101 protein-coding genes and 1 pseudogene are annotated in these 115,051 nt (G+C 65.5%); 38 read left to right on the forward strand and 64 right to left on the reverse strand.

Going from position 1 to position 115,051, the window contains the following annotated elements:
• Positions 1-581: 581 nt before the first annotated feature.
• The 4 genes from ACIA8C_RS23810 to ACIA8C_RS23825 are packed head-to-tail and all read right to left on the reverse strand — an operon-like array spanning position 582 to position 4,325.
• A complete protein-coding gene (locus ACIA8C_RS23810; protein ID WP_397138185.1) occupies positions 582-1,871 on the reverse strand; it encodes an acyl-CoA dehydrogenase family protein in 1,290 nt (429 codons plus the stop codon).
• A 2-nt stretch (positions 1,872-1,873) separates the two neighbouring features.
• Positions 1,874-2,542: a TetR/AcrR family transcriptional regulator gene (locus ACIA8C_RS23815; RefSeq protein ID WP_397138187.1), complete on the reverse strand. Its 669-nt coding sequence runs from the start codon at positions 2,540-2,542 to the stop codon at positions 1,874-1,876.
• A complete protein-coding gene (locus ACIA8C_RS23820) occupies positions 2,539-3,588 on the reverse strand; it encodes an alcohol dehydrogenase catalytic domain-containing protein (RefSeq protein ID WP_397138189.1) in 1,050 nt (349 codons plus the stop codon). The genes ACIA8C_RS23815 and ACIA8C_RS23820 overlap by 4 nt, the downstream gene beginning before the upstream one ends.
• Positions 3,585-4,325 carry an SDR family NAD(P)-dependent oxidoreductase gene (locus ACIA8C_RS23825; protein ID WP_397138191.1) on the reverse strand — a complete coding sequence of 247 codons (741 nt, stop codon included), beginning with the start codon at positions 4,323-4,325 and terminating at the stop codon, positions 3,585-3,587. The genes ACIA8C_RS23820 and ACIA8C_RS23825 overlap by 4 nt, the downstream gene beginning before the upstream one ends.
• A 245-nt stretch (positions 4,326-4,570) precedes the next feature.
• Here ACIA8C_RS23825 and ACIA8C_RS23830 point away from each other — a divergent pair, with 245 nt between their 5' ends.
• Entirely contained in the window at positions 4,571-6,748 is a 2,178-nt protein-coding gene (locus ACIA8C_RS23830; protein ID WP_397138193.1) for a malate synthase G, read from the forward strand.
• 446 nt (positions 6,749-7,194) lie between these two features.
• Here the strand turns inward: ACIA8C_RS23830 and ACIA8C_RS23835 are convergent, their stop codons facing one another.
• From ACIA8C_RS23835 to ACIA8C_RS23910, 16 genes are all read right to left on the reverse strand, one after another.
• The gene (locus ACIA8C_RS23835) at positions 7,195-7,497 is read right to left on the reverse strand and encodes a hypothetical protein (RefSeq protein WP_397138195.1); all 303 of its coding nucleotides are present in this window, start codon (positions 7,495-7,497) and stop codon (positions 7,195-7,197) included.
• 178 nt (positions 7,498-7,675) lie between these two features.
• Positions 7,676-9,028, reverse strand: a complete 1,353-nt coding sequence (locus ACIA8C_RS23840; RefSeq protein WP_397138197.1) for a cation:proton antiporter — start codon at positions 9,026-9,028, stop codon at positions 7,676-7,678.
• Positions 9,029-9,240: 212 nt separating this feature from the next.
• Positions 9,241-9,570 carry a YciI family protein gene (locus tag ACIA8C_RS23845; RefSeq protein ID WP_397138199.1) on the reverse strand — a complete coding sequence of 110 codons (330 nt, stop codon included), beginning with the start codon at positions 9,568-9,570 and terminating at the stop codon, positions 9,241-9,243.
• Positions 9,571-9,637: 67 nt separating this feature from the next.
• Positions 9,638-10,429 (reverse strand): class I SAM-dependent methyltransferase, encoded by a 792-nt coding sequence (locus tag ACIA8C_RS23850; RefSeq protein ID WP_397138201.1) that lies wholly within the window; start codon positions 10,427-10,429, stop codon positions 9,638-9,640.
• A 57-nt stretch (positions 10,430-10,486) separates the two neighbouring features.
• Entirely contained in the window at positions 10,487-10,816 is a 330-nt protein-coding gene (locus ACIA8C_RS23855; protein WP_397138203.1) for an SCP2 sterol-binding domain-containing protein, read from the reverse strand.
• A 176-nt stretch (positions 10,817-10,992) separates the two neighbouring features.
• Positions 10,993-11,256 (reverse strand): indolepyruvate ferredoxin oxidoreductase subunit alpha, encoded by a 264-nt coding sequence (locus tag ACIA8C_RS23860; RefSeq protein WP_397138205.1) that lies wholly within the window; start codon positions 11,254-11,256, stop codon positions 10,993-10,995.
• A gap of 17 nt (positions 11,257-11,273) precedes the next feature.
• Positions 11,274-12,494 carry an NAD(P)/FAD-dependent oxidoreductase gene (locus tag ACIA8C_RS23865; protein ID WP_397138207.1) on the reverse strand — a complete coding sequence of 407 codons (1,221 nt, stop codon included), beginning with the start codon at positions 12,492-12,494 and terminating at the stop codon, positions 11,274-11,276.
• Between the two features lie 52 nt (positions 12,495-12,546).
• Positions 12,547-13,497: a DUF1702 family protein gene (locus ACIA8C_RS23870; protein WP_397138209.1), complete on the reverse strand. Its 951-nt coding sequence runs from the start codon at positions 13,495-13,497 to the stop codon at positions 12,547-12,549.
• Positions 13,494-14,543, reverse strand: coding sequence for a DUF1702 family protein (locus ACIA8C_RS23875; protein WP_397138211.1), 1,050 nt, complete (start codon positions 14,541-14,543; stop codon positions 13,494-13,496). Before ACIA8C_RS23875 ends, ACIA8C_RS23870 begins: the two co-directional genes overlap by 4 nt.
• Positions 14,524-15,447 (reverse strand): DUF1702 family protein, encoded by a 924-nt coding sequence (locus ACIA8C_RS23880; protein ID WP_397138213.1) that lies wholly within the window; start codon positions 15,445-15,447, stop codon positions 14,524-14,526. Before ACIA8C_RS23880 ends, ACIA8C_RS23875 begins: the two co-directional genes overlap by 20 nt.
• Entirely contained in the window at positions 15,444-16,436 is a 993-nt protein-coding gene (locus tag ACIA8C_RS23885) for a DUF1702 family protein (RefSeq protein ID WP_397138215.1), read from the reverse strand. The genes ACIA8C_RS23880 and ACIA8C_RS23885 overlap by 4 nt, the downstream gene beginning before the upstream one ends.
• A complete protein-coding gene (locus ACIA8C_RS23890) occupies positions 16,433-22,015 on the reverse strand; it encodes a type I polyketide synthase (protein ID WP_397138217.1) in 5,583 nt (1,860 codons plus the stop codon). Before ACIA8C_RS23890 ends, ACIA8C_RS23885 begins: the two co-directional genes overlap by 4 nt.
• Positions 22,012-22,884, reverse strand: a complete 873-nt coding sequence (locus ACIA8C_RS23895) for a thioesterase II family protein (protein WP_397138219.1) — start codon at positions 22,882-22,884, stop codon at positions 22,012-22,014. Before ACIA8C_RS23895 ends, ACIA8C_RS23890 begins: the two co-directional genes overlap by 4 nt.
• A complete protein-coding gene (locus ACIA8C_RS23900; RefSeq protein ID WP_397138221.1) occupies positions 22,881-24,566 on the reverse strand; it encodes an NAD(P)/FAD-dependent oxidoreductase in 1,686 nt (561 codons plus the stop codon). Before ACIA8C_RS23900 ends, ACIA8C_RS23895 begins: the two co-directional genes overlap by 4 nt.
• 32 nt (positions 24,567-24,598) lie before the next feature.
• Positions 24,599-26,332, reverse strand: coding sequence for an NAD(P)/FAD-dependent oxidoreductase (locus ACIA8C_RS23905; protein ID WP_397138223.1), 1,734 nt, complete (start codon positions 26,330-26,332; stop codon positions 24,599-24,601).
• A complete protein-coding gene (locus tag ACIA8C_RS23910) occupies positions 26,301-28,145 on the reverse strand; it encodes an NAD(P)/FAD-dependent oxidoreductase (protein WP_397138225.1) in 1,845 nt (614 codons plus the stop codon). The genes ACIA8C_RS23905 and ACIA8C_RS23910 overlap by 32 nt, the downstream gene beginning before the upstream one ends.
• 360 nt (positions 28,146-28,505) lie before the next feature.
• Between ACIA8C_RS23910 and ACIA8C_RS23915 the strand changes: the two genes are divergently transcribed.
• Positions 28,506-29,342 (forward strand): BTAD domain-containing putative transcriptional regulator, encoded by an 837-nt coding sequence (locus tag ACIA8C_RS23915; RefSeq protein ID WP_397138227.1) that lies wholly within the window; start codon positions 28,506-28,508, stop codon positions 29,340-29,342.
• A 26-nt stretch (positions 29,343-29,368) separates the two neighbouring features.
• Here ACIA8C_RS23915 and ACIA8C_RS23920 read toward each other — a convergent pair whose 3' ends face one another.
• Positions 29,369-30,229 (reverse strand): WHG domain-containing protein, encoded by an 861-nt coding sequence (locus ACIA8C_RS23920; RefSeq protein ID WP_397138229.1) that lies wholly within the window; start codon positions 30,227-30,229, stop codon positions 29,369-29,371.
• Positions 30,230-30,568: 339 nt separating this feature from the next.
• Between ACIA8C_RS23920 and ACIA8C_RS23925 the strand changes: the two genes are divergently transcribed.
• The gene (locus ACIA8C_RS23925) at positions 30,569-31,222 is read left to right on the forward strand and encodes a hypothetical protein (protein WP_397138231.1); all 654 of its coding nucleotides are present in this window, start codon (positions 30,569-30,571) and stop codon (positions 31,220-31,222) included.
• A 593-nt stretch (positions 31,223-31,815) separates the two neighbouring features.
• Here the strand turns inward: ACIA8C_RS23925 and ACIA8C_RS23930 are convergent.
• A complete protein-coding gene (locus ACIA8C_RS23930; RefSeq protein WP_397138233.1) occupies positions 31,816-33,276 on the reverse strand; it encodes an MFS transporter in 1,461 nt (486 codons plus the stop codon).
• Positions 33,277-33,430: 154 nt separating this feature from the next.
• Here ACIA8C_RS23930 and ACIA8C_RS23935 point away from each other — a divergent pair, with 154 nt between their 5' ends.
• The gene (locus ACIA8C_RS23935) at positions 33,431-34,135 is read left to right on the forward strand and encodes a winged helix-turn-helix transcriptional regulator (protein ID WP_397138235.1); all 705 of its coding nucleotides are present in this window, start codon (positions 33,431-33,433) and stop codon (positions 34,133-34,135) included.
• A gap of 12 nt (positions 34,136-34,147) precedes the next feature.
• Here ACIA8C_RS23935 and ACIA8C_RS23940 read toward each other — a convergent pair whose 3' ends face one another.
• The 3 genes from ACIA8C_RS23940 to ACIA8C_RS23950 all read right to left on the reverse strand — a co-directional run bounded on the left by ACIA8C_RS23940 (position 34,148) and on the right by ACIA8C_RS23950 (position 35,675).
• Positions 34,148-34,834 carry a DUF2461 domain-containing protein gene (locus tag ACIA8C_RS23940; RefSeq protein WP_397138237.1) on the reverse strand — a complete coding sequence of 229 codons (687 nt, stop codon included), beginning with the start codon at positions 34,832-34,834 and terminating at the stop codon, positions 34,148-34,150.
• On the reverse strand, positions 34,831-35,199 hold the full coding sequence (locus tag ACIA8C_RS23945) for a TfoX/Sxy family protein (protein ID WP_397138239.1): 369 nt from the start codon (positions 35,197-35,199) through the stop codon (positions 34,831-34,833). The genes ACIA8C_RS23940 and ACIA8C_RS23945 overlap by 4 nt, the downstream gene beginning before the upstream one ends.
• Positions 35,200-35,306: 107 nt before the next feature.
• Positions 35,307-35,675, reverse strand: a complete 369-nt coding sequence (locus ACIA8C_RS23950; protein WP_397138240.1) for a nuclear transport factor 2 family protein — start codon at positions 35,673-35,675, stop codon at positions 35,307-35,309.
• 285 nt (positions 35,676-35,960) lie between these two features.
• On the opposite strand from ACIA8C_RS23950, the gene ACIA8C_RS23955 reads away from it, so the two are divergent.
• The 8 genes from ACIA8C_RS23955 to ACIA8C_RS23990 all read left to right on the forward strand — a co-directional run bounded on the left by ACIA8C_RS23955 (position 35,961) and on the right by ACIA8C_RS23990 (position 47,309).
• Positions 35,961-36,329 carry a hypothetical protein gene (locus ACIA8C_RS23955; protein WP_397138242.1) on the forward strand — a complete coding sequence of 123 codons (369 nt, stop codon included), beginning with the start codon at positions 35,961-35,963 and terminating at the stop codon, positions 36,327-36,329.
• A gap of 478 nt (positions 36,330-36,807) precedes the next feature.
• Entirely contained in the window at positions 36,808-38,388 is a 1,581-nt protein-coding gene (locus ACIA8C_RS23960; protein ID WP_397138244.1) for a class I adenylate-forming enzyme family protein, read from the forward strand.
• 55 nt (positions 38,389-38,443) lie between these two features.
• A complete protein-coding gene (hemA, locus tag ACIA8C_RS23965; RefSeq protein WP_397138246.1) occupies positions 38,444-39,733 on the forward strand; it encodes a 5-aminolevulinate synthase in 1,290 nt (429 codons plus the stop codon).
• Entirely contained in the window at positions 39,730-41,298 is a 1,569-nt protein-coding gene (locus ACIA8C_RS23970; protein WP_397138248.1) for an AMP-binding protein, read from the forward strand. Before hemA ends, ACIA8C_RS23970 begins: the two co-directional genes overlap by 4 nt.
• A gap of 725 nt (positions 41,299-42,023) precedes the next feature.
• The gene (locus ACIA8C_RS23975) at positions 42,024-45,038 is read left to right on the forward strand and encodes a tetratricopeptide repeat protein (RefSeq protein WP_397138250.1); all 3,015 of its coding nucleotides are present in this window, start codon (positions 42,024-42,026) and stop codon (positions 45,036-45,038) included.
• 228 nt (positions 45,039-45,266) lie between these two features.
• Positions 45,267-45,755, forward strand: a complete 489-nt coding sequence (locus ACIA8C_RS23980) for a hypothetical protein (protein ID WP_397138252.1) — start codon at positions 45,267-45,269, stop codon at positions 45,753-45,755.
• Positions 45,752-46,672 (forward strand): hypothetical protein, encoded by a 921-nt coding sequence (locus ACIA8C_RS23985; RefSeq protein WP_397138254.1) that lies wholly within the window; start codon positions 45,752-45,754, stop codon positions 46,670-46,672. The genes ACIA8C_RS23980 and ACIA8C_RS23985 overlap by 4 nt, the downstream gene beginning before the upstream one ends.
• Positions 46,673-46,682: 10 nt before the next feature.
• Complete coding sequence (locus ACIA8C_RS23990; protein WP_397138256.1) at positions 46,683-47,309, forward strand: hypothetical protein; 627 nt, start codon at positions 46,683-46,685, stop codon at positions 47,307-47,309.
• Positions 47,310-47,686: 377 nt separating this feature from the next.
• On the opposite strand, the gene ACIA8C_RS23995 is transcribed toward ACIA8C_RS23990, so the two are convergent.
• Positions 47,687-48,598: a DMT family transporter gene (locus ACIA8C_RS23995; protein ID WP_397138258.1), complete on the reverse strand. Its 912-nt coding sequence runs from the start codon at positions 48,596-48,598 to the stop codon at positions 47,687-47,689.
• A gap of 8 nt (positions 48,599-48,606) precedes the next feature.
• Positions 48,607-49,080: a nuclear transport factor 2 family protein gene (locus tag ACIA8C_RS24000; protein WP_397138260.1), complete on the reverse strand. Its 474-nt coding sequence runs from the start codon at positions 49,078-49,080 to the stop codon at positions 48,607-48,609.
• 177 nt (positions 49,081-49,257) lie between these two features.
• On the opposite strand from ACIA8C_RS24000, the gene ACIA8C_RS24005 reads away from it, so the two are divergent.
• Complete coding sequence (locus ACIA8C_RS24005; RefSeq protein WP_397138262.1) at positions 49,258-49,761, forward strand: VOC family protein; 504 nt, start codon at positions 49,258-49,260, stop codon at positions 49,759-49,761.
• A 74-nt stretch (positions 49,762-49,835) separates the two neighbouring features.
• Positions 49,836-50,456 carry a TetR/AcrR family transcriptional regulator gene (locus ACIA8C_RS24010; protein ID WP_397138264.1) on the forward strand — a complete coding sequence of 207 codons (621 nt, stop codon included), beginning with the start codon at positions 49,836-49,838 and terminating at the stop codon, positions 50,454-50,456.
• Positions 50,457-50,502: 46 nt separating this feature from the next.
• Here the strand turns inward: ACIA8C_RS24010 and ACIA8C_RS24015 are convergent, their stop codons facing one another.
• Both ACIA8C_RS24015 and ACIA8C_RS24020 read right to left on the reverse strand, forming a co-directional pair.
• The gene (locus tag ACIA8C_RS24015) at positions 50,503-51,069 is read right to left on the reverse strand and encodes a VC0807 family protein (RefSeq protein WP_397138266.1); all 567 of its coding nucleotides are present in this window, start codon (positions 51,067-51,069) and stop codon (positions 50,503-50,505) included.
• Positions 51,042-51,197 (reverse strand): hypothetical protein, encoded by a 156-nt coding sequence (locus ACIA8C_RS24020; RefSeq protein ID WP_397138268.1) that lies wholly within the window; start codon positions 51,195-51,197, stop codon positions 51,042-51,044. Before ACIA8C_RS24020 ends, ACIA8C_RS24015 begins: the two co-directional genes overlap by 28 nt.
• Positions 51,198-51,215: 18 nt before the next feature.
• On the opposite strand from ACIA8C_RS24020, the gene ACIA8C_RS24025 reads away from it, so the two are divergent.
• A complete protein-coding gene (locus tag ACIA8C_RS24025) occupies positions 51,216-52,118 on the forward strand; it encodes an alpha/beta fold hydrolase (protein WP_397138906.1) in 903 nt (300 codons plus the stop codon).
• Between the two features lie 342 nt (positions 52,119-52,460).
• Here ACIA8C_RS24025 and ACIA8C_RS24030 read toward each other — a convergent pair whose 3' ends face one another.
• The 3 genes from ACIA8C_RS24030 to ACIA8C_RS24040 form a co-directional block, all read right to left on the reverse strand.
• Positions 52,461-52,934, reverse strand: a complete 474-nt coding sequence (locus ACIA8C_RS24030) for a hypothetical protein (RefSeq protein WP_397138270.1) — start codon at positions 52,932-52,934, stop codon at positions 52,461-52,463.
• A 415-nt stretch (positions 52,935-53,349) separates the two neighbouring features.
• Positions 53,350-55,869: a hypothetical protein gene (locus tag ACIA8C_RS24035; RefSeq protein WP_397138272.1), complete on the reverse strand. Its 2,520-nt coding sequence runs from the start codon at positions 55,867-55,869 to the stop codon at positions 53,350-53,352.
• 13 nt (positions 55,870-55,882) lie between these two features.
• Complete coding sequence (locus ACIA8C_RS24040; protein ID WP_397138274.1) at positions 55,883-56,140, reverse strand: hypothetical protein; 258 nt, start codon at positions 56,138-56,140, stop codon at positions 55,883-55,885.
• Between the two features lie 563 nt (positions 56,141-56,703).
• On the opposite strand from ACIA8C_RS24040, the gene ACIA8C_RS24045 reads away from it, so the two are divergent.
• Positions 56,704-57,501: an SAM-dependent methyltransferase gene (locus ACIA8C_RS24045; protein WP_397138276.1), complete on the forward strand. Its 798-nt coding sequence runs from the start codon at positions 56,704-56,706 to the stop codon at positions 57,499-57,501.
• Between the two features lie 110 nt (positions 57,502-57,611).
• On the opposite strand, the gene ACIA8C_RS24050 is transcribed toward ACIA8C_RS24045, so the two are convergent.
• The 3 genes from ACIA8C_RS24050 to ACIA8C_RS24060 all read right to left on the reverse strand — a co-directional run bounded on the left by ACIA8C_RS24050 (position 57,612) and on the right by ACIA8C_RS24060 (position 60,561).
• Positions 57,612-59,231: a M4 family metallopeptidase gene (locus tag ACIA8C_RS24050; RefSeq protein WP_397138278.1), complete on the reverse strand. Its 1,620-nt coding sequence runs from the start codon at positions 59,229-59,231 to the stop codon at positions 57,612-57,614.
• 308 nt (positions 59,232-59,539) lie between these two features.
• The gene (locus ACIA8C_RS24055; protein ID WP_397138280.1) at positions 59,540-60,112 is read right to left on the reverse strand and encodes an AMP-binding protein; all 573 of its coding nucleotides are present in this window, start codon (positions 60,110-60,112) and stop codon (positions 59,540-59,542) included.
• Positions 60,109-60,561 carry an AMP-binding protein gene (locus ACIA8C_RS24060; protein WP_397138282.1) on the reverse strand — a complete coding sequence of 151 codons (453 nt, stop codon included), beginning with the start codon at positions 60,559-60,561 and terminating at the stop codon, positions 60,109-60,111. Before ACIA8C_RS24060 ends, ACIA8C_RS24055 begins: the two co-directional genes overlap by 4 nt.
• A 77-nt stretch (positions 60,562-60,638) precedes the next feature.
• Between ACIA8C_RS24060 and ACIA8C_RS24065 the strand changes: the two genes are divergently transcribed.
• Both ACIA8C_RS24065 and ACIA8C_RS24070 read left to right on the forward strand, forming a co-directional pair.
• Entirely contained in the window at positions 60,639-61,316 is a 678-nt protein-coding gene (locus ACIA8C_RS24065; RefSeq protein ID WP_397138284.1) for an ATP-binding cassette domain-containing protein, read from the forward strand.
• Positions 61,313-63,256 (forward strand): YhgE/Pip family protein, encoded by a 1,944-nt coding sequence (locus tag ACIA8C_RS24070; protein ID WP_397138286.1) that lies wholly within the window; start codon positions 61,313-61,315, stop codon positions 63,254-63,256. Before ACIA8C_RS24065 ends, ACIA8C_RS24070 begins: the two co-directional genes overlap by 4 nt.
• Positions 63,257-63,277: 21 nt before the next feature.
• Here ACIA8C_RS24070 and ACIA8C_RS24075 read toward each other — a convergent pair whose 3' ends face one another.
• Entirely contained in the window at positions 63,278-64,066 is a 789-nt protein-coding gene (locus tag ACIA8C_RS24075) for a phytanoyl-CoA dioxygenase family protein (protein WP_397138288.1), read from the reverse strand.
• 577 nt (positions 64,067-64,643) lie between these two features.
• Between ACIA8C_RS24075 and ACIA8C_RS24080 the strand changes: the two genes are divergently transcribed.
• Positions 64,644-66,023 carry a threonine/serine exporter ThrE family protein gene (locus ACIA8C_RS24080; RefSeq protein WP_397138290.1) on the forward strand — a complete coding sequence of 460 codons (1,380 nt, stop codon included), beginning with the start codon at positions 64,644-64,646 and terminating at the stop codon, positions 66,021-66,023.
• A gap of 35 nt (positions 66,024-66,058) precedes the next feature.
• On the opposite strand, the gene ACIA8C_RS24085 is transcribed toward ACIA8C_RS24080, so the two are convergent.
• Positions 66,059-66,958, reverse strand: coding sequence for a YihY/virulence factor BrkB family protein (locus ACIA8C_RS24085; RefSeq protein ID WP_397138292.1), 900 nt, complete (start codon positions 66,956-66,958; stop codon positions 66,059-66,061).
• 564 nt (positions 66,959-67,522) lie between these two features.
• Between ACIA8C_RS24085 and ACIA8C_RS24090 the strand changes: the two genes are divergently transcribed.
• Together ACIA8C_RS24090 and ACIA8C_RS24095 are read left to right on the forward strand one after the other, a co-directional pair.
• Positions 67,523-68,533 (forward strand): Ppx/GppA phosphatase family protein, encoded by a 1,011-nt coding sequence (locus ACIA8C_RS24090; RefSeq protein ID WP_397138294.1) that lies wholly within the window; start codon positions 67,523-67,525, stop codon positions 68,531-68,533.
• 188 nt (positions 68,534-68,721) lie between these two features.
• Positions 68,722-71,595 (forward strand): BTAD domain-containing putative transcriptional regulator, encoded by a 2,874-nt coding sequence (locus tag ACIA8C_RS24095; RefSeq protein ID WP_397138296.1) that lies wholly within the window; start codon positions 68,722-68,724, stop codon positions 71,593-71,595.
• A gap of 112 nt (positions 71,596-71,707) precedes the next feature.
• On the opposite strand, the gene ACIA8C_RS24100 is transcribed toward ACIA8C_RS24095, so the two are convergent.
• Complete coding sequence (locus ACIA8C_RS24100; protein ID WP_397138298.1) at positions 71,708-72,145, reverse strand: hypothetical protein; 438 nt, start codon at positions 72,143-72,145, stop codon at positions 71,708-71,710.
• Positions 72,146-72,364: 219 nt separating this feature from the next.
• Here ACIA8C_RS24100 and ACIA8C_RS24105 point away from each other — a divergent pair, with 219 nt between their 5' ends.
• Positions 72,365-72,694: a plasmid stabilization protein gene (locus tag ACIA8C_RS24105; RefSeq protein ID WP_397138300.1), complete on the forward strand. Its 330-nt coding sequence runs from the start codon at positions 72,365-72,367 to the stop codon at positions 72,692-72,694.
• Positions 72,695-72,758: 64 nt separating this feature from the next.
• Here ACIA8C_RS24105 and ACIA8C_RS24110 read toward each other — a convergent pair whose 3' ends face one another.
• The gene (locus ACIA8C_RS24110) at positions 72,759-73,076 is read right to left on the reverse strand and encodes a hypothetical protein (protein ID WP_397138302.1); all 318 of its coding nucleotides are present in this window, start codon (positions 73,074-73,076) and stop codon (positions 72,759-72,761) included.
• A gap of 190 nt (positions 73,077-73,266) precedes the next feature.
• Positions 73,267-73,404, reverse strand: coding sequence for a hypothetical protein (locus ACIA8C_RS24115; RefSeq protein WP_397138304.1), 138 nt, complete (start codon positions 73,402-73,404; stop codon positions 73,267-73,269).
• A gap of 134 nt (positions 73,405-73,538) precedes the next feature.
• Here ACIA8C_RS24115 and ACIA8C_RS24120 point away from each other — a divergent pair, with 134 nt between their 5' ends.
• From ACIA8C_RS24120 to ACIA8C_RS24130, 3 genes are all read left to right on the forward strand, one after another.
• Positions 73,539-73,955 (forward strand): Fur family transcriptional regulator, encoded by a 417-nt coding sequence (locus ACIA8C_RS24120; RefSeq protein ID WP_397138908.1) that lies wholly within the window; start codon positions 73,539-73,541, stop codon positions 73,953-73,955.
• A gap of 35 nt (positions 73,956-73,990) precedes the next feature.
• Entirely contained in the window at positions 73,991-76,219 is a 2,229-nt protein-coding gene (katG, locus tag ACIA8C_RS24125) for a catalase/peroxidase HPI (RefSeq protein WP_397138306.1), read from the forward strand.
• A 318-nt stretch (positions 76,220-76,537) separates the two neighbouring features.
• Positions 76,538-78,979, forward strand: coding sequence for a molybdopterin oxidoreductase family protein (locus ACIA8C_RS24130; protein WP_397138308.1), 2,442 nt, complete (start codon positions 76,538-76,540; stop codon positions 78,977-78,979).
• Between the two features lie 4 nt (positions 78,980-78,983).
• Here ACIA8C_RS24130 and ACIA8C_RS24135 read toward each other — a convergent pair whose 3' ends face one another.
• The 4 genes from ACIA8C_RS24135 to ACIA8C_RS24150 are packed head-to-tail and all read right to left on the reverse strand — an operon-like array spanning position 78,984 to position 83,012.
• Positions 78,984-79,808, reverse strand: a complete 825-nt coding sequence (locus ACIA8C_RS24135) for a glycosyltransferase family 2 protein (protein WP_397138310.1) — start codon at positions 79,806-79,808, stop codon at positions 78,984-78,986.
• Positions 79,805-80,812: a glycosyltransferase gene (locus ACIA8C_RS24140; protein WP_397138312.1), complete on the reverse strand. Its 1,008-nt coding sequence runs from the start codon at positions 80,810-80,812 to the stop codon at positions 79,805-79,807. Before ACIA8C_RS24140 ends, ACIA8C_RS24135 begins: the two co-directional genes overlap by 4 nt.
• Positions 80,809-81,921, reverse strand: a complete 1,113-nt coding sequence (locus ACIA8C_RS24145) for a glycosyltransferase (protein WP_397138314.1) — start codon at positions 81,919-81,921, stop codon at positions 80,809-80,811. The genes ACIA8C_RS24140 and ACIA8C_RS24145 overlap by 4 nt, the downstream gene beginning before the upstream one ends.
• Positions 81,918-83,012, reverse strand: a complete 1,095-nt coding sequence (locus ACIA8C_RS24150) for a glycosyltransferase family 1 protein (RefSeq protein WP_397138316.1) — start codon at positions 83,010-83,012, stop codon at positions 81,918-81,920. The genes ACIA8C_RS24145 and ACIA8C_RS24150 overlap by 4 nt, the downstream gene beginning before the upstream one ends.
• Positions 83,013-83,385: 373 nt before the next feature.
• On the opposite strand from ACIA8C_RS24150, the gene ACIA8C_RS24155 reads away from it, so the two are divergent.
• Positions 83,386-84,225: a glucose 1-dehydrogenase gene (locus ACIA8C_RS24155; RefSeq protein WP_397138318.1), complete on the forward strand. Its 840-nt coding sequence runs from the start codon at positions 83,386-83,388 to the stop codon at positions 84,223-84,225.
• Positions 84,226-84,268: 43 nt separating this feature from the next.
• Positions 84,269-84,880, forward strand: coding sequence for a flavodoxin family protein (locus tag ACIA8C_RS24160; protein ID WP_397138320.1), 612 nt, complete (start codon positions 84,269-84,271; stop codon positions 84,878-84,880).
• 65 nt (positions 84,881-84,945) lie between these two features.
• Here ACIA8C_RS24160 and ACIA8C_RS24165 read toward each other — a convergent pair whose 3' ends face one another.
• The 5 genes from ACIA8C_RS24165 to ACIA8C_RS24185 form a co-directional block, all read right to left on the reverse strand.
• Positions 84,946-86,250: an APC family permease gene (locus ACIA8C_RS24165; RefSeq protein WP_397138322.1), complete on the reverse strand. Its 1,305-nt coding sequence runs from the start codon at positions 86,248-86,250 to the stop codon at positions 84,946-84,948.
• A 49-nt stretch (positions 86,251-86,299) separates the two neighbouring features.
• A complete protein-coding gene (locus ACIA8C_RS24170) occupies positions 86,300-86,509 on the reverse strand; it encodes a CDGSH iron-sulfur domain-containing protein (RefSeq protein WP_397138324.1) in 210 nt (69 codons plus the stop codon).
• Complete coding sequence (locus ACIA8C_RS24175; protein WP_397138326.1) at positions 86,487-87,140, reverse strand: HemK2/MTQ2 family protein methyltransferase; 654 nt, start codon at positions 87,138-87,140, stop codon at positions 86,487-86,489. The genes ACIA8C_RS24170 and ACIA8C_RS24175 overlap by 23 nt, the downstream gene beginning before the upstream one ends.
• 31 nt (positions 87,141-87,171) lie before the next feature.
• Entirely contained in the window at positions 87,172-88,173 is a 1,002-nt protein-coding gene (locus tag ACIA8C_RS24180) for an iron-containing redox enzyme family protein (RefSeq protein WP_397138328.1), read from the reverse strand.
• Between the two features lie 69 nt (positions 88,174-88,242).
• Positions 88,243-90,414 (reverse strand): catalase, encoded by a 2,172-nt coding sequence (locus ACIA8C_RS24185; protein ID WP_397138330.1) that lies wholly within the window; start codon positions 90,412-90,414, stop codon positions 88,243-88,245.
• Between the two features lie 359 nt (positions 90,415-90,773).
• Between ACIA8C_RS24185 and ACIA8C_RS24190 the strand changes: the two genes are divergently transcribed.
• Both ACIA8C_RS24190 and ACIA8C_RS24195 read left to right on the forward strand, forming a co-directional pair.
• Positions 90,774-91,241, forward strand: coding sequence for an SRPBCC family protein (locus tag ACIA8C_RS24190; protein ID WP_397138332.1), 468 nt, complete (start codon positions 90,774-90,776; stop codon positions 91,239-91,241).
• A gap of 206 nt (positions 91,242-91,447) precedes the next feature.
• Positions 91,448-91,837 carry an ATP-binding protein gene (locus tag ACIA8C_RS24195; RefSeq protein WP_397138334.1) on the forward strand — a complete coding sequence of 130 codons (390 nt, stop codon included), beginning with the start codon at positions 91,448-91,450 and terminating at the stop codon, positions 91,835-91,837.
• 180 nt (positions 91,838-92,017) lie between these two features.
• Here ACIA8C_RS24195 and ACIA8C_RS24200 read toward each other — a convergent pair whose 3' ends face one another.
• Positions 92,018-92,980 carry a ferritin-like domain-containing protein gene (locus ACIA8C_RS24200; RefSeq protein WP_397138336.1) on the reverse strand — a complete coding sequence of 321 codons (963 nt, stop codon included), beginning with the start codon at positions 92,978-92,980 and terminating at the stop codon, positions 92,018-92,020.
• Positions 92,981-93,204: 224 nt separating this feature from the next.
• Between ACIA8C_RS24200 and ACIA8C_RS24205 the strand changes: the two genes are divergently transcribed.
• The 4 genes from ACIA8C_RS24205 (at position 93,205) to ACIA8C_RS24220 (ending at position 95,397) form a co-directional block, all read left to right on the forward strand.
• The gene (locus ACIA8C_RS24205) at positions 93,205-93,702 is read left to right on the forward strand and encodes an STAS domain-containing protein (protein WP_397138338.1); all 498 of its coding nucleotides are present in this window, start codon (positions 93,205-93,207) and stop codon (positions 93,700-93,702) included.
• Between the two features lie 151 nt (positions 93,703-93,853).
• Positions 93,854-94,042: a hypothetical protein gene (locus ACIA8C_RS24210; protein ID WP_397138340.1), complete on the forward strand. Its 189-nt coding sequence runs from the start codon at positions 93,854-93,856 to the stop codon at positions 94,040-94,042.
• A gap of 90 nt (positions 94,043-94,132) precedes the next feature.
• Positions 94,133-94,312: a hypothetical protein gene (locus ACIA8C_RS24215; RefSeq protein ID WP_397138342.1), complete on the forward strand. Its 180-nt coding sequence runs from the start codon at positions 94,133-94,135 to the stop codon at positions 94,310-94,312.
• A gap of 572 nt (positions 94,313-94,884) precedes the next feature.
• On the forward strand, positions 94,885-95,397 hold the full coding sequence (locus ACIA8C_RS24220; RefSeq protein ID WP_397138344.1) for a hypothetical protein: 513 nt from the start codon (positions 94,885-94,887) through the stop codon (positions 95,395-95,397).
• Between the two features lie 223 nt (positions 95,398-95,620).
• On the opposite strand, the gene ACIA8C_RS24225 is transcribed toward ACIA8C_RS24220, so the two are convergent.
• Entirely contained in the window at positions 95,621-96,379 is a 759-nt protein-coding gene (locus ACIA8C_RS24225) for an SDR family NAD(P)-dependent oxidoreductase (RefSeq protein ID WP_397138345.1), read from the reverse strand.
• A 335-nt stretch (positions 96,380-96,714) separates the two neighbouring features.
• Here ACIA8C_RS24225 and ACIA8C_RS24230 point away from each other — a divergent pair, with 335 nt between their 5' ends.
• Positions 96,715-97,473 (forward strand): NAD(P)H-dependent oxidoreductase, encoded by a 759-nt coding sequence (locus tag ACIA8C_RS24230; protein WP_397138347.1) that lies wholly within the window; start codon positions 96,715-96,717, stop codon positions 97,471-97,473.
• 4 nt (positions 97,474-97,477) lie between these two features.
• Here ACIA8C_RS24230 and ACIA8C_RS24235 read toward each other — a convergent pair whose 3' ends face one another.
• From ACIA8C_RS24235 to ACIA8C_RS24295, 13 genes and pseudogenes are all read right to left on the reverse strand, one after another.
• Positions 97,478-98,131, reverse strand: coding sequence for a DUF305 domain-containing protein (locus ACIA8C_RS24235; RefSeq protein WP_397138349.1), 654 nt, complete (start codon positions 98,129-98,131; stop codon positions 97,478-97,480).
• Between the two features lie 2 nt (positions 98,132-98,133).
• On the reverse strand, positions 98,134-99,708 hold the full coding sequence (locus ACIA8C_RS24240) for an LVIVD repeat-containing protein (protein WP_397138351.1): 1,575 nt from the start codon (positions 99,706-99,708) through the stop codon (positions 98,134-98,136).
• Positions 99,709-99,856: 148 nt separating this feature from the next.
• Entirely contained in the window at positions 99,857-100,810 is a 954-nt protein-coding gene (locus tag ACIA8C_RS24245) for a 3-methyladenine DNA glycosylase (RefSeq protein WP_397138353.1), read from the reverse strand.
• The gene (locus ACIA8C_RS24250; protein ID WP_397138355.1) at positions 100,807-101,871 is read right to left on the reverse strand and encodes a hemolysin family protein; all 1,065 of its coding nucleotides are present in this window, start codon (positions 101,869-101,871) and stop codon (positions 100,807-100,809) included. Before ACIA8C_RS24250 ends, ACIA8C_RS24245 begins: the two co-directional genes overlap by 4 nt.
• Entirely contained in the window at positions 101,864-103,270 is a 1,407-nt protein-coding gene (locus ACIA8C_RS24255) for a hemolysin family protein (protein WP_397138357.1), read from the reverse strand. Before ACIA8C_RS24255 ends, ACIA8C_RS24250 begins: the two co-directional genes overlap by 8 nt.
• 384 nt (positions 103,271-103,654) lie before the next feature.
• A complete protein-coding gene (locus tag ACIA8C_RS24260) occupies positions 103,655-105,094 on the reverse strand; it encodes a GuaB1 family IMP dehydrogenase-related protein (RefSeq protein ID WP_397138359.1) in 1,440 nt (479 codons plus the stop codon).
• 415 nt (positions 105,095-105,509) lie between these two features.
• Positions 105,510-106,355, reverse strand: a complete 846-nt coding sequence (locus tag ACIA8C_RS24265) for a DMT family transporter (RefSeq protein ID WP_397138361.1) — start codon at positions 106,353-106,355, stop codon at positions 105,510-105,512.
• 580 nt (positions 106,356-106,935) lie between these two features.
• Positions 106,936-108,118: pseudogene (locus ACIA8C_RS24270) on the reverse strand (DEAD/DEAH box helicase); the annotation flags it as partial.
• Between the two features lie 194 nt (positions 108,119-108,312).
• Entirely contained in the window at positions 108,313-109,251 is a 939-nt protein-coding gene (locus ACIA8C_RS24275) for a M56 family metallopeptidase (RefSeq protein ID WP_396993471.1), read from the reverse strand.
• A 40-nt stretch (positions 109,252-109,291) separates the two neighbouring features.
• Positions 109,292-109,681, reverse strand: a complete 390-nt coding sequence (locus ACIA8C_RS24280) for a BlaI/MecI/CopY family transcriptional regulator (RefSeq protein ID WP_397138363.1) — start codon at positions 109,679-109,681, stop codon at positions 109,292-109,294.
• Between the two features lie 78 nt (positions 109,682-109,759).
• Positions 109,760-110,614 carry an ABC transporter ATP-binding protein gene (locus ACIA8C_RS24285; RefSeq protein WP_397138365.1) on the reverse strand — a complete coding sequence of 285 codons (855 nt, stop codon included), beginning with the start codon at positions 110,612-110,614 and terminating at the stop codon, positions 109,760-109,762.
• Positions 110,611-111,699 (reverse strand): FecCD family ABC transporter permease, encoded by a 1,089-nt coding sequence (locus ACIA8C_RS24290; RefSeq protein ID WP_397138367.1) that lies wholly within the window; start codon positions 111,697-111,699, stop codon positions 110,611-110,613. The genes ACIA8C_RS24285 and ACIA8C_RS24290 overlap by 4 nt, the downstream gene beginning before the upstream one ends.
• Positions 111,696-112,736, reverse strand: a complete 1,041-nt coding sequence (locus ACIA8C_RS24295; protein ID WP_397138910.1) for a FecCD family ABC transporter permease — start codon at positions 112,734-112,736, stop codon at positions 111,696-111,698. Before ACIA8C_RS24295 ends, ACIA8C_RS24290 begins: the two co-directional genes overlap by 4 nt.
• A 113-nt stretch (positions 112,737-112,849) precedes the next feature.
• On the opposite strand from ACIA8C_RS24295, the gene ACIA8C_RS24300 reads away from it, so the two are divergent.
• From ACIA8C_RS24300 to ACIA8C_RS24315, 4 genes are all read left to right on the forward strand, one after another.
• On the forward strand, positions 112,850-113,560 hold the full coding sequence (locus ACIA8C_RS24300; RefSeq protein WP_397138369.1) for a hypothetical protein: 711 nt from the start codon (positions 112,850-112,852) through the stop codon (positions 113,558-113,560).
• A gap of 200 nt (positions 113,561-113,760) precedes the next feature.
• On the forward strand, positions 113,761-114,207 hold the full coding sequence (locus ACIA8C_RS24305; protein WP_397138371.1) for a PaaI family thioesterase: 447 nt from the start codon (positions 113,761-113,763) through the stop codon (positions 114,205-114,207).
• 87 nt (positions 114,208-114,294) lie between these two features.
• Positions 114,295-114,597: an urease subunit gamma gene (locus ACIA8C_RS24310; RefSeq protein WP_396993477.1), complete on the forward strand. Its 303-nt coding sequence runs from the start codon at positions 114,295-114,297 to the stop codon at positions 114,595-114,597.
• Between the two features lie 62 nt (positions 114,598-114,659).
• Positions 114,660-114,977: an urease subunit beta gene (locus ACIA8C_RS24315; protein WP_397138373.1), complete on the forward strand. Its 318-nt coding sequence runs from the start codon at positions 114,660-114,662 to the stop codon at positions 114,975-114,977.
• The last annotated feature ends 74 nt before the right edge of the window (positions 114,978-115,051 follow it).

A 115,051-nucleotide genomic window follows, 5' to 3' on the forward strand; every position in this document is an offset into this window, starting at 1 on the left:
CCCGCTCACGCAGCTCGGCCGGATACTTCTTCCTCGACGACACGACTCCATCCTTCACAGAAGATGAAGTCCCCGGACTCACCGGGGGGATTCACCTGGCTGGTTGGCTGTAGTGCTGTTCTTGAGATTTTGAGCAGAGCGAGCCGTGCCATCGAGGTGAGTGAAATGGTCGTTCGCGGGTGTTGAGGTGAGTCGAATGGTCGTTGATAGAGATCATTTAGCGACCTTTTGACTCACGTCAATTCTTGTAAAGTTCCTGGCGCGCAACGGTAGTCAGTTGACGACGCTGGAGCCTGCGATCGCGAACGTAACTGGTCCTCCGAAGGTCTCGAGAACAGCACCACAGCCAACCAGCCAGGCTGGGAGATCAGATCGCGCGCCTGACCGTAAGGGGAAGGTCGGGGACGCCACACGACGCGCCCAGCATTATCGGGGAAATACATAGGACGGGTGCACCTTCACGGAAGTCTCCGCGTACGAAACCCTCACGGCCGCAGCAAACACCACCGCCGTCTTCGCACACGTACTCAACCTTGAGCTAACCAGCACGTGTGCGAAGCGGAACCTATCTGTCGCTTGGGCTACAGGTTGCCGACGATGTGTTCGAGGCGTTCCGCGACGAGCTCGCGGGCCTTTTCGCGCAGGGCGGGGCGGTAGCCGCTGGGGTAGACGGGGTCGCCGGGTGCGTAGTCCTTGAGGACTTCCTTGGCGAGGGTGATCTTGTGGACCTCGGTGGGGCCGTCGGCGATCGCCATTACCTCGGCGTAGTTCATCATGTCGACGAAGGGGAGGTCGGTGCTGACGCCGATGGCGCCGTGCAGGTGCAGGGCGCGCTGGGCGATGTCGTGCATGACCTTGGGCATGGCTACCTTGATGGCGGCGATGTCCTTGCGCACCTTGAGGTAGTCCTGTTCTTTGTCGATGCGCCATGCGGTGCGCAGGACGAGCAGGCGGAACTGCTCCATTTCGATCCAGCTGTCCGCGATGCGTTCCTGGGTCATCTGCAGGCCGGCCAGGGGGCCCTTGCGCATCGGGCGGGAGACGACGCGTTCGGCCATCATGTCGAAGGCCTTGCGTACCAAGGCGACTGTGCGCATGGCGTGGTGCACGCGGCCGCCACCGAGGCGGGTCTGCGCGACGATGAAGCCCTGGCCCTCGGCGCCGAGCAGGTGGTCGGCGGGTACCCGGACGTTGGTGAAGCGCAGGTGTCCCTCGTGCTCGCTGAAGCCGTGCACGTGGAAGTTCTTGACGATCTCCAGGCCGGGGGTGTCGGCGGGCACGATGAACATCGACATGCCCTGGTACGCACTGACATCGGGGTTGGTGACCACCATGACGATGTGGAAGCTGGCGAACTGCGCGTTGGAGTTGAACCACTTCTCGCCGTTGATCACCCAGTGGTCGCCGTCGCGGACCGCGCGCGTCTTGAACGTCGTCGGGTCCGAGCCGCCGGTGGGTTCGGTCATCACATAACAGGAGCCGATCTCGCCGGCCAGCAGCGGCGCGAGATACTCGGCCTTCTGCTCGTCGGTCCCGTAATGCGCGAGAATCTCGGCATTGCCGGAATCCGGTGCCTGGCAACCGAATACCGACGGCGCCCAGAACGACGTGCCGAGTACCTCGTTGAGCAGGGCCAGCTTCATCTGCCCGTAGCCCTGGCCGCCGAGCTCGGGACCGAGGTGGCAGGCCCACAGTCCCTGCTCCTTGACCTGCTCTTTGAGCGGGCGCATCAGCGCCATCGCCTCTTTGTCGGTGCGGTCGTACGGGTTCGGGTAGAGCAGGTCGAGCGGCTCCACCTCGGTGCGGACGAATTCCGCCGCCCAGTCCAGCTTCTGCTGGAAGTCCGGGTCGGTCTCGAAATCCCAAGCCATGGTCAGCCTTTCGTGTGGTTGTCGGTCGTGGTCACCACGCCGTCGAGGAACGTGGTCGCGAGTATGTCGGCGATCTCGGCGGGGGAGTGCCCGCCGTGCGGTCGGTACCAGAAGGTCACCATGTTCAGCATGCCGAGCACGCTGTTGGTGACCACGTGGTCGTCGGTGCGCAGCAGTCCGGCGGCGTGGCCCGCGTCGATCACCCGCTGCCAGCAGTGTTGCACGCGATCACGCAGTTGCTGCAGCTGCGCGCCGCGCTCGCCGCTCAGCGCGGTGACATCGCGCAGCTGGATGGCGACCTCGCGGCGGTGGTCGATGATCAAGCCGACGTGGCTGTGGATCAGCTTGCGCAGCTTGGTGATCGGATCGTCGGCGCTTGCCGCGATCTGTTCGGCGTCGACCAGCATCAGCTGGATGTAGTCGTGCAGGATCTGCCAGAGCAGTTCCTCTTTGGAGCCGATGTGGTAATACAGCGCGCCGCGCTGGACGTCGGCGCGGTCGCCGATCTCCGCGACGCCGGTGCCGTGGAATCCCTTCTCCGCGAACAGGTCCACCGCGGCCCGCACGATCCGCTCGCGGGTGTCACCCGCCGTGGATTCGGAGGCCGGCGGGCGGCCGCGCCTGCGGGTGGGCGCGATGTCGCCCCGCAGTGCATCGCTGCGGGTGTTCATCGGGCCGGATCCAGCACTACCTTGCTCACGCCGTCCGCGCGCTCGGCGAACAGCTGGTAGGCGTTCGCGCCGTCGGACATCGGGAGGGGATGGGTGACAACGACTTCCGGACGCAAGCGGCCCGCCGCGGTCAGTTTCAGCAAGGTCGGCAGCTCGTATTGGATCGAGCACAGCCCGATGTGGAATTCGAGCTCCTTGACCTGGGCCAGCGGCATATGGAACGGGTACGCGCGGTTCTGGTTGACGCCGATGACGCTCACTCGGCCGCGGTGCCCGACCGCGCTGATGGCCAACTTGATGGTGGCGTCGGCGCCGACCGCTTCGATCGCGACATCCGCGCCGCCGCCGAGCATGTCGCGAATCGCGAGCTTCGGGTCGTCCGCCTCGATCGGCTCGGCGCCGAGCACGGCGGCCTGCTTACGTCGTTCGGCGATCAGGTCGACGCCGAGCACCCGCGCCGCCCCCATCGCGAACGCCGACTGGATCGCCATCAGGCCGACCGGGCCGAGGCCGATCACCACCACGGTCTCGCCGGGTGCGATGCGGGCGCGTCGAGCGCCGTACCAGGCGGTGGGGGCGTTGTCGGTGAGCACGACCGCGGCTTCGTCGCTGACCCCGTCGGGTAGGCGTATCAGGTTTCCATCGGCGTGCGGGACGGCGAGCAGCTGGGCTTGGCCGCCGGGCAGCGAGCCGCCGAGGCCGTAGCAGGCGTCGATCGGCGCGGGAGTCCGCTCGCAGGCCGCGACGATGCCGACCCGGCATTGCGCGCATCGATCGCACCCGGCCGACGCTGACACCAGCACCCGGTCGCCGATCGAGAGACGGCGCACCTCGGGGCCGAGTTCGACGATCTCGCCGACAGCCTCGTGCCCGACGCTGTAACCGATCTTGTCGCTGAACCCGTGTCCGCCGTAGATATGCAGGTCGCTGCCGCAGATGCCGCTCGCGGTTACCCGGATGATCGCGCTGTCCGGCGCGGTGAGGATCGGGTCGGGCACGTCGGAGTACGAGATCTGCCGCGGGCCTTGGTAAGTCAGTGCTTTCATCGCCAGCCGCCGTCCAGTGCGAGAGTGGCGCCGGTGCAGAAGGCGGCGGCATCGGTGGCGAAGAATAGCGCGGCGCCGACGATCTCGTCGGGTGTGCCGACGCGGCGTTGTGCGTTGAGACTGCTGATCTGGGTGCGCATTTCGTCGGTCCATGCCTTGGAGATGTCGGTGGCGAAGGCGCCGCACTGAATCGTGTTGACCCGCACCGTCGGTCCGAAAGTTTGCGCCAGACCCACGGTGAGCGTGTTCAATCCGGCCTTCGCCGCCGCGTAGGGCAGCGCGAACGGCGCGGGGCGGACCGCCTCGATCGAGGAGATGTTGATGATCGAACCGCCGCCGTCGGCGGCCATCCTGGTGCCGATTAGGGACGAAAGCCTAAACGGCCCTTTGAGATTCACGCCGATCACCTTGTCGAACAGGGCCTCCGAGACCTGATCCAGGCTCGGGTACAGCGGCGAGAGACCGGCGTTGTTCACCAGTACATCGACCCGGCCGAATTCCGTGTACACAGTCTCCACCAGTGCGTCACACTGTGCCCAGTCGCTGACATTGCATTCCACCGGCAGCGCGCGCCGGCCGTGCGTGTTCTTCACCTCGTCTGCCAGCGCCACGCAACCGTCGAGTTTGCGGCTGGCGATAACCACGTCCGCGCCCGCCGCGGCGAACGCGAGCACCATCTCCTTGCCGAGTCCCCGGCTGCCACCGGTGACTACGACGACCTTGTCCGTGAGCGACACACACACTCCTGCAGATCAGAAAATGTTCCGATCAGTACATTAAATCCCCACGGCGATACAATCAAGGGGTTGTTAGGCCGACCGCCGACACACCGCGACGCGCTGTCCGATACATCCCATCCCGATCGGCGCGCCGGAATTTCCCGGCGAGACGCCGCGTTCGACCCGCTACACGGTGGTATCACTACCCACGGGTAACATGGATGCGTCTTTCCCACCCGGCTTTCTCAGAAGTGAGGCAGTAGATGACAGAGCGGATTCAGGTCGGCGGGCTCGCGGTGGCCAGCGTTCTTCACGAGTTCATCGAGAACGAGGCGCTCCCCGGAACCGGCGTAGATTCCGCCGCGTTCTGGGCCGGAGCCGAGCAGGTCATCAACGATCTCGCGCCGCGCAACCGCGCGTTGCTCGCCGAGCGCGACGAGATCCAGGGCAAGGTCGATGCCTGGCATGCCGAACACCCCGGCGCCAACTACGACAAGGCCGCCTACAAGAGCTTCCTCGGCGAAATCGGCTACCTCCGTCCGGAGCCCGCCGATTTCCAGATATCCACCCAGAACGTGGACACCGAGATCGCCACCACCGCGGGCCCGCAGCTCGTGGTGCCGGTGATGAACGCCCGCTTCGCGATCAACGCCGCCAACGCGCGCTGGGGTTCGCTCTACGACGCGCTCTACGGCACCGACGCCATCTCCGAGGCCAACGGCGCGGAAAAGGGCAAGAGCTACAACAAGGTTCGCGGCGACAAGGTCATCGAGTGGGCGCGTAACTTCCTCGACGACGCCGCGACGCTGATCACCGGCTCGCACATCGGCTCGACCTCGTACAAGATCGTCGATGGCGAGCTCGAGGTCGGCCTGGAGGACGGCACCGAGATCGGCCTTGCCGATCCGTCGCAGCTCGTCGGCTACCTCGGTGATCCGGCGTCGCCGACCTCGGTGCTGTTGAAGCACAACGGTTTACACATCGAGATCCAGATCGACCCGTCCTCGCCGGTCGGCAGCACCGACACCGCGGGCGTCAAGGATCTGGTGCTGGAGTCCGCGATCACCACGATCATGGACTTCGAGGACTCGGTCGCCGCGGTGGACGCCGAGGACAAGGTCCTCTGCTACCACAACTGGCTCGGCCTGATGAAGGGCGATCTCACCGAGAAGGTGAGCAAGGGCGACAAGACCTTCACCCGCACCATGAACCCGGACCGCGTCTACACCGCGCTCGACGGCAGTGACCTTGTGCTGCACGGTCGTTCGCTGCTGTTCGTGCGCAATGTCGGTCACCTGATGACCAGCGACGCGATCATCGACTCCGATGGCAACGAGATCCCCGAGGGCATCCTCGACGGCCTCGTCACCTCGCTCATCGCCACCCACGCGCTGCGCGGTGACACCGAATTGAAGAACAGCCGCACCGGCTCGGTCTACATCGTGAAGCCGAAGATGCACGGCCCGGACGAGGTCGCGTTCACCAGCGAGCTGTTCGGCCGGATCGAGGACGTGCTCGGCGTGCCGCGCAACACCCTTAAGGTCGGCATCATGGACGAGGAGCGCCGCACCACGGTGAACCTCAAGGCCTGTATCCAGGCCGCCGCCGAGCGTGTGGTGTTCATCAACACCGGCTTCCTCGACCGCACCGGCGACGAGATCCACACCTCGATGGAGGCCGGGCCGATGGTCCGCAAGGCCGACATGAAGGCCCAGCAGTGGATCAAGTCCTACGAGGACTGGAACGTCGACACCGGCCTGGCCACCGGGCTGCCGGGCAAGGCGCAGATCGGCAAGGGCATGTGGGCCATGCCGGATCTGATGGCCGACATGCTGGTGCAGAAGATCGGCCACCCCAAGGCAGGCGCGAACACCGCGTGGGTGCCGTCGCCGACCGCCGCCACCCTGCACGCGACGCACTACCACCAGGTCAACGTGCTGGAGCGGCAGCAGGAGATCCTGAAGGGCGGCCGCCGCGCCACCGTCGACCAGATCCTGGAGATCCCCCTCGCCGCGACCCCGAACTGGACTGCCGAGGAGAAGAAGCAGGAGCTGGACAACAGCGCGCAGTCGATTCTCGGCTACGTGGTGCGCTGGATCGACCAGGGTGTCGGCTGCTCCAAGGTGCCCGACATCGAGGATGTCGCGTTGATGGAAGACCGTGCCACCCTGCGCATTTCGAGCCAGCTGGTGGCCAACTGGCTGCGCCACGGCATCGTCTCCGCCGACGAAGTGGTGCAGAGCCTGGAGCGGATGGCGCCGGTGGTGGATCGGCAGAACGCGGGCGACCCGAACTATCGGCCGCTTGCGCCGGACTTCGCGGGCAGCATCGCCTTCCAAGCGGCCAAGGAGCTGATCCTGGAAGGCACCAAGCAGCCCAACGGATACACCGAGCCGATCCTGCATCGGCGTCGGCGCGAGGCGAAGGCGGCCTGCAAGTAGGGTGATGTTCAGTGGCTGAAAAGTAGCCTCCAGCAGCTCTTTTCGGCGCGAGGCCCCGCACCGGAGACACCCGGTGCGGGGCCTCTTCAATTAGCGGAGATCAACTCGAATACCGGTCCGTCACGCTCAAAACGGTCACATAAACCGGCTGTGCAGCCATCCTCCGCGCCGAGTCCGAACCACTTGCCACAGAGAACAACTCGCCGGCTTCGACGATCTGCCTCATGAACAGCGAGGCAAACGCTTCGGATGTCGTCCCACCAACTCGAGGCACCGCGGGTCAGCGCCCCCGCTCCTGCCGCACGATCAACGGGATCGGACAGCCATCGCCAATGGATCTGAGTCATGCAAGTCGGAGCGGGGCAATGAATTTGGTTAACTGGCGACAGACCAGAATCGCTGACCGGACGCGTACGCCGTCCCACACGATAAGCGACCCCGGCTTGTCAGTCGATCGACGCCTTCATTACACGGAGCAACGGCGGGGGCTCGGGCAAGCCGAAGTAGCGAGCTGACGCCGTGGTGATCGCGGCGTGTTCGGACTGGCCGACCGGCCGGAACGACGTCTGCGGGGCGGATTCAGGGGCGACATCGGGTGAATCGGCACGGTTCGGCACCGCGGCAGAATTGGATAGCGCACGGCGCAGGGCGTCGTTGACGATGCGTGTCTTCGACCGACCTTGTTTGCAGACGGCCTTTTCGATCAGCTGCGCGACATCGTGATCGAGACTCACGGTCGATCTCATCATCCAATGGTCCTTCCCGATAGGGATTCGGAAAGCAGATGAGCGAGTGGTAACCGATCTCACGCAGTTGAACGAATCGATTTTGGCGGGACTGAGGGGCGCGCTCAGCGGCATCTCAGATGATCTAGAACATGTGTCGACACGGGTCGACACCCTCGAGGCGACGTACGGCGCATTCGCATCAATCAGTCAACAATTCGATCTCGGGTGTCCGGCGTTCCTCGCCGGAGGGTCCGAAGATGATGCCGTTTTTCCAGCCGCTGCGTTCGAATAGCCGCATGACCGGTGTGGCCACGAAGGTGGTCACGATTGCCATCAGTGCCAGGATTGTGTAGAGCTGGCCGGTGATCAGTCCGGCGGTGAGGCCGATGTTGAGCAGGATCAGTTCCATCAATCCGCGGGCGTTGGCAAGTGAGCCCATCGCGCCGGCTTCGCGCCAGCTCATGCCCTGCCAACGCGCCGCGAGCCCGATGGCGCCGAACTTGCCCGCGAAGGACACCACCATCACGATGGCCGCGACCGCCAGGACCTTCGGCTCGAAGATCAGGCTGAGTTTGGTGTTGAGTCCGGAGTAGATGAAGAACCCGGGCAGCAGCAGGTAGGCGACCAAGGGTTCGAAACGATCGCGGATGGTGTCGAGGAACTGCCCGCGTGGCATCACGCACCCGGCCACGAAGGCCCCGAACACCGAGTAGATGCCGACGTAGTCGGTGAACCAGCTGCCGAGCAACACCACGAGCAGCACGATCACCAGCGGCGTGACCGGCAGACCACCGGTGCGTTCGCCGTCACCGTCGAGCGGTTTCCAGGTGTTCAGTCGCGCCAGCAAGGGCCGCGCGAGGACGGTCATGAACACCAGATAGGCCAGTCCGCCGCCGATCGCGAGGAACGCACCGGACATGCTGTCTTTGGTGGTGGCCACGACGGTGGCCAGCAGCACCCAGGCGCAGGCGTCGTCAAAAGCCGCGCACGACAGCGACATTGTGCCCAGCCGGGTGTTCAACAACCCCGAGGCGTGAATGATCCAGGCCAGCATCGGAAACGCGGTGATGGCGACCGCCGAGGCGACGAACAACCCACCCTGCACACTGCCGACTTTGTCGGTGAAGTAGTCGCCTTGGCCGACCATCCACCAGCCGACCAGCCCACCCAGCGCCAGCGGGACTCCGATACCGGCGAACGAGGTGGCGCCGGCCTTACCGAGGTGCGACCGCAGAATCTCGAGCTTGAACGAGGCACCCACCAGGAACATGTACAGCACCAGGCCGAGCTGGCCCACCACATAAATGGTGGTCAGATTCGGATGGGTGATCATCGCCGAGCCCACCTTCAGCGTCGTCGGGAACAGCCATTCCTGCCCCGCAGGCCACACCGCGCCCAACACCGATGGCCCCAAGACGAAGCCGGCGGCCATGATCGCCACCACCTGAACCTGCCCCAACCGCCGGAACACCGGCCACAACAGGCGACAAGTCACGAGAATGAACGCGACCTGCAAAAAGAAATGCGTTGCGACTTCGAGTAATGAGGGCATCGAAAACCTCGCTGGGTTGAAACTATTGTGTTCGTCGGACCTGCGTTGTCGCCGACATTGTTTATGGATACGCGTGAATCCAGCCGATCGCAAGAATCCCCGCGACGAAAGCCGCGAGCGTAACGTAGACAATCAGCCAGGGGAGCCACGAAAAGCGGCTTCTCATCAACTCTCCCCTCCGCTGGCGTGCGGACGTTGCTGCGGCTGAATTGTCAGCTGATGGCTTGCTCCGCGTATTTCGGCAGCAGGCTGAGAAACTGCGGCGGCACCAGGAACGGGTGCACTTCGACCCGATCCCAGACCTTGTGAATGATGTACGGCTCGTTTTCGAGCCACCGATCGATTTCCTCGCGGCTCTCGAAATCGACGATCAAGACTCCGCCGGACATCTTGCCTGTTCCATCGAGGATAGCGCCGCCGAACAGGAATGAGCCCTCCCGCATCATCTTCTCTCCATTGGCCATATGGTCGGGCCGGATCTCCATCCGACGCTCGAATGTGCCGGGTCCGGTTCCGTCGTGGGCTATTACTGCGTAGAGCATGGTGAGTTCCTTTCGGTAATTCGCCGACTGGTTTATTCCGGTCGTCGTAAACTGTTCGTCCGCGTGGTCAGTCGTTCGTGCGTTGCGCCCACACGGAGACGGTGATAGGGGTGTAGATCACGGTGTCGGAGGGCTGTTCCAGGAGTTCGAAAGCGGCGTCGACTTCGTTCTGTCCCATCAGACCCGCCTTGACGATCATGGGTGCGAGCTTGGCCAAACTCAGCGTGATGGATTGGATGTCGGGCGTGCCCGCTTGGATTGCCGTGAGCTGACAGTCGGTGCCCAATACCTTCAGCCCGGTACGCCGCACCGCGGGCAACAGCTTCATACCGAATCCAGGGTCGGCACCGCCGAAGTAGAAGAAGCTTTCCAGCGCGCTGGCGGCCCGTGTCAGCAGCGGCGACGGCGGATCGACACGCTGGATGCTGCGAATGTCGGCCTCCTCGAGCAGCAGGAAGCCGCCGGGTGCCAGGGCTGCGACGAGCTCGCCGAGGATTCGTTCTCGTTCGTCCAGGTGCATCAACAGGATCTTGACGTGGACGAGGTCGTAGCCGCCCGCCTCCAGAGCGGTGGTGGTGATGTCTTGTTTGCGGATCTCTAGATTGGGGGCCGATATGCCTGCCATGAACTCGGTCTCGATGTCCACGGCGACGACCTTTCCGTGGTCGCCGACTCGGTCCGCCAGCCAGCGGGCGATCGACCCGGTACCGGCCCCGACCTCGGCGCAGCGCCACCCTTGCGTGACGCCGATGTGTTCCAGGTGGCGAATAGTAGCGGGATCGGTAAGGGCGGCGACCCGTTCGAGGCGGACCCGCTCTTGATCGGTTTCGCTTTCGGCCAGTTGTGGCAATGTACTCATCTCCAGAGGGTTGGGTTGTTCGGATTGCGAATGGCGGGCCGACCTGTGCGAGTTCGGTCAGACTCCGGTCTTGAAAAGTTTCGGCACCTTCATCGCGAGCATCATGTCGCCTTCGACCTTCAATTTGCCCGTCATGAATGCGCGCATGGCATCTTTCCGGCCTTCGGCGATAGCGATCCAAGTGTCACTGCTCGTGGTGAATGTGGTGTCCGGATCGGTGACCCCGCCGGGGATCAGTCGCCCTTCGCCGTTATCGATTTCGAACGCCCACACTCCGGGATCGACGTCGGTGATGTTCCATTGCAGAGTGCGGGTGAGGCCGGCGGCGGCCTTGGTATCCAGTTGCGTCGACAAAGCTTCGAACAACTCTCCTACTGTCATGGACATGGCCGGGTTCCCTTCCATTGGTGCGCCCGGTCCGGCTGCCGACTTCGGTATGAATCGCAGATCGGTCGCCGGTGCTCCTGTCGGGCGCGTCGTGAGATATTGTGTGAGTCACTTTATGAAATGACACTTACTGCTGGATTACCGGCGCTGCAAGTCCGCTTGCGCACTACGCTCCGTTACCGGTTTTCGTAGTAGTCACGATTGACACCTACCGACGACTGCAATTCTTCGGGTACCTCATGATCGGGGTAAATCGCGTCGAATGGACAGGCGGGCTCACAAGCGCTGCAGTCGACACATTCCGTCGGGTCGATATACAACCTGTCGTGGTCGGCGAAGTCCGTCTCTTGCGGACCGGGGTGGATGGCGTCGACCGGGCACGCCGCTACGCAGGAAGAGTCCTTGTGCCCGATGCAGAGCTCGGTTATCACGAATGGCATCCGTGTTTCTCCTCGGATTACGCGGCGATGCCGAGGAGAGCGGAAAGATTGGCCGGAGAAAAGAAATCGTGCCAGGCAACGGTGTTCTGTATCACGCCGAAAAAGCGATTGATCGCATCCTGGTTTCCCCGCATGGCCGCCAGTACCTCCTGGAAGGTAGGGTCGAAAGGCTCCATCTCGGCATGGCTGACAATGAAGTCATACAGCGGTTTGAGAGCTTCGTTTCGTTTGCGTTCGTATCCGGCCATCGCGGTATCGAGCGATTCCCGATCGGAGAACGCGGTGTCGACCGCTTCGGCCAGGAGCTCGGCGTCCCGAAACGCGTCGGTGATCCCCTGTGCGGTGATCGGGTCCTTATGCGCGCCTGCGTCGCCGACCAATGCCCATCCTGGACCATAGGGCCGCCGGAAGAAGTTGGGGCGGCTGCCCGCACCCATGAAACGATGTGCGAGCGTTCCGCCGGACAGCCGCTGCCCGAGATCAGGGGCGATTCCGTCGACGGTTGCGAGGTAATTGGCGTGCACGTCGGTCCTGAACTCGGCGAAGTCGCGTTCGGGTCGTTCGATGAAGACCGCGGCCTGATCGTCGTTGGTCGGGAATGCGATGACGGTGCTTCCGGGGCGGGTGTAGAACTCGAGGCCCTGCAGTTCGACACCGGACCAGTAGGTGTAGTAGCCGAATGCCAGCGGGGGAGCCGCGTGGTAAACCGGCGCATCGACGGCCGTGGCCAACACCGACCGCATGCCATCGGCGCCGATCACGATCCGGGCGTCCTCGCTGACGACGGCCCCGCCGGCGGTACGGCCGCGGATCCCGACGACCCGGTCGTCGTCGGAGCGAATGTCGGTCACCACGAACTGCTCCCGAACCTCCGCGCCGGCCCCGGCGGCCGCGTCGACGAGGAGCTTGTCGAGCACAGTGCGCTTGGGTGCGTAGATCGCGGCAAATCCGTTCTCGTCGGGATCTGGAAAGCCGGTCAAGGTGAAGTGACCGTACTGTTCGAAACACAGGTCGAGCACGATGTTGGTGACGGGTGGGCAGTTGGTCGCCTCGACCTGCTCGATCAGTCCCCAGCGGTTGAGCTGGGCGCTGCCTCCGACGGTGATCATGTGTGTCGACACCGTGTCGCTGGGAAATCTCGCCTTGTCCAGGAGCAGGACCCGATATCCCTGCTGGGCCAAAAGCATTGCCGTGGGCGCGCCTGCTACGCGTGCCCCGATTATTATCGCGTCGTACATGGCGCGTCCTTTCCTTGTCCGGCGGTCGCCCTGCGGGGTGGTGCGGCGGCGTTCACAGTGCCGGTTGTTCGGCGGGTTCGGTGCTGAGTTCGTGATCGATGCGCTGCCGCCAGATCTCGTGGGCGGGCTCGACGCTGAGGGGCGACAGATTGCGACGCGCCTGCTCCACAACGAGTGCGGCTTGCGCGGCGCTTCGCTCGGCGAAGATCTGACAGGCGAGGTCGGTGTGTGGAGCCGCATTGCCGGCCTGGTGCCGTCCCCATGCGGCGATCGCCGCCCCGCGGGCCAGAACGGCGGCATAGGGCTGGGCCTTCGCGAGCAGATCATGCAACTCCGCAGCGCCGGTTCCGCCGCCATAGGCGGCCGCGAGCCCGACTCCGCTCCACAGATCGGCGTGCCGATCCGGCTGAAATCCGTTGATCGACAAGGTAACCCGTGCGACGACAGCGCCGCTGGAGAACCACAGTGCGCGCCCGACCCCCTGATCGAACAGACGCCGGGCGTATTCGGTGAGATGCGTCGGAACACGGTGGCGGTCGACGTATCGACGGCGATGGAAGAAGGCCTCGTGGAAGCCATAGCCGTCGGCGGTCACCCAGCCGAGGACGGGATCCAGCTGCGCCAACCTGGCTTCCGGCGCGCGCCGTAGCCGGGCGTAGGCCAGGCCGACCCCGACGTAGATCGGATAGATATGGCTTGCCCCGGGGCCAGCTACGAACTCCGCCAACCGGTTCCGCCAGGGAAATACGAGGTCGAGCGCGGCCAGCCCCATCCCGGCACCTTCGTACGCGAAACCTTGCAGCGCGGGTTCGATAGTCGCCACGCGTCGTTGGATGGCGGGGATCCGAGCATCCTCGAGGGTGGCGTTGTAGCCGGTCATGAGCGAGTGCGCGACCGGCCCGAAACGCTGCCACGCCTCCGGGGCGAATCCTGGCCGACTGAACACTGCCTTGGCAGAGGGAATGCCGAAAAGCATTCGGCGAGTAACTCCGATCGCAGTCATGCGTCCAGCTCCTGTCCCGTGGTAATGGCGGTGGAATCGCGCAGCCAGACGCGGCGGATCTGGTCACGCCACAGTTCGTAGGCGGGCTCGGTCTTGTCGCGCGGCAGATCTTCGGCCAGGTCGAGCGCCATCCGGGCAACTTCCGACGCGTCGGTTGCCCAGATCACGTCACAGGCGAGGTCGGTGTGTGGTGCGGTTAGACCCGACTGCGCCCGGAAGACCGACGCGACCGCGGCGCCGGCGGCTAGGTGCGGTCGGTAGCGGGCCGAGGCATCCACGAGGACGCCGATGGCCTCGCGATCCAGCACGCCCGCCGCGTAGGCGCAAGCCAAGCCGATCCCGCTCCAAAGGTCACCGCGCCGTTCCTGCGGGAAGACATCGATCGTGTCGATGATCCGGGCGACGTTGGCGCCCGTCGAGAACCAGAGACTCCGGCCGAGCCCCTGGTCGAAGCCGCGGCGTGCGTATCCGCGCAGTCGGGCAGGTATTCGTTGCTGTTCGACAGTGTGCTGCCAGGAGAAGAATCCCGCGTAGAACCCGTACCCGTCCATGACCAGCCACCGCAGGAAAGGATCTTGCCGGGCGAGGAAACGGTGTGGGTTCGTTGGTACGCGGGGCAGGACCAACCCGGCGCCGATGTACACCAGGCAGCGGTAAGGCGCTGCGGGGCCGTGCACGAATTGGGGGAGGCGTTTCTTGTACGGCAGCAGAGTGTCGAGCAGCATCAGCCCCATTCCCGCGCCCTCGTACGCGATCCCACGCAGCTCTTCGTCGACGGCGTCCAGCTCGGGCACCAATCGGTCGTGACCGGGGTTGTCCAGGGTGAAGTAGAAGGTGTCGACCAGCGTACGAGCGACTGGCTCGAATGCCTGCCACGTCCGGTCCATATCCTCTTGGGCACCGAAACGCTGCGCGGCCAGTTCCGGGAACTTGTCGGCCGACAGTTTCAGGATGGGCTGCAGAACAGTGCTGAGGGTGGGTGCCATCGCGGTCGCCTTGCCTTTCTGGAGGTCGATATCGGTGTGGTCAGTCGGTGAACTGGCCACGCAGCCGTTCCCGCCAGATTTCGTAGGCAGGTTCGACGTCATCGGTGGGCAGGTCGGTGAGGGCGTCGGCCGCGATCTCGGCGGCCTGCGCGCTGTCGATTCCGCATAGGACCGAGCAGGCGATCTCGTTGTGCGGCGCCGGATTTCCGACCTGGTGGCGTGCACGCGCGGCGACGACGGCGCCCTCGGCCAGCCGGGGGCGGTAACTGCCGGCCCGTTCACGCAGCGACTCGATCGTCGCTCGTTCCACACCTCCGGTGTAGCCGCACGCCAGACCGATTCCGGCCCAGAGGTCGCCGCGCCGGTGCTCCGGAAAGGCACCGATGATCGTCACGACACGCTTGACGTCGGCGCCGGCGGCAAACCAGATACTGCGACCGAGGCCGTGGTCGAATGCCCGCAACCCGTATCCACTCAGGTGCCGCGGTACCGCGCGCTCTTGCACGTGATGGCGGTAGGCGAAGAACCCCTCGTGAAATCCGTAGCCGTCCAACACAACCCAGCTGAACTCATCGCGGAGTCGGCGACGGAAGGGCTCTGGGTCCCGGCCCATGCGCGCGAGCCCCATTCCCGCGCCGAGATAGATGGCGTACTCGTAGGAACCAGCCGGTCCCGCGACGAAGTCACGGGTCCGTTGTTTCCAGCGGAACCAGTAGTCGAGGGCAGCCAAACCCACACCGGCACCTTCGTAGGCGAAGCCGCGCAGTTCGTCCGGGTAGGCGTCCAGTCGCGGAATCAAGGCCGACGGCCGACTGTGCAGCAGGCTGAGCTGACAACATTCGGCGACGGTGCGGACCACCTGCCGCAGCCGCTGGCCGGTCGGGTCGGCCGGGCCGGGCAGTGCCGGAAGCGAGGACGGGGCGACCGTGAAGCGCCGCTTGAGGATGGCTCCGACCGGTGTCATGGCTGGTTTCCGTTCGTCGACTCGCCGCGGGCGGTAAGAGCGTCCGTTGGCGGAGCAGTGCTAATGAGACGTGCGGCAATACGCTGTTGGAGGGCGTCGTAGGCCGGTGAGTTCGGGCTGTCGGGCAGGTCCTGCCATACGTCGTCGACGATCGATGCGGCCCCGGCGCCGGTGCTGCCGCCGCAGAGCACGTCGCAGGCCAGATCGGTGTGCGGCATCGGATTCCCCGCGCGGAGACGCCCCTTGGCGACGAACGCGGTGCCGACGGCCAACTGTGTCGCGTTCTCGCCGGCCAGCTTTCGCACATCTCGCACGGTCGCGCGGTCGACGCCGCCGACGTAGCCGCACGCGACCCCGACGCCCAACCAGAGGTCGGCATGTCGGTCCGCGGGGAACGCCGCGATGGCCCGCGCCATGGACGCCGGGTCGGCGCCGCGGGTGAACCAGATGCTGCGGCCGACGCCTTGGTCGAAAACACGGCGACCGAAGGCCGACAGGTGTGCGGGCACACGCTGCTCGTCCACGTGTCGTTTGGTTTTGAAGAACCCCTCGTGGAAGCCGTAACCGTCCAGAACGAGCCACCGAAGGACGGGGTCGTCCAGCCGCGTCAGGAATGGCTCGGGTTTGCGGCGCAACCGGGCCAACGCCTCGCCGGCACCGATGTGCGCCATATAGATATGTGGCTCGCCCGGCCCCTGGATGAAGGCGCGGAACCGGGATTTGCCGGGGAGGAAGCAGTCGAGGCCGGTCAGCCCCATCGCCGCGCCCTCGTAGGCGTAACCGCGTAGCTCCAATGGTGTCCGATCCAACCGCGGCACCAGTTCGTCGAACCGGCTACCGTCGAGGACCGTGTGGTAACCGCCGACGGCCGCGCGGACGGCCACTTCCAAATGTGCCCAGGCCGGGCTGTTTCCGCGGCTGAAGGCCGTCGCCTCTTTGTCGGAGACGCCCATGACGGCGCGGCGCAGGGGACTGAGTGTGCGACTCATCGGGTCGGGCTCCTATCGGGTAATTCGGCTTCGAGCTCGCTGAGCACCCTGGCCAATTCCGCCGCGGGGGTCTGCGCGAGTAGTTCGGCCAGCTCGTCGACCGGATCCGGTCCAGAGTCAGCGGGTGCCTGTGCGGTGTCCTCGGGCGGCTCGTCCGTGTCGGCAAAGTCGACGACCGACAGCGTCCGGGCGGCTAGGCCCGCGATCGTGGCGCCTTCCAGCAGATCGAGTACCGGCAGGTCGACCCCGAGGGCAGCATCGACGCGTCGTTTCATCTGGATCGCCATCATCGAGTCCATGCCGAGGCTGGTGAGCGCGTCCTCGTCGCCGAAGTCGGCAGCAGCCAGGCCGAGTACGAGGGCGGCGACCTCATGCAGATATGCCGCCATGACACTCGGACGCTGCGCGTCGGAGGCCTGACCGAGCGCGGCCCGGATCGGCTCACCGTCACCGAGGTCTGCCGGTATGTCGCTCGCTTGGGTTCCGAGCTGGGCGAACAGCGGTGGTAACGCTGCGGTCGCCGAGGCTTCCCGTGCCATCGCCCAATCCACGGTGATGGCCACCAGGTGAGCCGGACGCTGGGCCAGGACGCGGCCGAGGATCCGCATCCCAGCCTGCGGACTGATCAATTGGATGCCCCGTTGCGCGTACATTTGCGCCAGATTCAGCTTGTCGACCATGCCGACCGACCACGGTCCCCAGCCGATGGTGATCGCGGGCAGCCCGACCGAGCGCCGGTGGTGGGCCAGCGCATCGAGGAAGGCGTTCGCGGCAGCGTAGTTGCCCTGACCGGGAGATGCGATCACCGAGCCGGTGGAGCCGAACATGGCGAAGAAGTCGAGGGGCTGGTCACGCAATAATCGGTGTAATAGCCAGCCGCCCAACAGCTTCGGACGCAGCACCCGCTGCAAAGCGGTAGCGCTCATGCGCACCAATAGCTCGTCCTCGACCACCCCGGCTGTGTGGACGACGCCTCGAACAGGCGGGTGGGCCAGTCTTCGGTGCTCGGCCAGCCAATTGCTCAACTGCTGTTCATCCGCGACGTCGACTGCCGCGAGCTGGATGTCGGCGCCGCTCGCTTCCAGCGCGAGCAACTCGTCGATCAGAGCGCGTTGCGGATCATCGGACCCGATGGCGCGCCAGCGATCACGCGACGGCACCGGGGTGCGCGCCATCAGAACGATGTGGCACGCGCCGTGTTCCACTAAATAGCGTGCGACGAGCAGGCCGAGCGCGCCGAGACCGCCGGTCACCAGATAACTGCCATCACTGCGCAACTGCACCGGGAACGCAGGCGTGAGGTTGTCGCTTTCGACGAGTCGAGCCACGTAACGCTTGCCGTCACGGAACGCGATCTGATCCTCACCGGGTGCCGCCGAGATCTCCTCGAACAAGCAGCGGGCCTGCTCGACGGTGGTCGCGGCGGCGTCGAGGTCGACGAGACCGCCCCAGCGGGACGCGAATTCTTGATGGCCGATCACCCGGCCGAGTCCCCACATCGGTGCCTGTTCGACCGCGATGTGCCGCCGGTGCTCGCCCACTGCCTGGGCTCCGTGGGTCACCAGCCATACCCGCGTTCGCTGTGCCGCCGCGGCGGACAACGCCTGCATGGAATGCAGGACCGACAGCACTCCGATGTCCTGACTGTCCTGCAGCGCTGCTAGCGAATCGTCGGGCCCGAACCGCGAATCGAGACTCCACAGGTGCACGATCCCGGCGACCTGCCCGTCCTCGGGCAGACGTTGCAGCAGCTGGTGAAAGTGCTCGGCAACGGTGGGGTTGATCAGGTAAGCGTCGGGACCGTCCGCGCTGATCGAGTCGACGGCGCCGTGGGAAACCAGGATTACCCGACGCTCGGACTCCCGTAGTCGGCGGGCGAGATCCGCGCCGACGCCGGCCTGGTCGGCGAACAACACCCAGATTCCCGCCGCGGTGCCCTCGGCCAGGTCGACAGGGTCGACGGCGGAGTCGTCCGGGGGCAACTCCTGCCATTGCACCTCGTAGAGTCCTCGGTCTATTTGCTCGGTGGTCAGCCCGGCCGCGGCGGCCAGCGACCGGGCGCGGAACCCGCTGATCTCGACCAGGGTGTTGCCGTCGGCATCGCACAATGCGATATCACTGCAGATGTCGACGCTGTCGGCGTGGGTGATTTCGGCGACCGCGTACATGTCCGCTACCGGCGTGCCGAGGACGCTGATCCGATCAATCCGCACGGGCAGGTAGGGGATGGCTTCGCCGGGGTCGCCGGTGGCCGCGGCTAGCGTGACCTGAAAGGCGGCGTCGACCAGGGACGGGTGGAATTGGTAGCCGGTGATGTCCGCGCGGATCTCGGCGGGGATCCGCACCCGGCCGACCGCGACCGAAGTGCCGGTGTCGACCTCCTCGACGCACTGGAACGCGGGTCCGTAGTGGAATCCCATCTGTGTGGACCGTGCGTAGAAGCTGTCGCGGTCGATGCGCCCGTCGCAGCGGGCGCGCGCACCGTCGAGGTCGTGGTTGGCGCGGTCGGGTGTGCGCTGGGACAACTGCGCGGTGGCGTGCACAGTCCATTCGCGGGTACCGGCCGGGTTCGCCAGAAAACTGGCGATCACCACACTGCCGTCCTCGTCGTTCAGGATCGTGCGCAGTCTCGAATCCGCAGACTGGCCGAGCACCAGTGCTTTACGGAGCTGCAAGTTTTCCACGGTGTAGTGACCAACGCCGTAGACCTCCCTGGCCGCCGCCAGTGCCATCTCGACGAACGCGGCGCCGGGCAGCAGCACATTGTGCTGGACCCGGTGGTCGGTCAGGTAGGCGAGTTGCTCGACGTTGACCTCGCGTTCCCAGCTGTGGTGGACGGCGTTGACGCGCTGTCCGAGCAGGGCGTGCACCTGGGTGTAGTGACGGTCCTCGCGGGCCTCGACAGATTCGTTCCAGTAGGACTTGAACTGCCACGGGTAGCTCGGGAGGCGAACGAACTCGGCGTCGTGCCCATAGAACGCCGCCCAATCGACTTCGTGCCCATGGCAATAGAGCGCACCGAGCGAGCCGAGAAGGACAGTGTCATCGGGTTCTTTCCGCCGCAGCGAAGCGACGACCAGACCGGGTTGTTCCTGCTCGTCGAGTAACTCGGTGATCGGGCTCGCGAGCACCGGATGCGGACTCAGCTCGACGAAATGTGTGTAGCCGTCGGCGATCATCTGTCTGACAGCGGCGGCGAACAGCACCGTCGCACGCACGTTCTGCCACCAGTAGCTGGCATCGGCACCACTGCCGTCGATGCGGGAGCCGGTGACAGTGGAGTAGAGCGGGATTGCGGCACGGCGTGGCCGCAGCTCAGCCAAGCTCGCCTCGAGGTCCGCACGCAGCGGGTCCATGTAGTGGCTGTGGTACGGAACCTTGACGTTGAGGAAACGGTGGTACACCTCGAAGACACGCAGCTGGTTCGCCATGTCCTCGAGAATCGCGGCGTCGCCGGACAGGGTGACCGCGCTCTGGCTGTTGACGGCGGCAACGGAAACGAGCGGCCCCGCGTCGCTGACGGCTTGGTCGAGCGTCGCCGGAGTCATCCCGACGGCCAGCATGCGGCCGGTTCCGGTGGTGCGCTGCTGGAGGTTGCTGCGGTGGTAGTTCACCTTGATCGCATCTTCGAAAGTAAGGACACCCGCCAGGTACTGCGCCGCGACCTCTCCGGTGCTGTGCCCGACGATCGCGTCCGGCTCGACGCCGAGCGAGCGCCACAGCGCGGCGAGGCCCACTTGGATCGCGAAGTTGGCCGGCTGCGCCACCTCCGTTTCGGTCATCCGGGACTCGCCTTCATCGGCGAGCAGCTCCGCCAACAGCGACCAGCCGGTGTATTTGCGCAGCTCGGCATCGCAGCGTTCGATCGCCTGACGGAAGACCGGCTCGGTGTGCAGCAGCTGCCGACCCATCGCCCACCACTGCGGCCCCATCCCGGAACAGACGAACGCCAGCTTGGGGCGATGTGTCAGCTGGGCCCGACCGGTCGCGACGTCCCGGCTGCCGGAGTCGGCGAGGAAAGCGTCGAGGCGCTGTATCGCTTCGGTGGTGTCAGCCGCCACCAGCGTCAAGCGGTGATCGTGCTGGCTGCGCCGCAGCGCACTGGAATAACCGACGTCACGCAGCGAGTGTTGCCGGTCGGCCAGGAAGTCGCGCATCGCCAGCGCCGTGTCGGCGAGGGCGTCGGGACTACGCGCGGAAAGCGGGATGACGTATCGACGATCGGTGTCCGCATCCGGACGCGGGGATGTCGGCGCGGCCGCATCGGGCGCTTCCTGCAGCACGACGTGTGCGTTGGTACCGCCGAAGCCGAACGAGTTGACACCGGCGTAGCGGGTGCCGCCGGAGTCGGCCGGCCAGTTCCCGAGTTCGGTCTGAACCCGCAATTGCAGCTTGTCAAAGGGGATTTCGGGGTTCGGTTCCCGCAGATGCAGATTCGCGGGAATCCGACGGTGTTTCAACGCAAGAGCTGTTTTGATCAGGCCGGCCACGCCCGCGGCAGCCTCCAGATGCCCGATGTTGGTCTTCACCGACCCGATCACCAGCTGCTGGCCTGCCGGCCTGCCCTCGGACATCACTCGGCCAAGCGCGGCGGCCTCGATCGGGTCTCCGATGGGTGTTCCGGTTCCGTGTGCCTCCACGTACTGCACCTGGTGCGGCGCGATGTGGGCACGACGGTAGGCGATCCGCATCGCGGATTCCTGAGCATGTCCGTTGGGGACGGTGATGCCGTTGGTGCGGCCGTCCTGGGAGATGCCGGTGCCGCGGATCAACGCGTAGATCGGGTTCCGGTCGGCAAGGGCGTGACTGAGCGGCTTGAGTACCACGACACCGGCGCCTTCGCCGCGTGCGTAGCCGTTCGCGGCGGCGTCGAAGGTCTTGCAGCGGCCGTCCGGGGACAAGAACCCGCCCTTGGACTCCGCGATGGTCATGTTCGGGGCGATCATGACGTTCACCCCACCGACCAGCGCCAACGCGCATTCCTGGTTCCAAATACTCTGTGCGGCAAGATGAATCGCGACCAACGAGCCCGAGCAGGCAGTGTCGACAGTGAGACTGGGCCCGTGGAAGTCGAACGAGTACGACAGCCGGTTGGCCAGCATCGTCATCATCATCCCGGTGGCCGAGTGGGTCTGGAGTTCGTAGCGGCTCTGCACTCCGTAGTTCTGCAGCAACTGATAATCGAGCGTGAACCCGGCCATGAACACGCCGGCGTCACTGCCTGCGAGGTGTTCGACGACCTCACCGGCATCTTCCAATGCCTCCCACGCGGCCTGCAGCAACAGACGCTGCTGCGGATCGAGCCAGATGGCTTCGCGGGGCGCGATTCCGAAGAACTGTGCGTCGAATTGATCGATCCGGTCGAGGAACCCGCCGCGAAAGGTGGTCATCTTGCCGAGCTTCGAGGGGTCGGGGTCGTAGAACTTCGCGATCTCCCACCGGTCTCGGGGCAGCTCGCGGGTGGCATCGACACCGGAGCACAGCATGTCCCAGTAGGCATTCGGGCCGACGGCGCCGCCGGGAAAGTTGCATCCTATTCCGACGATCGCGATGGGTTCCGGCGGTGATTCACTGGTCATGACAATTTCCTTCCGCGGCTTCGGACGGTCTCTAGCTCGCGAGATACCTGTGCCAGCAAGAGGTCCTGGGCGCTGTGGATAAAGAAGTGGGAACCGGGCAGCGTGGTGAGCCGGAACGTGGCTCCCGCCTGGGCGCGCCACTGCCCGAGGTCGGCCGCGCTCACTCGCGCGTCTTGGTCGCCGCCGAACACCGACATCGGTACTTCGAGCGGGGGTTCTGCGTTGTACCGGTAGGTGTCGCACAGCTCGAGATCGGCGCGCAGGGTGGGCAGCGCGGCCCGCATGAGCGCGTCGTCGTCGACGACCTGCCGCGGCGTTCCTTCTTTCAACAGAACGGTTTTGAGCACCTCATCGGGCAGGTGGTGGATTTTGATGTTCGGGTTCGGCAGCTGCGGCGCCCGGAACGCCGCCAGCAGCAGCGTGGTGGGTAGCGGCGCCTCGGCGGCACGAAGTCGCCGGGTCAGTTCGAACGCGATCAACGCCCCCATGCTGTGCCCGAAGAACGCGAACGGCATATCCAGATGGGGCTCGATAGCGCGCTGTAGCTCGAGGACGAGGGGCTCCATGCGGCGGTACGCAGGTTCGGCCACCCGCGCCGCGCGTCCGGGCAGCTGGGCCGTCCGTACCTCGACGTCCTGCGGCATGGCGTCCGCCCAAGGTCGGAACACCGAGGGACCGCCGCCTGCGTAGGAGAAGCAGAACAGACGGCAGGTCGCCGCCGGACGTCGGCGATGACACACCCACCACGACTCGCGTGGCGGCGCTTGGGCCCCGCGCAACCTTTCCATCAGTTCGGCGCGCGCGGCCTCGGGAAGCCGGGCGATCCGCTCGTGCAGATCGCGTTCGTGGCGCCGCAGGCCGGCGGTCATGCGCCCTCCCTCGTTGTTCCGGCAAGTTGCCGGTCACTTCGGAGGGAGATCCAGCGCGTGCTGATCAGGCGCAGGTGCCGATCGTGTTCGTGGACCGCGACAAGTGCGGCGAGTTCAGGGTCGCTTCGCCACTGCTGTGCCCGGAGCTGTTTCGCCGCATCACCAGATGCTTCGAACTCGGCGGTGATTTCGGCGATCAGTTGTCCGGAAAGCTGTTCGATGAAACGAATGTTGGCGGCGAACTGGGCGGCGAACCCGGTGGCATCGAGGTCCGCGGTCATCCCCACGTGCAGGCGGGGCATGAAGTCGAAGTCGTAGAAGCGAATGAACGGGTCGAGCTCCGTGGTGCTGTCGAGCGCACCCCATTCGCGCAGGAACCGCTGCACCTGCTTGCTGGCGACGCTGAATCGGGCGAGGCCGACGACGATCTCTGGGTTATCGGCGAGCTGACGAATCTGATCCTGAAAGAACAGCAGGCCGGGAACGGCCCAGTACACGGCCGTGTCCCAGATGACTTTCACGAGCATGACCCGCGCCTTGCCCATGAGCGGATACTGCTGTTCGTAGATCTGCAGCCAACCCTCGGCGATCAGCAGGAACACCCGATTGTGGATCGCGGCGAGTTCGGCCACGTCCTCTCCGTCGAGGGAGCGACTGACCAGATCGGTGATGAGACCGTTGCTGATCGCGATGAGATCCAGACCCGGCGAATACAGGGGATCCAAGAAGACCCCTGCCTCTCCGGCAAGGCACCAGCGCTGCGGCGAAAAGACTTGCTCGCAGCTGTAGGCGTAGTCCCGCATGACCCGGAAGTCCTGCAGCTTGTCGCGGTGCTGTTCGATGATCGCCGCGCACTGTGGTTCGTGTTCGTTCAGCCACCGCATTGCCCGCTCGAACGTGTTGAAGCTCGCGAATGGGTGGACAGCGGGGTCTGCCACGACACCGATGCTGATGGATCCTGAGGCGAGCCGGATCAGCCATACCCAATAGCCCTCGCCCATCAGGTGATTGGTCGACAACTCGCGACGGCCCTCCTCGATGCGGCGGCGCCATTGCGGATCGTCGGACCAGTCGTCGATGTCGATGGGGTGACCGATCCGGAACCAGGCTGCGTTGGCGTGGTGGCCGACCCGTTTGCCGAGTCCGAGTCGCCGTTTGAGCAGGCAGGCTCGGCCGGTGGCGTCGACGACCCAGCGGGCCGAGATCGTCGACAGATCGCCGTCTTTGGTTCCGACGCGGATCAGATGGAGGCCGTCGTCGGTGGCCAGCTCGACTTGGTGAACCCTGGCTCCGGAAACAAACGTGACGTCGTTGTCGAGCAACACGTCACCGAGTGCGTTCTCGAGCCGGCCTCGATCCAGCTGGTAAGTCCCGACCGCGCCCGGTGGCCGCACCGAGTGGCCGAGCTCGACGCGGCCGGCGATATCGTCGTTGCGCCCGTTGCTGAAGAACATGCGCAGCCCGAACTTTTTCAGCTGCTCGTCCTCGAGATGCTGTCGCAGCCCGAGCACCTCACGGAGGTAGTAACCGGCGATCTCCACGGTGGACTCGCCGACCTTGTGGGTGGTTTCCGGGACCGGGTGGTCCTGACGTTCGAGCACCACGATCGTGGTGTCCGGCCTGCTCCTGCGTAACTGCAATGCCAGCGTCAGCCCGGCGATCCCGCCTCCTATGACAGCCACGTCGACAACCTCGGCTACGTCACCGATCCCGATCATGCGCCCGCCTCCACCTTGTTCGGGATCGGGCGGCCGAGGGTGATCCACGCCTTATCGATCGGGTTGTGCCGCTGCCGAAGCTGGAAGGCCGCTATGAATTCCATGAGCAGCGGATCGGCCAGCCAGTTGTCGATCTGTTCGATCGTGGCGGGGGCGCCGGCGTCGGCAGCATTCAGCACGTCGATGACTGTGCTCACCAATTGCCCGGCGACCTGCTCGAGCAGCTGCACGTTTTCATCGAACCGGTCTTCGAGTTCATCGTCGGGCAAGCCGGCGGCCATGCCATTGTGCAGATCGACGATGAAGTCCAGCAGCGAGTAGGGATCGGCGAATGCGTCTGCGGCCGACATGTCGGCGGCGTCATGCCATTCACGGAAAAACTCCTGGACCCGAGAATGGATGATCCACGTGCGTTGCAGATTGACGTAGGCGCGCGGACTTTCCCCGAGGCGACGGAACTTGTCGTGGAAGAAGAGCAGGCCGGGGACCGCCCAGTAGATGATGGTGTCCCAAATGACCTTCGCGACCATCACCTGCGGGTTGCCCATGATGCGGTACTGCTTGGCGTAGGCGACGAGCCAGATGTCGGCCAGAACCAGGTACACCTGATTGTGGGCAACGGAGAGTTCTTCGATGTCCTGGCCGTCGCGGTCGCGGACGACCAGGTCGGTGATGAGACCATTGCTGATCGCCATCAGGTCGCCACCAGATGAGTACAGCGGATCGATGGATACTCCGGCTTCGCCCGTCAAACACCATCGCTGCGCGGAGAAGACCTGGCGGCAGCCGTAGGCATAGTCCTTCATCACGCGGAAGTCCCGCACCTTGTCGCGGTGGCGCCGCACGTCGGCGGCGCATTGCGGTTCGTGCACCCGCAGCCAGTCGAGCGCACGGTCGAAAGTGTTGAATCCCTCGAAGGCGTGGGCGTCGGCGTCGGCGACGATGCCGACGCTGGTGAATCCCGATGCGAGCGGGATCAGCCATACCCAGTAGCCGGGTCCCATCAGATGATTGGTCGACAGGCGCCGCTGCCCGCCGCTGACTCGTTCCTGCCAGGCCAGGTCATCCGACCACTGCTGGACGTCGATCGGGTGGTCGATGCGAAACCATGCCGCGTTCGCGTGATGGTCCAGTGGTTTTGCCAGACCGAGCCTGCGTTTGAGCAATCCGGCCCGTCCGGTGGCGTCCACTACCCAGCGGGCATCGCTACGGCGATCGTGGTCGCCGACGCGGAAATAGATCGAGTGGTCCCGGTCGTCGGTGCGCAACTCGACGTCGCGGACTTTACAACCTTGCTGGAGGCTGACGCCCAGATCGACGACGAGCTCGCCGAGCATGTTCTCCAGGCGACCGCGGTCGAGCTGGTAGGCAGGCAGCGGCGCCTCGGAGATCTGGCCATATTCGACGCGCCGCGCGATGTCGTTGTTCCCGGCGTAGGGAAAGAACATTCGCAACCCGAACTTGCGGAGCTGGTGATGGTTCAGATGTTCTTCGAGGCCGAGCACGTCGCGCAGGTAGTGCGCCTGGACCTCGACGCTGGATTCGCCGACTTTGTGCGCGGCCTCGGGAACCGGATGGCGCTGCCGCTCGACCACCAAGACCTCGAGGTCCGGTCGGGTACGTTTGAGCTGGACCGCCAGCGTCAGGCCCGCGATCCCGCCGCCGAGGATCGCGACGTCGAAGCGATCGGTTTCCCCGCTATGCGTAGGTGGCTGCACTGCGTCGTTCATGAGTGTTGTCTCCGTTCTGTTCACCGGCGGGATCGGGTTGCCGGGATCCGGCGTTCGGCAATGTCATCCAGCCCTCGCTGGTGGGGGAGCGGTGTCGCTCGCGACGGAAGGTCGCGAGCAGCTGCCCGACCAACGGGTCGCGCTGCCAGCGCTGGATTTGCGCCATCACCGCGTCCTCGTGATACCGGCCCGCGTACGCGTCTATGACCGTGCTGATCAATTGGCCGGCCAATTGCTCGAACAGTTGCCTGTTGGCGGCGAATCGTCTTTCGAAATCGGCGTCGGTGAGCTGGTCGGTCATGCCGGTGTGCAGCTGCACCATGAAATTCAGTGGGGAATAGAGATCGACAAATCTCGCATCGAGTTTGCTGTCATCGATGGTCTCCCATTCGCGGAAGAATGCCTGGACGCGATTACTGATCTCGGTCAGGCGGCCGAGGTCTGCCGCGACCGGGGGATGATTTGCCACACTGTGGAATTTGTCCTGGAAGAACAGCAGACCGAAAACGCCCCAGTAGAAGGCAGTGTCCCAGATGACTTTTGAGGTCATCACCTGCGCATTGCCCATCAACCGGTATTGCTTTTCGTATATCGCAAGCCACATCGCGGCGAGCTGTCGAAACAGCGAGTCGTGGATCGAGGCGCGTGTTGTCACGTCCTCGCCGTCTAGTGCGCGGCCGACGATATCGACGACTAGGCTGTTGCTGATCGCAATCAAATCCAAGCCGGGCGAGTAGAGCGGATCGAGAAATACGCCGGATTCGCCGGTGAGGCACCATCGCGCGTCGCCGGCATACACCTGATCACAGCCGTAGGAGTAGTTCTTCATTACGCGAAAGTCCTGCACTTTGTCCACGTGCTCCGCTATCGCGGCCGCGCATTGCGGCTCGTGGTTGCGCAACCACTCCAGTGCCCGATCGAAAGTGTTGAATTCGCTGAACGAGTGCGCGGCGTCTTCCGCGACGATGCCTATGCTGATCGAACCCGAAGCCAGGGCGATCAGCCATACCCAATACCCGGACCCCATCAGATGGTTCGTCGACAACGCCCGATCGCCCTCCACGATCCGTCCCTGCCACGCCGAGTCAGCTGTCCAGGTCCCTATGTCGATCGGATGGGCGATCCGGAACCACGCGGCGTTGGCGACGTGCTCGACAGGCTTGCGCAGCTGCAACTTTCGCTGAAGCACGGTGCCACGACCGGTGGCGTCGACCACCCAGCGCGCCTGGATGGTGCGCTCACCGCCGTCGTCGAGTAGTCGAATGTGGTGCGCACCGGCGTGGTCGGCGAGGTCGACCCGCAGCACCTTGCACCCGGGGTTGAATTCGATCCCCGCGGCGCGGCACCGTTCGCCGAGCTCGTTTTCCAGACGGCCGCGATCCAACTGATAGGTGCACAGCGGCGGAAACTGTGAGCTGCCGAGTTCGACGCGCTCTGCGATATCGGTGTTGCCGTCGTTGCTGAAGAACATTCGCAGCCCGAATTTACGGATCTGCTGCGTCGACAGATGATCTTCGAGGCCGATAATGTCACGCAAATAGTGGGCCGCGATCTCGACCGTCGATTCGCCGACCTTGTGCGTTGTTTCCCGGACCGGATGCGCTTGCCGCTCGATCACCGTTATGCGGGTATCGGGGCGAGCCTTATGGAGCTGTATGGCAAGAGTAAGTCCCGCAACGCCACCGCCGATAATGGCGACGTCGTAATGGTCATGGTCCGCCGAATCGCGTTCCAACAGTTCCCGAAGGGATTGGGCGAGGACATTCCGTTGCTGTCCGGACAGCGCCGCGATTCGCTGATGTGTCGCAGTCATTTTCATGCGTATCCTCCCGGTGATCACGGATGACTCTTGCCGGGGCGGGTTACAACGGGCTTACTCTGCGCGCAAGTGCGACAAGACGACACGGTGCACCGACTGGTCGCACCGGCCGCCGCTTGTCGAAAAGTGATCCGTCGCGGCCTCTGGTCCTACCAGTCGAGTGGCACTTCAGCGCGCTGGCGAGGGGACTGTACAGGTGCCCCGCGGAATTGGGGCCGGACGCGACGGCGAATATCCGGTATAACAAAGGGGTCGCGCTTCCTACTGCTGGCGGCGTCTCAGCTCACGGCATCAGTTTGTTGATCGTGCGGTCGCCAGCGAATCGTCTTGCGCAACCACGGGGGTTGATCGACCATGTCAATTCGTGACACCGACGGCGTGCCCGCTATCAGAGATTCGAACGGGTCGGGTGTCCGTAGTGAGTATCGGGCCTGGCTGTTCGGCCCGTTCAGAGTGACGCGCGACGACGAACCGCTCGGCGAGCCGACCTGGCCGCGGGCCAGTGCGCGGAAGCTGCTCAAATGGTTGCTGCTCAATCCCGGTGAGTCGTCCGGTGGCACGGACCTCTGCGATCTGCTGTGGCCCGGTCGGCGCAGCAAGGACTGCACCAATCGGCTGCACGTGACGCTGCACTGCCTTCGCCAGATCCTCGAGCCGGACCTCGCCCGTCAGCAGGCCTCGACCTTCATCCGCACTGATCGCCACGGCCGGTATTGGTTCGAACCTGCCGGCTGCTGGTGGCTCGACGTCCTGGAAACCGAGCGGCTGTGGCAGGCCGCGAGGTCGGCTCGCCGCAACCGCGACCGGGCCGCGGCGATCGTGCTCTACCAGCAGGTGATCAGCTACTACGAGCAAACGTTCCTTCCTGAAGACATCTACGATGACGCGTTCGACCCGTTCCGGACCAGTCATGGGCGCAGGTATGACGCGGTGCTGCGCGAGCTGCTTGATCTCTATCTCCACGAGGGGCTCAACTATGAGGTAATTTCGTGTGCTTCGGCTTTGCTGGAGAACGATCCCTACTCGGAGCTGGCGATGCGGGCGATCGCGGAGGTCAATCTGCGCGAGGGCAACGTCACGCGCGCGAGCACGGAGCTCGATCGGTTCGTCTGGACCATCGAACACGACTTGGGGACCGCCCCCGGCAAAGATCTGTTGGAGCTTCGACGCAGGATCCGACTACTCGGTTGATCGCGCATCGGCCCGATCGGGATGGACTAACTGCCGGCGATCAACATCCGATGATTGTCTCGGACCTGCCGGCTCACATCGGCGAGCCGCTCGGCCTCCCCGGCCAGCCCGACACCGCCGCCGATCTCCCGAATGATGGCCGTGAACATTGTCCTTGCCTCCACCAGCTTCGGATGGACGTGCCCGAACACCTCCAGCGTGATGATCCCGTACAGCTTGGCCCAGGCCAGTTCGAAGAGCCAGCGGGCGCCCATGGCGTCGTCGCCGAACAGCGCGTTCAGATCCGATGCCGCGTCCAACGCGGCTTTGTCGTGAATCGCCAGGAATGCGTCGTCGAGTTCCTCCCGCGCCGGGACGGGGAAGGGGTGCTTGCTCCACATTCGAACGAAGATCTCGGCGAAGAAGTCCGCGAACATGCGGACACCGTTGGTCGACACACCGAACGCGCCCACCGCGATGGGGTGGGCTTCGGTTTCGCTGCTAATCCTGTTGCGGCCGAGGGAGTGACCGTTGATGCCGTACGCCAATTGGAACTCGGCTGTGTTGGCGAGCGCCCACTCGCGGAACGTGGTCGCTGCCGCGACCATCTGTGCGGCTGGATCATCGTTGCCGTAACTCTCGGCGGCACGGCGCATCTCGGCGACGACATTGACCAAAATTCCGTCGGCTACCAGGTCATTGAGTGCGGCGGCGCTATCGACATAGCGGTAGAGCGCCGGCGCCGTCAATCCCATCTGCGTGGCTACCGCACCGAGGGTCAGCCCGCGCCCGTCCCGAAGCAGCGCTCGAGACACGTCGACGATCTCCTCGAGCGTGGCTTGCCGCAGGCGCTCGCGCCTGCTGGAAGGGCGGCCGAGCCCCGCCCTTCGCGATTCCGATGTGGCCACTGACCCCCTCTCCGGCATTCGGATGTCGGCCCATCAAGAGGACACGTGCACTGCGGTTGACGAGTGTAAGCATAGCACGGAACTTATGGTTGACAACTTCAGTTAATGCCATTTACTATTGTGGCGCGTAAGTCGAGCTATTGATCAAAATCTTACTAACCGGGGGGTTACCAATTGAGCACCCTGTTGCCCGGGTCCAACCTTCCCATCTGCGCAGCGCAAGCGCAGATGCCGGAGATTCCCGACCCGATCTTTCGCGCGTACCTATTCGGGCCGTTCCGCGTATTCCGCGGTGAACAACCGCTAGATCGCGACGCCAAGCGCCGCGAGAAGCCGCTCATGCTCCTCAAGCTCTTCCTGTTGAGTCGGGGCAGGCCGATGGCGATGGACGAGCTCATAGAACTCTGCTTCCCCGCCACCCCGCGGGACAAGGCTGCCCGAAATTTCCATGTCACCATGCACAGCCTGCGACGCATGCTCGAGCCCGATCTCGGTCCACGAGCGGAGTCCTCGTTCGTCCGGCGAACCGACGCCAACTTCTATCGTTTCGAGACCGGCGCGACGTGGTGGACCGACACCAGTGAGGTCGAGCGCCTTTTCAAACGCGCCCGCGCCGACGACAAACGTGGCGACACCTGTCGCGCCAGCTTCTACTACAGCCGGGTCTCCGCCTATGCTGTCCGCAGATTCCTCGAGGACGACCCGTACAACCCGTGGCTCCAGCCGTACCGCAGGCGCTACGAGGGCATGTACACCGAGGCGCTGACACGCTTGATTCGGCTGCACAGCGCTTGCCGCGAACTCGACGAAACCTTCGAATATTGCCACCAGTTGCTTCGATTGGATCCCACCAACGGGCTGGCCGCGACGGCGATGAACGACGCTCGTCGGGAACTCAGCGGTAGCACGGACCCGCAACTGCGGGCCGGGCCGGGCGTTGCGAGTGGCGATGGTCAATTTCTGGTCAGCCCATGGCCGGGCCGCGCCCCCTGAATCGACTTGCGCCGCAACAAGAATCGTCGCTTGCACGCGGTTGTCCGGCGCTCTGCCCAGTTGCTGGGAGAGCAAGTCGGTTGTCACGGCGGCACGACCGGTGCGCAGGCATACCGCCAGTTCGGGGCGCAGCGCGCCACCGCCTTGCAGATTTAAGGATTTGTAGATGGTTTCGGGCGACACCTGCATCTCCGGGGTGTTCGGGTAGGTCAGCCTCAGCCAGCCGGTGATCTGTTCGGGCCTGTAGCGCTGGGTCAGTTTGTCTTGCACCAGTTTGCGCATCTCGTTATTGCCAGCGAGTAGGCGGCGGATACGTTGCTCGTAGCGGGCCGACGTCGCCCGATACCCGACCGATTTGGACGGTCGACCAACGCGCGCCATGCGGCATGAGTGCGCTCTCGTGCCGGGTATAGCCGGCCCGCGGTTGCTGTTCGAGCGCAGCCGGGGAGGTGGGGCGCGCCGAATCGGCGTGGTTTCCGCGGGGATTCGTGGCGAATTCGGGGGTCGCACTTTCATCACGCCCAAGATTCGAGTCGTTCCAGCACTTCAGCGAGGTTGCCGAGTAATTCCAACCACTATCGGGTAGGACCGGCTCAGTTCCGCAGGCCCCGACCTTCGTCCAGGGCAGCGGGGGTGGGCATCATTTCCGGCTCCGGTGCCCTTTGTCGCGCCTTCTTGCGCATCGGCATGCAGATGGCGGGGATTATGCCGATGGCGGAGAAGGCGGCGCCAATCCAGACCGCGTCGCTGAAGCGTTCGACGAACACAGTCGGCGAAGTGTAGACGTCGGGGTGGGCGAAGACGGTGGCGAGGACAGCGACACCGAACACACCGCCGAGTTGCCGGATGGAGTTGTTGGCGCCGGATGCCATCCCGATCTCTCCGGGCGGCACGCTCCCGACGACGGCGTTGGCGACGGTCGGGAAGCACAGCGAAATCCCGATGCCGGCGACGCCGAGCGCAAAGCCCATCTGCAGGTAGCCCATGTCGGGCTGGGCGATCGCAGCCAGCCAGCCCAGTCCGACCGCTTGGATTGCCAGGCCGGCGATCATGAACGGTTTGTTACCGAATCGATCCGCGAGTGCGCCGGCGATCGGTGCGACGAGCATCGGAGCCCCGGTCCACGGCAGGGTGCGCAGCCCGGCGGCGATCGGCGAATATTCGAGCGCGTTCTGCAGGAACTGCATGATCAGGAAGATGACCCCGAACAGCGCGGCGTACATGAAGAAACTGACGCCGTTGGCGGCGGTGAAACCAGGCGCGCGGAACAGACTCGGGGCGAGCATCGGTGTCCGGGTGCTGCGCTCCCAGACTACGAACAGCACGATGAACAGGCCGCCGACGACCAGAGCGCCGATCGTTTCCGGGGCGGACCACCCGACACTGGTGGAGCGAACCAGACCCCAGATAACCCCCAGGAACCCGACCGCGGCCAGGAGTAGACCGGGAATATCGAGCTGTGATCGGGGGCCGTGGGATTCGGTGAGTTTCGCGATAGCCAGCGGGATGAGGATGAGCCCGACCGGGACGTTGATCCAGAAGATCCAGTGCCAGCTCCAGGCATCGATGATCGCACCGCCGATCACGGGCCCGACCGACACCGCCAGCCCGGCGACCCCGCCCCACACTCCAATTGCGGTACCGCGCTTCTCGGCCGGAAACGCCTCGCTGATCAGGGTCAGGGTCATCGGCATGACGATCGCTGCGGCGCCGCCTTGAATACTGCGGGCGGCGATGAGCAAACCGATGCTCGGCGACAGCGCGGCCACGGCGGATGCGGCGGTGAAGGCGAAGATGCCGATCACGAACATCCGTTTGCGTCCGAACCGGTCACCGAGCGCCGCGCCGGTCAGCAGTAGACAGGCGAACGACAGGCTGTAGGCGTTGACGATCCATTCCAGGTCGGCGAGGTCGGCATGCAGTCCCTGCCGCAATGCGGGCAGGGCGTTCGCGACGACGAGGGTGTCGAGTGCAGTGATGAACGTGCCGAGCGAGGCGAGGCCGAGGGTCCATCCTTTGTGTACGACCGGCGCTGTGATTGAGGTCGACGACATCTTGTCTCCGGGTTCCGGTTGTGGTGCACAGTGGTGTGAAACACTATAGTCGCTACTACAATTTCTGTAGCATACGATATAATGTCAGTAGCTATCGCGCAAGGTCCGACTTTCCGGTACCTACGGTCGGCGCATTGGAGAGGAAGGTGGAACCGTGTCGAAAACAACTGTGAAGAGCTACGGCCAACGCTGTGCGATCGCGGGGGCGCTTGACGTCCTTGGCGACCGGTGGACGCTGCTCATACTGCGCGACCTGGCCCACGCTCCCTTACGTTTCCTCGACCTGCAGTCGGTCAACCCCGGCATCTCGCCGAACCTGCTGACCCAACGCCTGCGGCAGCTCGAGGAGAGGAAAATGGTGTCGCACCGGCAGCTTCCGGCACCGGCGTCGGCGAGTGTTTACGTACTCGAGCCGCACGTGCGGGACGCGGTTATCGAAATCCTGAGCGCCCTGGGACGATTCGGTGCTGGACTGATGGAATCAGCTGGGACGGATGATTTCTCGCCAGAATTGATGCTGCGCCAGTTCGAATGCAACGCGCGCTCGCTGGAAGCCAAGCACCTGGATCTGCGCGGCGATTTCGTGCTGGAGCTCGGCGGCAATCGGATCGCGCTGCGTCTCACCGGCGATTCGGTGGCGGCAACACTCGATCTTCCGGATCGGCCTACGGCGACGATCTCCGCACCGCCCGCGGTTCTCGCCGGGCTGGCGCACGGCGGTCTCACGCTCGACGAGGCCGAGCGCCGCGGCCTGGTGATCAGCGGGGACCGAATCGCCGCGCTGGGCCTCATCAACGGCCTCAGCTTGGAACCCCGGCTGGCGGTGGAATCCCCGCTGGCGCAGGCCTCGCGGTTGTAGCCGGCTCCCGCGTCAGCGCGCCGAGCCTGCCCGCTTTCGGGGTTGCGTGCCGGTTGGTCCTACGTGGGCGGCGATCCACTGTTCGAGCGGCTGCGCCGCACGCCAGATGTCACGAATCCGGTCCAGCGCCAGCGGCGTGTGCATCCAGTCCGACCTGCGGCATTCCGTGATGACAACCGCACCCTTCCAGCGCAGATATTCCGCGCGCGGATGGTCCTTCGGGTAGCCGCGCGGCACCATTTTCAGCGGTGGCTCCGCACCGCAGGTCACCGGCAGCGACCTGGCCGCCAGCTCGGTGGTCAGGTCCGCGAACCTGCGGCCACTCGAGTCGTCGTCTATCGACGCACGAAAGCGGACCAGCTGATCGGGCGCCATCGCCATGGCTCCACAGCCGGTCGCCAGTCCCGATGCCTGCACACGCAAGTAATAACTGGCGCCGCCACCGCCGGAATCGCTGACGCCCCCCACCCACAGTTTGTACGGTGATTTGTCCGTGCTGAAGCGCAAATCTCGATTGGGCCGAAACAGCCGCAGGGCGGGAAATTCATCGTCGAGTTCGGCGAACAGCGCCAGCATCGGCTCTCGGACGGACTTGTCCCATATCGACTTGTGAGCCGTCCAGTACTCCTTCGAATTATCTTTCTCCAGCCCCTCGAAGAAGGTGAAGAGTTGTGGCGGGAAACCGTCGAATGCGCTCATCGCCGCCCCCTGCGTTTAGCGGCGCCGCTTCGATTCGCCGCCTCTCTACCGTTGTAGTCGAGCGCGGTGTTGAGCCAAAAGTCGAACCCGTCATCGGTATCGATTGCCTCGCCCGACACCGCGACCCAGCTTTTGCCCATCGTCCGGCCGGTCCCCATCTCCGCTCGCCGCGCGCCCTCCAGTGCGAGCAGCTCGTCGGCTTGTTGGGGATCGACCCGGACCAACAGGCTGCCGTTACCCGCGCTGACAACCAGTTTGTCGTTGACCATGAACGCCAGACCACCGAACATCTTCACCTCACGAACCGCAGATTGCGTTGCCAACGCTTCCCGGATGCGGTCCGCCAGTTCCTTGTCGTGGGCCACAGGTCAACACCTCCCTCTCGTCGGCGGACCCGGCGCAGGCCGACCCGCTTTGTCGCTGACTGTGCTGCTCGGATGAACCTCTTCGATGCCGGGCGGCCCCGGGCCGGTCACCTACCTGACGGCGGGCCGAAAGAGGGACGATCGAAGACCAGGTCATTGGTGACGATCAGCCCGTCGCGAATCGTCATGTGTTCCGCGGCGGGCGCGGTGCTCGTCGCGGCCGTATGCGGGCAATAGAACAGGACGACATGGTCCTCGTCGCCGAACGCGGCGATATCGGTCAACCCGGTCAGCCTGGGAGCGAATCCGTTCAGGAAATTCTGGTAGGCGGCCTTGCCTCGGATTTCGTTACCTGGTGCATGGCAGACGACATCGTCGGCAACATGGGCCATGGCGCTGTCGACATCGCCGCTCGTCCAGGCCCGGTGGTACGTGAGCGCGATCTCGAGTGCGGTGGATTGGGATGTGGTAGCCATTCGCTCTCCTCACGAGAATTCGGGTATGTGGTCGCTGACAACACGCGACCGCGATGGTCTCGACGGGCAATACTATAATATGTGCAGTGCACACTACATCTATTGTAGTTCAACCGCAAGAGCGCCGTGGAGAATCGGAATGACCGTCGCAGCTGTTCGGGAGCTGCACCGACACGTTAGAACTAGATCGACTGCGACACGCCGCCCCCGAGAAACTGACGGACCGCGTATGCGGCGACCCGGCTGTATTAAGAAGCAGGCAAGATCCCGACCGCCGCGGCGGTCGTGGCAACGAGCCTGCCGAAACAGGCGCTCGACCTCGGCGATGTCGGTCCAACACCTGGCCTCGGCCTCGAAGTGGTAGAAGCAGGAACCGGTACGCCGGATGAACGTGGACGGCGATCGTGGGCCGAGCTCGGGTTCCAGCATGCGGCGCGGACTGTGCATCGCGACGGGGGAGTTCCCGGCTGCCCGCTCCGGATCATCGCCAGCGGCCTGCCCTGGTTCAGCAGAAAAATCTCGAGCAGCATGAGCGGCTTCTCGCGTCGTTTGGTACAGACACGAGCCGACAACTGCCACGGAAAGCGCGGAACGGGCCGGATAGGTATGCCCGGAAATCCGGATATCGAAGCGGCGGTATTTCGTGTTTGGTAAGCACCCCGACGATGCATGATCGGAATTCACAATCTCACTCCCCATAAAACTGCATGCTGATACCCCGCTCGCCGGGATTCAGCAGAAACCACTCGGAACGGTCCGAACAGCCGGGCCTGGTATCGGGGCTCCCGCGCCGCGCCGGACCACCCGGATCGGGTTAACGGTTATTGACATCGGACACCTGCGCATGATTTCTCTCCTCGCGATCGTGCGAGTGAGCACAACGAGCCGTCACGTGTCGTGATAACCCGCACGCACCCGCGAGGCACTCCCGCCGACCTGGATACGCCGAAAGTACACCACGGGAGTCGGACAGCCTGGCCCAAGGTTCCGGGGCATAAAGCAGCAGTTCAGGTCGACCGACTACTTGCACGCCGAGTAAGTCGGTCGTAATACACCCGCGTCAGGGTCGAACCCATCGACCGGGGGAGAAAATGCCCGGTCCGAATAGATGGCGAAGTGGAAGGAAGGCCCCATGAGCAGGCCCGAGCATTGGTGGAGTACAAGTCAGGGCTATGTATCGGAGATCCTCTCACTCCTCGCAGCCGCGCCGGATCGCAATTTCGTTTATTGGCGTGGCCGATCCTTCTCTGGCGGTGATCTGGTCCGGTCCGTGACCGAAACGTTCCGTGCACTACATGATGCCGGAGTCGGTAAGGGGGATGTAGTAGCAATTCTGGTCGCACCCAACAGCCCTGAGATGCTCACCGTGCGGTATGCGACACATCTACTCGGTGGTGCGGTGTGCTATTTGCGAACCATCAATCCCGGTACCAAGGCAACGGTCCTTCCACTGGAGCACCAGATCCAAATATTGCGCGGCACAGACGCTGTGTCCGTATATACCGACGCCGAGAATTTGGAGCGCGCGACAGACCTCGCTGGCGGTAGCGGGGTTCCGGTGGTGCGACTTCGAAACGGGGGACGTAGCAAGGTGGTCCGGGCCGATGTCGCTGATTTCCCTGGGGTCGTACCGTGGAATCCTGATGCGTTAGCCATGGTCAGCTTCACGAGTGGCAGCACGGGACGGCCTAAAGGCATCCGCTTGGCGGGCCGCGCGTGGGATGCCGCTGTGCGTGTATGGATGAGACTCGGGCGTGAATCCGACTGTGCGTCGGTCCTGCTGTCCACTCCGCTGAGTCACGGCGTTGCTTCGATGGCGGACGCGGTCTTCCTGTTGGGTGGAACGGTCTATCTCCATGAGAACTTCGATGTCGAAAAATTCGTGCACGCCATCGCCGCGGCGGAGGATATCTCCTGGACATTCATGGCGACCACGCACGTATTCCAACTCATCGACCATCTGTCTGAGCGGGGAATCTGCAACAGTGACGATTTGGAAGCTGCAGGCTTGTCTTCGCTGAAGCGTATTGTCTACGGCGGCAGCTCTGCGGCGCCCGCCAGAATTGCGCAGGCCTTTCGGCTTTTCAGTACTGCTTTGTGTTATGGGTACGGCACGAGCGAGAGCGGTCAAATCACCAACCTGACCCCTCTGGAGCACGGCAACCCGGAGTTGTCGGCCACTGTCGGGAGGCCCCTGCCCGAGGTGGACGTCGTTATCTGCAGCTTGGATTCGGGCGCGCAATTAGCGGCAGGGGAAATCGGCGAGGTCCGCGTCCGCTCTCCTCAGTTGATGGACGGTTATAACGGAAGCCAGGAATTGACTGCGCAAACTCTTCGCGACGGCTGGTATCACACCGGAGATATCGGCTTCCTCGACGAGCGAGGTTATTTGACTCTATCGGGTCGCGTGGCCGACGTCATCAAGGTCGACGGCGTCAAGGTTCACCCACTGGTGGTCGAGGCGGAAATTACCTCCTGTCCGGGTGTCCGGAATGCCGCAGTATACGGCGTACGAGACGAGGATGGTAGCGAGCATATCCATGCCGCAATCGAGTGCGATCCGGCAGATGTTGTAGTGGCAGATATTCGCATGAGAATTGCTGAGAGGCTGACCGAGATTCACATGCCGGAAAAGATAAGTATCCTGAAAATCTTGCCGTTGAACAGCAACGGCAAGGTCGACAAAGTAGCCCTGCGGTCGAAGTATTTGTAGCATCTGTCATTACATTCATATGTCAATCAAACCTCCACCTCGAGAAGGTAAGTAAATGAACGTTCATCTGGCATCATATCTGAATGGTGACACGGCGAAGGATCTTGCTAAAAGCAAGCGTACGTTCTATGAGATCAGCCGAAGTTCCGGCCGTTTCCCCATGGCCACAGTACGGCACGATGGAGTCGACTCGGAAGTCAGCGTCTGGTGCAGCAACGACTACCTTGGGATGGGGCAGAATCGCCAGGTGGTCGCGGCTACTCATGCTGTGGTTGATATCCACGGTGTAGGCTCCGGAGGTTCCAGGAATATAGGTGGAACCAACCGCTATCACGTACTTCTGGAAAGTGAACTGGCGGATCTGCACGGCAAAGAAGCCGCGCTTCTTTTCGTGTCGGGATACACGGCCAACGAAGGCGCACTTTCCGTATTGGCGGGGACGCCGAAAGGTACCGAGGTATTTTCTGATGCGAAGAACCACGCCTCGATCATCGACGGTCTCCGGCACAGCGGTGCGAAGAAGCACGTCTTTCGGCACAACGACCTCGCGCACCTGGAAGAATTGATCGCGGCCGCGCCCGCCGACTGTCCGAAGCTTATCGTCGTGGAAACGGTGTATTCGATGTCGGGTGACGTTGCGCCGCTCGCCGAGATTGCCGATATTGCGGACAAGTATGGCGCCACGACCTTCATCGACGAGGTCCACGCGGTCGGCATGTACGGCCCGCAGGGCGCCGGTATTGCCGCGCGGGAAGGCATCGCCGATCGGTTCACGGTCGTGATGGGTACCCTGGCAAAGGGTTTCGGAACGGTCGGCGGCTACATCGCGGGACCGGCGGCCCTCGTGGACGCGGTCCGTACCTATGCGCGCTCGTTCGTCTTCACCACTTCGCTGCCGCCGGCAGTCGCGGCCAGTGCCCTGGCGTCGGTTCAGTACTTGCGGTCCAGCGATGTCGAGCGAAAGATTCTCTCGGAGAATGCGCGGCTGCTGCACAGCCTTCTGGCCAAAGCGAACATCCCGTTCATTTCGTCGGACTCCCATATCATTTCGGCCCTCGTCGGTGATGACGATATATGTAAGCGGGCTTCTCGGCTGCTGCTCGATCGGCATGGGATCTACGTTCAGGCTATCAATTCTCCCAGCGTGCCCGAGGGTGAGGAGGTCCTGCGGATCGCTCCGTCCGCAGTGCACGATCAGAATGATATCGAGGCCTTCGCCCACGCTCTTCACGGAATCTGGAAGGAACTGAACATCCCGACCGCGAGTGCCAGAGACGGGTTCACGTCCGGGCTCCGCGGTGGCGGCGATCGCACCGCCGTGCAGGACGGACTTCTGGCGCAATGACCATGTCAGTCGCCGGCGTGCTGGCCGACACGGCGGCGCGGCGGCCCAACCACTCTGCCCTGATCTACGAGTCGGAGCATTTCACCTACGGGTGGCTGTGGGACCAGGCGCGCCGCTATGCCGCAGTATTGCGCGCCAACGGAGTACGGCCCGGCGACCGAGTCGCTATGCTCCTGGTCGACAACCCTCAGTTTCCCGTCGTGTACTTCGGCGCGCTGGCGGCCGGGGCTGTCGTGATCCCGCTGAACGTCATGTCGACCGCGTCCGAGATATATCAAGTATTGACAGACGCTGACGTTCATTTCTTGGTGTGCGCTACCTCATTGGTCACCCAGGCGAGAGAGGCGGCGGAGCCGGTCGGCACGGTGCTACTCACCGTCGGCCAGGGCCCCGCGGGCACTATCGACCTGGCAGATGCGGCACAGGGTGCAGCGCCGATCGACGATTTCGCAGTGCGGAAACCCGACGATGTCGCGGTCCTGTTCTACACGTCCGGTACGACGGGCAAGCCGAAAGGGGTGATGCTCACCCACCGAAATATTTTGTACAACGTCGAGAAGATGGTGACTACTCCGTACGCGTTCCGGAGTGACGACGTATTGCTCGGGTGTTTGCCGCTAGCGCCCAGCTTCGGTCAGATTTGCGTCATGCTGACTGGCTTCCGCGCTGGTATATCCATTGTCATGATGCCGAGGTTCTCCGGGCGGGATGCGCTCGCGCTGATGACGAAACACCGATGCACGGTGTTCATGGGCGTGCCGACAATGTATTTCAAGTTGCTCGATGCGGTGGCCGACGGAGAACAGGTTCCTCGGCTTGACCGCATGTACAGCGGGGGATCGGCGCTTCCGGCCAAGACCCTCGACGAGGTCCGAAGCGCGTTCGGATGTCCTGTGTACGAGGGGTACGGGTTGACCGAGACCTCTTGTAGCGTTGCATATCACTATCCCGGCCTGCCCTTTCGATCCGGAACAGTCGGTGTTCCGATCAATGACATCACTGTCGGTATAGCTCGGCCGAATGGGGACGGAATCGATCTCCTGCCTGTCGGCGAGGTGGGCGAGATCGTGGTGTGCGGTCCGACCGTCATGGCCGGATATTTCGGTTGCCCGGATATCACTGCTGATGTTTTGATCGATGGATGGTTCCTTACCGGTGACCTCGGCAAACTGGATGGTGACGGCTATCTCTCGGTCGTGGGCAGGAAGAAGGACTTGATTCTGCGCGGCGGCTATAACGTCTATCCACGCGAAATCGAGGAAATCCTCGTCGGGCATCCGGCCGTAGCGCAGGTTGCGGTTATCGGTGTTCCGCACCGCGTGCTCGGCGAGGATGTCTGGGCGATCGTTGTGCCTGTCCGGCCGGAGGACGTTACCTCTGGTTCGGATGAAGAGATCATTCAATGGGGAAAAAAGCGGCTAGCCGAATACAAATACCCCCGCCGGGTCGAGTTTGCTGATGCTCTCCCGATCGGCCCCAGCGGAAAAGTTCTCAAGCGGATGCTCGTGTCGAAATACGCGCCGGCCGTCAGTTCTCGAGCTGTAGATTCAAGAAGGCATCAATGAATGGCACGACCGTATCCAAGTCAACGATAACGGATGGATTGGCATCGAGTACCGCGGGCTGACCGCGGAAGCATTTACCGATTCGGCCATTCTCTCCGAAACCCGAGACGCCCTGGAGACTACGACGCACCTAGTGGTGCTCGGCGCTCGATGATGCCGAACCAGACCTCGACCAAGTTCATCCAGCAGGCCGATGTAGGGGTGAAATGTACTCGGATGCTACGTCTCTCCGGCATCGATAGTCGTTCCGGCATTCTGCGGCGCTCCATTGCCGTCGCTCGGGGTCGCCCATTCATTACTGACGTTCATTGGGCATTCGCCAAGATCAGAAGTTTCTTTTGCTCTTTCTGTGCTCACCACGCTAGCAGTTGGCGCGGGCCTGGTATTGGGAAATACAATAGCAACCGGCGGGGCGCGTCATATGGTCTGCATGCGGACTCGTGTTCGCTCGGCGAGCCTCGACACCGAGCCCTGACAGGGGTGCCACAAAGGGCGACGGGCAGTCGGATTTGTAATCGGGCAGCTGACCCAGGGCTCCCCTCCGGGCCCTGGCTCGCTGCTCCTTGCAAAACAGTCGGTCTCTTTTCAGCGCCATTTCGGCTGCAGGTTATTTCTCCTTGGAAAGGTTCCGACGACCATAACACTGCTAGACTTTGCTGAAGCAATGCTGAAATTCTGCGTGAATCGCCTGGTCAGGCCGCTGCTCATGGCTGGCGGTGACGCTGGTGACAAGGAGAGTGGTGGGGGTCGACTTCCGCCTGCTAGGTGGTATCGAGGCATTTCGCGATGGTGAACCGATTGATGTCGGGCATGCTCGGCAGCAGTGCGTACTGACGGCTTTGCTGGTCGATGCCAACACGTTGGTGACCGTCGATCAACTCATAGATCGGATCTGGGGCGAGCACGCCTCACCCCGGGCGTCCGGAACGCTACACACCTACATCGCCCGGCTGCGTCGATGCCTCGCACCCACCGAGATCCTGCACCGCTCCGGCGCCTACCGGCTTTGCGTGGATGCGGCGGCGGTAGACCTGCATCGATTCCGTCACCTGATCGCTCGCGCCCACGCCAGCGACGACCAGAAGGCACTGGACCTCTTCGCCGAGGCACTCGGATTGTGGCGCGGTGAAGCCTTTGGTTCTTTGGATACGCCCTGGGTCAACGGAATTCGCGCGACGTTGGCGATCGAGCGTTCGGCTGCCGAACTCGATTACATCGACCAGCAGTTACACTCGGGCCGGCACACCCACCTGTTGGCCGACCTGACCGCGCGAACCGCCCAGAAACCGCTTGACGAACGGGTTGCCGGCCAGTTGATGCTGGCGTTGTATCGCAGCGGACGGCAAGCCGACGCGCTGCAGCACTACCGGCAGATCCGTCGTTGTCTGGCGGAGGAGCTCGGTACCGACCCCGGCCCGGCCCTACAGCGGTTACACCGGCAAATCCTTTCTGCTGATTCGGAATTGGCGATCCCCGTCAGGTCGGCGCATGCTCGTGCGGTTTCCGAGGCGGCCGAGCCGCGGCAGTTGCCTGCCATGCCTCGGTTGTTCGCAGGCCGAGAGCGCGAACTGGCCGCCCTCACCGAGACCATGGCCGACCACCCCGGCACGGCGGTGATCTCAGCGATCGGCGGTGCCGGCGGGATCGGCAAGACCTGGCTCGCGTTGTACTGGGCGCACCGGAATACGCATCGGTTTCCCGATGGCCAACTGTTCGTGAACCTGCGTGGTTTCGATCCGACGAGCTCTCCGATGGAACCGACGACCGCGGTTCGCGGTTTCCTGGACGCGCTCGGCGTCGAGCCTGGCAAGATCCCTCAGGATCTCGACGGCCGAACTGCGCTGTACCGCAGCCTGATTGCTGACAAACGCATGGTCGTCCTGCTGGACAATGCGATCGACACCGCGCAGGTCACGCCGCTGCTGCCCGGTAGCTCCGAGAGCACGGTGATTATCACCAGCCGCAATGCCATGCCCGCCCTGATCGCCGGTTACGGTGCCCGTCCAGTCGTGCTGGATGTCCTCGCCGACCCCCAGGCGAATCAACTGCTGACCCACCACCTCGGCCGCGACCGGCTGGCCGCGGAACCCGATGCCGTGACCGATCTGCTCCGCCACTGCGCGGGACTCCCACTCGCACTTGGCATCACGGCCGCCCGCGCCGCGAGCCACCCCACCATGCTCCTGGCAGATCTCGCCGCCGAAGTCCGGGAGGCCGTCACCCGGCTGGACGCCCTGGACAGTGGTGAACTCCCCGTCGGACTGCGCGCGGTGTTCTCCTGGTCCTACCGTGCCCTTCCACCAGATGCGGCCCGCGCTTTCGGACTCCTCGGTCTTGCCCCCGGGGCGGACATCGGTCTGGCTGCCGCCGCGAACCTCACCGGCCTGCGCCAACAACAGGCGCGCACGCTGTTGCGGCAACTCGAAACCGCCTCTCTCCTTTACGAACCGGAGCCGGGACGCTATCGCATGCATGACCTGCTGCGCCTATATGCCACCGAACAAGCACACTCCGAACAATCCGCGGCAGTGCGGCACGCGGCGCTGCGCCGGCTGGTCGAGTTCTATCTCCACACCGCCCATGCCGCCAACCAGTCGATGGATCCGAGACAGCCACCGATCCAGCTCGTCAGGCCGGCCGACTGCATGATCCACGTTCCGGAATCCGAGGCCGCCGCACTGGCTTGGTTGGAAACGGAGCGGGCCAATCTGCTCGCCGTAGCTTCGTACGCGGCCGACCACGGTTTAGCCACCCACGCGGGCCAGCTGTCCCCCATCTTGTGGCGTTTCCTGGATACTCGCGGTCATCACGACAGTGCCTTGACCCTGCATACCCGCGCCCTCGCCGCCGACCGCGTCACCGGAAACCACGCCCTCGCGGGCCATACGCTGATCGTCCTCGGACTGCTGCACTGGCGATCCGGTCGCTACGAACAGGCCTTCGAGGCCTACCAGGAAGGTCTGAGCTTGTGCCGTGCCGAGGGGCTGCGCCGGCTCGAAGGCCACGCGCTACATGGGTGCGGACTGACCGGCGTACTGCTCGGGCGTTTCTCGCAAGCTCTCGGCCACTTCCAGCAGGCGCTGGAAGTGGCAGACGAGATCGGCGTCGGCGAACTCGAAGCAGACGCCCGACATGGCCTTGCGATGATCCATCGGCGGCAGGGACGGTACGAGGCGGCCTTGGATCAACTCCGCCGAGCGGAACTGCTGGCCCGCGACGCCGGCATCAGCGATCTGTATGGGCGGGTGATTCACGCCATCGGCACCGTATACGAACAACAGGGACGATTCGACGAGGCCCTTCCGCATCTGCGTACGGCGCTGGAGATCGCTCACGGCGGCGCCCGCCATCTCGAGTGCTACGCGCTATGCGGGCTCGGGGCGACGTATCGAGGAATGGGACGCTTCGAGGAGGCAGGCATTCACCTCCATGAGGCGTTGGACATCGCCCGCGAGACCGGCAGCCGCCACAACGAAGCCGAAGCCTTGATAGGCCTGGGCCAACTGGCTCTCGCCACCGGTGAACCGGAACACGCCATCCCTCATTACCGCGATGCCCTCACCCTCGCCGACCGAGCCGGAGCCCGCGACCAGCAAGCCCATGCCCACAACGGCATCGCCGACGCCGCTCGCGTCCTGGGAGACCACCCCGCCGTCCGTCATCATCGTCAGCAGGCGCGCAGGATATTTACCGATCTCGGTGTCCCCGAGGCGGCCGAAAGACGGATCGGCGCTACTTGATTGGGGACATAGCCCCTATCCTGCGGGCACCTTCCCCTCATCCAGCTCGACATCGCGATCTCCGCACCATTGCCTCGTGTCGAGCGGCCGTTGTTGTGACGGCGCAAGTCGACGCCCGGCACTAACTTTCGTCGACCGCGCCGCCGCTCGGCGGAGAGCTCCTGACCAGGCGATTCAAGTGAAGTTTTAGAATCTTTTGCAAGGGGCCGAGTAGTCTGTGTTCATCAAATGTTCGGGAAAAAGACTGCCGAGTCCTGTTCCGATTCGATTCGGATCGGCCTGGCCGACTGGACGAATAATCGAGGTCTCGACCGACGAGGCCGAATAAGGGGAGAGGGTGGGGACGTGGTCCATCGAGGTCAGCGGTTCGGTGTTGATCTGTACGAATTGGAGAAAGTAGCGAAAGCGGATTTCCCGACGATTTCCGGAGACTACAGCGCGGCGATCGGCGGCTGTGACCGAGTCCGGGGCGAGATAGCGCAAGTGATGCGGCGGCCAGAGCAATTCGGTGGTGACTCGCTCGGGCCGGTGTACCGGGCCTATCTCGATCTGCACGACACCATAGCGGGATTTCTGAAGGAAACCAGAGTAAATCTGGACGATACCGCAGTGGCGCTGGACAAGGCAGCGCGGTATTTCGCGGGAACCGATAGGGAGGCGGCTGCCGAGATGAACCGTCGCGTGCACGACGACCCAGAGACGGGCAGTCGGCCATGACTTTCGAGCAGCTCATGCAACATGCACACGACATCAAAGAGAAGGCTGCCGATCTGGCGTGGCGGGAGTACTCCGGCAAGCATGCGACGGCAGGCGGGGGCAACGTCTCTCGGGAGCCGTTCAGACAGGCCTGTGCATTCGTCGAACCATTGTTCGAGCCGTTTTCCAAGATGCCCGATCCGGCGAAATATGACCCCCTGATCGCCGACCTGACCGCAGCTATGCAAAAGGTGATGACTCAATCAACCCCGATCACCAAACTAAGCCAGGATGTGGCATTCGCCGGGACGCACCTGGACAAAATAACGACCGACAGCGGCTATCTACAAGACTGGACGGGTGAGGCCGCGATGAAATTCAAGGCCAACTTCCTCGACACCTTCAAAACGATCTCCGGAAACCAGTTCACGGCACTGTCGACCATGAAAGGTGTCCTTCAGGCTCACCAGGAGATGTGGAGCAAAGCGCGCACAGACATCGACAAGATCGCGGAGACGACGATACACGCGCTGGACAACGCCTGGAGCTGCGGTAAGAATCAGTGGACGTTCGAGTTCTCCGTGCTTTCCGCGGTAGGCACGGTCGCTTCAGCGATTATCACCATCGCGACCGGAGGTGCTACGGCACCGATCGTTGCGATCGGCGCGGCCGCATCCCTGGGTAGTGCGGGCGTCGCCGCTAGCAATTCAGGATCGGGGACCACAGCCGACTCGATCATCACATCGATGAAGCAGGCTGTCGGCGACCTTACCAACCACATTCATGAGGTAGAGACGCAGCAGATGGCCGACAAGGTGCAGGTGCTGATCGGGGCGGTGAAGGGGCGGAAAGACCTACTCGCCTCCGCTCGTCCGCAGCTGGCGGGGATGGGCGATCGCGACCTCACCGGCAACAACGGTATGGGACGCCCGGGGTAGGAGAAGGACTATGCAGGATTTGGCCGAAAGACTGGACAATATTCGGATACGTGTGCGTGCGCCAGGGACGGAAGTCGAAGCCGAATTTACTCGGCGGACCGATTTTGCACTGTTTTTCGAGGAAGGCGCTTATGCCTTTGTCGATGAAGCGATACTGGAGCGGACGCTGACCAGTATTGCGAAGCTGCTGTGGGTCCAGTGGCAGCGGCAGTACCGTCGGGCGATCGAGGACACTGACCTGATCATCGATGCCGTTGATTCGGCAGATATAAACTTCTTCGCCGAACGAGACGAAATCGAGGCGGTCGGCGTATCGAGCGATCATCGAATCACTATCTCCACCACCGGCTTGCGGGATTTCTCGGTTCACATCAAGCCCGGGACCGTGCGCGAGCTGACCGAAAGGCGGTTCAGCATCAGTGCGGCTGCAGCAGCCAAACGACTGCTCCAAGATTACCAAGAGAAAGTCGAGGAGGTTAAGCAGCGATATCAGAACTCCGCCGAACCCGGGCCCGACACGATATCCAGCCTTGCAAAAGCGCACTTGGCACGACTGGAAGTGGAACAACGACAGCAGACCTTATGCGACGACAACTGCGAACCTCGTTCGAAAGGATTCCATGAGCGAGCCTGGTGATCGGATGGCGACTCGATGGTCAGCGAAACCTCCTCGCGGGGAGTTTCTGGTCCAGGAGGTCCCAAGTCGGGTGTCGTGTGGAACGCCACCGGCGTCTCGACGTGACTGCAATCCGCGGAGGAACCGAAGCCACCATTCCCAGTCGGCGGACGCAGGATGACGGGTGCGAACTGGATCTCGGCCTCGCGTCCCGCCGCAAACACTACGTTCCTGGGATGTGCAGTGCGGTCCGCGGCCATCGGCGCCCGGCGGGCGCCTCCACATCCAGCGCCTGGAGGAAGACCGCCAGTGTCGGCCGTGTGGGCGCCGCATAGGCGCGATGACAATGGGCGAAGCTGGGGCGGCGTCCAGGTGAGGCGATTCGCCGGGCGCCACCCTTATGCGTGCCGTGCGGGGGATCGAGGGTGTGCCGCGACTTCGTAGCCGGCGATGAGAACGATGACGCATCCGATCAGTTGTATGGGCGAGGGTCGTTCATCGAGGATTGCCGCGCCGAGGAGTAGTGAGCCCACCGGTGTTACGAGCAGTACTGCCGCGCCGGCGGCGCTGGAGAGTTTCGGTGCGAAGATGGCGAACAGGAGCCATCCGAGCGCCTGTCCGGTGAGCGCGGTGAGGGCGAGCCAGCCCAGGGTGGCCCGGTCGACCTGAAGTGGTCCGGGGAAGGCGCGCGATGTGGCCGCTATCAAGGCGGTGATGGCGGGGATTGCTACTGATACGACGTAGGTCTGTCGGGTTCGGCGGGTTGCGCCTGCGCGACGTAGCAGGAACAGAAAGCCGGAGTAGCAGATTCCGGCCGCGATGGCATGTACAGCACCGATGATCGGTCGCGGACCGGTGGCTCCCTGCCCCACGATACCGCTGGCCGCTACCAAGCCGCCGATCATCGCGGGGAGGGCGAAAAGTAAACGCCGACTGGGACGTTCGCGGTCGACGAGATAGGCGATTAGCGGCACGACAACAACTTGCACATTGACGAGGACGGTGGACAAGCCCGCGCCAGCTTCAATGATCGCGGCACCCCACCACAGCATGTCCGCGGCGAAGAACATGCCGCACAGCACGGCTGAGCCCCAGTCGCGCAGCGTAAGCCAACCGTTGCGGCGGCCTTCCAGCGTCGCGAAGGCGGCCAGTACGGGTAACGCAAGGGCACTTCGATAGAACGTCGAAACTTCCGGCGGCGCCTTCGACAGTGCGATGAACACCGACGACGATGAGACGGCGAGAGCGCCGAAGGCCACTCCCACGATGACGAAGGGTGTTCCATCGTCGGTGGGTGAGTCGGTGGCCATGTCTTCGACTAGTTCTGGGCGGCGGGGGATCGGTGCGAGTATCGCGTGGGTATTTGTTGGTGCTCGGTCTCTTTGGACCAGAATATGGTGACTACCCACCAGCGCCCGTCTTTGTGTAGCAGTTGAATGCTGTTGATGCCGCGCACGAATGGCTCGCCGTCGGCGGACTCGCGGGACTCGTAAGTGCTCCATGCGTGCGCGATCGGTCCGAATCGCTCAGTGCGGCGGGCGATTTCGACTTCGTAGCAGGGCTGGGTCGATAGCTTCGGTGTGACGGCGGCGATGAAGGCGGCGCTGTCCAGTGCCTGTCCTGCGGTGTGGTTGTCGGCGACCGGCTCGGCGGGGATGAGGCGGGCGTCGGGTAGGAACAGGGCGCGTAGGCGGTCGAAATCGCGGCTGCCCGCCGGTCCGGAGACCGTGTCGTAGAGGGCGTCGATGATGCTGTCGACGGAGGCTGTGTCGGTCGGGGTTTGTACGGTCATGCTTGTCAATCCGATCGGTCGTCGAAGACTTTCTTGTTTTTATAGCACGCTTAAGCTAGTTTATATAGCATGTCTATGCCATTACCTGCGGATGGGGCATCCACTGCTGGGGCAGTGGTACCTATCCAGACCCTGCTTGCCCTTGCTATCCACCGAATGGGCTGTGAGCCCGGGAAGATGAGCGCCGCGCTGGCGGACGCGGCGTGCGTGCAGTCTGCTCGGGGGTGCTGGCGTGGGCAGCCCGGCGAAGCTGATCTGCGGTGCCTGTCCGGAGAAACTCCGCGGCAGACGGTATTTCCTGATGTGAAGTATCTGCGCCCTCGGGCGGCGCTCGAGTTCCTTTCCGTGGCATTCGGTTTCGAGGAACACTGTGTCGTAGCCGGTGCGGATGGCGAAGTCGAGCATGCGGAAATCCGGGCCGGCAACGACCTGATTTTCATCAGCCGAAGTCGCGACGGCGACCGGTACGGTATGCAGAGCCCGCTCGTGCTGGGCGGCACCAGCCACGGGGTGTGCATCTGGGTGCCGGACAGTGAGCTCGACGAACATCGGGCTCGGGCGCACGCCGCTGGCGCGACCATTCTGAATCCGATTCATGATGCCGCGGCCGGGGTGCGTGAGTATTGCTGCGCGGATCGCGAAGGTCAGGTCTGGACATTCAGCAGTTACACCGGCCAATAGCGGATTTCGAACAAGGTGGGTCGATTGCCACCGATCGCGCGATGTCACGGACCCGGGACGTAGGATCGCACCTCATGCCGAAGATCGTGGACGCAACCGAACGCAAGAAGGCGGTGGCGGATGCCGTTTTCCGAGTAGTGGCCCGGGAGGGCGTCGAGAACGCCACGCTGCGTCGTGTCGCCGAGGAAGCGGGTTTGGTCATCGGGTCGGTGCGCCACTACTTCGCCAGCCACCCCGAGTTGCTGACTTTCGCGCTGGCCGAACTCAACAGCCGCGTACTGGCGCGGGTGCAACGGCATCTAGCCGATCTGTCCGACGGCCGGACCGCTCGCACGGGCAGCTACGCTGCGGATATCCTCGCCGAAGTACTGCCGCTGGACGCCGCTCGACTCGAAGAGTCGTCGGTATGGCTCGCCTTCACCACCGCCGCGCGATCGCGGCCCGAGCTGGCAGAACTCGCCGGGCAGCCTGCGGCTGGGGTGCGCGCATTGAGTCGTCAGGTCTTGTCGGCGATGTCGGATGCGGGCGCCTTGCGGGCCAGCGTCGGCGACCTCGTCCTCGAAACCGACCGTCTCGCGGCACTGCTCGACGGGCTGTCCATCGCCGCGGTGGTCGATCCAGATCGCCGCGACCCCGAAACCATGCTTGCGATTCTGCGTCTGCATCTCGCGAGCTTGACTCGACAGCCACGTTAGCGCGAGGTGCTGCGTCGAAACGGACCCGATTGCCAGGCAACTCGGCTCAGCGTTGCCGGGTCGCCGGATCGGCCGACCGGACGCCGAGTCGATTCCGCGCTGGTAACTCCCGGTCGAGCCGGTATTTCCACTGCCGGTGTCCGGGGCGTCGGCGCAGCCCGATCGACCAGGCCGCGAGCAGTGCGATCAGGCCGAGCTGGACCGGCGAGGACAGCGCGACGACCATGTCCAGAGGCAGTACGTAGACCGCGACGATCCGGACGATCGCCTCGGCGAGCAGCGCTGTTCCCCACGTCGCCGACGCGATCATGTACATGCGCCGGAACCCGGGCTCGGTGTCCCACACCGCGTCCCAGCGGCGTCGTGATTCCGGGTCGGGAGCACGGAACCTCCGGGAGACGAGATACAGGACCGGTCGGCGGAACAATGTCGTGACGAGAAAGGTACCGCCGACGAAAATCGTCGTCACCGAATCCCTTGCGGCAAGCAAGCGGACATCGCCGACCGCGACGGCGGACAGCAGTCCGAGCAACAGGATGCCGATCATGAAGACCGCAAGGCCGTCGATCCGGCGATGCCGGACGACTACGTAGGCGAGCCGCGCGCTGGCCACGGCCGTGCCGCACAGAGGGAGCGGGTCTCATCCAGTCCGGCGAGGCGGAACGCGAAGTAGGGCAGCACGGTCAGCCCGATGTCCCAGAGGATGAAGCTGATCAGTAGCCGTCGCGTCGCATCGGTCATGCCGGTTCTCCATTGCTGATGACATTGTTGTCAACCCCGCCAATTGAATATAGCATGGATGTGCTATTAAAAGATGGGGGTGTGAACACCGCCAGGACCCGGCTGCTGAGGAGGCGATCGATGGATACCCGCACTGTAGTGTCAGCTACTGGCCGCCGCTTTACCGTCGACAGTTTCGGGAGCGGCTCAGGTTTTGTGGTGGTGCACGGAAGTGGTGTCACCGCAATGAATTACCGGCGCTTCGCGCGGCGCCTGGCCGACGGCATCTCCGTGCACCTCTACGATCGCGGCGGACGTGACGGTGCACCGGGTGTTGGGCTCGACGGGGACATCGCAGACCTCACCGCAGTACTGACTGCCACTGGCGCGCGCAAGGTATTCGGCCACAGTTATGGCGGGTTCGTCGCTCTCGAAGCAGCGCGCGCACTGTCGCTCGACGGCCTCGCGGTATATGACCCGGCATGCGCGGCGGGCGGACTATTTCCGACGGACTTCATCGAACCGATGGCCGAGGCGCTGGTCGCACACGACACCGCGCTGGCGATGACGCTGCTGAGCCGCGGACAGGGAGCCGCCGGTGCGCTTTCGCGACTTCCGATCGCTGCCCAGAAAGTCTTGGCGCGCATATTCTTCCGCACTCCGATCGGCAGGCAATTCGAACAACTGCTGCCTTCGGTGCTCGCCGAGGCCCGCGCCGCCGTCGCCAACACCGATGCCGCACGCTACACCGCCATCACCGCACCGACGATCCTCGCGGCCGGTGCTGCCAGTCCGCCCTACTTTCGCGCGATCTGTGACGCGATCGCCGTGGCGATACCAGGCTCGGCACGGGCCGACATCCCCCGCGCGACGCACAACGCCCCCATCGCCGCGGCCCGCGCCCTTACCTCTCAGGTGGACCGTTGGTTCCGCAGCGACTGACTGCCACGCACCTTGGCGTGGCCCGGTGAGATGGCGGCGGACTTGGGCCCGGACACGTTCTGCGAGTTCATCTTCGGCGCGCAGCTCGTTCTCGGACAGGACGTCGATCAAGGATCCTGGCGAGGTGGTGCTGACTCGTGGCTGAATCGAATCCTGCGGTCCGGTGAGTCGACTCGCCTCTGGCGTCACTTTGCCCTAGCGGGTTAGCGTGGCGAAACCATACACCCACCAAGCCCTCACCATCGGCTCGGTGGTACTGCCGGGCCGGTGCGTGCACGCCGGGGTTTGGTAGCGCCTGCTACACACCCTGCTCGACCAGCCCCAGTGCCGTTTGGTCATGTGTCATCGAGCCCGCAGTCGCGGGATGTCGTGGAATCCGCTCGGCGTCTCGACGTTGCGCCAGTTACGGATCCCGTCGACCTGACGGCCGACCGGTGGGGTGAAGTGGACCTCGGCTTGTCGGCCTGCGGCGACCACGATCGCCTTCTGCTCCTTCCCGCGCCATTCGGCCATCCACAATTTGTGGAAGATGATTACCGCGGGGTGGCTCAGGTCTTCGAGGGTGACCAGGACATCGTCGCCGGTGTACTCGCCCCACACCGCCCACCACATCGCGGCGGGTTGGCCTGCGATCGGACCCGCCGTACCGACGGCCATATCGTTGCGGCCAGACCAGGGGCGCCACGGCAGGTGGTCGGAAGCTATCCGAGGGCCACCGCCGCGGTAGGCGGGCGATCGAATCCGGAAATGCTCATCGTCTGCTCGCCATTGCACCTGCAAACCCGATACCGGGAGCACGAACTCCTCGTATTGCACTGAGCACTTCCTCCGGGTCGACGGTTGCCGGGCACGAATGCGCGGGTCCCACTTGGGCGGCTCGCGCCACCTGGTGGGCATGTCGATCTAGTACCCCGAACCGGCCGTTACGAAACCGTTATTCTGTGGCTTCGGTCCTAACACGTTGGCCCTCAGCTGTATACGTCATGTGACACCACTTACCGGGATACCTCGTCACCGCTTGCGACCCGAAGCTGTTGGTGAACTGTCACGAGTTACCGTGCGCTCTGCGGCCGATGACCAGCCTGCCTGTCGGCGGCTGGTCATCGGAGCGGGCAGGGTATTGAGGAAGGTGTTCAGAACTGCAGCTCGGCCAGCCGCCGCTGAGCGTCGGCTAGCTTCTGGCCGTAGGTCGCGTGTCGAGACGGCATCCCAGCACGGGCAGTAGGCCGCGTTACTTGGGAGGTGTCGGTGGGTTCTGGTCGGCATCGTCTGGGCACCAGTCGTCGGGTGGCTGTGTGCGGCTGGGGAATTCACCGCAATAGGCTTGGATCTTGGGGATCACGTTTCCGTTTTCGACGCGCAGCACGGAGATCTGCTTGTGTTTGGGCACATTCGGTCGCACGCTTCCGCCGTAGTCCAACGTTCCGGTTACGCCGTTCACGGTGCCGATCTTGGTGATCTCCCTGGACAGCTCGACCAAGCCGACCTCGTGGGAACCGTTGCGGCGCAGCTGTTCCACCGCCGCGATATACACCTGCATGGCGTCGTAGGTCAGTGCGGCGTGGCTGTCCAGGGAGCGCTCGTCCTCGTTCTCGAAGGGGAACAGGTTCGCGAGCTCGGCATAAAACGTCGGGGTCGCGCCTGGTTCGGAGTCGGTGAGCGGAGCCGGTGCGAAGGAGATGAAATAGTAAGGCACGTCAGCGGTTCGATGCCTGGCTGCGGTATCGGCTACATGCCTGGTCACGTCATCGTCGCCGATGATGACCGTGTTGTTGTTGCCGCCGCACCTCGACGCTCCGTCGAGGAAGGTGCCGAAGTCGGGTACGCCGCGGGCGGCGAAGAAGGCGGCACCGCTGCCGGAGCAGGTTTCGGCGCCCGCCGCGCCCGCGTCGCCGATCAGCCGGTCGCCAGGTTCGGGCCGCTGCGATTCCGTGCCTTGGTCTGCTGGAGTGAACGCTGTTGCCTGCACGGTGAACTTGAATTGCTTGAACCAATAGGTCGCGTCATCGCGCAGATTGGCGCTGTAGAGGTCGTTCGGGTCGCCGGAGTAGTAGATGCGGACCGTCTTCGGCATCGGCAGTTGAGCGGCGAAGCCCGCCGCGGTCGCTGCCTCGCTGCGATCCTGCGGTGCTACCTGAACGAACAGCGGAATCCAGTCGGCGAGATAGTCGAACGACAACGTCGTCGCGACCGTCGGGATGTGCGCGTCGTTGAGTTCGGCGACGGTGTTCTTGGTGGCCGCGTTGCTCAGGTTCAAGCCGATCACCCCGACAATGGTCGGGTCGTCGCGGGCGGCCTCGGTCACCTGCGCGGCAATCTCAGGACCGGAGTGCATATTGCGTCCTGCGTTGCCGATCAGGACACGCACGATCGGTGCGGTGGCGCCGGGGGCGTGGAGTTGGCGGTTCTGCGCGACGGCTAGACCTTCCAGGCTTTCGCGTTCGGCGGTCAACCCGGCGGCGGTGCCGCCCGCGGGCGCGGTGAGTGCCTCGAGATCGATCAGCGTGACGTAGGGGCGCTCGGGATGGTCGCGGTGCCGCTGCTCGGCTGTTTCATTCTGATCCCGAATCGTATTTTCCACCAACCTGATTCGGTCCTCGATGCGTTGGTCCCGGTCGGGCGGCTGGAACAGGTCGAACGAGCCGTCGGTCAGTCCGATGCATTCGTCGCCCGCGGTGTGCAGCGATGCGATGTCGGTACCGCAGTGTGCGCGAAGGAAATCCGCGCGGTTCTCGATGATCGTCGCGCCGACGGTAACGCCGACGCCGAGCATCGTCGCCACGACCAGCCCGCCCGCGACGGCGATCAGCCGCTTCCTGCGCCCGGACATGCCGGGCCGCAACGGTTTCAGCGGTCCGGCGCCGAGGTTCGGGAACAGCGGCTCGTCGGCGAGGTCTCGCCCGTTTTGTTCGGGCGTATGCACCTGTGGCTGCGGCGCGTGTTTTATCGGCTGCAGTCGTTTGATGATGAGGCGGCAGATCTGGCGCAGGCTCATCGGTCCGGGCTGCTGCGGATCACCGCTGCACAGCACGTCGAGCAGCGCCCTGCCGAACAGAGTGAAGGAATCTTGGCTGGCCAGTTGGGCGGGATCCTTGGAACTGGACGCGCGCAGCAACGCCACACCACCGGATCCGAAACCGTCCTCGCGCGCTACCTCCTGGTTGAGGGCCTCGTCGATCTCGGCGGTGGCGGCTTGGTACGCCTCGTCGAGCACCACCTCCTGCTCGACGACCTCTTCCACCTTCGCGTCCGCGACCTGTTGGACGTCGCTTTGGAAGTCGTTGACTGCGTGCGCCGCGAAACACGAGTCGAGGATGACGATGCGGGCGCTCTTGGGCGCGGTGTTCTTCAGCGTGCGAGACAACGCGGAGACCCGCAGGCTGGTCTCCACCGGCGCGGGCTCGTGGGTGTCGCGCAGCAGCAGGCAATAGAACCGCTGTACCTCGAAGAACGCGCCGTGCCCGATATAGGTGACAAGCACGAGCATGCCTCGACCGTGCCTGCTGCGCGTTCGCCGCATGTGCCCGTGCAGGAACGCCTCGATCCGATCGAAATGCTCGACCGCGGAGCAGTCGCTGTCGAACAGGTCGAGCACGTTGTCTTCGGCCAGCCGCAGGCCGGTCCCGCTGGTCAGATAGTCCTTGAGCCCCAACGCGGTTTTGCGGAAAGCCTTGGCGGGCGTGAACCGTTCCATTCGCGGCCAGCTGCTCGCCCCGCAGATGATCGCAACGGTTTTGTCCGTGTCGTGCACGCCGCTGTTCGTGTCACGCCCGATCGTCGCCGGCGAGGAACTGCTGCAGCATGCGCTCGTGCCTGGCCGTCAACGGTCCTGTCATGTCCACGCTTTCGCCGGTGTCGGTACGGCTCAGATGCACGGTCGCGTCGTAGCGGCGGGCCGCCCATCTGGACAGCTCGCGGATCAACAGCGCCGCGGTCGGCGAAGTCAACACGATCGTCAGAATCGTCCCCAGATCCTGGTGCAGCTCATTGTCGCGAGTCCGCGTGGTCGCGGCTTCCGGCACGGCTTCGCCGAGACTATCCGCTGAGATCAGCGCAGAGGTCGTCGGCGGTCGCGAGGTCCACACCGGGAAACGAACACGTCACCACAATCTCATCCATGACCGACCACCCCTGCCCTCCCGTTCACGCGTCGAGAATCAGTACTCGATAGCCCTCCACCCGTACTGCAATCTATACCCGACACCGTTCTCGAAGAACACAATTCGCCGAATAGGCAATCGGGGCCGGTGGCGACGTTACCGCGGTCGCCGGCCATCTCGGGAACGAAAGCCGGTCGACACCATACGGTCCCAGGTGTTGAGCGCGGGGTAGGCGACTCGATCAGGTGTTGCCTGCCCTCTCCCGCGCTATGCGGCCCGGCACCTGTGAGGACGGGCAACTCCTCGACGACAGCAACTGGCACACACCCGCTGCCGCGTCGTGGTGAGTGCGTAGTAACAGCGTTCGCGGCTTGTCCGATAGGTGAATCTTGTAGCGTCACAACACAGATCGGGACACTCCCGGTCACGCGACACGGTCTCTGCCCGGGTGCCGCTGTTTCACTTTCGCCGAGGAGTCCATGCTGATGGCTGATGATCGCACGCACGTGATCCGTACCGATATTCCGCATTCGGCACGGATCTGGAACTACTGGATGGGCGGTAAGGAGAACTACGACATCGACCGGGTCGTCGGTGACGCCAGTGCCCAGATTTATCCCGACATCACCACGATGGCCCAACAGTCACGTCAGTTCCTGATCCGCGCTGTGCGCTACGTCGCCCGCGAAGAGGGGCTGCGCCAGTTCCTCGATATCGGCACCGGCCTGCCGACCATGCAGAACACCCACGAGGTCGCCCAAGGCGCCGCCCCGGAGTCCAAGGTCGTCTACGTCGATAATGACCCCCTGGTGTTGACCCATGCCCGGGCCCTGCTGGTCAACACCACCCGCGAGGGTGTGACCACCTACATCGACGCCGACTTCACCGACCCCGACCGCATCATCGCCGACGCGAACAACATCTTGAACTTCGACAAGCCCGTCGCGGTGATGTTCATGGGCGTACTCGGTCACGTCGCGACCTACGATGACGCGCGCCGGATCGTGGCCACCGTGATGGATGCCGTCCCCTCGGGCAGCTACCTCATCTGCTACGACGGCACCACCGACGACCAAGGCTATGTGGATCTGTGCGAGGAATACACCAAAAGCGGGGGAGCGCCTTATCACCCCCGCACCCGTGCGGAGGTGGCCGGCTACTTCGACGGCCTCGAGATGGTCGAACCCGGTTTTGTCTCGATCTCCCGGTGGCGACCCGCCGACACCGAAGTCGGCGCCGTGCGAGAGATCGGCGCCTTCTGCGCGGTGGCCAGAAAACCCTGAAACGTGTTCCGGTCGGTGTGAGTGCCGCTGCGACAGCTACCCAAGTAATGGGCGGCCCACCGGGACCATACCGAGCCCGGTGAGCTGTCCGGTTGTATCGGTGGTTGGGGTTAGGTGCGGGTCGCCAGTTGCGGCAGCTTGGTCGCCTTGGTGGCATTGGCCACCTGGACGCAGTCGGCGGCCGTGGTGCCCGCGGTGTTGTTACGAACATTGGTGTTGCACGCGTTTTTCAGTGCGCTGGACAATGCGCCGTAATTGGAGTTGGACGACAGCAGGGTCTGCGTGGTCCAGTACAGCGCGGCGACCTTCTCGATGCCGAGCGCGGAGACGGTCACGCCATTGAGGGTGCCACCATCGACCATGATCGACGCGGTCCGGTTGCCTACGCCGCTGTTGGTGTGGACGCCGCCGCTGTCGCCGCTACCGGCATACCAGTACTGACCTTTGTAGGTATCGGGATTGCGGTACGCCTTCGGGTTCTGCATATCGCGGATCACACCCAAGGAACTGCAGGCGCCGAGCTTCCACCGGTTGGCCGCGGTGTTGCACGGATTGGCGGTATCGGTCAGAAAAACGAACTCGCCGAAGACATCCGACATGGACTCGTTGATCGCACCCGGCTCGCCGCGATAGACCAGACCGTTCGTGTTCTGCGTCACGCCGTGGGTGAGTTCATGTCCGGTGATGTCCTCGGTGGTCACACCCGAGCCGTAGGCCATGTAGCTGCCGGACCAGAAGGCGTTCTGGTACGGGCACTCATCGTAGGTGCACAGACGGACGGTGGCGCGCAACGCTTTTCCGTACCCATCACCGGTGTCGTCGCCGATCAGCTCGGTAAGGTTCGGTACCTGGGTGTATTTCGCGTAGAACCCTTCGGTGTTGCCTAGATAGTCGTAGACCTGGTCGACATCTTGCACACCTACGGGGGGATTGCCTTCGGTTCTGGTGGGTTGGATATCGGCGGTGCCACATTCGGCTTGGTCGGGGTCGATCTGCCTGCTCTCGTTGTCGCACACGACCCGGTTGAGGTGTTTGGTCTCGCTCCAACTGTCGAGCACCTTGGCGGTGTTGCCTGCGTCGACGAACACGACCCAGGTCGCGGGCTCACCCTTCTTTTCCGCGCTGGCACCGTTGATATCGACCTTGAAGGCTGGGACCGCCGCGCTCTGCGCCTGGTCCTTCGCGGCCAGCTTCGCGTCGTACCAGTAGGCCTTGGTTGCAGCGACTTTCAGCCGATCCGGCGCCGACTTGCTCTGTTCGGCGACCTTTTTCAGCGCGGTCGCCTGCACCGCGGCCGGCGGTGTTGTCGTGGCGAACTTGCCTTCCGACTTCTTCGACAACGAGCCGGTCACCGAGATGAGCGAGCCATCGGCGGCCAGCGACTCTGCCGCCGACGCGCCGAACACCGGCACCTTGTCGATCTCCTGACGCAACCGGACCGTGGATCCCGTACCGACCTGGAACACTGACTCCACGACCAGATTGCCTGCGGTAGAGCCATTTCCGCTGAGGGCCTTCTGAACGCCGGCCGCGTGCGCCTGCGCCGCGGCATGGGCTTCGGCGGGCGTTCCGGCCGGAACCGCGACCGGATCCTTGGGCACCACCTGCTGGACGGCACCCTGTTGATCGGTCGTCACCACCTTCGGCACGGCGGACAGGTCAGAACTCGACGGTGCGGAGGGACTGGCCGGAGGCTGGCCGCTGGCGCCAGGGCCGGACGCGAACACCATTGCCCCGACGGCAATTAACGCGAAGGCGGTATTTCGGCCCGCCCGTTTATGTGTAAGTATCATTACCAAGTAGAACCACATACCGGCGGTCAACTCGACTGGCGACGAGACTGGGGAAAAGGGATATCTCAGCTGGGAATATTCGGGCTATCGGCTAGCGCAGCCAAAGAATGTTATGCGCAAATATCTTGGAATCATGCTCCGTTCGGATTCGATAGCACAGCGCTGGCACCATCGCCCTCAGATGACCTGCGGCGCAGGACCCGAATTGTGTTGCCCCCGAAGACCAAAGATCCCGCGGAGCTCGGCTAGATGGCCTGCTGGTCGGGTTTGCCCTGTTCGGTCAGCGGGATGTGGTCGGTAAGGGTGACGGTGAGCCGAACGCCGAGAGCGGCAGATGTGTTGGCGGCCAGTCTTGTTGGGTCCACGGTGGCGCCGGGTTCGGGCACGACAAGGGTGGCGAAGTGGTCGGTGCGCGGAAAGGCGGCCGCGAGGCGGACATTGGCGTTTTGGTAGAGCATATTTTCGGCCTGGACGGGGAATACGCCGTCGATCATGTCGCGGCGGCGGCCCAGGATGTGGAGGTAGCCGTGGTCGTCGAGAAATCCGACGTCGCCGGTATTGAGCCAACCGTCGACGATGGTCGTGTCGAGGTCGGGGCGGCGCCAGTAGCCGACGGCGACGCCTGGCCCGGCGACAGCGATGTCACCGGGGCCGCTCGGTGTCCCATCCGGGTTGGTGAAGCGTATGCGGCTGTCGGGCAACGGTTTTCCGGCGGTGTCGGCCAGTTCGGGTGTGTATTCGGCTGGGTCGAGGGTGGCGACGAGCCCGGTTTCGCTGCTGCCGTAGCCGTGGCAGAGGATCGGGCCCAGTCGTTTCAACGCGATGCGGCGGGCGGCGGCGGGTGCGGACGCGGTCGCGGGTCGCGCACCGCCCCGACGAACGAGCTGTGATCTGTGTAGGAGTGGCAGCTGCCTTTCGGCGTGCCGGTGGTGCCGCCGCTGAACACGATGAAGCACAGATCGTCGGGCGAGGCCTGGCCGTGGATGGGTGTGGCGGGCATAGTCGCGGCCTTGGCGAGCAGATCGACGCAGCCGGGTGCCGGACCGAGACTGTAGGCGCCGGCCCTGGCCAGGCGGGGTGCGGTGACCAGCAGGTCCGCCGCGGTGAACGAGAGGAGCTCATCGGTGGCGTGCGTGGGGAACACCGCACTGCATGCCCCGAGCAAGTGGGTCGCCATACGCACCGCGATGACCTCTGGACTGTTCGCGGCATGGATCGCCACCAGGCGACCGGCGGACACTCCCGCGGCACGCAGGGCGCCGGCCAATCGCGGTGCGGACTTTGGAATCGCCCGGGGTGCGGCGTTGCCGCTCGACGTACGGAACGGTCTCTATGCTCGGTCGGGTGACATGGGTGGGTGTTGACGTCGTTGCCGGCAACCTCGCTGCGCGCGGGTCGGCGGGGTGCGCCTTCGAGAACGTCGACCTGGAGATCGCCGCCGGTGCACTCGCCGTGGTGGTCGGGTCGGCGGGCTCGGGCCGCACGTCACTGCTGTGGGCGCTGGCGGGCCGCTTGCGGCTGGTGACCGGTCGTCTTCTCGTCGGCGGTCGGCGTTACGACGAACAGCCGCGCGCGATCCTGGATCTCGTCGCGGTCGCGCGCCTCGATCCCGGCTGCGCGCTCGACCCGCGGCTTCGGGTCGGCGAGGTGATCGACGAGCGCGCGCTGATCGGGGGACCGCGGTTCACCGAGGCGGCCTTGGCCGCGTCCTACGCCGCGATGGGTGCGCAGGTGCCCGCCGCGCAGTTGCTGATAGGCGACCTGACATCGGGCGAACAGGTGGTGCTCGCCGTGGCGTTGGCGGCCGCGCAGCAGCCGGGCGCGGTGGTCGTCGACGACGTCGGCGAGGGCTGCACGAGCGGCGAGGCGCGGTGGGTCTGGGAGTGCTTGCGCGCCTTGGCCGAACACGGCTGCACCGTGATCGCCGCCGCGTCGGAGCCGCCACCGCTGGACGACGTCACCGTGATCACCCTCGCCCACCCCCGCGATGCCGAGTTGCCCGACCTCCAGGAGACCGTGTGAAGGCACTACGTCTGGCGCTGCTCGAATTCCGGCGATTCCGCGGTCCGCTGCTGCGCAGGCTAGTTCCGGTGGCACTCGCGCTGGTACCGCTGTTGTACGGGTCGCTGTATCTGTGGTCGAACTGGGATCCCTACGGTAAGACCGACCAGATTCCGGTCGCCGTGGTCGTGGAGGATCAGCCGGTTACCGCGAACGGTCAGGTCGTCGACGCGGGCAAACAGTTCGAGCAGCAACTGCGCGCCACCCCGAAGTTCCAGTGGCACTTCGTCGATCGGCACCAGGCCCGGGACGGGCTCGTGCGCGGACGGTTCTACTTCACCATCACCGTCCCGCCGGATTTCAGTCGGAAACTGATCAGCGCCCAGCAGCCGATCCCCGAACGGGCCACTCTCGGAATCACTCTCAACGATGCCAACAACTTCATCGTCGGTGTGGTCGCCGACGTCGCGCGCTCCGAACTGCAGAACCAGGTGAACAGTGCCGCGCACGCGGCCTACGCCAAAGCCATCTACGGCGACCTCACCCTGGTCAAACAACAACTCGACGTCGCGGCGACCGGCGTGCACGGCCTGGTCGACTCGTCGGTGCTCGCGCAGCAAGGCACCACCGCGCTGGCCGCGGGGCTGGCCGGGTCGACCGCCGGAGCAGCCCAAATCACTGACGGCGTACAGCAACTCGCGCAGGCGAGCAACGAGGTGGACGCCGCGGTGAATCAGCTCGTCGACACCGGCACCGCGACGCTGCCGACGGCGGCTGGTGCGTTGTCGAACGCGACCGGCGCCGCCGCGCAGTCGCTCGAACTCGTCAGGGGCGGTGTCGATCTGGTGCGCCAGCTGGCCGACCAGGGCAATACCGAGCTGCGCCAACTCGCGGTCGCGCATCCGGAATTATTGGCCGACCCGGTATTTCGGCAAGCGCTCGACCATGCGCAGACGATCGCGACGACCGCGGGCAACGCGTCGGACACGGCCGGGCAGGCCCATGACGCCGCTGTTCAGGCCAGCGACAAGGCAGGCCAGCTCGCGGGCAATGTCGATGTCGTGCAGCAGAATCTGCGTGCCGCCGCGGCGCCACTACACGCGCTCACCGCGGGTGCCACGGTCGTCTCCGGTGGTGCCGTGCAGATCACCAACAGCCTCGCGTCGTTGCAAGCCAGCAGTCGGACATTGCAGACCGGTGCCGACCAATTGCATTCCGGCGCAAGCAAAGTCGCTGACGCCGTCGACACGGCCTTGGTCAAGATTCCCGATACCAGTCCCGAACAGACCGCCGCCGCGGCCGACGTGCTCGGCTCGCCCGTCGGCATCGTCAGCCACAATCTCAACCCGGCCGGGCTGTACGGGCGCGGTTTGACGCCGTTCTTCTTCGCGATCGCGCTGTGGGTCCTCGGACTGCTGGCGTACCTGTTCATCCAACCGCTCAACCAGCGTGCCGTTGCCAGCCGGATCAGCCCGCTGACCGTGGCCGTCGCGGGCTGGCTTCCGGTGGCCGGGATTGCCGTTGCCGGCGGACTCATCCTCTACGGCGTCGTCCAGGTCGGGTTGCGGCTCAATCCCGTGCACCCGATATGGACGGCCGGATTGATGATCCTCGCGGCCGCGGCGTTCGTCGCGATCGACCATTTCCTGCGGGTCGCGTTCGGCGTTGTCGGAGAGGGTCTTTCGCTGGTGTTGCTGATTCTGCAACTGACCTCGTGCGGCGGCCTCTATCCGGTCGAAACGACACCCGCGCCGTTCCGCATGCTGCACCCGCTCTTGCCGATGACCTATCTCGTCGACGGCCTGCGAGTCACCGTCTCCGGCGGACTCACCGGCAATCTGTTGCGCGACATCGCGATTCTGCTCGCCTTCCTGCTGGTGTCCCTCGGGTGCACGACGTTCGCCGTGCACCGGCAACGAATCTGGACCCTCGACCGCCTCCATCCCGCCGTCGAGATCTGAGCGCCTGTCACGAACGCCGTGCTACCAGCCATGACTGCCGCCGAGCCCTAGTCTGATGGCCTCCTCGACGGGCGAGTAAGCGCCGTCGGCGCGATCGAGTTCCAGTGGCACGACCGGTTCCAGGGTGGGGGTCCCCATGAAGCGCGGCGTGGTTCCCCGGTGTGCCTGGGCGGCGTGGATCAGGAACGGGTGACACAGGTAGACATCGCCGGCGGCGCCGGTGGCTTGGGTGACCGGCAGTTCAGCGGTCGCCTCGAGGACTCCGGTTTCACCGATCCGGGTGGCGTCGATGCCCTCGTCGCCATAGCGGAACAGGCGAGGAGGCACGGCCAGATGGGAGCCGACGCGGATTCGGGTGGGTGCGTCGAGGTCGGTGACGTCGGTGAACAGCACAAACATGAACAGGGCGCGAGCGCGGGAGCGGTAATTGGTAAACGAGTGACCTGTCCATCCCTCGGGTAGGTAGCTGCCCTCGAAGTGCCAATAGTCATCGCTCGGCGGATCAGCGTGCGGAAAGCGAACCGCGATGGCACCGATGCCGGATCTGCGCGCCCACCGGCCGGGCCCGACCAATTGGTCGAAAGCCTGTTCCAGCACCGGCATCTGGGCCGCTGTACGGAACGGCTCGGTGTCGTAGCCGGGCAATCGGATCATCGGCGTTTTCCAGCCGGCCGGATCGTCGGGGTCACATCCGGTGTCGAGCCACATGATCTCCAGGCACTGTTGCGCGATCACCCGCGAGAAAACCGCCTCGACGCGGACGAAACCGTCCTCGATGAATCTGGTGATCTGCCCACGATCGAGTGTCACCTTGTCCACCTTTCGCCCCTTGGGGACCGGCGTTCGCGGTTGATGCTGCCTCTATGGTCCGGCCTCCGCGAGATGAGGGGAAGCGCGCGGATCTTCTGACGGTTACTGTCGTCACAGTTCGAGGTAGCTCCATTGCAGAGGGGCAATTCGACGGTAATGCTTGGGTGGCGGTGTACACGCGTGGGCCACTGCTGTCGAATATCGGCTCGAGCGGCCGGGTATTCTCGCGGCATCGTCGCTGGTTTCGCCATTGCATCCGTCCAGGCGTGGATTGGAGATCATGCCCAGCACTATTGATGTTCATCCGGAAATTCGCGCAGGCGTGTGCTGCCGTCGCGCAGTCGACGCATCGATGCGCGGGCGCGCGGCTTACGGACGGGCCGAGTAGGCCGGTATGGGGCGCATCCGTATCGGACGCTTTCTTAAACCAGCCGACCGCGTCGAGGACGACGATCGCGGCTCGGCACGCGCGACAGCGCCGGGGCGGCGCCCGGGCAAATCGATCGCCAAGCACCCGGATGACGGCCGGCGGCGTCGGCCACGGGTGATGACGGCCGAGCAGCGGCGCGATATCGCGTTGCTGCTGCGCGGGAGCATCTATTCGGGTGTCTCGCCCTCACCCACCGCGACCGGGGAAGAATATTCGGCCCGGCAGGTCATCGACTTTTGCCTGGATCTGGGGGAGGTGATGTTGTCGTCGGGAGCTGATGCGCGAAGCGTCGAGGTGGCAATCGTGGCGGTGTCGGCGACCTGGAATCTGGCCGCCGTGGAACTCGACTTTCCCGGCTCATCGATCCATATGGTGTATGCCGTGCCCAATGAGCCGACCATCACCGGATTGCGGGTTGTGCGTGACGCGGGCGCCGACCTGCATCGGCTCAATAATGTGTACGGGGTTGTCGACGATATTGTCGGCCACGAAACCGATATGACTCAGGCCAGCCAGCGATTGGTCGAGGAGATTCGGTCGGCTCCGCGATGGCCGCCTCGAGTCGTCGCCAGCGCCATGGGAGTTCTCGGCGTTGTCGTCGCACTGCAGGCAGGCGGAACCTACTGGTCGGCCGCTGGCGCGTTTGTGCTGATGGTCGTGCTGATGTATGTCGGCAAGGTGCTCGGCAGACGTTATCTTCCGGCGTTTTTCGTCGCCGTCGTGCAGATGGCGCTGGCGACGATGGCAGGCAGCCTGGCGATGGCTTACAGCCAGTTCGATCCGGGCGAGGCGGCAAGTATGGTCGCCGCGTGCGTGGTGCTGCTCCTGCCACATCCGTCGATCGTCGCGACGGCGCAGGACGCGATTTCTGGATTTCGGAGCCTGGCCTTGATCCGCGGCCTCGGTATCGGCCTGGTGGTACTCGGCATGGTCACGGGTATTCAGATTGGCCTGATTTCGACCCGGTGGGCGCACCTCGAGGTTGTTCCTTCGGCGATCCAGTTGACCGGCCTGACGCTATGGTGGGCGCTATTCGCCTCGGCGATCGCTGCCGCGGCGAATGCCTTCGCCCAGGGAGCCACCGCGCGGGTGGTGCCGATTTCCATGGCGGCCGCGATATTCACCCAGATTGTTGTGCAGTTGTGTGCACATGCACATATCAATCTGCAGTTGTCTTTGATGCTCGGCGCGGCGATGCTCGGCGCGGTCAGTACCTGGACGGCGGCGCGTCTGCGCATTTCTCCGGCGTCCATAGTTGTGCCGGCATTCTGTGGAGCACTACTGCCGTCGCTGACGGTTGCCCATTCGCTGCTGCAGTTCATCGGACATGCACCAGGATCAGGGGTTTCGTTCGCGATTTCGGTACTCACCACGTTGGCGATCGGCGCGGGGCTGGTATTGGGCGATATCGTCGCTACCGGCGGGGCGCGTCGTGCGGTCAGCATGCGAACCCGGATACGCTCGGCGAGTCTCGACACCGAGCCTCGTCGCACTGCGTCGGGGCACAACGGGCAGCCGGACTCGTAATTCTCCGTTCCATCGAGAGATCGCCCGTTGCGGACTCACTGCTCGGGAGGCTGGTCGAAGGTGACGGTGATGTCCTCGAAGTCTTTGTTGCGCTGGGCCTGTGCCTGGTCGGTGTAGGTGCGTCGGTCCCCGGTGGTGAGGTTGACATTCTCGGTGAACGGCGACAGCAGTGCCCGGGGATAGAGCTTGTCGACCCGCACGACGTTGATCTCCACACACAACACGACGGAAAACGAGGCCAGGTAGAGAAAGCCGAGGAGACCGAGCACCACCGCGAATACGCCGTTGGTGTCCGAGGATTGGTTCACTACCCGGCCCACATAGAGCGCGCCGAAACGCTGCAGCAACTGCCATGCGACGGCGGCGACCACTGCGCCGGGCGCGACCTGCCGCCAGCTCAAGGCGCGCACGGTGGCCCATTTGAACGCCATCGCGAATAACCCCGCGTTGAACATGACCGAGGCGAGCACCAGCAGCCAGGCGAACCCGAAGCCGATCTGCCACGCGGCGCCGATCTGTGACAACACCGTCGATCCGAGGATCAGGGGACCGAGGATGAGCAGTCCGATCAGCCCGCGCACCCGGACCATGAACGGATTCGGACGGTGGTTGACCGGCACCCCCCAGGTGACATTCATCGCGTTTTGCACCGCTACCGATACGCCGAGACCACCGAATGCCGCAACGGCGATTCCGGTGATCAGACCCCCGGTGCCGCCGCTGAGCCGCTCCGGGCGGCTGATCTGGCCGCCGATCACCGGGAACTGGCTCAACGCCGAGTCGAGGATGCGCTGCTGAAGATGCGGGTCGGCCTCGAGGAGCACGCCGAGTACGGTCGTCAGAATCAGCAGCAGCGGAAACAGCGATACGAACGCGTAGTAGGTGATCAGCGCGGCAAGGTACCCACCCTGATCGTCGACGAACTTATAGATCACTGCCAGCGCAAACCCCGACCAGCGGTGGCGTTGCTGGAAACTATCGACTCTGGCGACCAATTCGGCTACTCATCTCTCGCTCGGCTATTCCAGTGCCTGTTGGCTCGTGTGGCCTACCCAGAACGCAGGCTTGCGGCGAGTATGGTTGGGACGCTTCATGTTCGAGCGGATCGATAGGTTTATCCAGACAGGCGCGAAACGACTGGATGCGGCGTCCCCCAGCGTCGAGACCTTTCGCGGCGCGGCGACCGAAGCGGGCACGTGCTGGTGGAGTTCGGCCATGATCGCCCCCTGAACGGCGGCTGTTCCGCTGCAGTGACTGTCGTTCGATGGTATCGACGTCGACGCCGGTGCATGTGGTGTTCGCCGCGCTTTACCCCAGGCTGACGGACTGTGGAAGAGCCCGCGCCGGTACCCGACAGGTCGGGGTCGATCACTGCCGAGCCCGCCGACAGCTGATCGCCCACCGACGGTCACCCGCGACGATGCCGGTTTGCGTTTCGGCAGCGTGGCTATCTCGCTTCCAGTCCGGGTCCGCCCCGGTCTGATCTGGAGGTGATGGACATGCGACTCGGCGTAATGGATGTCGGTTCGAATTCGGCGCAATTCCAGGTGGTGGACGCCTCGCCGGGCGCGCCCCCGCTGCCGATCCGAGCGCTGAAGGAGCCGGTACTGCTCGGCGAGGACATCGACGTCTCGGGCATGATCAGCGAAGCTGGCACCGAGCGGGTGGCCGGTGCCATCGTACGTGTCTTGGACGCGGCCAGGCGTTATGAAATCGACAGCTTCTACGCCTTCGTCACGGCCGCGATTCGGGACGCGCCGAATCGGGAATCGGTGCTGGATGCCATCGAGAAGGCCGCCGGGATTCGCCCGGAATTCTTGACCGGAGTGCAGGAAGCGCGGCTCACCTATCTTGCCGTACGCCGGTGGTACGGCTGGCGCGCCGGGACGGTACTGCTGCTCGACATCGGTGGTGGCTCGATGGAACTGGCCTTGGGGCGTGACGCCGAACCGAACCTCGCCCTGTCCCTGCCGCTGGGCGCAGGCCGATTGACCCGCACCTTCCTGACTGGTGACCCGCCCTCGCACAGCGAATTCAAGGCGCTGCGCAGGCATATTCGCGAATGCCTCAAGGAGGTTCGTGACCGCTTGTTGTGGGAGGGCGAACCGCACCGGGTGATCGGCAGTTCGAAGACTTTCAAACAGCTGGCCCGGCTATCGGGGGCGGCTCCGCAGCGGGACGGACCGTTCGTCCGCCGCGGCCTGCACCACACCGAGGTCCAGGCGACCGTGCGCCGGCTGGCGCGCATGTCTGCTCAACGTCGCGCCGATCTGCGCGGTGTGTCCCGGACGCGGGCCCGTCAAGTCCTCGCCGGCGCCATGGTCGCCGAAGCCACCATGGCCGACTTCGGTATCGATATGCTCGAGGTTAGCCCCTGGTCGTTACGCGAAGGGGTTGTCCTGCAACATATCTCGACGATCGACCCAGAGGCCGCGCTACCGTTGAGCCGATTCGACTACTCCTCGGTGCACGCGGACCTGGGCGGTGTCGCGGAAGGCTGCTGCCGCTGACACCGAATCCGGGGTCGACGGCGGCGGGATCGAAGAAGCTTCCGCTCGAGCGATGCGGTCGCCGATATTGCTGTAGACCGACATGACCTAGGGCGCGCTGGACGCACGTAGTTCAACGACGTTGCAGTGGTGTCAGTAGATCGCCGGGCATCCCGATCCGTGGATCCCTCAGCGGTATCCGCATCCCGATGTCGCGGCACCGATATCCTGACGATGTGCTGTCCTGCCGGATCCTCGGCCCGGTGGTAGTCGGGATCGACGGTACCGTCGTGGATCTGGGCGGTCCCACGGGTCGTCGTATGCTGGCGGCCCTGTCATTCGGTGACGGCGCACCGGTCAGCGACAGCCGACTGGCCGAACTGGTGTGGGGAGACGACCAGCCCCAGCACATGGCCAAAGCGTTGAGTGTCGTCATCTCCCGGCTTCGCCTCGCGCTCGGTCCGATCGGGCGGCGATACCTGGAACGCACGACCGCCGGTTACGCGCTGGTGATCCCGCCGGACTGGACCGACCGCGGTCAATTCGTCGCCGCGGTGGAGACGGGTTTGCGCCAGCTGGCCGAGGACGACGCGGCCTCGGCGGTACCGACCTTGGAGTCGGCACTGACATTGTGGCGCGGCGATCCGTGGTTCGAACTCGGCGATTCGGTGGCACTGGCGGGTGCAAGGGCCAAGCTTGCCGAACTTCGTGAGGTCGCCGTCGAGGAGCTGCAGGCGGCGCGGTTGGCTTGCGGTGATATCGCAGGCGCGGTCGCGTCGTTGAGCGAGGCGGTCACCGAGGCGCCCTATCGGGAGCGGCGGTGGGAGTTGCTGGCGCTGGGCCTTTATCGCAGTGGGCGACAAAGTCAAGCGCTGGCCGAGCTGCGTCGCGTGCGGGAATTGCTCATCAACGAACTAGGCATCGAGCCGGGGCCGGTGCTGCGCTCGCTGGAACAGCACATGCTGGCTCATGAACCGCGCCTGCTGGCCGTCGGATCGCCGAAACCACCACCAGCGCGGTCCGAGTCCGTACCCCCGGCGGTCACCAAGCCGCTGTCGACGTTGATCGGCCGATCGCGTGAGCTGCAACGGCTCGCCGAGTCGGTGGCGGAAAGCCGGATGGTGACCCTGCTGGGCCCGGCGGGCGTCGGCAAGACCCGGCTCGCGGTGGAGCACGCCGCGAACTCCGATCGCGAGGTGTGGTTCGTGCGATTGGCCGACGTACGCACCGCCGAGGCGGTCGTCGCTGCAACGGCGGAGGCCGTCGGGGTGGTCCACCTCGATGACGCACCAACGGCGCAGCTGCGCAGGGTGCTGGAAAACCGCACGGGCCTAATGATTTTCGACAACTGCGAGCACGTCGTCGACGCCGCGGCGCAGCTGGTCCTGCCCTTGTTGAACGGCTGTCCCGGGCTACGCATCCTGACCACCAGCCGGCGCGTGCTCGGCGTCGACGGCGAACACATCATGTCCCTCGACCCCCTACCGATAGTCGACGAGCACGGCGGCGATGGCGCGGCGGTCGAACTGTTCCTCGATCGGGTGCGGTCCAATCGCGCACGGTGCGACCTCGCGCCGGTCGAGCTCGACGCGATCCGCGAAATCTGCGGCTTGCTCGATGGTCTCCCGTTGGCGATCGAACTCGCGGCCTCGCGCGCACGAGCGTTCGGGCCGCGCGACATCCGCACGCATTTACGCGACCGTCTCGACGTCCTCGGCGCCACTCCGCTCGGATCGATCTCGCCGCACGCGAGTTTGACCGCCGCGATCAGCTGGAGCGTCGACCGGCTCGCGCCCGCGGATCGGGCATTCCTGTTGCGGCTGTGGCCATTCGAGGGCGGGTTCACCTGGCAGGCCGCGATGGCGGTGCAGCCACCGGAGCACCGCGATCGTGCCGTCCTCGCGGTGCTTGCCGCACTGGTCGACTGCTCGGTGATCGGTGCCGACGTGACAACTCGGCCGACCCGATATCGCATGCTGGAGACCGTCCGGCGTTACTGCCACGACATCGACCAGGACCCGGCCGCCACCGAGGCCGCACACGCCGCCTGGGTGCGCCGCCTGATCGCCGGGTTCGTCGCGGAGGGGCCGTTTCTGCGGGTCGGCGCGGCGTTCCCGGGCTTGAGCGCCGAGCTGCCCAATATCCGCGCAGGCATCGAATACGACATCGAGCACGACCCGATCGCGGCAATGTGGACCGCTTCCTCGGTCGAATGGGTCGAGATGGGTGTCGATGCGTTGCCTGGCGGAAAGCACTTGCTCGAGACCGCGCTGACAGCATGCCCGAGTTCGGCCGTCGTGGCACGGGCTCGGGGACTGATCGCACTGTCGTCCATCTGTTTCGAACGCGGGTACTCAGCCGAGGCTGTTCGCTTCGCCGATATGGCCATCGTCGAGTTGGGCGACGATCCGGCCGGTGATGAAGCGGGCCGGGTGCTGCTCGTCGCGCTGCTGAGGCGAGTCGGCGGCGCCTTGGTGCTCCGGGATGCGCGGCTCGCGCGAGCCACCATTGATTGGTTCAAGGCCGAGAGCGCCGATAGGTCTGTCGATCCCTGGATGAAGGCGAGTGCGATGCTCTGCGAAGGCAGCACACTGCTGCTGGAGCGCAAACAGGCCGACGGTGAGGCGATGCTCGGCGCGGCGCGGGAATACGCCGCGAAATGCGGGTTCACCTGGGTTCAGGGAACCGCCGACGTGGTGCTGGCGCGCAATCTGCTGCGCGCCGACCCGGACCCGGCCCTGGCCAGGACGGCCCTGCTCGCCATCGAACGCGCGTGGGCGGTCTTCGCGGATCGAGGCAACCCCTTCGACTTGCTCGGTGTCATCTACGCAGGCGCCCACGCGTTGGCGACGCTGCAGGTCCGCGAACCCGCGATTGCGTTGCGCGCGTGGGTGATCGACCAAGCCATCCGGATCGGCGACGACCCGCAACGGTACGCGCACCTCGCCGGCGACGAGGGCGAGGAGCTGATGCGCCGCCTGCTGCAGGAGCAACAGGGGTCTCCGGCCGAGCGAATGGGGCGCGCGTCGACCTCGGCCGAGCTCCACCAGATGTTCATCGACGCGGTGCGCAGCGTGTGCTGATTACGACCCGGCCGAAGCAGTTCCAATGTTGTTCGAGCACCGCGCAAGGCGATGAACGTGCCTGCGCCGCAGACGGATTCGCGACTATGAACGACTTCCGATCTCGGTCCGCTCAGGAGTGGACGCGGGCGGCGACCGCTAGTCGAAGGTTGGCGCGTTGCAATGCGGCTCGGGCGTCGGCATTTTCGCGGTCGGTCGTCAGCCGCTGCGCCGCGTCGGACTGCGCTGCGCGGGCCCTGGTCACGTCGATGCGATCGGCGAACTCCAAGGCGTCGGCCATTAGCCGGACCTCGTCGTCTCGCACTCGCACGGTTCCACCATGCAACGCCGCCAGCCACTGGCGTCCACCGGCTCGCACGGTGAGTACTCCGATGCCGAGTGGCATCTCCAGTTGGTGGTGGCCCGGCTCGATGAGGTGCGCACCATCGAACGCCGGGACATGAACGGCCTCCGCGCCGAACGCGAATTCACGATAGCCGGGCACCGACAAGGTGACTGCCAAAGTCGCCGAGGTGCGCAACCGAACCTTTGGGCCGGCATCTCGCCGCATCGCAGACCTTCTTCCGATAGTCGATGGCTACCTCTGATGGCTGGGCCGAACCGCGCTGACGTCCGCTGTCACGCCGGTGCGTCCGATTCCGACGACGGGTACCCGGGTCGAGGGCGGCGAAACCAGGTGCCGGCACGGATATCCAGGCGTTTCGGGAACCGCGACGGGGAAGATTGTGATGAGTTCGCCAGGGTATTCGTGGTCAAGGAGGTGATCGACATGCCGAAAGAATGGACAGCGAAACAGGATCGGCAGTACGAGCACATCAAGGATTCGGAGAAGGATCAGGGCGCGTCCACCAAGCGGGCGAAGGAGATCGCCGCGCGCACGGTGAACAAGAACCGAGCCCAGGCCGGGCAGACCAAGACCGCCAGCCGCTCATCGGTGCAAGACAAATCGCCGCAGCAACGCGGTGGCCAGCGGTCGGGCACGAACAAGCCGAAGGGCCCGACTCGGGACCAGCTCTACAACGAAGCGAAAAAGAAGAACATCGACGGCCGTTCGAAAATGACGAAGGCCGAATTGGCCCGCGCACTCGGCCGAAACTGAGTGACCCGCCAAGCCGCGTACGGAGCCACCCGCCGGGCGGCTCCGTACCGATGGGCCGGGTAACTCAGTCCGGCGGTTCCTGTACGTCCTCGGGGATAGACCCGGGGATGTTCGCGGCCAAATCATCACTCCCGTCATAGCTACCGGGACCGAGGTCGCCGGCCGCGCGGCGAACCCCGTCGGGTGGTTGCGGTGCGGCACCGGTACCCGCGAGATCAGGTGCCGCGCCGGGGTCGTTTCCGGGGCCAGGATCGGTGTTGTCGATCGCGTCCATCGCCGCGCTCAGTTCATCGCGCAGGCGATCGGCCGTCGGCTCGTCTCCGGAGTCGGCGGCGGTGGTGATGTCTTGGCGTAGCTGGGCGATGACGTCGTGGGAAACCATGATGCTCCTCGCTTGTTGGCCTTCGTGGACAGGTGACCTGCCCGCGTCGGCTTCGGACGCGGTGCTCACCGGATCGATGAATCCCGATCAGCCGCAGTTACGCGCTACCCACCGCGCTCGGTGGCAACCCGGGGGCCATGGGAAAGTCGTGTGATCGTCCTCATGGGCCAGGCGTGCACGTCAGAGTCGATCAGATCTTGTCGTTGCCTTCGTTGGCCGAAGGGTTGCCGGTGGATAGCGACGTGCCGCGCCGTTTGCCCCACCGTTTGCGGGACACCAAGACCGCCACCACGAGTACCACCAGGGCGATGATCACGAGTATTTCCATGCGATAGCCCTACCCCGCACACCCATAGTTATTCGTTGGGCAACGCCGATCATCGAACGTGTGGCACATGCTTGACTCATTCCAGAACACGGACAAGACTTTCGTGCGTGCCCACGGCCACGGAATTCCAGCAGATGCTCCGGGGGGTTTCACTGCGCGTCACCGCGCCGCGTGTCGCGGTGCTCAGCGCCGTGCACGAAAACCCGCACGCTGACACGGATTCGATCATCCACGCCGTGCGAGCCCGCCTGTCGGCGGTGTCGCATCAGGCGGTGTACGACTCGTTGCACACCCTCACCGCCGCCGGCCTGCTCCGCTGCATCCAGCCGTCCGGCTCGGTATCCCGCTACGAGACGCGGGTCGGCGACAATCACCACCATGTCGTATGCCGCGCGTGTGGCGTGATCGCCGACGTGGATTGCGCGGTCGGCGAAGCCCCGTGCTTGTCCGCGTCCGACGACAGCGGCTTCACGATCGACGAGGCCGAGGTCATCTACTGGGGTTTTTGCCCCGCCTGCGCGGCAGCACCTGCCGCCCCCACCACTCCCTGACCACAGCCCGCACCACCCATGTAGGAAGGAATGCCGTGCCATCCGACAGCCGCCCACCCACTCCCGACACCGACACTCGAAGCGCAAGCGAGAGTGAGAATCCGGCGATCCCGTCTCCGACACCGCAGACCGACCATCGCCCCCGCACCAACAAAGACTGGTGGCCCGAGCAGATCGATGTCTCGGTCCTGCATGCTCATTCGTCCAAGTCGAACCCGCTCGGCGCCGACTTCGACTACGCCGCGGAGTTCCGCAAGCTCGACGTCGACGCGCTGAAGGCCGACGTGGCGGCGGTCCTGACCAATTCGCAGGACTGGTGGCCCGCCGACTACGGAAACTACGGCGGCCTGTTCATCCGGATGAGCTGGCACGCGGCGGGCACCTACCGGATCGCCGACGGACGCGGCGGCGGCGGTCAGGGCGCGCAGCGCTTCGCACCGCTCAACAGCTGGCCGGACAACGCCAACCTGGACAAGGCGCGCCGCCTGCTGTGGCCGGTCAAGCAGAAGTACGGCAACAAGATCTCCTGGGCCGACCTACTGGTGTTCGCCGGCAACGTAGCCCTCGACTCCATGGGGTTCCAGACCTTCGGCTTCGGCTTCGGCCGCCCCGACATCTGGGAGCCGGAAGAGGTCTTCTGGGGTCCAGAGGACACCTGGCTCGGCGACGAACGCTACAGCGGTGACCGCGAACTGTCCGGCTCGCTCGGCGCCGTCCAGATGGGCTTGATCTATGTGAATCCGGAAGGACCGAACGGCAGGCCGGATCCGGTCGCGTCCGCGCGGGACATCCGAGAGACGTTCGGCCGCATGGCGATGAACGACGAGGAGACGGCCGCGCTGATCGTCGGCGGCCACAGCTTCGGCAAGACCCACGGCGCGGGTGACGCCGATCTGGTCGGCGCCGAGCCCGAGGCCGCGCCCATCGAGCAGCAGGGTCTCGGCTGGAAGAGCGGCCACGGCACGGGCAAGGGCAAGGACGCCATCACCAGCGGTCTCGAGGTCGTCTGGACCGCCACCCCGACGCAGTGGAGCAACGGCTTCCTGCAGAACCTGTACGGCTACGAGTGGGAGCTGACCAAGAGCCCCGCCGGTGCGTGGCAGTGGCAGCCGAAGGACGGCGCGGGCGCGGGCACCATCCCGGATCCGTTCGGCGGCCCCGGCCGGGTACCCACCATGCTGACCTCGGACCTCGCGCTGCGCGAGGACCCGATCTACCGCGAGATCACCCGCCGCTGGCTGGATCATCCCGAAGAACTGTCCGTGGCGTTCGCCAAGGCCTGGTACAAGTTGCTGCACCGCGACATGGGTCCGGTCAGCCGCTATCTCGGTCCGTGGGTTCCCGAACCGCAGCTGTGGCAGGACCCGGTTCCCGCCGTCGATCATGAACTGATCGACGAACAGGACACCGCGGCCCTCAAGAGCAAGGTGCTCGAGTCCGGCTTGTCGATCTCGCAGCTGGTCAAGACCGCGTGGTCGGCCGCGTCGAGCTTCCGCAGCACCGACAAGCGTGGCGGGGCCAACGGTGCCCGGATCCGGCTCGAGCCCCAAAAGAGCTGGGAGGTCAACGAACCCGCCGAACTCGCCAAGGTGCTGCCGGTCCTGGAGCAGATCCAGCAGGACTTCAACAGCTCGGCAGGCGGCGGCAAGAAGGTGTCGTTGGCGGACTTGATCATCCTCGCGGGATCCGCGGCGGTCGAGAAGGCGGCCAAGGACGCCGGGCACGATGTCACGGTGCCGTTCGCGCCCGGACGCACCGACGCCTCGCAGGAGAACACCGATGTGGAGTCGTTCGCGGTACTCGAGCCGCGGGCCGACGGGTTCCGCAACTATGTGCGGGCCGGCGAGAAGGCGCCGCTGGAGCGCCTGCTGCTCGAGCGGGCGTACCTGCTCGATGTGACGGCTCCGGAGTTGACGGTACTGATCGGCGGCCTGCGTGCCCTCGGCGCCAATCATGGCGGCACCGAGCACGGCGTCTTCACCGACCGGCCCGGCACGTTGACCAATGACTTCTTCGTCAACCTGCTCGACCAGAACACCGAGTGGAAGGCGTCCGAGTCGGCGGAGAACGTCTACCAGGGTTTCGATCGGTCCGGTAAGGCCACCTGGACCGCCACCGCCAATGACCTTATCTTCGGGGCTCATTCGCAATTGCGTGCCATCGCCGAGGTCTACGCGCAGCAGGACGCGGGCGCGAGGTTCGTGAACGACTTCGTTGCCGCCTGGGTCAAGGTGGTCAACAGCGATCGGTTCGACCTCGCCTGAGTATCGCGACAAATACCGGGCCGGTCCTTCGGGGCCGGCCCGGTTTCGTTCCTACCGTCCGCGGTCAGCGGAATCGCGGGCCGCGTGATTTTCCCTCGATCAGCTGGAGTCGCCGTGCTGGCCAACCGGGACCGGTGGATTGTCAGCGGCACCCTTGGGCGCCGCTACGTTATCCGTCATGCCTGTCACGTAATCCGACGGAGCGCCACTGCCTCACCCGTCGATGTCGTCAGCCGAAACGGTGGAGTGCGGGTTGGGCACATCCGATCTGGTCTGACGTAAACGATTGCTAGATCGCGGGTCGGGTATGCGGCCGGTATGGAGAGACGGGATCGGATTGCGGAGCCTTGGGGTAAGCGCACGCCGTACGGTGCGGGTGACAGTTGGCCTGCCCGTCTGGACATGTATCTCGCTGACGGTGTGGACCCCGATTCGGTGCGGTGGGTCCAGTCGGCATCGGTACTGCATTCCAACGGTGACGGCTTGGATATCGCGGTCAAGGACGGCGCGATCGTGGGGGTTCGTGGCCGGGTGGCCGATCGGGTGAATCGCGGTCGATTGGGCCCGAAGGATCTGTTCGGCTGGCAGGCGAACGCCGCACCCGATCGCCTCACCCGTCCGCTGATCCGCCGGGATGGCGAACTGGTGGAAACCGATTGGGACACCGCGATGGACGAGATCGTGCGGCGGAGCACTGCACTACTGGCCGAACGCGGGGCCGAGGCGATCGGCTTCTATACCTCCGGACAGTTGTTCCTCGAGGAGTACTACACGTTGGGCGTGATCGCGCGCGGCGGTATCGGCACCAATCACATAGACGGCAATACTCGACTGTGCACGGCGACCGCGGCCGAAGCGCTGAAGGAGTCCTTCGGCAGTGACGGCCAGCCTGGCTCCTACTCCGACGTGGACCACGCCGACGTGATCGCGTTGTACGGCCACAACGTCGCCGAAACCCAAACCGTGCTCTGGTCGCGAATCCTGGACCGGCTCGCCGGACCGAACCCGCCGCGCCTGATCTGTGTGGATCCGCGGCCGACGCCGGTCGCCGCCCACGCGACGGTGCATCTCGCGCCCTTGCCGGGCACGAACGTGGCGCTGATGAACGGGCTGCTGCACGAGCTCCTCGCCAACCACTGGATCGATGACGACTACATCGCCGCGCATACGGTCGGGTTCGCTGAATTGCGCTCGTGCGTGGCGGATTACCCGCCGGAGGCGGTGGCGCGGATCTGTGGCGTCGAAGCGGCGGCGCTGCGCGAGGCGGCCCAGATACTCGGTACCGCACAGCGTCTGCTGTCCACGGTGCTGCAAGGGTTCTATCAGTCTCATCAGGCGACGGCGGCCTCGGTGCAGGTCAACAACATTCATCTGGTGCGTGGGATGCTCGGCAGGCCTGGATGCGGGCTGCTGCAGATGAACGGCCAGCCGACCGCGCAGAACACCCGCGAGTGCGGCGCAGACGGCGATCTCGCCGGTTTTCGCAACTGGGCCAACGATGCTCACGTCGCCGAGCTGGCCGAGCTGTGGAACGTCGATCGTGCGCACCTGGCCCACGACGAACCACCGACCCACGCGATGAAGATCTTCGGCAAAGCCGAGGACGGCAGCCTCGGGATGCTGTGGGTCAGCGCGACCAATCCGGCGGTGTCGCTGCCCGAATTAGCCAGGGTACGTGCGATTCTCGCCAAGGAGAGCCTGTTCCTGGTGGTGCAGGACATCTTCCTGACCGAAACGGCGGAGCTGGCGGATGTGGTCTTGCCCGCGGCGGCCTGGGGCGAGAAGACCGGGACGTTCACCAACGCCGATCGCACAGTTCACCTGTCCGACAAGGCCATCGAACCGCCGGGGGAGGCCAGATCCGACCTCGACATCCTGCTGGACTACGCACGCCGAATGGAATTCCGGGACAAGGATGGCGACCCGTTGCCGGCCTGGCACGATCCGGAGTCGGCGTTCGAAGCATGGAAGAAATGTTCGGCGGGGCGGCCGTGTGACTACACCGGGCTGACCTACGACCTGCTGCGCGGCGGATCGGGTATTCAATGGCCCTGCACGACAGCGCATCCCGAAGGAACCGAGCGTCTGTACGCGGACGGGAGGTTCTGGAGTGCGCCGGACTACTGCGAGACCTACGGCAAAGACGTTGTCACGGGCACACCACTGGACGCCGAGGAATACCGTGCACTGAATCCGGACGCGAAAGCGATCATCAAGGCGGCCGAATACCATCCGGCCCAGGAACATCCGGGCGCCGAGTTCCCGCTGGCGTTGATCACCGGGCGCACTCTCTATCATTTCCACACCCGCACCAAGACCGCCCGCGCGCCGCAGCTCGAGGCCGCCGCTCCTGAAGTGTGGGTGGAGATATCCCGTCACGACGCGGACGAACTCGGCATTGGCGAAGGCGACCTCGTCGAGGTGTCGTCGCGGCGCGGCAGCTTGCACGCCAAGGCGCGGCTGAGCGGAATCCGCCGGGGCGTACTGTTCGTCCCGTTCCACTACGGCTATTGGGACGCCGATGGCACCGGCCACCATCGGGCGGCCAACGAACTCACTCCGACGCAGTGGGATCCGGCGTCGAAGCAACCGATCTTCAAGACCAGCGCGGCCCGCGCGCGGCGGCTCGAACGCGGCGTCGGGCCCTCGGCGGCGCCGACCACTGCGGCCTCGGCGCCGCTAGACCCCGCCATCGCGGCGACTGTAGGTGGCTCTGCGGCAGCGGTTTACGAGGTCTTCCCGACTGCCGCGCGAAGATAACCAGCTATCGCGGGGCGCGGACCAGGTCCCACCGCTGAGCCGTGTGGTCGTAGCTGATGTGCCCGGCCGCGGCGAAATCGTCGAGCCAGCCGCGCATCGGCCAGCGACCCCAGCGGCGATGGAATGTTGTTGCGTTGGTGAGGATGTCGGCGAGGTGCTCGATCGGCGGGTCGGAGACGGGGTGGTGCTGGTGATAGGCGTCCGCGCCGCCGACCCAGCGCAGGCGTGCGCCAACGGCGGCGGCCTTGTAGGCGAAGTCGGTGTCCTCGCCGCCGTAGCCGTGATATCGGGTGCAGAAGCCGCCGATGCGGCGCCAGGTGTCGGCGGTGACGGCGAACGACAGCGACCAGAAGAGGTCGAAATCGGTGCTGTCGGTGTGCGTTTCCGGCGGCGGATCCGGCCGCGCCGGGTGCGGGGCCCGCTGACGACGCAGCGTCGAAAGGTCGTAGCCGCCGGGCGGAGCGGGCGGCAGATAGGTCACCGGCCCGCACAGCAGTAGCGATTCGGCGGTCGCGGCGGCCTGGTAGCGGTCGATCAGGCAGGGGTCGGGGATGCAGTCGATGTCGAGGAAGACGAGGAGTTCGGCGCCGCCACCGATCGCGGTCCCGGCACCCAGGTTGCGGGCTTGCGCCAGCGGCAGTCGCGCTGGACGCGCGTCCATCCAGACGCCGTGCGCGGCGTGCCGCCGGGTGAGGTCGAGGACTTCGGGATCACCCATGGCGACCACGACGTGCTGATCCGGCGTCGTGGTAGTCCGGGCGAGGCCGCAAAATTGGTTGCGCAGGTGGTTGATTCGGCCCGACGCGAGGGTGATGACCGCGGTTTTCACGCGACCGGTACGGGTCGGGAACCGGCATAGGCCACCTGTTCGATGACGGCGGCCGCTCGGGCCGCGGCACCGTGCGTGCGCCACTCGCGCCAACGTCGCGCGTCCAGGTGCAGCGCGGATTCGATCAGCGCGGGCCACTCGTGCACCGCGGGCCACGCGTCGGCCGTGACCGCGAGGCCCGCGTCGGCGAGAGCTGTTGCGGTGGCGTGCTGTTCACCGAACGGCCGGTCCGCCGGAATGAGCACCGTAGGTTTGGCGGCGGCCGCGATATCGGCGACCGCACCCTGCCCCGCGTGCGCGATGACCACGTCGGCGGCGCAAAGGCGCGGCCAGAGATCGTCTATCCAGTCACCCAAGCCTGCTGTGCGCCAGCGATATCGCGGATGGCGGACGGCGCATTCGCGAACGTCGGCGGCGGTGAAGCGGCTCCCGCCCGCACCGGCGAGGACCAGCACGGTCGGCCGCGCCGGGTGCGCGCGCCGCGCGGTCGGTTGCCGCGCCGCGAACCGGCTGACGCCGCCGAGGTAATGGGTTTTGTCCGCGTAGGCCTGCAGCCAGGGCGGGTCGTAGAGCGCTCGTGGCCAAGCGGCCAGCAGCGCATCGGCGATGTCGTGCACCAGGTTGTGCGCGGCGTCGGTGCGGGTGCCGGGCAGGGCCATGGTGATCACGGGCACGCCGTGCAACCTGGCCAGCAGCGCGACTTCGACAGACACGTCGACCACGATGGCGGCGGGCCGTTCGGCGGCGATCCAGTCCGAGATGGTGGTCATCCGATCACGCAGTCCCGCATCACCTTTGGGAACCCAGTGCAGGCGGTCGGCGGCGGTGGGGTCCAGCACGTCGGCTGCCGCGTCGTCCGCTGGTAGCACGACGGTCCGAGCGAAGGTCGAGTCGTCGATCGGCAGGGACGTGAGGGCGGTGACGGGCGCCCCGAGTTCGGCGCAGATGGTGCGAGCCCGGATGTGATGGCCGGCGCCGTGGTGATGGATGTAGTAGCCGATCATGCTGCCCCCTCACGGGTGTCGCCGTACGCCGGGGTGGCGATGAGTTGGTAGTAGTGCTGCAGGTAGGTGTCGACCATGGCGGTGATGCCGCACGATGCTTCGGCTCGGTCGCGTGCGTCGGCGCGCGCGAGCGTCGCGGCCTGTGCCGCGCCCGCGGCCATGGCGTCGACGTCGCCGGGCGCGACGAGCCTGCCGCAGTCCGAATCCACTATCTCCGGAATGCCGCCGCGCTCGAACGCGACGACCGGGGTGCCGCAGGCGAGCGCCTCGGCGACGACCAGGCCGTACGGCTCATCCCACAGCGGGGTGACGAGCGCGGCCGCGCACGATCCGACCAGACGGGCGAGCGAGGCCTGGTCGAGATGGCCGTGATAGCAAGTGTTTTCATCGAGGCCGGGCTCGATGGTGTCGCGGAAATATCGAACATCGCTGATCGGGCCGGCCAGGTGCAGCCGCCGCCCGGCCCGGCGCGCCGCGGCGATCGCGAGGTGGGCACCCTTCTCCGGGGTCAGCCTGCCGAACCACACCAGGTCGGCGCCGCCGCGACCCATCGGCCACGCGCGCAGGTCGATCCCGTTGGGCACGACGCCGACGGACCGCACGACCTCGCGCCACGCTTGCGCGGTGTGCTTGCTGACGGCGACGAAAGCCGAGCCGAGCCCTTTGCTGACATCGAGTGCCGATTCCAGCCAGGGTGTCGGCGGCGTATGCAAGGTGGTCAGCATCGGGACGCCCAGCGTCGGGGCCATCGCGACCGGCAGATAGTGCAGGCTGTGATTGTGGATGACATCGAACGACGTCGGCCCGATCGCGCTGAGGTCGGTCATCACCGTCAGATAGGCGTGATGGTCGGCGAGAAACTGTCTCGGCGGCATCGATGAATCGGCGGCCGCGGCGGCACTCGGGCTGAACGCGCGCACGCGCAACGCCGAATCCGCGGCCGCGCCATCGCTGCCGTCGGCGGCGAACAGGGTCACCCGGTGACCGCGCGCCTGCAAGGCCCGGGCCAGGTGCCACACGTGCGCTTCGAGCCCTCCGGCGAAGGGTTGCTTGATCGGATGCCGGTTGGAGGCGAGCAGGGCGACGGATAGACCGCTGGCCGCCGTCATCGGGCCAGTGCCTGTTCATAGATCGCGCGGTGCGCGGCGGCCAACTCGGTACGCTCGGCCCGGCGTGCGGGCCAGTCGGCACGGTCGGCGCTGCCCTCGTACACCGCGCGCACCGCGCGCTCCAGCGAACGGGCGTCGAACTGTGCCTCGTCGAAATCGAAGACCGCACAAGGCCGTTGCTCGGCATAGCAGCCGCAGCTCGGCGCGATGACCGCGGTGCCGAGGTCGTAGCAGGCTTCCAGCCACCCCGAATGGGTGCCGAAACGGTACGGCAGCAAAGAGGCGCTCAGCGACGAAAGATACTGCCACAGTTGGTCATCGGTGAAGTATTCGTGGATCCGTACCTCGACTCCGGTGCGGCGGCCGACATCGACGAGGGCCGCGCCCGCGGCCGGGTCGTACCAGTGGTTGCCCGGCTCGAAGAGTTCGTCGTGCAGGTCGACGCGCAGCACCGCGCCGGGCAGCGTGGCGATGGTGTCGGCGAGCACGTCCAGGATCGGCAGCGGATCCATATTGGCGCGAAGGCTTTTCGCGTGCACGCCGAGCACGAAGGGCTGAGCGGGCCGGGGCAGCTCGATGAGTTCCTGCCGCACGACGTGCGGATGGCGCAGCACGTCCGGTCGCCGCCCCCATTGCCGCTCGATTTGCGCCGCCGCGGTAGGGGTGAGCGTGATGATCTCGTCGGCGGCCGGAATGAGCACGTCCAGCTGTTCGCGATGGCCGCGCGGATCGGGCTGGTGCGGGTTGCGGAGGTCGTGCGCGGTGTAGATCAGCGGCTTGCCGTGATCGCGCAATTCGCCGACGATGTCGGCGAGCACCTCGGTCTCGACCGAGTCGAAGCCGAAGTGCACGTGGAACACATCGAAGCCGCGGTGATTGCGGCGGATCCACTGTGGATCGAGCATGACCGGTGGCCACCAGCCGCCCGGAACGGTGCGGCCGTCGGCCGGTCGCGGGTCGGGGAGCCGCACCACGCCGTCGCCGCCGTCGACGGGCGACAGATGCCGGACGTATACGTGCGACGCGGGGACCGACGCGACCCGCAGTGTCGTAGTGCGCGCGTGCGGTCGCGCGCCGGCGACGGAGGTCATCCCGGCAACGATTCAGCGAGCACGACATCGGACTTACACGGAGCACCGGTGTCGATAGTGGGCCGCTTGTCTTCGAGGATCCGCATGGCTTCGCACCCCTTTCCGAACGATCGTGTGGCTCGTTTGCCGCGAGGTTGATCCAGGTGCGCCATCCCACCTGCCGGGATCGCCAAACTGTCCAACCGTTTGCTGTGCGGATGTGTTCGCGCTATGCCCGTGGCGGCTCGGCGGGAGCCAGCGGTTTGTTGTACCGACTCGACATGGGGACGGATAGCCAACAATGGGAAGTACAAACCCTGGCCTGGTTGGAGTGGCGATCACCGGGTAGGCGATGCGGGAGTAGAAGTTGTCTGCCGTCAGGAGGAGATCGACCATGGGTTTTCCCGAACAGCAACAGAAAGTTCCGGGCGTGCAGTCGCGGATGTCGCCCCCGCCGGATTGCGGCGAGACCAGTTACCGGGGTAGTGGGAAATTGACCGGTAAGGCAACGGTGATCACCGGGGCCGACAGCGGTATCGGCCGTGCGGTCGCCATCGCGTTCGCGCGTGAAGGCGCCGACGTATTGATTTCCTATCTCAATGAGGACGGGGATGCCAAGGAGGTCGCCGAGCTCGTGCAGCAAGCCGGTCGTAAAGCGGTGCTGGTCCCCGGCGATATCTCCGATCCCGGCCACTGCCGGGAGGTGGTGGCTCGGGCCGTCGCGGAATTCGGCCGCATCGATGTACTGGTCAGCAACGCCGCCTACCAAATGACGCACGAGACGCTCGAGGAGATCTCGGACGAAGAATTCGACTACACGTTCAAGGTCAACGTCGGCGCCTACTTCTATCTGGTGAAGGCGGCCTTGCCACACATGGCGTCCGGCGCATCGATCATCGGCAGCTCGTCGGTGAATTCGGACATGCCCTCGCCGACCTTGGCGCCGTACGCGGCCACCAAGGCGGCCATCGCCAACTTCTCGGCGAGTCTCGCTCAACTGTTGGGGGATAAGGGCATCCGAGTCAACAGCGTCGCACCCGGACCGATCTGGACGCCGCTGATTCCGTCGACGATGCCGGCGGAGAAGGTGAGCCAGTTCGGCGACGACACGCCCCTCGGGCGCGCGGGCCAGCCCGCCGAGCTCGCCCCGGCCTACGTACTGCTGGCCTCGGATGACGGCAGCTACATCTCGGGCGCGCGAATTGCCGTCACCGGTGGTCGCCCAATTCTCTGAGCAGCGTATTTCCCCGATCGCCCAAGTCAGGAGACCGAATACCATGACAAATCCGACCGCCCTCGCGTTGGTGTGCACGTTGCAGAAGTCGCCTGCGGAATCCAGTAGCGAACTCATTGCCCGGCACGCGCTGGACGCGCTGGCCGAGAGCGATATCAAGGGTGAGATCCTGCGCGTGGTGGACTACGACGTGCACCCCGGGGTCCGCGCCGACGAAGGTTCCGGCGACCAGTGGCCCGCGATCAGGGCACGCATTCTCGCCGCGGACATTCTGCTGGTCTCGACGCCGACGTGGGTGGGGCACATGTCTTCGGTCGCCCAGCGGGTGCTCGAACGGCTGGACGCTGAATTGTCCGAAACCGATGACGCGGGAAGGCCTTCCATGGTCGGCAAGGTCGGCATCGCCGCGGTGGTCGGTAACGAGGACGGAGCGCACAAGATCGTCGGCGACCTCTTCCAGGCCCTCAACGACATCGGATTCTCCGTTCCCGCCCAAGGATGCACTTACTGGAACGGGGAAGCCATGGGCGGCACCGACTATCGAGACCTCGACCCGGTGCCGGATCGGATCACCTCGGCGACAAAAGCCATGGCGCGCAACGCCGCTCATCTCGCACGGCTGCTGAGCGAGGGGGCTTACCCCGCCTACGAATAGTCACGATTCGCCGATGCCGCTGCGGCGTAAGGGGTTCGGGTCGATACCGCCGCCGGAGGCCTGACTCAACCGACTTCGACCGGGCTCTCCCGCCGCGCACGCGCTGCGTTCACGACCGCGAGCACGCCGCCCAAGGCGACCAAAATGAGTCCGCGCAGCCAGACTTCGCCTTCGATCCGGGTGAACAGGAAGAGACAGGAAGCCAAGCCGAGCCAGGGCACGACGGTCGGGATCCGGAAGTGGCCGGGTTCGCCCGCTTCGCGGCGCAGCACGAGCACGGCCGCGTTGACGGCGGTGAAGACGAATAGGAGCAACAGCACCAAGGTGGCGGCCAGCGAGTCGACTTGTCCGGTCAGCGCCAGGATCAGCGACAGGGTGGAGGTCGTGAGGATCGCCACCCATGGTGTTTGCCTGCGGGGCAGGATTCGGCTGAGGACCGGCGGCAGCAGGCCGTCGTTGGCCATGCCGTAGGCCAACCGCGAGGACATGATGCCGGTGAGCAGCGCACCGTTGGCCACGGCGACCAACGCGATCACGCTGAACAGCCATTCCGGTACTGCGCCGGCGACCCGGACGACCTCCAATAGCGGCCCGCTGGACCCGGTCAATTGCTCGGTGGGTACGCAGGCACTGGCGACCACACCGATCAGCACATACGCCGTTCCGGCGGTGAGCAGCGCGCCGAACAGTGCGATCGGATAGGACCGCCGTGGATTTTTGACCTCCTCGGCCAGGTTCACCGAGGTCTCGAAGCCGACGAACGAGTAGAACGCCAATACCGTGCCGGCCAGCACCGCCCCGACCGCGCCGTGCTCCGCGGTGCCCACCTGGGTGAGCCGATCCAGGTCGGCGTCGCCGCGCAGTATCACCCACGCGCCGAGGCCGATGATCAGGACCAAGCCACTGAGTTCCACCAGTGTGGCCGCCACGTTGGCGCCGAGGGACTCCTTGATGCCGCGGATGTTGAGCGCGGCGAGCAACACCAGGAAGACAACGATGACCACAAGGGTCGGCAACGAGACCAGCTCCTGCAGATAATCCCCGGCAAAGGCCCTGGTCAGCGCGCCTACCGAGACGATCCCCGCGGCGAGCATGCAGAAACCGATGAAGGAGCCCGCCGCGGGACCGAACGCGGTGGTGACGTAGTGCGCCGAGCCGCCCGCCCGCGGATATTTGGTGGCCAGCTCGGCATAAGAACCGGCGGTGAGCGTGGCCAGCCCGAGGGCGACGAGTAACGGCAGCCAGACCGCGCCACCCGATTCGCGGGCGATCGATCCGACCAGTACGTACACCCCGGCTCCGAGAATGTCCCCGAGAATGAAGAAATACAGCAGGGGAGTGGTCACCGCTCGCTTCAACCCGACAGTCATGCGGTGTCAATACCCAGAAGCTCTGCCTCGAAGCTGAAACGGCAGCGGATCATTCGGTGCCGCGCCTGCGTCGACGGTGGCTGGTATCGCAGAGTGGGTAGTTTTTCGAGCGTTTGCACAGGCACAAGGCGACCTGGAATCGGTCGCAGTTCATTCGGGTGCCGTCCGCGCGAATCACTTCGACCGGGCCTTCGATGAGCGCGGGCCCGTCGTCGGTGAATGTTATTCGCCGCCGGTCATTTTCGGGTCTTGTCGGCACGGATCACCACCAATTCCTCGTACTCCTGCCCGGTCTGGATCAGCCCCGACGCGAGCAGGTGGTTCGCGCACCGGCGCATCACCGGTCCGAAGGGGATGGTCGCGCGGGCGACCGCGGCGGCTTTCAGGCCGCCGTCGCGCAGTTGGGAAATGGTCAGGTCCGGGTCGGAGACGGTGGAGTGCACGATCAGCGCGGTGCCGTTCGCGGCGAGCAGCGTGGGCGTCAGGGCGCAGAGCCGGTCGAGAATCGACCTGCCGTCATGGCCGGCATGCCAGGCCCGGGTGCGTCCCCGCACCGGCTCTCGGTGGTGCGCGGGCACATAGGGCGGGTTGGCGAGCAATACGTCGAATCGGCGGTGGGACAGGGCCTTTTCGAAGTCACCGCAGAGTATTTCGGCTTTGATGCCGTGCAGGCGGCAGTTGAGCCAGGTGGCGGTGGCGGCCGCGCGCGAGATATCGACCGCGGTGACCGAGCTCGCCCCGGACAGCCCTGCGTGCACCGCAAGTGCGCCGGTGCCGGAACAGATATCCACTGCCCGGCCGCCGCGGGGGAGCGCCGCTTCGGCCAGCGCCTCCGCGAGCAGCCAGGTGTCCGACTGGGGTCGGTAAACGTTTGGGGTGCGGATCAACATCACTTGGCGGAAATGCCCTGATGTTCGAGGTCTAATCACGGTCGCCGAGAGATGTCAGCAGTGAGGTGCTGTCCGCGTGCCATCGGCCGAGCACATGATCAGCGAAACGGTCCTCGAGCAGGTTGGTCACCTGAATTCCGAAGACGACGGATGCCCGCAGGTCGGGTTCGCGAGCCAGCAGATCGTCGATCACGGCGCGCATCACCTGCTCGTGCACCGCGTCGGCTTCGACATGTTCGTGATAGAACAGCGCGCAGGCCGGGTCGGCGTCCCAGCGGCCCAGTGCCTGGGCCATCCGGGCGGCGCCGGGCGGGGAGGTGATCTCGACGGTGGCGAAGTGCCCGACCAGCGCGCCCCGCAGGGCGCGATGCAGGCCGAACAACGACATCATGTCGACCAGCGCGAGCATCGGCGCGGGCACGATATCGAGATAGTGCAGGTAGCCGGGATGCAGCCCGGCACCGGCCAGCAGGTCGGCGTAGAGCTGGGCATGCACGCGCTCGCCGCGCCCGCCGCCGAACTCGTCGAATTCCACCGCGACCAGCGATGCTTTGGCTTGACCACGCAACCGGGGAATCACCCACGCGTACGGATCGGCTTCTTTGTGATGGTAAATCGACCGATGCACGAAATACTCACGCAGCTGCCACAATTCGCCCTCGTCACGCAGGAACACACTGAGTCCGGTTTCCTCGGCCGGGACCGCGAGCAATTGCTCGAGCTCGGCGTGCAGGTCGGTTCCGCCCGCGACGTCGTCGTGCAACGCGCGCAGATAGTGCTGCTCCATGGCCGCACGCAACGCGAGCAATCCCGGATCCCACTCCCAGCCATCGTCGACCGCGTCGTAGCCGTGGTAATGCAGCTCATAGCAGGTGTGCAGAGCCAGCTGGAAGTCCTCGCCGTAGGGATCGAGGTCGGGCAATGGCGGCGGGGCGCTGCCGGGAGCTCGGGACAACACATCGATGACCCCTGCGGACAGCTCACCACGTGGTGCGGGCAAGGTACCGATCTCGGTGACGTGGGAGGTAGTCATAGCGTCGGCGTACCCCAGCGCGGGCGTTCGACGCGGTGAACTCCTGAGACCTTGCCCGCATCCACCGGATCAGTCGCCGTATTCGGCGGCCCTTGCCCACACTCGATGCTCCGGCAAAAGGGCGGACAGGGCATCGAAGGCGGTGGCGACGCTGTCGGCCGCTTCGACGCCGGCCGAGCCGTCCGTGATCCCGGCGGCGCGTACGGCGTCGGCACCGGCCGGGGTGTAGGCGATGCCCTTGAGGTGGCGGTGCGCTTCCTGCACGAGCAGGGCCAGCCGAGGGTCGCCGACGGTGCTCGCGATCATGAGCGCGTCGAATTCGACGGAGCGGGCGGTGTCGAGGGTTCGCGACACCACTACCTGCTGTTTGCCCTGCTCGAGTTCACCACCGTGCGGGGCGATGACCAACGGCGTCATCGACTGGCCTGCGATGGTGACGAGCGTGGCGGACAGGTCAGCGAGGTCGGTGCCGGAGTCGGCGAAAATGCCGATGATCCGGCCGTCGCTCGGCCACCTGCCACCGATCTGGGAGAGCGCGGGCGAGACGGCCACCTTGATCTTTTTGCCTGCCTTTCCCGGCAGTGGCAGGCCGAGCCCCGCCGCCACGGTCTGGGCAAGCTGCTCATCGATCTGGCGCAGCACGGTCACCGCTCGCTGCTTGATCGCCTTCTCGTAGCATTTGCCCAATTCGAAGGTGTAGGCCTTGGCGACGTGTGCTTGCTCGACCGGTGTCAGGCTGGCGTAGAACATCCGCGCCGAGCTGAAGTGGTCGTCGAAACTCTCGGGTGCTTCGCGAACCTTCCTTCCCGCGACCGCCTCTGGATATTCGATCAGCGCGGCGTCCTTGTTGCCTGCCAGGAACGGGCAGCCCCCGTCGAGACTGTTGGGGCGGTAGGGCGCGACGCCGGAATGCACTGCGGTCTGGTGCATTCCGTCGCGGAACATGTCATTGGTGCCGACGTGCGGCCGGTTGATCGGGAGCTGCGCGAAGTTGGGGCCGCCGAGGCGCGAGATCTGGGTGTCGAGATACGAGAACAGGCGACCTTGCAGCAGCGGGTCGTCGGTGTGGTCGATACCGCGCACGAGATGGCCCGGGTGAAATGCGACCTGTTCGGTCTGCGCGAAGTAGTTGGACGGGTTGGCGTTCAGCGTCATCGTGCCGATGACCTGCACCGGCGCCAGCTCTTCCGGCACGAGTTTGGTGGGGTCGAGCAGGTCGATTCCCTCGAAGGTCTGCTCCTCGTTGTCGGGAAACACCTGCACGCCCAGATCCCATTGCGGAAAGGCGCCGGATTCGATGGCGTCGGCGAGATCGCGGCGGTGCATGTCCGGATCGACGCCCGCGGTGATCTGGGCCTCTTCCCACAGCAAGGAGTGCACCCCGAGTTTCGGCTTCCAATGGAACTTCACCAGGACGGCCTTGCCCTTGGCGTTGATCAGGCGGAAGGTGTGGACCCCGAAGCCCTCCATCATGCGATACGAGCGCGGGATCCCACGGTCGGACATGTTCCACAGGGTGTGCGCGGTGGCCTCGGTATGCAGCGTGACGAAATCCCAGAACGTGTCGTGGGCGCTCTGTGCCTGCGGGATCTCGCGGTCCGGATGCGGTTTCGCCGCATGGATGATGTCGGGGAACTTGATGCCGTCCTGGATGAAGAACACCGGGATGTTGTTGCCGACCAGGTCGAAAACACCCTCGTCGGTGTAGAACTTGGTCGCGAAGCCGCGGGTGTCGCGTACCGTGTCGGCCGAACCGCGGGACCCGAGCACCGTGGAGAAGCGCACGAAAACGGGTGTCTCCTTGCCGTTTTCGAATAGCGAGGCGCAACAGATCTTCGCCGCGGCACCGTTGGCGGTGAACACTCCGTGCGCCGCCGCGCCCCTGGCGTGCACGACCCGCTCGGGGATGCGCTCGTGATCGAAGTGGGTGATCTTCTCGCGCAGATGGTGATCTTGCAGCAGCACTGGCCCGCGTGGGCCCGCCTTCAACGAATGATCGGTGTCGGTCAGTCGCGCACCCTGCGCTGTGGTCAGGAAGGCGCCTTGCTGCCCCATCGCCTCGACCGGCGCGTCGACCGGCGCGCCGGTGGGGGTGCTCGGCCGGGGAGCGGCCTGGTCGGGTTTCGGCGGCAACGGCTCGCGGGGCTTGGTCGGCTCGGCGACCGGCGCCGCCTCGACGGCAGGTACGCCGGGGGCAAGGGGTTGCGGTGCGGCCTTCGACGGGCGGGTGGATCCGGGCATGTGCTGACACCTCCTGTGATGAATGGGCACAAAGGTTCTCATTGGCGGTCGCGAACGCGCACCGAACTCGGCGTATCCGGTTCCGCCTGCCGGACCGGCTATGCCCTTCCACGTGGAAAACAAACAGCTGCGCGCCTGTCCAACGACTCTCGGGACTTGCATCGTTTTCTCATCGTTTTGTCGCGGCATCGGCGGGTATGCACGTGACGTCCACGGCCGCAACACCGCACAACTCGGGCCGCAGTGGTCCAAGACCCCGGCCACGCGCCCGCAGCGGCGGCGAGCAGATTCAGCGCCGCCGCACGAATGATCAGCTGGATCGTTCACCGGCCGACAATCCGATGCATGGGAGTTGCCTGATGAGCACCATTACCGAATCCGTCGATGTGAAAGCCACCGTCTCCACGGTCTACAACCAGTGGACCCAGTTCGAGTCGTTCCCCCGATTCATGCAGGGGGTCGAGGAGATCCGCCAGATCGATGACACCCACACCCACTGGAAGATCAATATCGCCGGCGTGCAGAAGGAATTCGACGCGACGATCACCGAACAGAACCCCGACGAACGGGTCGCCTGGGCGTCGGACACCGGTCCTACGCACGCCGGGGTGATCACCTTTCACCGGCTCGACAACGACACCACCCGGGTAACCGCCCAGCTGGATATCGATCCGGACGGTTTCGTGGAGAACGTCGCGGACAAGCTCGGCATCCTCGATCACCGGGTGAAGGGTGATATGCAGCGATTCAAGACGTTTATCGAGAATCGCGACGGTCAGGAGACCGGTGCGTGGCGCGGCGAGGTAGACCGCCCCGCCCAGAACTGATTCCCGTGGTTCGGCCCGTCCTCGGCGGGCCGAACCGCCCCACATCACAAAGGTTTCGCGATGGTCCCCGAGTTCGGGCGGACGCTGTCGCCCGGTATCGAGCGAATTGACAGCTCACCGTTTTTCCCAGGCGGGCAAGGGTATTCCGCCAGTAAGCGGATGTGTCTGCGGCAAGGCGGTATTCGGCGAGCGAACGGAGGGTGACGGTGAACGCTGTTACAGGAAGTCCGGCGCACGTGGACAAGCTGGAGTTCGACCTCGAGACAGTGGGTTTGCGGGAGGTCCGGGCGGCGGCGCGGCGCCTGCTGGCGGGTTGTCCCGGCGTGCTGGTCGAGGACGCGGTGCAGGTGTGTGACGAATTGGCCTGCAACGCACTGCGGCACGCTCGCCCCGCGGGCGCCTGCCGGTTGCTGATGACCGGCACCGCCCGGTTCCGGGTGGAAGTCGACGACGCCTCGCCCGTGCGGCCGCAGGTCCGCAGGCCCGATCACACGGGTGGTCGCGGGCTGCTCCTGGTCGAGCGGTTGGCCGCGTGCTGGGGTGTCGACTATCACGGCGATGGCAAGACCATGTGGGCCGAACTCGGGGACTGTTGAGTCGCTTGGTTATTCGGCTCGTTCGTCGGGAGTCGCTTCGTGTGCGGGCTTAACGTTGCTCCGCCGCACGGAACAGGTCCGCGGCGTCGGCCACGGCGAAGTCGTGCAACAAATGATGCAGTAGCGATGCGCACGAGGTGCGGCGTTCGGCGCGCGGACCGCGCGCCGAACGCCTTTCGATCAATTGAGTCCGGTCACTTCCTGGGCGATCGCCGCGAGCCTGGTCTGGGCGGCCGAGACGACGCCATGCCGGTTCTTGTTCCCTTCCTCATAGGCGAGGATCGCGCGCACCTCGCCGGGATCGGTCAACTCCTTGATCTCGGCCACCGCCGAAGCGACGTTCAGCTCGTCGTAGTCGTCGATCGGCAACTCCCTCGACTCGAGGACGCCGGTGGCGCTTCGGAAGGAATGCAAGGCGTCGGCGGCGCTGCCTGCCCCTTCGCGGCGGGTGACCTGCTCGGCGCGCTCGAGGGCCGCGTCGCGGGACTCGGTGAGCGTCTTGACGGCGACACCGCCGAGCTGGGCGCCCCGGTCGAGCAACTCGCCGAGCGCGGGCGGCGCGGCGCGGAACACGTCGAATGCGCGATCCAGGCCACGCGCGGTCCAGGACACCGGGATGGTGGCGAGCTTGACCACCGTCCCGGTCGCCGTCTGAAATGGCGTGTGGCGCAAGGCCGCCGGGCCGCCGAGCGCCTCCTCGGCCAGTACGGTGGTCAGCCAGGCCACGGTCGCCGAGTGCGCGGTGATCAACCGCTCGGCCAGGTCCACCACCTCGGGGCGCTGGGCGGTAGTCGCCAGTGCCTTGATGTAGCGGGCCCGATCGAGCAGCTGATGCTCGAGCGTGAGATCGCCGAGCAGGGCTTCATCGAAGGGCTGGGCCTGCTCACCCACCGCCTTGACCGCGGCGGCGGCCCGCCCGAGGAGCGGGCCGACCAGCGCGGGAACGGCGCCGAGCTCGCGGACAGCCGACTCGATGGCCTCGGCCCTTGCGCGGGCGTTGTCCGCGTTTTCGGACAGCTCGCGACGCACGGCCTCGGTCCTGGCCTGAGCGATTCGAGTCTCGGCGATCTGGATCTCGGTGTTGGTCAGATCGCGAACGGCACGCAATTGCGCCAGCAATGTAGCGGTTTCGGGTGTACTCATGGGGATCTCATCCTTGAATCGACACATTCGGATTGATCGGCGCAACAGTGCACCGTTAAAGGTCTACCCACTGCTGCCGTCTGAAACCCTGCGGCTCAGACAGTTTGGTTGTCGAGGGGGGTGAGCGTGCCGCGCTGGCGGGGTGCCGCAACCGTCGTTGCCTGGACCAGCGCCTGCCGCGTCAGATTCGGATGCTCCGCGACGATCGGGGTCGATTGCGTGGGTTGGCCGGGCGGATCGCCGGTGCATCGAATATTGTTGATCGGCGCGACGGTCGGCCTCTAAAAGCGCAGGGGTTCGATCTGGCCGCGGCTAGGAATAGGGATGTATTGCGCATGACTTGCGACTACTCCAAGGATGCCCGTGCAGTGCGGGCATATTTGCGCCAGGTCGACTCCGTCGCGGTGCTGACGGTCGACGGCGAGGTGGATGCGGCATCGGCGCCGCTCCTGCGGAACGCGATCGACAACGCCCTGGGTGACGGGCAGTCTCTGCTGGTGGTTGATCTGTCCGGAGTGCGGTTCTTCGGTTCTGCCGGGCTGAGCGTGTTGCTGGCCGGGACTTCGGCAACCGGGGGCGGGTTGCGTGTCGTGGCTTCGCCGCCGGTGCGGCGGCCGATCGAGGTGACCGGACTCGGCACTGTCCTCAATGTGTTCGACGACCTAGCGCAAGCGTTGGGGACGAACGACGAGTCGGAGGCCCCTTCCGAGGCTGCGATGTAGCCGGGTGCCCGGGCGACGATATCTATGCCGATTGGCATAGGTTATCTGATCGGTTAGAATAAGAACTGTTCGTCGGATTCTTTCCGTCGGCGGGTGAGCCCCAGGCCCACCCGGTCTTCGCAGGCCTCGACATGTGAGGGAGGACACCGCCATGACAACCATCCCGGCCGGCAGCGACCTCGACCGTGCCGGACGGCGCATGCTCGCGGACGACCGCGATGCCGGGTCGGCCGCCACGCACCACTTGGCCGAACCCGCACCTACCGGGTTCGCCGATCGCATCGACCAGGTGTGGCTCCCACCGCCCGGCGATGACGACTACTACTGCCTCGCTTACTGATCACCTCGACCCGCCCGCTCGACCGGCGTCGATGCCCTGCAAGCAGCGCGGACATGGCGCTCGGTCACGTAGTAAAGATCGGAGATCTTCGTGACAACGCCCGACCTCACCAGCCGTCCGACTCACGATTCCCGGGCTCGGACAACCCGCCAGAAGTCCACGGCCACCACCGATCCGGCGGACACGGCAGTGGTGCACTGGCCCGAACCCAGCCAGCTGGAGTCGTGGTGGAACAGCGTCATGAAATCCCCCCACACCCTCGCCGGTTAGCGATCGACCGCACCTACCTCCGAGCGCGCCGTCATCCAGAATCATCGGCTGACAGCCGAGCCGATCTTGCGTCGGCGGGCGGCACCCGTGCGGCGAAATGCGTTAGGTGGCAGAGAATCCGCTGGTCAGCAGGAGTGAGTCAGGGGGATAAGTTGTCCGCGCCGAGGTCGATGGAATGCCGATCGACTACCCTGGGCGCTGCACTGGAGATTGTCGGATGTGAGGAAGATTTATGGGAAGCGTTGTCCTAGACGTTGTCGCGTTGCTCGCCAATCGTGCGGCGATGTTCTGGAATTGGATGGCCACCGGGTCGTCCGGGTTTCCGCCGCTGTAATGCCGCGATGAAGTGTGCGAACGCCCTGGCCTTCCGGCCGGGGCGTTCGTGTATTCGCCGGGCTTGTCGCACTTTCCAGCGCGGGTGGCGTCTATGACTACCGTGTTGTCCGACTCCGCGTCCTGATCCCAGTCGAGTTAGGGGTTTTCGCTGTCGATCGGGGTATGTCCCCCGTATGTTGACCACCGTGAGAACCGCCGGTACTACGCGCCGCACCCCAGGTTGGTTCGTTCTTTGGATGGGCCTGCTGACTGCCCTGATCGTGTTGTGCTGCCTAGGATTATTCTGGCAGTTGGCGGCCGAGGGCACCTTCCCGATCCAGGTCATCCTGTGGGTGGCCATCGGTGTGCTCGGCGCGATCGCGCTGCTTTTCGCCCTGCTCGGCCTGTTCCGCTACCACTCCTTCTTCTACAGCCTCATCGGCCCCATCGTGATCGGCGTCTTCGTCGTCCTCGTCTGGCAAAACGTCCCCGAAACCACCGGCTGGAAAGTCTCCCGCAACATCCTGCAAAACCAAGCCGCCGACTGCGCGAACCCCGGCCACCGCACTCGCCTCGGCATCTACACCATCACCTACATCACCCGCCGAGACGGCGGCTGCCTCTTCTACACCCAAGGCGGCGAATCGAATTCGCCCCGCGGATTCGCCTACTTCCCCGACGCCGCCCCGCCCTACATCGGCACCCCAACCTCCGGCATCGGATACCAACCCTTCCACGAAAACTGGTACCGCTTCACCGAAGAGTCCTGAGCGGCAACAACATCCAGCCGAGCAGGCCGGACCCGCCGACAGCATCTCGACCCCAGTCAGACCGCCCCCGCGTCGACTCCCGGCCGTCGTCCTCGAGGCGGCGCCCGCCCCTAACACCACCCCGCCGCTTTCTCCACAACCAGCGCCCCCACTTGACGTGCGTTGTGTGTTCTTGCTGCAACGTGCGTCAAGAGCAGGAAATCTACGTCAAGTGTGCTTGGGGCTAGGTGGCTAGCATGCCGCCGTCTATGGTGATGATTTCGCCGGTTACCCAGGAGTTGGTGGGGGTGGCTAGGTGGGTTATCCAGGGGGTTATGTCGGAGGGGTGGCCTATGCGGGCGGCGGGGGCTTTGGCGGCGTAGTCGGTGCGCCATTGGGTTATTTTTTCGGGGGAGAGGCCGCTGGTGGTGAGGATGGGGGTTTGGACGTTGCCGGGGGCTACGCCGTTTACGCGGATACCCTTGGGGCCGAGTTCTACTGCGGCGCTTCGGATGAAGCTGTCGATGGCGGCTTTGCTTGCCGCGTATGCGGATTGGTGAGGGGCGGCTAGGCGGGCGGAGATGCTGGAGACTACGACTATGTTGCCGCCGGGGGAGCGGAGGTGCGGAAGTAGTTTGGCGGTCAACAAGATTGGGCCGAAGACGTTGACTTCGAATTGGCGGCGGACGTCGGCCGGGTCAAGGTCGTCGAGTGGCGTGATGCCGAAGACCCCGGCGTTGTGGACGAGTACGTCGAGGGTGCCGCCGCTCGCTTGGACGGACGCGGCGATGGCGTCGGTGCCCGCTTCGGTGGCGACGTCGGCGACCACCGGGATCACCGCCGGGTGCAGCGCGGCGACCTCATCGAGCGGTTCGCTGCGCCGACCGGTGATGGTCACGCTGGCCGCGCCCTGTTCCGCGAACGCCAATGCTGCCGCCCGCCCGATTCCGGTGCCGCCACCGGTGACCACAATGTGCTGCTCCGCGAACGTTTTATCGGACAATGCCGAGCCTCCCTATCGTCGGTCGGCCATCCCTGGCGACCCTCGTTGTCGGCAACACGACGTCACTGCCGCGCATTCCGGGAGGCACAAACTCCCTGGGCTGGTGCCGTGGGTTGCCCGGCGAAGCGCCGAGTATGTGCGTTGCTGAGGGGGCGGCGACCTCGATGATGAGGGTCGTCATCAATGCCACGGCGAGTAGACAGGGTGGGTTGCAGTGGACGGCAAGCGGGCACAGCGCGAGTTCGACCGGAAATGTCGGCAGAGCGCATGGTGGCGGGTGGGGTGGAATGTTGCTGGGTGGTGACGTGTTGGCATGGTGTGTGACGAAAGCTGGAATGAACGTACTTGTCGTGTACGCGCACCCGAAGCCCGACTCACTGACCGGAGCGTTGAAAGATGTTGCGGTGGAACAGTTGCGGGCCGACGGGCATCAGGTGCAGATCACGGATCTGTATGCGATGGGGTGGAAGGCGCACGCGGATATCGATGACTTCGGTGCGGTCGAGGAGTCGAATTTCATGTTGGCCTCCGGCGAGGCCTATCGCGAGGGGACGCTCAGCCCCGACATCCGCGCCGAGCAGGAGAAGCTGCTGTGGGCCGACACCGTTCTGCTGCACTTTCCGCTGTGGTGGTTCAGCATGCCCGCGATCATGAAGGGGTGGGTTGATCGGGTTCTCACCTGCGGATTCGCTTACGGGGCAGGCGGGGACGCGATACCGCGATACGGCGCGGGGGTGCTCGCGGGCCGTCGAGCCATGCTGGTGGTCTCGATCGGCGGCAAGGCACCGTCGTACTCCGATCGCGGCGTCAACGGCCCGGTCGAGGACCTGCTGTTCCCGATCCAGCACGGCATCCTCTACTACCCGGGCATGGACGTGCTGCCGCCGTTTCTGGTGCACGGCACGATCAGGCTCGACTCCGAACGCTTCGATGAGGTCGCCGACGACCTGCGCGAACGCCTTTCGGATCTGGAAAGGATCGAGCCGATCCGGTATCGACCGCAGGGCGGCGGCGATTACGACCGCAGCCTGCGACTGGAACCCGGCCGGGAATCGGCGGACGCGAGCGGCTTCGGATTGCACGTCACCGGTTGAGGTTTCAGGGTAGCGGTGCCGCGCCGCGTTGAGTGAGCAGCACGCCCATCAGCCCCGCCTCTTGCCCTTGCGCGTGGATCATCGAACGCGCCGTCTCCTTCACCGGTCCGGAAGGTAGCAGTTCGTCGGCGGCCTGGGCCATCGCGATCCCGCCCTGATGGTGCCGGAACATGAGCTGCAGGAACAGGATTTCGGCGTCGCGGCCGTGCGCGGCGGCGAGCGCGTCGAGTTCGGCCATCGTCGCCATTCCCGGCATCAGGCTGTCGTTCTTCTGATCCGGCATCGCGACCGGCGTCGAATGCTGATGTGGCAGAGCCTCATCCGTGTGCATCCAGGCCATCGGGCGCGTCGGCACCGGAGAGGCGTTGGCCAGTCGCAACCAGCCGAGCATGGTGCCGATCTCGAGGCGCTGGGTGTCGTCGAGCTGATCGGCCAGGCGCACGATGACCGGATCGACAGAGCGGTCGAGGCGCTGCACCATGATCAGCGCCTGCTGGTGGTGTGCGGTCATGTCCTGCACGAAGCCGATCTCGACCGAGCTGAGAATCGGTGTGGACGTGTGTGTTTCCGGCAGCACGAGTGGGCGCAGCGCCGCGCCGAGCACGAGCAGGGCGAAGGCCAGCGAGGCGAGTGCGGCGCCGCGCATCCAGGGTGGCATCGTCAGGACCCGACGATCGATTCTTGGTCCGCCGGCGGCGAATACACGTCGTTGTCGAGTTGCAGCACCATGAATCCGTTGTCGGAGCAGGTGACATACAGTTGCGAGCCACGCCATTCCGGCGGCGAGAGGCACCAGTCGGTGGAGACGTCGCCGAAGGCGAGCCTGCCGGTGCGCGGGGTGAGCGCGTCCAACGGATTGAACTGTCCCTCCAGCACCGAGCGAATCACCGGCGGCGTGCTCATCAACGGCACGCCGATGATCGACGCGAGCGCGTGCGGCGAATTCCACAGGCTGAGGTTCTGACCCGTGCGGGCGGGCGGGTTGTAGTACGCGATCTCATGGATATCGAACGGGTCACGCACGTCGAAAACCCTGATGCCGGAAGAGATCCAGCCGCACGCGAGCGCCGTCGGATTGTCCCTGCGGTCGGCGGTGCAGTAGTGCGATTCATAGGCGAAGGCCGAACCGCCCATGGACGAACCGATATTGCTGTCGATGTTCTGCGGCAGGTTGATTTCCAGCTTGATCTTCGCGGCGACCTTCGGGTGGGTGTCGTCGGCGATATCGATGAGTTTCACACCGCCGGAACCACCTTCGTCGACGGTGTAGAGGTAGGGCTTGCCGTCGTAGGTCACCGGGATGCTGTGCTGGGTGGCCCAGCCGTCGGTCCAGAAGACCCGTCCGATGTGCAGCACCTGCGGGTTCGGGTCGCGCCGCTGCACCGCGCTGATGTCGAGCACGGTGAAACCGCCGAGCGCGGACAGATACATCCGGTTGCCGTCCGCGCTGACGCCGAAGCCGTGCGCCTCGATGCCCGTCAGGCCTTGCCACACGACGTGCGGGTTGGCCGGGTCGGTGAGATCGACGGCGCTGACGAAACCGGGCGCGATGCCCGAGGCCCAATAGGTGTTCCCGTCGGGCGAGAAGCCGCCCTCGTGTGTCGTAATCGGCAGGGGCATCAGCATATTCGTGCCGGGACCGGGATTGAGCAGTCGTGGATGCGCGCAGTCGGAGATGTCGTAAACCGACAGGTAGCCGACGCCGGTGCCGACCGGAACCCCGGTGCCGACCAGCAGCTTGCGCGCGGTGTTGACCTTCAGGCTCTCCCAGGTGCCCGCGAGCATGGCGGGTTCGGTGAGGGTGACGGTCGGTCGCGGGTTGGCCGGGTCCGACACGTCGAGGACCTGCACGCCACGGCCCTCGCTGATCAGGTCGCCGGGGAAGAAGGAGCCCAGGTAGGAGCAGTGCTCGAAGCTGGTGGAGGTGATGCCCGCGCCGCGTCCGGCGAAGCCGCCGACGAACGACATATTGCAGCGGTAGCCCTGGGTGCTGCGGCCACTGTCCCGGTCGGCGGCGGTGACGTCGCCCTGCATGCCGTTCTCCGGCGCCGAGCCTGGCCCGCACTCGGCCCGGGGGACCGCGGTGCGGCCGACGTCCAGGAATTCCTGGACGGCATTCTGGAGGTCGGACTGTAGATCCGCCGATGCGCTGCTCGGCAGCATCAGCACGGCGGCGAGGCCGACCGTGACCAGGGCCAGCGGTTTGAAACGGCGCAAGCTCGTCAGTGAGCGCATCGGCGGTTCCCCAACCTTCATCAGTCATGATCCGTCATCCCTCGGCTGACTGGGACAGCTGAGGGAACTGACTGAATGGTAGTAACTGCCGTTAACATATGTGGCGGGTTTCGCGGAAATCCGGCAAAGTGGCTGGTTGTCGCGCTGGTTAATTGATGGGTAGTGGCGCCAGGTCGTAGGCGAGGAGCTCATCGCAGGCGGCCAATAGAATTCGGCGTAACCGCGCCGAGCGTTCGGCTAGCGCGGACTGGGTCCGCACGTATTCCGCGCGTCCGGAGGGTGTTTCGATCCGCACCGGTTCGTACCCGTACTCGGACAGATCGTAGGGGCTGGCTCGCATATCGAGTTCGCGTGCGGCACAGGCCAGCTCGAAGCAGTCGAGGACCAGCGCCGACGAGATCAGCGGAACCAGTTTGAAACCCCACTTGTAGAGGTCCATATTCGCGTGCAGGCAGCCGGGTTGTTCCCGGCTGACCTGATCGTCTCGGGTCAGCGGCTCGATATTGCGGCCGACCGCTTCGGGGGTGAAGAAGCGGAACGCGTCGAAATGGGTGCAGCGCAGCGACATCGACTCGACGACCTCGTCGGTGCCCGACCGGCCCAGACGTAGCGGCACCTGCTGATGCCGAACGTCCTCGGTCCGGTACACCATCGCCCATTCGTGCAACCCGAAGCAGGACAGCTGCGCGGGCCGTGCCGCGGTGGCGCGCAACAGTTTCGCGATGAACTCGATGGTGTCGCGGCGGCGCGCCAGGTAGGCGGGGTCCGCTGCGAAGGCGACGGTGGACTGCTGGTGTGGACCAGGATCCGCACCGGACGAGATCCGGTGGTACCCGCGCGCCCCGTCGTATTCGCGGGCACCAGCCATCCCGACGCCGAACCCCGGATGCCAGCGCCGCAACTGAGCGGGCTTGTGCCCGTAGTAGGTGAACAAAAAGTCGATCACCGGATGCGACGAACCCGCCGCCCGCCGTTGGACATACGGACCGACCAGCCGATCCACCCGAACAACGTGGCCCGCCGCCTGTGCGCGCCACTGCTCTTCGGCGAGCACCGCCACCTTTCGCCCGCTCACGGGCAGCCGGTTCCCCCGCACGCTCATTCGATGATCCGGTGTGTCCCGTCGCGGACCGTGCCGACGAACTCTTCCACCAGATCTTCCAGCGCCACAATGCCCGTGGTGTTGCCGCGGGTGTCCACGACCCGGCCCAGGTGACTGTTGGTGCGGCGCAGCCTGGCGAGCGCTTCGTACAGCGGGGTGTGCATGCTCACCGTCGGCAGCGGGCGAATGTCGGTGCGCGGGATGGGGGTTCCCGGTCCGGCGCTCTCGTCGGCGACCTTGTCCAGCACGTCCTTGACGTGCAGGTAGCCGACCAGCGAGCCGTCGCTGGCCTGCACCGGGTAGCGGGAGAAACCCGTTTCGGCGACGGCGGTTTCGATGTCGCCGAGGGTAGTTCCGTTGCCGCGCAACGGAACCGTCCTGGTGGTGTCCAGCGACACCATCACGTCGGCGACCACGCGTTCGCTGGTGCCGAGCGCCTGGGTGAGCCTGCGGTGTTCCTCCTCGTCGAGCAGGCCCTCCGAACGCGACTCGCCGATCATCTCAGCGAGTTCCACCGAGGAGACGGTGGCCTGCAGTTCGTCCTTCGGCTCGATCCGCAGCAGTCGCAGCGTGAGGTTCGCGGCCAGGTTGTAGAGGGCGATGAGCGGGCGAGCCAGTCGCAACCACATCAGGTGCACCGGAACAAGCAGCAGCGCACTGCGTTCCGGCCCGGCCAGCGCGATGTTCTTCGGGATCATCTCACCGAACAGGATGTGCAGGATCACCACGATGGCGAGCGCGAGCGCGAACGACACCGGATGCAGCAGCTGTTCGGGCATGCCGAGGACATCGAACGGCCCCGCCAGCAGGTGCGCCACCGCGGGTTCGGCGACCCGGCCGAGCAGGATCGAGCAGATGGTGATGCCGAGCTGTGCGGCGGCCAGCATCATCGACAGGTTCTCGCCCGCGCGAATCACCAGGTCGGCGTTGCGCTTTCCCTGCGCGGCCAGTGCCTCGAGGCGGTCGCGGCGAGCCGAGATCAGCGCGAACTCGGCGGCGACGAAGAACGCGTTGCTCAGCAGCAACACCACGGTGAGCAGCACGCCGAAGAGGTCACCCATGGCTGTGCTCCTGCTCGGGTTCGGCCTGCAGCTGGCGGAACGCGAGATCGTCGGGGGCGACCGGGATCAGGCGCACCCGGTCGATCCGGCGTCCGTCCATCCGCTCCACCCGCGCGATCCAGCCGCCGGTGCTCGGTTGTTCGTTCGAAGACCATTGCTGCGAGCGAGGATTCGGCAGGACGACCTCATCGCCTGCCACCGGGATGCGACCAAGGCGGGTGAGCACGAGGCCACCGAGTGTCTCGTATTCGCCCTCGGGAGCGTCGTATCCGGTGGCCCTGGAGACCTCGTCGATGCGCAGCAGGCCGGAGCAGTCCCAGCCGTCCGAGACCCGGCGCACGTCGAGCTCTTCCTCGTCGTGCTCGTCGCGGACGTCGCCGAGGATCTCCTCGATGATGTCCTCCATGGTGACGATGCCCGCGGTGCCGCCGTATTCGTCGACGACCAGCGCGACCTGCATGCCGTCGGCCCGGATTCGCTCGAGTACCTCGTCGCCGTCCAGGCTGGCGGGCACGATCGGCACCGGATGGGCCAGCATCTGCAGCGGGATGGTGCGGCGCACGTTCACGGGATGGGTGAACGCCTGTTTGATGTGCACCACGCCGAGGGTGTTGTCGAGGTCGCCGTCGATCACCGGGAACCGGGAGTAGCCGGTGCGCCGGGCGGCGTCGATCAGGTCGGCGATGGTGTCGAGCTTGTCGAGCGCCTCGATCTTCACCCGCGGGGTCATCAGTTCCTCGGCACTGCGCTCGCCGAACTGTAGCGACCGATCGATCACCAGGGCGGTGCGCTGGTCGAGCGAGCCGCGCAGCGCGGACGTGCGCACCAGCGACCCGAGTTCCTGCGGTGACCGCGCGGAACGCAGCTCCTCGGCCGGTTCGACACCGAGCCTGCGGACGACCCAGTTGGCGGTGTTGTTGAGGAAGTGGATCAGCCACTTGAAGATGACCGAGAAGGCGACCATCGGGGGGGCCGTGGTGCGCGCGGTCGCCAGCGGCTTGGCGATGGCGATGTTCTTCGGCACCAACTCGCCGTAGATCATCGACAGCGACGTGGCCAGCACCAGGGCGAGGGCCAGCGAGATGCCCTGCGCGGCGCCGTCGCTGAGCCCGAGGCCACTGAACAGCGGATCCAGCAGCCGAGCCAGCACAGGCTCGGCGATGTAACCGGTGATCAGGGTGGTGATGGTGATGCCGAGCTGGGCGCCGGACAGCTGGAACGACAGCGTCCGATGCGCTTGCCGCACCATTCTGGCGCGGACGTCACCGTCGCGCGCGTGCGCTTCTACGGTGCTGCGTTCCAGCGCGGTGAGGGAGAATTCGGCGGCGACGAAGAGGGCGGTGCCTGCCGTGAGTGCGACGAATCCCAGCAGGCTGAGCACCGTGAGTGTGACGGACATCGTCAGCACCCGCCGAACGGTACTGGGAACTGGCCGGTGGGATGTGGGGCTGGGGGAAGGAGGACGCCGGGTTTGTCACCCGGCTCGGTAGAGGAGCCCTCCTGTGCTGCGCCCTCGGACGCGGGTGACAACTGGATCCTTTCGCAAGCCGAAGATGTTGGGCCGGAGACCGGCAACCCCTATGTTACCGGCCCACGCGTCGAGTCGCGTGGGCCGGTGGTCGTGCCGTCGCGGGCGTGTCGGAATACGATCACCGCGCGCGAGGCCGCAGTGGCTCGCCGCCTTCAGTGCGGGGGATGGCGCACCGAGCACTGCCGAGTGACCGAGGCGGGGGCGTGCCCGTCGGAGTGCCGCGAACACACCAGTGCCGCAACTGGTTACAGATCACCAACCGCTGGGCAGCGGGCGACCCTCGGCGAAACCGGCGGCCGACTGCACGCCGAGCACGGCCTTGTCGTGCAGCTCGGCCAGGCTGCGCGCACCCGCGTAGGTGCACGCGCTGCGCACGCCGGAGCAGATGTGGTCGATGAGGTCCTCGACGCCGGGGCGTTCTGGATCGAGCCGCATGCGCGAGCTGGAGATGCCCTCCTCGAACAGGGCCTTGCGGGCCCGGTCGAAGGCGCTGTCGGTGGCGGTGCGGGCCGCGACGGCGCGCTTGGACGCCATGCCGAAGCTCTCTTTGTAGGCGTTGCCGTCGCGGTCGGTGCGCAGGTCGCCGGGGGATTCGTAGGTGCCGGCGAACCAGGAGCCGATCATCACGTTGGACGCACCGGCGGCCAGCGCGAGTGCGACGTCGCGCGGGTGCCGCACGCCGCCGTCGGCCCAGATGTGCACGCCGAGTTCCTTGGCCGCGGCGGCGCATTCGGCGACCGCCGAGAACTGCGGGCGACCGACGCCGGTCATCATCCGGGTGGTGCACATGGCGCCGGGGCCGACGCCGACCTTGATGATGTCGGCGCCCGCGGCGGCCAGGTCGCGGGTGCCCTGCGCGGACACCACATTGCCCGCGACGAGCGGCAGACCGAGTCCGAGATCGCGGACGGCGCTGAGGGATTCGAGCATCTTGGCCTGGTGGCCGTGCGCGGTGTCCATGACCAGGACGTCGGCACCCGCGTCGGCGAGGGCCTTGGCCTTGGCCACCACGTCGCCGTTGATGCCGACGGCCGCGGCGACGCGCAGCTGGTTCTGATTGTCGACGGCAGGCTGGTAGATCCCGGCGCGGACCGACCCGGTGCGGGTCATCACGCCGGCCAGCGTGCCGTCCTCGGCGGTGAGCACCGCCAGCTTGGTGTGCTTGGCCTCGAGCAGTTCGAAGATGTCGCGCGGCGAGGTGCTGGCCGGAGCCTGCACGAAATCGGTGATCGCGACGTCACGCAGCCGGGCGAACCGGTCGACATCGGTGCACGACGCCTCGGTGACCACACCGATCGGCCTGCCGCCGTCATCCACCACCACAACGGCACCGTGCGCGCGCTTGTGCATCAGGGCGACGGCCTCGGACACCGAGTGCTCCGGGCCGAGGATGACCGGGGTGTCGGCGGTGAGCGAGCGGCTCTTGACGAACGCGATGGTGTCGGCGGCCGCGCTGATCGGCAGATCCTGCGGGAGCACCACGAGGCCACCACGACGGGCGACCGTCTCGGCCATCCGGCGGCCCGCGACCGCGGTCATATTGGCCACGACGATGGGAATGGTGGTGCCGGACCCGTCGACGGTGGAGAGGTCGACGTCGAACCTCGAGGCGACATCCGTCCGGTTAGGGACGAGGAAGAGGTCGTCGTAGGTCAGGTCATACGGCGGCTGATGGCCAGGGAGAAACTGCACTTAACCGATGATAACCAAGTCCGCCCGGTACCGCGCAATTCTCTAGCACTCAGCGGAGACGAACTTCACAGCGGTCCGGGCCGCCGCTGGCTGCGGTGACGGGGTCAACCGGCCCACCGTCACCGCCCGAAACGCACCGAAGCGTTCATAGTGAACCCCCCGCCGCGCACGTCATCCCCGCCGCGCACGATTTTGCCTGTCGCGTGCAGGTATGCGTGCCGCGCACGAACCTGTCAGCGAATTCGTGCGCGGCCGACGAGAAGATGCGCGTCAGCCCGAACCATGGGGTCGGCGGCCGCCAGCAGTACCGACGACTTTTCGCGCAGAGCCTGGTTTGCCGCGCACCAATTCTCCTGCTGCGCAGTTATTTGTCAGCTGATTTGTGTACGGCGCGTGGGGGAAGTGCGCGACGGAGTCAGGTGGCGACTTGGGCTCGGGACAGGCGGATTGTGGTGGCGCACATGATGATTACGGCGAGGGCGGTTATTGCTAAGCCGAAGCTGTTGGTGCGGAAGCGTTCGTCGAGGACGGTTACGCCGATGAAGGCTGCGGCGAGGGGCTCGGCGATGGTGACGGCGGGTAGTGATGCCGAGAGCGGGCCCGCTTGAAATGCTCGCTGTTGCAGGTAGACGCCGGTGATTCCGGCGACGACCAGGGCCCAGGTTTGCCAGCTGCCGAGTACTTCGCCGATGCCGTGGTCGAACAGGGAGGTGACGTAGGAGGTGAGGGCGGCGGCCAGTCCATAGAGCGAACCGCTTGCGGTGCCAAGGAGCAGGGCGCGGCGGCCGGGATCGGCGCTGCTGATGCCGATGATCGTGGCCGCGCCGATGAGAGCGACCAGGATGATCAGGGGGAGTAGCCAATCACGAAGTGGCGCAGTGGTATTGCCCTCGGACGGATTGCCGACGAGCAGGAAGCAGACAAGTGCCGCGGTGAGTGCGAGTGCCGTTGCCCAGGTGCGGGCGGTGATGCTGCGGCCGTTGAGTCTGGCGGCAAGGGGAAGCGCGAATACCAACGCGCTCACCAAGATCGGCTGAACCAGGAGGACCGCGCCGAGGGCGAGCGCGGCGACCTGCATCGCGTATCCGCCGATATCGCCGACGATTCCTGCCCACCAGCGTGGGTTGCGGAGCAGCGCGCGGACGAGCGAATCACCCTCGGGGACCGCGGCCGCCGCGCGTTGTTGCGCGACCGCCGCCACCGCGAAGAACAGCGCTGCCAGCAGCGCGCAGGCAATAGCGCCCACTGGATGATCGGACACGGCCGTCAGTTTGCCCCACGATTGCGGGTCCCCGGCGCGCGCTCCGGGCGGACGGCGCGTCGACGGGCACTCCCGGGCGTGTCGCCGCCGGTCGAGCCGCTCGAGCGCCCTGTGAAACCGGAGGTGGAACCGGTTGAGCGCCCGGAGAACCCCGAAGCACCACCGGCGTTGCGGCTCGAGCCGCCCGAGCCACGAGTACCTCCGGAGCCTGCCGCAGCGCCGGACCCGCGAGCGCCCGTACCCGACCCGCCCGTCGCCGTGCGCGACCCGCGAATGGTGCCCGTCCCGCCCTTTGCGGCACCCGACCCGCGAGCGCCGCCGTTCGCCGCGCCGCCTCTCTGCGCACCACCGGACGCCGTCCCGCCCTTCGCCGAACCCGCTCCGCGCCCACCCGCCGCAGACCGACTCGACGAGCCCGAATCACGCGACGATCCCTTGACGGACCCATCCTTACGAAGTTCACTCGCCGAAGCCTCGGCCCGCACCGGAGCACCGCCCCCGCGTGTCTCCGTGGTCCGCCGCCCCGATCCACCACGCCGCCGACCGGTCGCCGACTTCGAACCGCCTTCCGCCACCGGCTGTTGCGGCGGTGCCGGCGCCGCGACCGGTATCCCCGATGGCTGCCGGGCCCCGGTGATCTCGATCAACCGGCGATCCCCCGGACGCACGTCGACACCGACGATCTCGACGCCCGCCTTGCGCGTCATCGCCTCGACCTCGCGCCGCTCCTCGTCCATCACCAGCGTGACGACCACGCCGTCCTCACCGGCCCGCGCGGTCCGTCCGGCGCGGTGCAGGTACGCCTTGGACTCCGCGGGCGGATCGACATGCACCACAAGGGAAATGTTGTCCACGTGAATACCGCGCGCCGCGACATCGGTGGTGACCAGCACCGGAATCGACCCATCGGCGAACGCTGCCAGCGTGCGCGTCCGGTTGTTCTGCGCCTTGCCGCCGTGCAGCGCGCCCGTCGCGATTCCCGCGCCGCGCAACTGCTTTGCCAACCGGTCGGCACCGTGCTTGGTGCGCACGAACATGATGGTGAGCCCGTCGCGCGCGGCGATCTCGGCGGCTACGGTCCGCTTCGCCATTTTGTCGCGCACGAAGAGCAGGTGGTGCGTCATCGTCGTGACCGACGCGGACACGGGTGCGGTGGAATGGGTGACGGGGGAGCGCAGGTAGCGCTTGACGAGCTTGTCCACCTCGCCGTCGAGCGTGGCCGAGAACAGCAGCCGCTGACCATCTTTCGGCGTCTGATCGAGCAACTTGGTGACCTGCGGCAGGAACCCCATGTCGGCCATGTGATCGGCCTCGTCCAGCGCGGTGATCTGCACATCGCCCAGCGCCGCCGACCCCTGCGCGATCAGGTCGGCGAGTCGTCCGGGCGTGGCGATCAGCAGGTCGACGCCACGCGCGAGCCGCTCGGCCTGCCGCCGAATGGGCGCGCCACCGACCACGGACGCGACTCGCAGACCGACCGCGAGCGCGGGCGTGTCCAGTGCGCGTTCGATCTGCGCGGCCAGTTCGCGAGTGGGCACCAGCACCAAACCCCTTGGCCGGCCGGGCTTCGTCGCGCCGCTGGCCAGCCTGGTCAGCATCGGCAGGCCGAAAGCCAGGGTCTTCCCGGATCCGGTGGGCCCGCGCCCGAGCACGTCCTTACCCGCGAGGGCATCCGGCACCGTAGCCGCCTGAATCGGGAACGGTGCCTCGATGCCGTCGTTCCGCAGTGCTTGCACGAGCACGGCGGGCAGGCCGAGGTCCATGAAGGTCACGGGCGCAGCGGCGACGGGGGTCGAGGGGGTCACGGGTGGTGTGTGCCTTTCGTAAGACGGCGCGCTCGGGCTCGCGAAACGCGCTGTGCGATGGATCGGGGCGGCGACCGGTTCGGTGCAGCGCGAAAAAGGCTATGTGGCCGACCGGTGGCAGGCCAAGTGTTCAGGATACGTCCTACGACTGTCTAGCCGCGGAAGAGTCGGCCCAGCTCAACCAGCCACGGCACCGCGACGGCCATCGTCGGAACGACAAGGATGGCGGCCGAGCCGAGGTAGGCGGCGCTGGCGACCCGAACGTCACCGATCTGCCCGGTGAGGCGTTGGATGCGAATCAGGGTGGTCGGCCCGCCCGCGGCGAGCGCACCCTGTGGCGCGGTGGATTTCGAGCAGGCGACCAGCGCGCGCGCCAGGGGCTTGGGCCCGGTCACCTTTACGGCGGAATCGTCGGCGAGCAATTCGATGAGCAGTTTCACCGAGCCGAGCGCGGCCTTGCTTCGCACGAATCGCGGAAAGGCTTCGTGCACAGCGGTAAACGCCTCGAGCACGAGGTCGTGCCTGGCCCGCAGGTGCGAGCGTTCGTGGCTGACGATCGCGGTGATCTCGGCGTCGTCGAGGTTGGTCAGCGTGCCCTCGCTGATCACCACGCGCTGCCGCAGGCCGGGTAGGCAGTAGGCGATCGGCTCGGTCGCGGCGAGCACCCGGATGTCGGAGGCGCGACGACGCGGCCCGCTCTGATCGAGCAGGTCGACCAGCATCCGATGCCTGGCGCGTCGCCGCCGGGTATGCACCCCGACCCGGACGATCGCATAACAGAGCCGCGCCCCGACCAGCAGCGTCAGCGCGAACACGAAGACATACGCCGACCACAGCGGTAGCCCGAGCGCGTCGATTTCGCGGGTGGGTTGTGTGGTCGGCCGACCGTCGAGGCCAGGCACCAGCAGTTCGGCGGCGATGGCCAGACCGGACCCGAACGCGCTGAGCACAGCCGCGAGCGCAATGGCCTGCCAGAGCACGAGTGCGGCGCGGGGCGTCCGGTATGTCCAGGTCGCCCGGCTGAGCAGGGCCGGGGCGGGCCCCGCGAGAAGCAATGCGAGTCCGGCGAATACCGGCGCGGTTGCGTTCATCGACTCAGCTCACTGCGTTGGGGGCAAGGTCGCGAGGAGTCTACTGCGGGGGCGGTGTGTCCTCGGTTCCTTCGAGCTTAGCGAGTGCCTCCCGTAGCGCGTCAGCCTCATCCTTGCCGACCTGTTCTACGAAGTGCACCAGCGCGGCGGCGCGGCTGCCCGCGGCGTCGGCCTGTTGTAGTGCGTCCACCATGAGGCTGGCGACCAATTCGTCCCGGGTGTGCACCGGCGCGTAGCGATGAGCACGGTCGTCGCGCTGCTGGACCACGAGGTTCTTCTTCGCGAGTCGTTGCAGCACTGTCATCACCGTGGTGTACGCGAGCTCGCGGCGTGCGGCCAATGCCTCGTGCACCTGCCGGACTGTCTGCGGTTCATCGGTCGACCACAACTGGTCCATGACCGCTTTCTCGAGTTCACCAAGTCCTGCCATTCCCTGATTTTACGGACTCAACGACGCGCATGCGTACTACAGGGTGTCGTAACTATGGAATAGCTGGTGTGTCATTTGTCATACGGCGGTGGATTCGGGCATGACGGGCCCGCCTGCTTTGCCGACAACGTGCCGCGTTCCGATGGGAACCACCATCGGCCTGCCGGACACCGGATCCTCCAGAACCGAGGCGTCGAGGTCGAAAACCTCGCGCAGCAGCTCGACGGTGACGATGTCGGCGGGACGGCCCTGCGCGACAATGCGTCCCTCGCGCATGACGATCAGTTCGTCGCTGTAGCGGATCGCCAGATTGAGGTCGTGCAGGACCATCACCACGGTGCGGCCGAGCTCGGCGTGCAGCCGGTCGACCAGGTCGAGCACGTCCACCGCGTGCGCGAGGTCGAGGTAGGTGGTCGGCTCGTCGAGCAGCAGGATGTCGGTGCCCTGCGCCAGTGCCATGGAGATCCAGGCGCGCTGGCGTTGGCCGCCGGACAGTTCATCGAGCGCGCGGTCGGCCAGGTCGGCGATCCCGGTCTGCGCGAGCGCGTCCAGCACCTCGTCCTCGTCGCCGGCCGACCACTGCCGGAACCAGGTCTGATGTGGATGACGCCCGCGCGCGACGAGATCGGCGACGGTGAGCCCCTCCGGCGCGACCGGCGACTGCGGCAGCATGCCGATCACCCTGGCCACGTCCTTGGTCTTCATCGTCGAAATAGCCTTGCCGTCCAACAACACTCGGCCCTGCTGCGGGCGCAGCAGCCGGCCGAGCGAGCGCAGCAGCGTGGACTTACCGCAGCCGTTCGGGCCGATCACGGTGGTGATCACGCCGGGCGCGATGTCGAGGGTGAGTCCGTCGATGATGACCCGGTCCCCGTAGGCGAGCGTGACGTCGTCGGCGGCGAGCCGCGTCGGCTCCGCGTTGGTTGCGGTCATGACAGTGTCGCCTTCCGATTCATTCGCACGAGCAGGTAGAGCAGGAACGGTCCGCCGAACGCCGCGGTGACGATGCCGACCGGCAGATCCGCCGGAAACACCGTGCGCGACGCGACATCCGCCCCGACGACCAGGATGGCACCGACGAGGGCCGACCCGATCAACGGTTCGCCGGGGGTGCGCAGCAGTCGCCGCGCGATCTGCGGCGCCGCCAGCGCGACGAAACCCACCGGGCCGACGGCCGCGGTCGCCACCGAGGCCCCAACCACCGCCGCGCCGATCAAGATCGCCTGCTGGCTCTGGATCCGCACGCCGAGCGAGCGGGTGGTGTCGGCGCCGAGCCGCAGCGCGGCCAGCGTGCGCGCCGAACCGAGCGCGACCAGCACCACGACGGCCAGCGCGAATGTTGCGGGCAGCAAACCGGATCGACTGGCGTTGTTGAGCGATCCGTTGAGCCACAACTGCGCTCGCTGAGCGTCGAGCAGCGTGGCCCGGGTGAGCAGCCAGCTGATGCCGGCGACCAGCATCGCGTTCAAGCCGACGCCGATCAGGACCAGCCGCAAACCGGTGACACCGCGATCCCCGGTGGGGCTGCGTCCCCAAGCCAAAAGATAGATCGCCGCGGCCGTGAGCAGACCACCCGCCAGCGCGGCCAGCGGTGCGCCGAACGTCGCGAGCACGCCGGTGGTCCCGCCTGCGCCGACGACCACCGCGACCGCGCCGAGGCCGGCACCGGAGGTGATGCCGAGCATGTCCGGCGCGGCGAGCGGGTTGTGCAGGATGGACTGGGTGATCGCTCCCGAGAGTCCGAGCGCCGCGCCGACCACCACCGCGGTGAGCGCCCTCGGCAGCCGGGAGTCGAGCACGATGAACCGCTGTGAGCGCGTTCCGCCGCCGGTCAGCACGTCGATCACCCGGCCGAGCGGGATTTGCGATTCGCCGGTGGCGACGTCCAGGCAAAAGCACAGCAGCAACAGCGCGACCAAGGCGATCACGATCGTCACCATTACCGGCCGGAATACCACCGAGGCGGGCCCGATCCGCAGCGCGGGGCGAACGCCGTCGGTCTTCAGCGAAACGGTCACAGGCTCACCAGCTTCGGGCGACGGACGAACGCGATGAAGAACGGCGCACCGACCACGGCCAGCATCAGGCCAACCTGCAGTTCGCCGGGACGGGCCACGACGCGGCCGATGATGTCGGCGATCAGCAGCAGTAACCCGCCGATCAAGCCGGAATACGGGACCAGCCAGCGATAGTCCGGCCCGGTGATCACGCGCGCGAGATGCGGCACCACCAGTCCGAGGAACGCGATCGGCCCGACGGCCGCGGTCGACGCACCGGACAGCAGCACGATCGCGGCCAGGCCGAGCGCGCGACTGCGTCCGATGTTCACCCCGAGCCCGCGCGCCACGTCGTCACCCAGGCTCAGCAGATTCAACCCGGGCGAGGCGATGAGCGCGAGCAGCACCCCGAACGCCAGGAATGGCAGTACCTGCCAGAACACTGCGGCATCGCGGCCCGCGACCGTGCCGACGACCCAGAACCGGTAGGTGTCCAGCGACGCCGGGTCCAGCAGCACAATGGCATTCGTCATCGCCTGCAAAAATGCGGTGACTGCCGCGCCGGCCAGCACCAGGCTCAGCGGACTCGCCCTGCCGCCGCCGATCGCCGACGCCCCGAACACCACCACGCCCGCGATCAACGCGCCCGCGAACGCGAACCAGATGTACTGCTCCGGCGCGCTGAACGCGAACAGGTAAATGCTCAGTGCCGCAAGGAATGCCGCGCCCGCGTTCAAGCCGAGCAGTCCCGCGTCGGCGAGCGGATTGCGCGTGTAGCCCTGGATCAGCGCGCCCGCTATGCCAAGCGCGACTCCGGTGACCAGCCCCAGCGCCGTGCGAGGTAGCCGAAGTCCACGTACGATCTCCTCGGCGGTGGATCCGGCCGCGCAGCTGAACGGCCCGCCCTGGCAGGCGATCGCGTGCCGCACGGCGTCGTAGACGGTGCCCGGCGCCAGCGACCTGGTACCGATCGCGACACTGGCGAGCACGGTCAGCAGGAGTAGCACCATCAGCGCGAGCAGGCCGGAGAGGCGACGCCGCCGGGAGTTGCCGAGCATGGTCACGGTGACGAAATACTCCTGAGATTCGTTGTAGCAGAGAACCGATTGGTCTGGTAAGCCTAACCTATCTTGCGGTGTGCACCGCTATGGCCAATCCTCGAGGAGGTTCAATGCCCGAGCTCATGACCACCTGCCCGCCGCGCCATGCCCACATGGCGTTCGATCGCACATGTGACAGGTTGCGTGCGCTGCAACCTGAGCATCCGCGTGTGTACGCGGTGGCGGCGATGGTCGAGCAGGGCAAGCGTCGATGGTGGCGGCTCGCCGACGGGGTCCGCGAGGGCCGCATCGAACGGATGTATCGCAGGCATGCCGCGGAGATGATTCGCGCCGACGTGGCCGCGGAGGTGGTGGCCACCGCGTTGATCCACGCGGTGGTCGGCCGGGTGATCGCGCTGCTGGTGGCCGAGGGGCGGGCCTGGGATCCGGGCCTGGAGAACCTGTGGATCCACACCGACAACGACGGCGGCATCGACTGGGCCGGCCTGGGCGACACCACCATTCGCGTGCTCGACGGCGACCCGCTGGCCGACGAGTCCGGTGCGGTGAGCCTGCCGTGCGAGGGCGCGATGTACGTCTGGCTCGCGCATCGCTGCGAGCCCTCGCTGACGCTGATCCAGTCCAGCATGGCCCGCTACTCGGGGCTGAGCGCACGCCGATTCTGGCTGCTGGTCGGCGAATCCATCGCGGGCGCGTCCACCTACGTGCCCGACCTGGCGGGCACCGACGCGGTGGTCGGCACGCGCCGTGGTCAAGGGCTCTTGGCGGCGCTCGAGCAGCGTGGATTACCGGTCCGCCGCGCGACGGCCTTGCTAAGTTAGGTAAGCCTGACCTATAGTAATAACCGGCGTTAGGATTGGTCGAGAGTCCCGAGGGCTGCGGTGACCCCCGATCCATTGCCGCGATGGGCTCCACGTCTAGCCGTGGAGCCCATCGCTTTACCTTCCTGCGGCACAACACGCGCCCGGCCGCGTCGAGCCAGCGGTAATCGGGTCCCGGCCACTGTGCAAAAGTGGACCGCATGACAGATCAGGAGACCCGGGCGGCGGATTGGCTCGTGACCATCACGCCGGAGCAGATGACGAAGGTCAGCGAAGGCACGTTCACCGACCTGATCGGCCTGCGCTACACCGAAACGACCGCGGATCGGGTGCGCGGTGAGTGGACCGTCAAGCCGCACCTATACCAGCCCGCAGGCATCCAGAACGGTGGCGTGTACAGCACCGTCATCGAAACGCTTGCCAGCGTCGCGGGCGGCATCTGGTACGGCGCCAGGGGGACGGTGGTCGGGGTGAACAACAACACCGACTTCCTGCGCGCGGTCCGCGACGGCAATCTCCTCGGCGAGGCGACGCCGATCCATCGGGGCAGGTTGCAGCAGCTGTGGCAGGTGGTGATCACCGACGAGGAAAATCGGGCGGTCGCGCGCGGCCAGGTTCGCCTGCAGAATCTGCCCACCAGGGACTGACCCTGACAGCCCGCTCGTTCCGCATCGCCGGAACGGGCGTGCCAGAATGACCGTCACCCATCAAACCTGACCCGGTGAGGAGCCCGGATGCGACTGTCGCCGCATGAGCAGGAACGGCTGCTGCTGAGCTACGCGGCCGAGCTGGCCCGGCGCAGGCAGGCGCGCGGGCTCAAGCTCAACCACCCGGAGGCCGTGGCGCTGATCAGCGACCACGTGCTGGAGGGCGCTCGGGACGGGCGCTCGGTCGCCGAGCTGATGTCTTCCGGGCGAACGGTTCTCGCGCGCGCCGACGTGATGGAGGGCGTGCCGGAGATGATCCATGACGTCCAGATCGAGGCCACCTTCCCGGATGGCACCAAGCTGGTCACCGTCCACCATCCGATCGGCTAGGGGGAGCGGATGAGAGATCGCTTCGACTGGGTGCGTGCCGTCCTCGAGCGGACGTGCGCGGCATGATTCCCGGTGAATACCTCTGTGCCGAGGGCACTATCGAGCTCAACGCGGGTGCGCGGCGGATCGAAATCGACGTCGTCAACACCGGCGATCGTCCCGTCCAGGTCGGCAGCCACGTGCATTTCCCCCAGTCCAATGCCGCGCTGCGCTTCGACCGTGCCGCCGCGCACGGCCACCGCCTCGATATCCCCGCCGGTACCGCGGTCCGCTTCGAACCCGGCCTGGGCCAACGCGTTTCACTGGTACCGCTAGGCGGCACCCGCGAGGTCTACGGCATCACCCTGCCCCCACCCGGCCACCTGGACGAAACGCAGTGACCAAGCACAGCCGCACCATTCCCGATTTCCCGCACCTGAAATCGCATGCGAATTTCGGTGCGGGACGACAGAAG

This window comes from Nocardia sp. NPDC051321 (assembly GCF_044455225.1).
GTDB lineage: Bacteria > Actinomycetota > Actinomycetes > Mycobacteriales > Mycobacteriaceae > Nocardia.

What these genes read in the sequence shown, in the direction of transcription:
- ACIA8C_RS23810 (WP_397138185.1), bottom strand. Translation starts at nt 1,871, where the DNA reads ATGGCTTGGGATTTCGAGACCGACCCGGACTTCCAGCAGAAGCTGGAC.
- ACIA8C_RS23815 (WP_397138187.1), bottom strand. Translation starts at nt 2,542, where the DNA reads ATGAACACCCGCAGCGATGCACTGCGGGGCGACATCGCGCCCACCCGC.
- ACIA8C_RS23820 (WP_397138189.1), bottom strand. Translation starts at nt 3,588, where the DNA reads ATGAAAGCACTGACTTACCAAGGCCCGCGGCAGATCTCGTACTCCGAC.
- ACIA8C_RS23830 (WP_397138193.1), top strand. Translation starts at nt 4,571, where the DNA reads ATGACAGAGCGGATTCAGGTCGGCGGGCTCGCGGTGGCCAGCGTTCTT.
- ACIA8C_RS23835 (WP_397138195.1), bottom strand. Translation starts at nt 7,497, where the DNA reads ATGATGAGATCGACCGTGAGTCTCGATCACGATGTCGCGCAGCTGATC.
- ACIA8C_RS23840 (WP_397138197.1), bottom strand. Translation starts at nt 9,028, where the DNA reads ATGCCCTCATTACTCGAAGTCGCAACGCATTTCTTTTTGCAGGTCGCG.
- ACIA8C_RS23845 (WP_397138199.1), bottom strand. Translation starts at nt 9,570, where the DNA reads ATGCTCTACGCAGTAATAGCCCACGACGGAACCGGACCCGGCACATTC.
- ACIA8C_RS23850 (WP_397138201.1), bottom strand. Translation starts at nt 10,429, where the DNA reads ATGAGTACATTGCCACAACTGGCCGAAAGCGAAACCGATCAAGAGCGG.
- ACIA8C_RS23855 (WP_397138203.1), bottom strand. Translation starts at nt 10,816, where the DNA reads ATGTCCATGACAGTAGGAGAGTTGTTCGAAGCTTTGTCGACGCAACTG.
- ACIA8C_RS23860 (WP_397138205.1), bottom strand. Translation starts at nt 11,256, where the DNA reads ATGCCATTCGTGATAACCGAGCTCTGCATCGGGCACAAGGACTCTTCC.
- ACIA8C_RS23865 (WP_397138207.1), bottom strand. Translation starts at nt 12,494, where the DNA reads ATGTACGACGCGATAATAATCGGGGCACGCGTAGCAGGCGCGCCCACG.
- ACIA8C_RS23870 (WP_397138209.1), bottom strand. Translation starts at nt 13,497, where the DNA reads ATGACTGCGATCGGAGTTACTCGCCGAATGCTTTTCGGCATTCCCTCT.
- ACIA8C_RS23880 (WP_397138213.1), bottom strand. Translation starts at nt 15,447, where the DNA reads ATGACACCGGTCGGAGCCATCCTCAAGCGGCGCTTCACGGTCGCCCCG.
- ACIA8C_RS23885 (WP_397138215.1), bottom strand. Translation starts at nt 16,436, where the DNA reads ATGAGTCGCACACTCAGTCCCCTGCGCCGCGCCGTCATGGGCGTCTCC.
- ACIA8C_RS23890 (WP_397138217.1), bottom strand. Translation starts at nt 22,015, where the DNA reads ATGACCAGTGAATCACCGCCGGAACCCATCGCGATCGTCGGAATAGGA.
- ACIA8C_RS23895 (WP_397138219.1), bottom strand. Translation starts at nt 22,884, where the DNA reads ATGACCGCCGGCCTGCGGCGCCACGAACGCGATCTGCACGAGCGGATC.
- ACIA8C_RS23905 (WP_397138223.1), bottom strand. Translation starts at nt 26,332, where the DNA reads ATGAACGACGCAGTGCAGCCACCTACGCATAGCGGGGAAACCGATCGC.
- ACIA8C_RS23910 (WP_397138225.1), bottom strand. Translation starts at nt 28,145, where the DNA reads ATGACTGCGACACATCAGCGAATCGCGGCGCTGTCCGGACAGCAACGG.
- ACIA8C_RS23915 (WP_397138227.1), top strand. Translation starts at nt 28,506, where the DNA reads ATGTCAATTCGTGACACCGACGGCGTGCCCGCTATCAGAGATTCGAAC.
- ACIA8C_RS23925 (WP_397138231.1), top strand. Translation starts at nt 30,569, where the DNA reads ATGCTCCTCAAGCTCTTCCTGTTGAGTCGGGGCAGGCCGATGGCGATG.
- ACIA8C_RS23930 (WP_397138233.1), bottom strand. Translation starts at nt 33,276, where the DNA reads ATGTCGTCGACCTCAATCACAGCGCCGGTCGTACACAAAGGATGGACC.
- ACIA8C_RS23940 (WP_397138237.1), bottom strand. Translation starts at nt 34,834, where the DNA reads ATGAGCGCATTCGACGGTTTCCCGCCACAACTCTTCACCTTCTTCGAG.
- ACIA8C_RS23950 (WP_397138240.1), bottom strand. Translation starts at nt 35,675, where the DNA reads ATGGCTACCACATCCCAATCCACCGCACTCGAGATCGCGCTCACGTAC.
- ACIA8C_RS23960 (WP_397138244.1), top strand. Translation starts at nt 36,808, where the DNA reads ATGAGCAGGCCCGAGCATTGGTGGAGTACAAGTCAGGGCTATGTATCG.
- hemA (WP_397138246.1), top strand. Translation starts at nt 38,444, where the DNA reads ATGAACGTTCATCTGGCATCATATCTGAATGGTGACACGGCGAAGGAT.
- ACIA8C_RS23970 (WP_397138248.1), top strand. Translation starts at nt 39,730, where the DNA reads ATGACCATGTCAGTCGCCGGCGTGCTGGCCGACACGGCGGCGCGGCGG.
- ACIA8C_RS23980 (WP_397138252.1), top strand. Translation starts at nt 45,267, where the DNA reads ATGTTCGGGAAAAAGACTGCCGAGTCCTGTTCCGATTCGATTCGGATC.
- ACIA8C_RS23985 (WP_397138254.1), top strand. Translation starts at nt 45,752, where the DNA reads ATGACTTTCGAGCAGCTCATGCAACATGCACACGACATCAAAGAGAAG.
- ACIA8C_RS23990 (WP_397138256.1), top strand. Translation starts at nt 46,683, where the DNA reads ATGCAGGATTTGGCCGAAAGACTGGACAATATTCGGATACGTGTGCGT.
- ACIA8C_RS23995 (WP_397138258.1), bottom strand. Translation starts at nt 48,598, where the DNA reads ATGGCCACCGACTCACCCACCGACGATGGAACACCCTTCGTCATCGTG.
- ACIA8C_RS24000 (WP_397138260.1), bottom strand. Translation starts at nt 49,080, where the DNA reads ATGACCGTACAAACCCCGACCGACACAGCCTCCGTCGACAGCATCATC.
- ACIA8C_RS24005 (WP_397138262.1), top strand. Translation starts at nt 49,258, where the DNA reads ATGAGCGCCGCGCTGGCGGACGCGGCGTGCGTGCAGTCTGCTCGGGGG.
- ACIA8C_RS24010 (WP_397138264.1), top strand. Translation starts at nt 49,836, where the DNA reads ATGCCGAAGATCGTGGACGCAACCGAACGCAAGAAGGCGGTGGCGGAT.
- ACIA8C_RS24020 (WP_397138268.1), bottom strand. Translation starts at nt 51,197, where the DNA reads ATGACCGATGCGACGCGACGGCTACTGATCAGCTTCATCCTCTGGGAC.
- ACIA8C_RS24025 (WP_397138906.1), top strand. Translation starts at nt 51,216, where the DNA reads ATGACATTGTTGTCAACCCCGCCAATTGAATATAGCATGGATGTGCTA.
- ACIA8C_RS24045 (WP_397138276.1), top strand. Translation starts at nt 56,704, where the DNA reads ATGGCTGATGATCGCACGCACGTGATCCGTACCGATATTCCGCATTCG.
- ACIA8C_RS24050 (WP_397138278.1), bottom strand. Translation starts at nt 59,231, where the DNA reads ATGGTGTTCGCGTCCGGCCCTGGCGCCAGCGGCCAGCCTCCGGCCAGT.
- ACIA8C_RS24090 (WP_397138294.1), top strand. Translation starts at nt 67,523, where the DNA reads ATGCGACTCGGCGTAATGGATGTCGGTTCGAATTCGGCGCAATTCCAG.
- ACIA8C_RS24095 (WP_397138296.1), top strand. Translation starts at nt 68,722, where the DNA reads ATGTCGCGGCACCGATATCCTGACGATGTGCTGTCCTGCCGGATCCTC.
- ACIA8C_RS24100 (WP_397138298.1), bottom strand. Translation starts at nt 72,145, where the DNA reads ATGCGGCGAGATGCCGGCCCAAAGGTTCGGTTGCGCACCTCGGCGACT.
- ACIA8C_RS24105 (WP_397138300.1), top strand. Translation starts at nt 72,365, where the DNA reads ATGCCGAAAGAATGGACAGCGAAACAGGATCGGCAGTACGAGCACATC.
- ACIA8C_RS24110 (WP_397138302.1), bottom strand. Translation starts at nt 73,076, where the DNA reads ATGGTTTCCCACGACGTCATCGCCCAGCTACGCCAAGACATCACCACC.
- ACIA8C_RS24115 (WP_397138304.1), bottom strand. Translation starts at nt 73,404, where the DNA reads ATGGAAATACTCGTGATCATCGCCCTGGTGGTACTCGTGGTGGCGGTC.
- ACIA8C_RS24120 (WP_397138908.1), top strand. Translation starts at nt 73,539, where the DNA reads ATGCTCCGGGGGGTTTCACTGCGCGTCACCGCGCCGCGTGTCGCGGTG.
- ACIA8C_RS24130 (WP_397138308.1), top strand. Translation starts at nt 76,538, where the DNA reads ATGGAGAGACGGGATCGGATTGCGGAGCCTTGGGGTAAGCGCACGCCG.
- ACIA8C_RS24140 (WP_397138312.1), bottom strand. Translation starts at nt 80,812, where the DNA reads ATGATCGGCTACTACATCCATCACCACGGCGCCGGCCATCACATCCGG.
- ACIA8C_RS24145 (WP_397138314.1), bottom strand. Translation starts at nt 81,921, where the DNA reads ATGACGGCGGCCAGCGGTCTATCCGTCGCCCTGCTCGCCTCCAACCGG.
- ACIA8C_RS24150 (WP_397138316.1), bottom strand. Translation starts at nt 83,012, where the DNA reads ATGACCTCCGTCGCCGGCGCGCGACCGCACGCGCGCACTACGACACTG.
- ACIA8C_RS24155 (WP_397138318.1), top strand. Translation starts at nt 83,386, where the DNA reads ATGGGTTTTCCCGAACAGCAACAGAAAGTTCCGGGCGTGCAGTCGCGG.
- ACIA8C_RS24160 (WP_397138320.1), top strand. Translation starts at nt 84,269, where the DNA reads ATGACAAATCCGACCGCCCTCGCGTTGGTGTGCACGTTGCAGAAGTCG.
- ACIA8C_RS24165 (WP_397138322.1), bottom strand. Translation starts at nt 86,250, where the DNA reads ATGACTGTCGGGTTGAAGCGAGCGGTGACCACTCCCCTGCTGTATTTC.
- ACIA8C_RS24175 (WP_397138326.1), bottom strand. Translation starts at nt 87,140, where the DNA reads ATGTTGATCCGCACCCCAAACGTTTACCGACCCCAGTCGGACACCTGG.
- ACIA8C_RS24180 (WP_397138328.1), bottom strand. Translation starts at nt 88,173, where the DNA reads ATGACTACCTCCCACGTCACCGAGATCGGTACCTTGCCCGCACCACGT.
- ACIA8C_RS24185 (WP_397138330.1), bottom strand. Translation starts at nt 90,414, where the DNA reads ATGCCCGGATCCACCCGCCCGTCGAAGGCCGCACCGCAACCCCTTGCC.
- ACIA8C_RS24190 (WP_397138332.1), top strand. Translation starts at nt 90,774, where the DNA reads ATGAGCACCATTACCGAATCCGTCGATGTGAAAGCCACCGTCTCCACG.
- ACIA8C_RS24200 (WP_397138336.1), bottom strand. Translation starts at nt 92,980, where the DNA reads ATGAGTACACCCGAAACCGCTACATTGCTGGCGCAATTGCGTGCCGTT.
- ACIA8C_RS24210 (WP_397138340.1), top strand. Translation starts at nt 93,854, where the DNA reads ATGACAACCATCCCGGCCGGCAGCGACCTCGACCGTGCCGGACGGCGC.
- ACIA8C_RS24220 (WP_397138344.1), top strand. Translation starts at nt 94,885, where the DNA reads ATGGGCCTGCTGACTGCCCTGATCGTGTTGTGCTGCCTAGGATTATTC.
- ACIA8C_RS24230 (WP_397138347.1), top strand. Translation starts at nt 96,715, where the DNA reads ATGAACGTACTTGTCGTGTACGCGCACCCGAAGCCCGACTCACTGACC.
- ACIA8C_RS24235 (WP_397138349.1), bottom strand. Translation starts at nt 98,131, where the DNA reads ATGCCACCCTGGATGCGCGGCGCCGCACTCGCCTCGCTGGCCTTCGCC.
- ACIA8C_RS24240 (WP_397138351.1), bottom strand. Translation starts at nt 99,708, where the DNA reads ATGCGCTCACTGACGAGCTTGCGCCGTTTCAAACCGCTGGCCCTGGTC.
- ACIA8C_RS24245 (WP_397138353.1), bottom strand. Translation starts at nt 100,810, where the DNA reads ATGAGCGTGCGGGGGAACCGGCTGCCCGTGAGCGGGCGAAAGGTGGCG.
- ACIA8C_RS24250 (WP_397138355.1), bottom strand. Translation starts at nt 101,871, where the DNA reads ATGGGTGACCTCTTCGGCGTGCTGCTCACCGTGGTGTTGCTGCTGAGC.
- ACIA8C_RS24255 (WP_397138357.1), bottom strand. Translation starts at nt 103,270, where the DNA reads ATGTCCGTCACACTCACGGTGCTCAGCCTGCTGGGATTCGTCGCACTC.
- ACIA8C_RS24275 (WP_396993471.1), bottom strand. Translation starts at nt 109,251, where the DNA reads ATGAACGCAACCGCGCCGGTATTCGCCGGACTCGCATTGCTTCTCGCG.
- ACIA8C_RS24280 (WP_397138363.1), bottom strand. Translation starts at nt 109,681, where the DNA reads ATGGCAGGACTTGGTGAACTCGAGAAAGCGGTCATGGACCAGTTGTGG.
- ACIA8C_RS24285 (WP_397138365.1), bottom strand. Translation starts at nt 110,614, where the DNA reads ATGACCGCAACCAACGCGGAGCCGACGCGGCTCGCCGCCGACGACGTC.
- ACIA8C_RS24295 (WP_397138910.1), bottom strand. Translation starts at nt 112,736, where the DNA reads ATGCTCGGCAACTCCCGGCGGCGTCGCCTCTCCGGCCTGCTCGCGCTG.
- ACIA8C_RS24300 (WP_397138369.1), top strand. Translation starts at nt 112,850, where the DNA reads ATGCCCGAGCTCATGACCACCTGCCCGCCGCGCCATGCCCACATGGCG.
- ACIA8C_RS24305 (WP_397138371.1), top strand. Translation starts at nt 113,761, where the DNA reads ATGACAGATCAGGAGACCCGGGCGGCGGATTGGCTCGTGACCATCACG.
- ACIA8C_RS24310 (WP_396993477.1), top strand. Translation starts at nt 114,295, where the DNA reads ATGCGACTGTCGCCGCATGAGCAGGAACGGCTGCTGCTGAGCTACGCG.
- ACIA8C_RS24315 (WP_397138373.1), top strand. Translation starts at nt 114,660, where the DNA reads ATGATTCCCGGTGAATACCTCTGTGCCGAGGGCACTATCGAGCTCAAC.